The organism is Desertibacillus haloalkaliphilus (assembly GCF_019039105.1).
GTDB lineage: Bacteria > Bacillota > Bacilli > Bacillales > KJ1-10-99 > Desertibacillus > Desertibacillus haloalkaliphilus.
In genome coordinates this window covers 173,015-265,967 of the sequence record NZ_JAHPIV010000004.1, presented here as the reverse complement: position 1 = coordinate 265,967, position 92,953 = coordinate 173,015, and the positions used below count along the sequence as shown (strand labels likewise).

The following is a 92,953-nucleotide window of genomic DNA, read 5'->3' as shown; positions in this document are numbered from 1 at the left end:
AGACTACTACAATAACAAACGAATCAAGGAAAAGCTGCATTGGATGAGTCCGATTCAGTTTAGAGAAGCACGACAAGAGATTCTCTCCACCGTGCCTGCTTAATTGTTTTACAAGAACATCTAGCTGTCAAGAGCCACTCCGTTCCTTCTCTTGACAGCTAGATGTTCTTGTAAAAGGTGGTTGTTAAGCACGGTGGTGAAGATTCTTGAGAAAACAAAAAATCGGAGTAGGATTTCTACTCCGAAAAAAGTTTAACTTTTTGGGGTCACCTTATTGGCTAAGGTTTTTTGTTGAATAACGGTCATTATAATTATCAGAATATTTAAAAATGTATTGCAATTACCGGTTGTTTTTTGTATCATTAAAACAAACAATTGTTTGAAATTGCGTTTCGAAGGGGGAGTTAAGATGTCTAAACCATTGCATGGAATAAGGGTGCTCGATTTATCACGCTTGTTACCGGGGCCCTATTGCACAATGTTTTTTGCAGATTTTGGAGCGGAAGTTATTAAAGTGGAAGAGCCTAATGTAGGCGATTACTCTCGGTGGGAAGAGCCAAAAGTCGAAACCGATAGTGCAATTTTTTCGTCGTTAAACCGCAATAAAAAGAGTGTTTGTATCAACTTAAAGTCACAAGAAGGAAAAGAGATGTTTCTTGAGTTAGTGAAGACTTCAGATGTACTAGTCGAATCGTTTAGACCAGGTGTCATGGATCGTCTAGGCTTAGGTTATGATACGCTATCAGAACTCAATCCTAAACTCATTTATTGTGCGATAACGGGTTACGGACAAACTGGACCGTATGCTCAACTTCCAGGACATGATATTAATTATTTAAGCTATGCTGGACTTTTAGGGTTACAAGGGGAATCTGGTCAAAAGCCCGCTCTTTCAGCGACGCAAATCGCGGACATTGGTGGTGGGTCATTGATGGCGGCTATCGGTATACTCGTTGCTATAGTAAATAGAGAAAAAAATAATGGAAAGGGACAGTTTGTTGATATTTCAATGATGGATGGGGTATTATCCTGGTTACAAACGGTTTTGCCTAACTATTTGGCTGATCACAAACGACCTGAACGTGGAAAATTAACATTGTCAGGGGGGAAAGCTTGTTACCAAGTGTATGAAACGGCAGATCAACGCTATATTGCAGTTGGCGCCTTAGAACATAAATTTTGGAAGGGTTTTTGTGAAGGGTTAGATAGACCCGATTTAATCGATGATCTTGAGGCACCTAAAGATAGGCAGGAGCAAATGAAGGTAGAAATTAGTGGATTGATGAAAAAGAGGTCGTTAGATGAATGGATGACTATATTCGAAGATCTAGATACATGTGTGACACCGGTCTTACATGTTGATGAAATCGAAGGGAATCCTCAAGTGAAAGAAAGAGAAATGATCAAGTCGTTTCGTGTATCAAGCGGAAATGAACTTAAACAACTTGGCATCCCTATTAAACTGTCAGATACACCAGGAGATGTGTATGCTGATGCGCCAAAATTAGGAGAGCACAATCGAGAAATATTAGAGGATCTAGGTTTTTCGGTTGAACAAATTAATAACATAGGAAACCTGTAATTGGAAAAGAAGGTGTACTGCGCCTCTATGTTTCTGAATATTTTGAATAATATCGTAGGGGTGATAGGTTGTGTTGGGAGTTAGAATTACAATCTATACATCATAAATCGAGCGATCTAAGTATATCAAGGTGGTGGAACTTATGGAACAATACAAGGAAACGATCGACGTTCGCCAAGGGGAAGGTTTTGATAAAAGTGCTTTAAAAGACTATTTAAAAGAGAATCTCAATGGGGTGCCAAGTGATACGTTAGAAGTTAGGCAATTCCCGACAGGGGTATCGAATTTAACCTACTTAATTCAATGTGGTGAATGGGAGGCTGTCATGCGTCGTCCCCCAGCAGGGCCATTACCACCAAAAGCACATGATATGAAAAGGGAATCTGAGTTTTTAAAACGATTATACCCAGCCTATCAATTGGTTCCAAAGCCTTATATTTATTGTGATGATGAGTCAGTTATTGGTGTCCCCTTTTATATCATGGAACGTAAAAAGGGGGTAGTCGTAGCTGATACATTTCCACCAGGCTATACGGTTACAGATGAATTATGTAAACGCATCTCAAATGTAGCTGTTGATGCGTTAGCCTCACTTCATCAAGTTGATTACAAAAAAGTAGACTTAAGTAGCTTTGGTCACCCAGAGGGATTTTTAAAACGTCAGGTTCATAGTTGGATTAAAAGGTATGAGCGCACGAAAACTGACGATGTTCCTTATGTTGATCAGTTAGCAAGTTGGTTTGTTAACAACATACCCGAGTCACCAGATGCAACAGTTATACACAATGATTATAAGTTAAATAATATGTTGTTATCGAAGGATCTATCTAACATTGAGGCTGTTTTAGATTGGGAGATTGCAACGATTGCAGATCCATTATTTGATTTGGCTGGTGCACTTGGATATTGGTTAGAAGAAGGAGACCCTGATGTTCTTAAAGAGAGTTTGCCGACAGTTACGGTCATGCCTGGCTTTATTAAAAGAAGAGATTTCTTACACAGATACTCGTTAAAAACGGGGAGAGATATTCCACCGCTCCAATTTTACTTAGCTTTCACGTATTTTAAACTAGCCGTGGTACTTCAACAAATTTATTATCGGTGGAAAAAAGGTCAAACAAATGATGAACGCTTTTCTACATTTCATATTAGAGTCAAACACTTAATGGCACATGCCTTTGAAGTTAGTCAAAAAGATACAATATAAGATTAGTTCGTACTAAAAAAGAAGAGGATGAAGCAGGGGGGGTGGAGGTAAAAGGCGATTATATGATCAATTCGTACAGCATTACGTTTTATGATAGCGCTTACTTAAATGGTGTCAATGAAGATAATCAGATAAGGGGGTTTATAGAATGAGAAGCAAAAAATTACATGTATATTGGTTAATGTCTTTATGTGCCTTACTCCTGATCATGGCAGGGTGTAGCGATAATACCTCTGGATCTACCGAGGGTAATGGCTCGAGTGAAGGTGAGGAAACATACACAATTAAATTACCTACGGTTGTAAACGAGGATAATTTTGTTGCAACGACGTTTATGGAGTTTAAGGATTTAGTAGAAGAAAAAAGTAATGGTCAAATTGAAGTTGATATTTATTTAGGAGGAACCCTTTCTTCCTCAGATGAAGAAAACCTCCAACAATTAATGGACGGCACAGCACAGTTAATCGGGATGGGGCCGTTTGTAGCTTCTCAAATAGGTGGTGTAGACGGATTCAATTTATTTGATGTCCCCTTTTTATTTGAAAGTAGAGAACAGTTATATGAATTAGCAGAAGGGCCGATTGGAGAACAGTTTTCAGAAGAATTTCTAGAAGCAACTGGCACACGAATCTTGGGCTATTACGATATCGGATTTTTATCTATTTTAAATAGTAGTCATTCGATTACTGAACCGGAAGATATGAATGGGCTTAGTATTCGTACACCACAAGCTTCTTTATTAATGGATACGATTGAAGTGATGGGGGGGAATCCAACGCCGATTACATTTGCAGAAGTATATACGTCATTGCAGCAAGGGACTATTGATGGCTTAACGACAACAATCCCACTAATGTATGATTCGCAATTTTATGAAGTAAGTAAATATCTATCGATCACTGAACATGTGCTCTTCCCATATCTATTGATTATTAACAATGAATTCTTTGAAAGCTTACCAGCAGATTTACAAGAAGTTGTCCTCGAAGCTGCCGATGAAACGGTTCAATTTGCACGAGAATTAGCGATTGAGCAGGAAGAATCTGCTCTTGAAAACATGAAGGAAGAAGGGGTAGAAGTAAATGAACTAACGCCAGAGCAAATTGAAACCTTTAGAGAGGCAGTCCAACCAGCAATTGATAATAATATTGATGTTGTAGGTGAGGATGTCTTTAATCAAGCGCTAGAAGAGCTAAATCAGTAGATGGTTACTGAAGTGGTTAGAGCTTTGTTCTCTAATCACTTCACCCAACATCACTCTCATAGAAAAGGGGTGAACAAGCGATGGAGGACGACAAAAAGAAGATACCAATTGAAGGCTATGCTTGTTTTCTCTTGTTATTAACAATTACTTTAGTTATGGGCTTGGAAGTGATCGCCCGTTATCTATTTAATAACTCATTCCGTTGGGCCGGTGAGTTAGCAAGATATTTATTTATTTGGTTTATTTTTCTAGGTGCTAGTTATGCGATTGTAGAAAAAACTCATATAAAGATCGAATCTTTGAAGATGATGTTTCCGAAAAAGGTAAGGCCCTATTTAGAATTGACGGGGAATGTAATATGGTTCCTGTTCTCACTCTTTGTTGCTTATATTGGATTCAATTATAGTTTCTCGATGATGAGTGGCAGTGGGAATTCGTCATCGGCGATGAACCTGCCATTATGGATTATTTATATTGCAATACCGATCGGGTACGCACTTATGGCTGTTCGTTTGTTGCAACAGGGGTATAAAGAATTCAAACGAAAAAACTCGGAACATATAGTTGAGGGGTGAGGTGATTGTTGTCAACACTAGTATTCTTATTTGTGATCTTCTTTCTGTTGATTGCAACGAATATGCCAGTGGCCATCGCCTTAGGTATATCAAGTTTTATCGTTTTGATTGTCAATGATTTAACAACATTTAATCTGTTTATAACAGCTTCTTTTGGAGCTAGTGATTCGTTCCCATTGATTGCGATTCCATTATTTATTCTCGCCGGAGAGATTATGAGTAAAGGAGGAATTGCCAAACGATTAGTCATATTTGCTGAGAAATTAGTAGGCTCATTTACCGGCGGACTAGGTATTATTACTGTGATCGCTAGCTTTATATTCGCTGCGATTTCAGGGTCTGGGCCGGCTACTGTTGCCGCTATCGGTGGTATCATGCTCCCTTATATGATTAACAAAGGATATTCGAAAGCGTATGCCTCATCACTCGTAGCTAGTGCTGGGTCAATGGGGCCAATTATACCACCTAGTATTTTATTTATTTTATATGGTGTGATTACAGGTGTTTCCATAGGTGGGCTATTTATTGCAGGGATTCTACCAGGTTTACTGATCGGTATGGCGCTAATTATCGTCAATTATCTGATATGTAGAAAAAAAGGGTATGTTGGTGGTGAAAAAAGTAGTCTTAATGAATTGGTCAAGGCTCTTTACGATGCTAAATTTGCATTACTTGCTCCAATCATCGTACTAGGTGGAATTTATGGAGGCATATTTACTCCAACTGAAGCTGCAGTCATTGCTGTGTTCTATAGTTTACTAGTGAGTTTATTCATCCATAAAGAAATTGCTTTCAAAGACGTACCCCCTATTTTTATGAAAACATCTGCAGTGTGTGGTGGCGTACTCATTTTAATTGGAGCAGCAGCATTTTTCGGGCGCATCTTATCATTAGAACAAGTGCCACAATATTTAGCAGGGCTCATAAGTGGACTATCGACAAATCCGATTATTATTTTACTTATTATCAACTTGTTCTTGTTACTTGTTGGAATGGTGATGGAGACCATTGCTGCGCTCATGATTTTTGTTCCATTATTGCTCCCAATTGTCACGAGCTTGGGTGTTGATCCGATCCACTTTGGGGTGATTGTTTGTATTAACCTTACATTAGGTCTATTGACACCACCAATGGGTGTAAATGTGTTTATCGCTTCCAGGATGGCTGGTATTCCGTTTGAAAAAACGTTTAAGTATTTAATTCCAATTTTTATCGCACTCTTGATCGTGTTGTTGATCATTACGTTATTTCCACAGCTTTCATTGTTTTTACCTAACCTTCTTGATTAGTCGTCCCTATATTTGCTTAAAATCCGTAAGGGTTGAAGGATTGCCCTTTAATAAAGTGGATTGCTTTAGTAAGTTTGTTAAAGGAGTTAAGTGACCTCTATAGAATCCCGAATAATCAGAATTTAATTTAGTGACTATTGCTAGTAAGGTTGATTGATCTTATGACGTTAATTAACAATCATTTATTTGTGAGGTGCATGTAAGTGAATTATAAGACATTAGCAAGAGATTTTTCGTGGGAAAAAGTTATTGAAACATTTGACTGGAACCAAAAAGAAAAATTTAACATGGGACACGAGTGTTGTGATCGGTGGGCAAATGATCCGAATCGTATTGCTATTTTTTGGGAGGATGCAGAAGGGAATAAACAAACATGGACGTACAAATTGTTAAAAGAACAAACAAATCGAATGGCGAATGCTTTAAAACGTTTAGGCATTCAAAAAGGAGATCGTGTCGCGGGCCTACTTGGCAAAGAGATGGAGCTTATTGTAACCGTCATTGCTACATGGAAAATCGGTGCAGTTTATGTACCATTATTTACGGCGTTTGGTCCCGAAGCCATTACTTATCGCCTGAAGGACTCTGGATGTAAACTATTGGTGACAAACAAGGAGCAAGCAGACAAAATTAAAGGACAGGAAGTTGAAGCGCAGCTGCTTTTATCTGACGGTCTAACTAGTGAAGGTCAAACGTTTTGGGAATTTGTTCAGTCATTTTCGCCAGAACATGATACAGAACCGACAGATGTGATGGATCCTAGCGTCATTCAGTATACATCTGGGTCTACGGGTATGCCAAAAGGAGCGGTATGGGCACATAAAATCCTGATTAGTTCATATCCATATTTGCGGTATGCGATAGGGATAGAGCCAGAAGAAGACCGGTTATATGGCGGTGCCGATCTTGGCTGGGCATTTGGATTAATCAATTGTACACTAGCGCCATTAAGTTTTGGGATTTCTATCCTTGCGTACAAAGGTGGGTTTGATGTTAAAAAAGTCTATCAATTGTTACAAGATTATAAGATTACAAACTTTGCCTACGCACCTACTGCTTATCGAATGATGCTTTCACAAGGTGAAGAACTTATAAAACAGTATACATTTGATGTTAAACGCTTTAGTAGTGCAGGGGAACCATTAAATGCTGAAGTGGTTCGATTTTTTAAAGAGAATTTTGGAAGAGAGATTTATGACCATTATGGTGCCACTGAAACAGGTATGATTGTGAATAACTTTAATATCACAGACATGGAGGTTAAACCGGGATCGATGGGCTTACCTACACCAGGCTTCACAATTGCACTCGTTGATGAAAACGGTCATGAAGTTGAGGATGGAGAAGTAGGACAAATTGTTGTTGATACAACTGCTTTTCCACACTTTTTCCTAGGGTACTGGCAGGATCCGAAGAAAACAGAGGCCAAAAAATTAGGAAAGTGGTTTATGACTGGTGACCTTGCTAACAAAGATAAAGATGGCTATTTTTGGTTTCAAGGACGTACAGATGACATCATTTCTAGCGCAGGCTATCGAATTGGTCCGTTCGAGGTAGAAAGTAGTTTATTAGAACACGTGGCTGTGAAAGAAGCAGCGGTTATTGGAAAACCAGATCCTGCTAAAGGGGAAATTGTTAAGGCTTATGTCATTCTGAACTCAGAATATCAAGCTTCAGACGAACTAGCACAGGAGTTGAGTAAGTATGTAAAATCGAAATTATCTAAACACCAGTATCCTAGAGAAATTGAGTTTACGGACTATCTACCAAAAACACCGAGTGGTAAAATTCAAAGATATCTACTAAAAAAGAAGGATATGCAACCGAGTGAGTGATCATGTAAACAGGATGGAGCCCCCAAAACAAAAGGGGGCACTCCATTGAATACTTTTTGACACACATTGATTCAAAATTTTTAGAAAATTCATAATAAACAGTTGATTTCACCTGAACCCATTGATATAATAAATTCAAACAAACGTTAGATTTTTTGTAGCGAAATCGCTTTCAACTAAGAATGACGATATAAATTTTAGATTAGAGGGGTGTATGATCAAATGAAAACAGGACTTTTCTATGTAAATGAGTGTCATGATGGGAACTATGAACGAGCGTATGGTGAGATGCTTGAACAAATCCAGTATGGGGAAGAGCTAGGATTTGAAAGTGTGTGGCTAGCAGAGCATCACTTTAGTTCATATGGAAGTTTAGCTTCTCCCCAAGTAGCAGCGGCAGCGATTTCACAAATTACAAAGAAGATGGATATTGGGATTGGTGTGAGTATTTTAAACTTCGATAACCCGGTGCGAATAGCAGAAGACTATGCGATGGTTGATATTCTCAGTGAAGGGCGCTTAAAGTTTGGAGCAGGTCGCGGATATCAACCGTTAGAGGCGAAAGGGCTAGGGGTTCCGATGGAAAAAACACGGGAACGTTTTTGGGAGTATGTCGAAATCATCCAAGGCCTATGGAATAATGAAACGTTTAGCTATGATGGGGAATTTTATCAATTAGATAATGTCTCGTTAGTTCCAAAACCTGTTCAAGAAAGAATTCCATTTTATTATGCAGCGATTAGTCCAGCCTCGTTTGATTTAATGGTTGAAAAAGAGGCCAGAGAATTCATGGTCACCCCGACATTAATGGTCTTGGACGATGTTCTTGAGTATACAAAGCGTACAAGAGACCGCTTAATGCTAAAGGGAATTACCCCAGATATTCATATGAATCTACAAATGCATATTGCCGATGATACAGACCAAGCGGTTAGAAATGTAGAGGAAAATATGAAAGTCTATTTTAACCGCGTCCTTGATTTAATTCCAGGGGCAAAAGGCATGCAAGCACCAAAAACGTATGAGCGCTTTGCAGAAGTAGCAAAAGAGTTTGATGGCCCATTAGATGTTCGTGGACTTAATGATTCTGGTGTCGCGTTATTAACAGATGCGCAAGATGCGATCGAACGATTAGAAGGTGTCGAGCAAGCGGGAATTAATAGTTTATCATGCTGGTTCCGTATGGGCGGAATGGAGCACCGCAAGGTTATGAAGGCGATGAAGCGCTATGCGGATGAAGTTTTACCATACTTTAAGGCTATTAATACAAAATTAAACAATCAGTGAGGCCTGTTTTCTTTTCATAGAGAAACGAATCTATAGATCGTTTACTAGTCGATATGGACCTATAAATTTAAAAATAAAAGGAGCGAACACATATGTACGATTTCAGTCCAACAGTAGAACAAGAAGAATTGTTAGCAAAAGCAAAAAAGATCATGGAAGAGGATGTTTACCCTGCTGAAAAGTATATCGTCCCAGGCGTGGGATTGCCGAATGAAATATTAAAGCCCTTACAACAAAAAGTTAAAGACCAAAATCTATGGGCAGCTCACCTGCCTGAACATATTGGCGGATTAGGTTTAGGTAACGTTTTCTTAGGGCTATTAAATGAACAATTAGGAAGTAGTCCGATCGGTCCACGAGTTTTTGGAACAGCTGCTCCTGATACAGGGAATACGGAAATTCTCTTGAATGCCGGGACTCAAGAGCAGATTGATAAATATTTAAAGCCTGTAATTGACGATGAGATTCGATCATGTTTTGCGATGACTGAACGTGATGTCTCAGGTGCAGATCCAACCGGCCTACAAACAACGGCTGTTAAAGAAGGGAACGAATGGGTCATTAATGGCCGCAAATGGTTTATCAGTAACGCTGGGCTATCTTCTTTTGCGATCGTGATGGCGGTAACGAACCCAGATGCGGCTCCACATGAACGTGCATCAATGTTTCTCGTTGATATCGGAACGCCAGGCTTTAATCTTATTCGTGATATTGAAGTGATGGGTGACTTTAGTGAAGGTGGACATTGGGAAATTGAGTTTGATAATTGCCGCATTCCAGAAGAAAGCATACTAGGTAAAGTAGGAGAAGGCTTCAAATTAGCGCAAATGCGATTAGGGCCAGGACGAATTACACATGCGATGCGCTGGTTAGGTGTTATGAATCGTAGTTTTGATTTAATGCTTGATTATGCTCTAAAGAGAAAAACGAGAGGGAAGCCTTTAGCTGAATTTCAATCGATCCAAAACTTTATTGCTGATTCTGCCGCTGAGATGTCAGCTTCAAGGTTAATGACCCTTCATGCTGCTTGGAAAATGGATCAAGGTCTAGATGCTAGAAAAGAGATCGCTCTCATTAAATTTTATGGTGCCAAAATCTTAAATGATATCATCAGTCGGGCGATCCAAGTTCATGGATCACTAGGGTATTCAAAAGATACGCCATTAGAGGCATTCTATCGAGAAGGTAGGGCCGCACATATTTACGATGGTCCAGATGAAGTTCATCGTATGGTCGTAGCAAAGCGAATTTTAAAAGAGTATAAAAACAAAAACAAAGATATATTGGTATGATTAATAAATAGGTGAAACGTTGTCAAAGACCTAGGAGGGAAACCTATGGAACAATTATATGATTTTTCAGGTAAGGTGGTTGTCGTAACAGGAGGCAGTCGAGGAATAGGTGCAGAAATGGTTCGCGATTTTGCCTCTCGAGGAGCAGATATCGTTATATCAAGTCGCAACAAGGCCAGCTGTGAAAAGGTTGCCCATGAGGTTAGAGACCTTGGTAGAAAAGCGCTATCTGTTGCATGTGATGTCGGCAAATTAGCTGATATTCAAAATCTATTTAAAAAAACGATGGATGAATTTGGTCGAGTAGATCTTTTAGTGAATAATGCAGGAGCAAATGTAACCAAACCAGCATTAGACGTTAATGAAGAAGAATGGGATTTAATTAATAATGTTAATATCAAAGGGTTATTTTTTAGCTGTCAGGAAGCAGCAAAGATCATGGTTAAGCAAAACCAAGGGAAAATTATTAACATTTCATCTGTAGGTGGTGTGAAGCCATATAAACGTATCGCACCGTATACGGCGACGAAAGCAGCAGTTATTCATATGACACGTTCATTAGCTGCGGAATGGGCACGATATAATATTCATGTGAACTCAATTGCACCAGGGTTAATTGCAACCGAGATTAATAAAAAAGAACGTGAAAATAAAGAATGGCTTGAAAAAGCGACAAAAGCCATCCCTTTTAGAAGATTAGGCGAACCAAAAGATATTTCTCAAACGGCATTATATTTAGCGTCAGGGGCGGCCGATTATATTACAGGTCAAACCTTTTATATTGATGGAGGCACACTTTCAGAATAATTGATGATAGGCAATCATAAATGGTCTCATTCATAGACGCAATGTTGACAGTATGATTGCCTTTATTTATCAAGTGTTTAGATCGTGTGGACAGACAGCAGTACATCAGTTGCTACTTAGTTAAGTAAAAGGTCTCCTAAGAAATTTCAATATCGTGTATGAAATCTGTTGATAAGAGGAGTGATTAGAATGTTTGACTCCATCGAAGAGGCAATAGCTGATTTGCAACAAGGGAAAATTATTATTGTCTGTGATGATGAAGACCGTGAGAATGAAGGGGACTTTGTATTATTAGCTGAGCATGCAACTCCGGAAAAGATTAATTTTCTCATTAAATATGGCCGTGGTTTGGTCTGTGCACCAATTACTGAGGAGTTAGCATCTAAATTAGAGCTATTACCAATGGTTGACCATAATACAGACCCCCATGGTACAGCTTTTACTGTTAGTGTTGATTATAAAACGACATCGACTGGAATATCAGCATACGATCGCTCGGATACCATTCTCGCTCTGCTTAATGAAGAGTCTAAGGCTGCTGATTTTAAAAAGCCAGGGCATATATTCCCATTAGTGGCTAAGGAAGGTGGGGTCCTTAGACGAGCTGGACATACGGAAGCAACTGTTGACCTTGCACGCTTAGCTGGGTATCAACCAGCTGGTGTGATTTGTGAAATTATTAAAGAAGATGGAACAATGGCTCGTGTACAGGATTTGTGTAAAATGGCAAATGAACATGAGTTGAAAATGATTACAATTAAGGACTTGATTCATTATCGTAACCACAAAGAAAAATTAGTCACTCAAGAAGTGACGATCAATCTCCCGATGAAGTACGGGAACTTTCGAACCATTGTCTATTCCAATGATGTTGATGGCAAAGAGCACATTGCCTTTGTAAAGGGGGATATTGATTCGACTGAACCAGTTCTAGTCCGCGTCCATTCAGAGTGTCTAACTGGTGACGTATTTGGATCCCTTCGTTGTGACTGTGGTTTACAACTAGATGCTGCATTAAAACAAATAGAAGAAGAAGGTAGTGGGGTTTTACTGTATATGAGGCAAGAAGGCCGAGGGATCGGACTGTTAAATAAAATGAAAACATATAAGCTACAAGAAGAAGGTTATGATACGGTTGAAGCAAATGAGATCCTTGGGTTTGCTCCAGACCTACGTGATTATGGGATAGGTGCCCAAATTCTTCGTGATTTAGGTGTTGGGAAAATGAGGTTGCTAACAAATAACCCTCGAAAACTCAAAGGCTTAATGGGGTATGGGCTAGAGGTAACGAGTCGAATCCCTCTACAGATGCCACACAATAAAGAAAATGAAAACTATTTAAGAACGAAATCTGATAAATTAGGTCACTTGCTTATTATGTAACGATTGGAACGTGAAGGTGCTTTGAGTACACCCTACACCTCTGAATGATAATATTTTTAAAAGAATATTTTGAAAATTATAAAAATTAACTTGCTTTATCGTAGATTGGGATTTATAATTAATAATGTTAGCGGTTACAAAACTTAAAGGGGGAAGAATAATATGGCATTACAACCTCAAGTTAAAAAATTAGTGGATCAAATTAATGCGGCTACAGCTGATGGACCAGGGATTCCAGATATGTCTGTTGAAGAAAATCGTGAAGGTCTAATTGGTTTCTATGCTGATATAATCGGTGAACGTCAAGAAGTAGCCAAAGTAGAGAATGTTAAGATCCCAGTGGATGGCGATGAAATTGGGCTTCGTTTATATACACCAGAAGGTAATGGACCATTTCCAGTTCTCGTTTATTACCACGGTGGTGGATGGGTTTTAGGTGATCTAGAAGTTGTTGACCCATTAATGCGTTCGCTCGCAAATTCTACCGAATGTTTGGTTGTTTCTGTAGACTATCGTCTTGCTCCTGAAAACAAGTTTCCAATTCCTGTAGAAGATTGCTATGCTGCCACGAAATGGGTTGCAGAAAACATCTCTAACTTCAATGGTGATCCTGAAAAAATTGCGGTTAGTGGCGATAGTGCAGGTGGTAACCTTGCTGCTGTTGTCCCATTGATGGCAAAAGACCGTGGTGGGCCAAAGATTTCGTATCAAATTTTGCTATATCCAGGTACAGACTTTGCTTTTGATACAAAATCTTTTGAAGAAAATGGAGAAGGGTATTACTTAGAAACCTCTGCGATGCATTGGTTTGCTGATCAATATTTTTCAACAGAAGATGAGAAAGTACATCCGTATGCAGCTCCAATCCGTGCAAAAGATCTAAGTGGATTACCGCCGGCTTTAGTGTTTACAGCAGAATACGATGTATTGCGTGATGAGGGAGAAAATTATGCAAAACGGTTACAAGAAGCCGGAGTTCCAGTTGAAGTTAAACGGTATGATGGACAAATTCATGGTTTTTTCTGGATGCCTGTTTTAATGGATGACGCGCATGATGCATTACAGAGAATTAGTGACACGTTAAAGAAAGCATTCTCTTAATTAGAACATGATATAAATTTTTTCACGATAAACGCTATGCGAAAACCCGAGTGTGATAACGCTAGGATTTTCGCTTTCCCCTTCCCGGATGTCATTTAAAAAGTTAATGTTAGTTAGAACGAATATTCCCCATTGATCAGATCAAATATTCCGTCCTACTTTTAAATAAATGGAGAAAGTATGGTTCTATATGAATGGGGATGATTGGCAATAAAATAAAACAAACGTTAGGTTAAATGGATTGTTTGTAAACGCTTACAGGTTAGGTGTAAATTAAATATATTAAGAGGGGTGTATGATCAAATGAAAACAGGACTATTCTACGTAAATGAGTGTCATGATGGAAACTATGAGAGAGCATATGGTGAGATGCTTGAACAAATCCAGTATGGGGAAGAGCTAGGATTTGAAAGTGTGTGGCTAGCAGAGCATCACTTTAGTTCATATGGAAGTTTAGCTTCTCCCCAAGTAGCAGCGGCAGCGATTTCACAAATTACCAAGAAGATGGATATTGGGATTGGTGTGAGTATTTTAAACTTCGATAACCCGGTGCGAATAGCAGAAGACTATGCGATGGTTGATATTCTCAGTGAAGGGCGCTTAAAGTTTGGAGCAGGCCGTGGTTATCAGCCGTTAGAGGCAAAAGGGCTAGGGGTTCCGATGGAAAAAACACGGGAACGTTTTTGGGAGTATGTCGAAATCATCCAAGGCCTATGGAATAATGAAACGTTTAGCTATGATGGGGAATTCTATCAATTAGATAATGTCTCGTTAGTTCCAAAACCTGTTCAAGAAAGAATTCCATTCTATTATGCAGCGATTAGTCCAGCCTCGTTTGATTTAATGGTAGAAAAAGAGGCAAGAGAATTCATGGTCACCCCGACATTAATGGTCTTGGACGATGTTCTCGACTATACAAAGCGCACGAGAGATCGTTTAATTCAAAAAGGCATTACACCGGATATTCATATGAATCTACAAATGAATATTGCTGATGATACAGACCAAGCAGTTAAAAATGTAGAGGAAAATATGAAAGTATATTTTAACCGTGTCCTTGATTTAATTCCAGGGGCAAAAGGCATGCAAGCACCAAAAACGTATGAGCGCTTTGCAGAAGTAGCAAAAGAGTTTGATGGCCCATTAGATGTTCGTGGACTGAATGATACGGGCGTAGCATTATTAACCGATGCACAGGATGCCATTAACCGATTAGAGATTGTCGAGCAAGCGGGAGTTAATAGTTTATCATGCTGGTTCCGTATGGGCGGAATGGAGCATCGCAAGGTTATGAAGGCAATGAAGCGCTATGCCGATGAGGTTTTACCATATTTTAAAGCGATTAATGAAAAAATTGGTAAGTAATAGGTTTATGTTAGATTATCAAATATGAACAAATAGATGAAAGAAACCTACAGTGAAGAGAGGGAAATAAGATGTCAAATGGGCGTTCGCTTGAAGAGAGAATTTTAGAATTAGAAGCACGCGAGCAAATTAAAGAGGTCATTGCCAATTATAATCACGGAGTTGATAAGAAAGACGAAAGTCTATTTTTGGACCAGTGGGAAGATGATGCTGTCTGGGATATTGGAGATCCTTGGGGTTATTGTGCTAATAAACAAGAGATTTTAGAGAAAACACAAGCGATCTGGGAGGGTCTTCCTGAAACACATCACTATGCGATGAACGAAGTGATTAATGTTGATATTAAAAATGGCACAGCCACAGCCGTCGCTGATGTTGATGCGACAGCAACGAACGCGGTTGGTGTTCCACTTGTCATTGCTGCTACGTACTGGGATAAATTAAGCAACCGTACTGGTAAATGGAGACTTACGGAAAGAAAAGTAAAGATTCATTATATGACTCCAGCGTTAGAACCATGGTCAGACAAACCTGAATCACGAATTAATCCTAAGTTAGATTAATAGAAATAAGAAGATTAGGATTGTGCCCCGCTTTTGTCTCTATGTAACGGGTAGGGGAGTCGGGGTGCTTTCCTATCAATATTCAAACGAAACTATAGAAAAAGTGGAGGATATGCATATATTAGAGATTGCATCGGCCATTGCAGTCCTTACATAACCACGAAGTAGGAGCTAATGTTACCTTTTAATAAAAAAATGTATCAGTTAATTAATAATTTGGGGGGATCAGATGATGAAGGTTGTTGGAATTTCAGGTACGATTGTAGGGAGTAAAACACGTGTGCTTGTTGAAAATGTTTTAGAGGATATTAAGAAGGTAGATTCAGAGGTGGAAGTTGAACTCCTTGATTTAAAGGAATATCAAGTACAATTTTGTGATGGCCGTGATCCGGACACTTATGAAGGAGATACAAAAAAAGTCCTGGATATTATGAATTCAGCCGATTGTTTTCTTATCGGAACACCAATTTTTCAATCCTCACTCACAGGGGCCTTAAAGAACTTATTTGATCTCGCGCCTGTTTCAATGTTTAGAAAAAAGGTCATTGGATTTGTTGCTACAGGTGGGACGTATCAGCATTATCTAGTGATAGAAAATCAATTGAAGCCGATAGCGGGTTATTTTAGAGCATTTGTGCCACCGAGCTATGTGTATGCACATAGTAATCATTTCAATAAACAAAATGAAATTATTGATCAAGATGTACTCGAGCGTAGCAAACGATTAGCGGAAGAACTTGTGTTAATGGAACAGTCATTAGGTTAATTACGGTGTTAATGACGGACTAAAGAGAGCTTTTAAAGATAAGAGGTCATGCAATGTTTTGGTCGAAAGGTTGTTCTTTTCTTAAGCCCCTTCACCAATTTGTGTGAGAATCTCCTCAAAATGAAATGAGGGGATTTTTTCATAACAAAAAGGGATAAAAAGCCATTGTTGTGAGTGGATAACGATTTTATTTTCTGTTCACTTTGAAAAAAGAAGGAGATTTCCTTCAATTTACTTCATTATGAAAGAGGGTTTTTTATGATTTATCAATATCTTCCTGTGGATCGGATCACATATGGAGTTAATATCGTCAACGAGCAATTGCTTCAAGAAGTGCAGCGATTACATGGTGAAAGGATCTTACTTGTTACAACAAATAGTATCTTAAGTACTAAAGCATATCAGAACATGAAAGAGTCCCTTCAATCTAGTGGGATCGCGTTATTTGAGACGTGTTCTAAACAACATGTTCCCGGAAATATCTTGATGAGAGATATTCATGCTATTCGAGAATTTAGTCCCAACTTAATTATTAGTTGTGGTGGAGGAAGTCCGATAGATGCAGCGAAAATACTTTCATTTGTCTTGGCTGATGATGTGAAAACAGAAGAGAGCCTTTACTTGTATTCAGATAATGTAGGTGCAAAATCGATAGCGATGAAGAATTATATACCCCATATATCAATCCCGACAACATTGTCTGCATCTGAGTTTACAAGTATTGCTGGCGTGACGAATGGTGAGGATCATTTAAAATATAAATTCTCTCATTTAAATATGACCCCAAAAGTTGTCTTTCTAGATCCTGCGTTTACGGTTGAAACTCCAGAATGGTTGTGGATATCTACAGGTATTCGTGCTGTAGATCATGCGGTAGAGACCCTCTATTCACCGACGCCTAATCCGATTAACACAGGTCTAGCGTTACAAGCATTAAAAAAGCTGTATTATTATTTGCCGCAAAGTAAAGCAGAGCCTGAGAATTTAAGGGCCCGACTAGAATGTCAAATTGGAGCATGGCTTTCTCTATTTTCAGTCGTGAATATCAAGTTAGGGCTGTCACATAGTATCGGTCATCAATTAGGAGCACGGTTTAATATCCCACATGGGATGACGTCAGCGATTATGTTACCACATGTGATGAAGTTTCTTTTGTCACGGACATACAACGAGCAGGCGCAAATCCCTGAGGTATTAGGAAAAGTAGATATAAAGATGAGTGTTAAGGATAAAGCAACCATAGCACCAGGACTTATCAAAGATCTGATTGAAAAGCTAGAGATCCCACATCGCTTACGAGATTTTAACGTGTCCAGAGAGCAGCTTCTGCCACTAGTCACGAACGTTTTAAAAGATATCCAAGGGGAAGAGAATTCATTTGTGTTACAAACTGAGGACTTGCGAGAGGAGATTACTAGTTTGTTAGAAGCGGCTTATTAACCATCTATTCAAACAATTATTTGTTTTATATTATTGGATAATCAGCTTTACAAGGGGGAGAGCTTCTTTGAACATTGGTAGAATATCTGAAAAGTATGCAAAGCTAGATCCACAGCGAATGGCAATTATTGATATTCCAAATGAACGCCGTATCAGTTTTGGCACTCTTGATGATCGTATACGTAGGTTGGCAAATGGTTTGATAGAAGACCTTGGTCTTGAAAAAGGGGATCGCGTGGCTGTTTTATCAAAGAACTCTATTGAATATCTTGAAATTTATTTTGCTTGTGCACGCTCGGGATTAATTATTCAACCACTAAATTGGCGGTGTGGAATCCTAGAGCTTGTCCGAATTATAAATGATGGAAAGCCTTCAGTGTTTATTACTTCTGAAGAATTTTATAAGGATAGTTTGGAGCTGCAACAAAAGACTGAGGTGGATCATTGGCTTGAATACGGCGTAGATAGTGACGGGTCATATGAAGTCTTGATCGCAAAAGCTTCAACATATGAACCTCTTCAATCGAATAGTGTTGGAGATAATGACCCTATGGTTATTCTTTATACTGGGGGGACTTCGGGAGAGTCGAAAGGGGCATTACACACTCATAAGTCTATTTTTATGGGGATGTTGAATCAAACAGTTGCAGAACGAATTGTACCTTCTGATGTTTATATGTTAACCGGACAGATGTTTCATATCCCGATAGGGTTGACAATAAATTATATCGCTCACGGTTGTCCCGTTGTCCTCGTAAACTTTGATGCAAAACAGGCACTTGAAGTCATTCAACAGGAACGTGTAACCGCCTTTCTTGGTATTACAACGATGATTAATCGAATGTTAGCTGTTGAGAACTTTGATAGCTACGATTTAAGTAGTTTGCGAAATATTCAATATGGAGGAGGACCGATGTCGATGGCTGTCGTTAAGAAAGCTCTAGAGTCCTTTCCAAGTACACTCATCCAAGGATACGGTCAGACTGAAGGAATGGGTATGACCTTTCTCACGCAAGAAGACCACTTAAATGCGGTTAATGGCATTCATCCTGAGCGTTTAGCTTCCTGTGGGCGTGAGGGACATATTACCTCAATTCAAGTCGTTGATAAACAAGGCATCCCTGTTCCACGTGATGGCGAGACTCCTGGAGAAATTATTGTTAAATCTGAAGCGAATATGATTGGTTATTGGAACCGTCCTGATCTTACAGCCGAAACGATTCGAGACGGATGGATGTGGACAGGAGATATCGCAACTTGGGATCAGGATGGGTATATTTTCATTGTTGACCGTGCAAAAGATATGATCATATCCGGAGGCGAAAATATTTATAGTATTCAGGTTGAGAATGCGATATATCACCATGATTCAGTACTTGAGGTTGCAGTTTTTGGTGTGCCAGATGATGAATGGGGTGAAGTCGTAAAAGCTGTTGTAGTGCTTAAGCCTGGTCGGACAGCTACAGAGCAGGAAATTATTAATACAGCTAAAGAACACCTAGCATCCTATCAAAAGCCCAAGTCAGTTGATTTTGTAGAAAGGGTCCCAAAAGCTCCAACTGGTAAAATTCTTAAGCGTAAGCTAAGGGAGCGATACGTTAAGTTAAGGGGGAATAATGTATGAGTAAACTATTAACTGAAGAAATACTAAGTTATATTGGGCATTCAGCCCCACCAAAAAAAGAAATAGTTACTCGTCGAGATATACAAAAGTACTCCATTGCTACAGGACAACGCCAGAAGAAATATATTCGAGGTGATGAAGCACCTCCAATGTTTCACGTTTCTTTGTTTTGGGATGTCGTTGAGTTAGAACAATTAATGCCAGATGGCGTATCGAAGGATATACTATTACCTGAATTTCCTTTAAAAAAAGCAATGGCTGGTGGATTAAAGATTGACTACCACAAGCCTATTTATCCTGGTGATTGGTTAACAGCGACCCGTACACTAACAGATATATATGAAAAAGTTGGTTCTAGTGGCCCTCTTATTTTTTATGAAGTAGTAATGGAAGTCGTAAATGAACAAGGAGAGAAGGTCATTACTGAAAAAACAACGAGGATCCTTCGCTGATGGAATAGAGTCAAAACATGAACGAGGATATTAAATAAAAATTGTGGATGATCAAAGGTACAGTCACTATTTAATTATAAAATTTAAGAGTATTTAGTATGTAGGAGTGTGTTGTTTATGGTCATAAAGAAAAAGCAAGATCGATCATCTCGAATACATGGTATTACTCCTGGAGACTTATTGCCAGAGCGTCAATACCAACCTGACAATGTACAATTATTTTTGTATAACTCGGCGTTGTGGAACGCACACCGAATTCACTTTGACTATCCTTATACGACCGAAGTAGAAGGTTATCCAGGTCTGGTCATTGCTGGTCCATTATTGGGAGATTGGCTCAACCAGTGTGTGACTGAGTGGTTGGAAGAGGATGGAGATTTAATGACGATTGAGTATTCTAACCGAAAGGCTGCTTTCATCGGTGAAACACTTCGGTCTGGTGGAAAAGTACTTTCTTGTGATTACGCAAAAAGGGAAGTAGAAATCGAAATCTATATAAAAAATGAAGCTGATGAGATTATTGCACCTGGCACGGCCGTTGTTCGTTTTAGTTAATAAATAGAGAAAAAATAAACCATTTTAAGGCGGTAAAATGTTATAAAAGAGTAATTCTAGCAAAGGGTATCAAGAGAACAGGACTTAGCAACATGAAGTAATTAAAGAGAGATAGATAAGATATAAGACTTTAACTATTTCGTAAAATATTAATCTAAAATAGTTCTACTGCACATGGGTAGAATACCTGATCTGATCCAAAATTGATACTATACATTCTTTTTAGTTGATTCGTTCCGACTGAAGTAGATGAATAGGGCACTAGTTGGCAATTTAACTTTATAATGAAAAAAACTAAAGCTCTTTTATATCCTCGACAAACAATCTTGTCTAGTGAAAAGATATAATGTTAAAATGAAGTGAGGCTCATATTTAGAATTGAATTAATAGTGATGAGCAAAATGAATGCGGTTACAGTATTTTAGTTAATCACATCATATGATGCCTATTGATTTTTTCTTATCATTTTAGGGGGAGCTTTCATTGAAAAAACAGACATCTAACCGAAAGAAGGCAACAAAAAAATCGAGTGTGAAATATACCAAGATTGTGAATGCTGCGGCAGAAGTTTTTCGAGAGAAAGGATATAAAGAAGCTACTTTAGAAGATATCGCTAACAAAGTAGGTATGTTAAAAGGAAGCCTTTACTATTATATTGACAAAAAAGATGACTTACTATATGCAGTAGTTGAGCGACCATTAAGTGAAATGACGGAAAATTTAAAGCAGATTGTTCATTCATCAAATAGCCCATCAACCAAATTAGAGCAGGCGTTAAAAAATCATATAAATGGTTTTGAGCGCTATCAAAGTGAATTATTTGTTTGGGTATCTATTGAGTGGTTTAAGTCTGAATTTGGTGGGGAAATCGCAACATTAGGTGATGAATATGATCGTTTATTCCGTACGATTATTAATGAAGGGATCGAAAAAGGAGAATTTCGTAGTGATCTTGACCCTAAACTTATGACGTTTGCTGTTTTTGGTGTCTATAATTATATGCAGCGTTGGTATGCACCGAATAATGAATATTCATTAGAGGATATCGCATGTCAATTTAATGGTTTTGTTCTTCAAGGTGTATGGGATAAGGCTCTATTGTGTTCACCTGAAAACGACGAGAAGTAAATCACTTGATAGACGTAGAATGTTGGTAGTCAATGATGTCAACATTTATTGGTTGTCATCATTGTTATAAAGGTAAGGTTTTACAGTGCGATGTACAATGGCCCTTACTCATTGTAAGTCTTTTAATATAATTAAGAGTTTAAGGGTATTGTACATAGTTAACTATGGTCGGTTAGAGACGCCCTTGAGGTTTAGAGGGTAGAGGATCAATTTTAGAGTAATGTTTGTAGTGAGACTAAAAAAACAAATATTTGGTAGAGGCGAATTTTTGAAGAATTCAATTGTATATCTTTTAATTAAAAGTTTAATTCGCTGATGAGAGAAGTCAGGGAATTTTAGAGCAATCACGTAATTTGTTCAAGTTTGGTTTAAAGAATGAAAATTATACTTTGCGAAGGAGGTGTGACATTAAAATTCTGAATTTTCAATAAATTAGGGCAGGTGCGAAGCTGTACAATCGGTTGAGAGAATGGTTAACACACTATATTAAATAAAGGAGGTTCGGAATTTGGAAAGGAATGTATTATGTAAAAAAAGCGAAATTCCATTGGGTGAATCGAAAGTATTTCAAGTGAGACGATTATCTGTTGTTGTCGTTCGAAAAGAAAATGAACAATTTTACGCAGTGCGGAACTTCTGTCCTCACCAAGGTGCTGAATTAGGAAAAGGTGTTTTAAGAGGCGCAGCTCGTGCAAACGATGTAAAGGACGTTTGTTATGAAAAGCCTGGTAGTTTTCTTTATTGTCCATGGCATCATTGGAGTTTTGATGTGGAAAATGGTTGCTCGATGCACGACCCTGAGAATACAAAGATCAAAACGTATGATGTGAAAGTTGAGAACGATGAGGTCGTCTTGTATGCGTAAAAATCAACCAATCAGTAGTTTGGTATAAAAAGAGTGTTCATTAGTTTAAGTGAATTTAACATTCAGTTGATTGGTTTGGAAGCATATACAATTGTATTTTAGTTTCTCTAAATTGAAAGGAGACGAATAATGAGTACCTTAGTAAATAAAAAAGATCAAAAAGTTGTAAATCGATCAAAAAAAATTCCTGTTATAGACTGTGATGTTCATCCGAACCCAAAAAGTTATGAGGATCTTAACCCATATCTAAGTGAATATTGGAGAGATTTTTTAGCTGATTGTAAATGGAAGGGTGTATTTCCAAACATTCCAGCCATGGCCATTGTAGCGAATGCGGGCCACCGTATGGACAGCATCCCTCCAGAAGGCGGACTAGGGTGTTCTTCACTCGATTTTTATCGAGAGCAAGTAGCAGATCGGTACAATTATGCAAATTCGATTCTTTTTCCTGACTCTACATTTATGCTGTCTGCATCTCCTCAGCATGAAATGGCTACAGCGATAGCATCCGCTTATAATGATTGGCAAATTGATCACTGGTTATCAAAAGACTCTAGCTTGCGTGGGTCTGTTGTTATTGCCTCTCAAGATCCAGAAATGGCAGCACGTGAGATTGATCGTGTCGGTAGTCACCCGCAGATGGCTCAAGTTGGGCTATCCATTCATTCTCCTTATGGGGGTTGGGGTGATAATCGTTATTACCCGATATGGAAAGCTGCTGTACGTCATGGGCTTGTTTGTACATTTCATGTGTCTGTCCCAGGTGGGGTGTTTAGACCAGGGCCGAACTATGGAAACTACTATCCAGAATTTCAAACAAACAATGGGTTAACATATCAAGCTCAAATTTCAAGTATTATTTTTGGTGGGGTTTTCGAAAAATTCACTAAACTACGAATGTTATTTGTTGAAGGTGGATTTGCATGGTTACCAAGTGTTATGTACACGATGGATACGCATTGGCGGAATTTAAAAAGGGAGGTTCCTTGGGTGAAACGTCCACCAAGTCAGGTTGTAAGAGAACATATGTGGTTTGGTACGCAGCCAATGATTGAGCCAGAAAGTCATGAAGACGAGAAACACGTATTAGATATTATGAAAATGGTTGGTTTAAATAATTTTGTTTTTACGAGTGATTACCCACATTGGGAATTTGATGCACCTCATGCAGCTTTTGCTAGGTTCCCTAAAGAATTTAAACATCAAATTTTTTACAAAAATGCAGTTGATTTATTCGGCTTGCCAAATCCAATGGATACAAACGGAACCAATTAGTGAAAACAATGCTTCTAAATATAGAAGCAGAAGCCCAGCAGAGCATTTTTATTTCTTTGTTCTGCTGGAAGCTCAATATTGATTTTCAAGCAACAGGCTACCTCATTTAGGCGATTAATTTAGGAGGGAAGACTTTTTGAATAAAAATCATTTTACAAGCTTCTTATTGTTATGCCTTGTTTTAGTTGCATGTGGTAGTCCTGCTGGGTCTCCTCAAGATGGAGACGAAAAGCGCCCAGCATCTAACGAATCTTCTGAGCAAGAAAGCTATGTGCTAACCCTTTCTCATGGATATCCTACATCATCATTTATGCATACGTTTATGGAGTGGTTTGATGAAGAAGTTCAGGAACGAAGTGATGGTCGGTTATCTCTTGAAATCTATTCCAATGGACAATTAATGCCTCCTGACCAGGAAGTTCCCGCGATTTTACAGGGTCAAATTGATATGACCCATACGACCTCTCCAGTATTGGCCAGTTTTGACTCATTATGGAATGTTTATGAATTACCGTTTATCTTTGATTATGACCCACAAGATCCAGCTGTTTTTTTAGAAAATCGAATGGAATTTAATAACAGTGATGAAGGTGGCGGAAAAATTAGGGAGGTAATGGAAGAAAGAGGATTAAAAGTATTGTCCCTGAGCTTTATTGATATGTTTGGATCTGTTTATACAACTGATAGTAACAATTTAGTTACAGGTCCTAACAGTGCTGCAGGTTTAAGGCTACGTTCTCCTGGTGGATTAATCGGTCCAGAAACCGTTAGTGCGATGGGGGCTAGTAGTGTTACAATCGCAGGTGCTGAAGTGATAACTGCATTACAACAAGGGATTGTTGATGGATTATTAACAACACCAATTTATGCTCATGATGCGAAGTTACCTGTCAAGTCATTTTCACTAGTGCCACTATTTAATAGTGTAACACCTCTTGTTATCTCACAGGAAAAATTTGAATCATTACCAGAGGACCTTCAAGAGGTTCTTGTAAAAACAGGTCAAGAACTAGAGGGTTATGCGATGGAGATGGTATTAGAGCGTACAAAAACTGCGTATAGAACATTGGAAAACGATGGTGTTGAAATCTACTATCCAACGAAAGAGGAGATAGAGGAATGGAAAGATGCAACAATGTCTGCAAAATCAGTTTTTGAAAATGAAGTTGAGAGAGGTACTGAGCTTCTAAAAACGCTTCAGGAATAGTAAATAAAAAATGGGAGGGAATACTTTGAATAAATTAAATAACATAATCTTCTTTTTGCTTTGTATCGTTTTAGTAGCTTGTAGCAACTCTGCTGGGTCTACCCAAAGCGGAGAAGAACAGAACACTCAGCCAAATACTTCTTCTGAACAAGAAAATTATGTGTTAACACTATCACATGGTTATCCAGCTTCATCATTTATGCATACGTTTATGGAGTGGTTTGATGAAGAAGTTCAGGAACGAAGTGATGGTCGGTTATCTCTTGAAATTTACCCTAATAGCCAGTTAATGCCTTCTGATCAAGAAATTCCTTCCATTTTACAAGGTCAAATTGATATGACTCACATTGCTTCTCCGGTACTTGCCAGTTTTGATCCAATATGGAACTTTTATGAATTGCCGTTTATCTTTGAATATGACCCCCAAGACCCAGCTGTATTCTTGGAGAACCGCATGGAGTTTAATCACAATGAAGCTGGCGGTAGGAAAATAATTGAAATGATGGAGGAAAGAGGATTAAAGATACTATCTCTTGGTTTTGTTGACATGTTTGGATCTGTTTATACAACTGATGCCAATAATTTAGTTACTGGACCGGAAAGTGCTGAAGGGTTAAGACTTCGGTCACCTGGTGGGTTAATCGGTCCAGAAACTGTGAGTGCGATGGGGGCTAGTAGTGTAACAATTGCAGCATCTGAGGTGACAACTGCACTGCAACAAGGGATCGTTGATGGATTGTTAACGACGCCTATTTTCGCTGATGATGCCAAGTTACCAGTTAAGTCATTTTCATTAGTTCCTTTATTTAATACAGTAACACCTGTTATCATCTCTCAGGAAAAGTTTGATTCATTACCAGAGGACCTTCAAACGATCCTTTTACAAACTGGCCAAGAGTTAGAGGAATATGCGATGGAGACGGTATTAGAACGCACAAAAACAGCGTACACAACCTTGGAAAATGAAGGGGTTGACATTTACTACCCAACAGAAGAGGAGATAAAAGAGTGGCAAAAAGCAACAGAACCAGTGAGGGCAGTCTTTGAAGAAGAAGTTGAAGCAGGTTCTGAGCTTTTAGAGGTACTTGATGAATAGATGGATTGATTACGCCTGTAAATATCTGAAAATTATTGAATTTCAGAATATTAACTGGTATAATTAAAATTCAAACAAACGTTAGATTAGATTAGTTGAGAGCTTCCAACTTTATCGATCATTCAAATAATTACTAGAATGTAAATAGATATAAGGGTTCTATTATAAAAGCAAAGGAGGTGAGGGTAGTAAAACGATCTTTTCTCCTTAGGAAATAGAAATGATTACATGGATGGAGGGGAAAGAAACATGGAATCGATAAGTGGAAAAGTAGCAATTGTCGGGGCAGCAGATTCAGATGTCGGGGTAGTGCCTCATATGAGTGCAACACAGCTCTGTGTAGATGCAGCCCTTCGTTGTTTAAACGATGCAGGTGTCACAAAAGATGAGGTTGATGGCATCATTACTTGTAATTCGTTTGTTGAACCGATTTTGTATCATGCTGAAACAATAGCTGAATACCTGAAAATTTCCCCGAAATATTGCATGAGTGTCGCTAATGGTGGAGGAACAACATTTTCTATTCTCCATCATGCAGCGTCGGCTATAGTGACGGGTATGTGTGAGACGGTATTAATCACGATGGCTGACAGTATAAAGAGTGGTTTAACTCGAGATCAAGCCATGACATTTCAAGCTTCTGCTGGTCATCCTGAATTTGAAATCCCTTATGGACCAACCGTACCTGCTTTTTACGGACTGATTGCACAGGCACATATAAAAAAATACGGAACCACCCCGGAACAACTTGCAAAAGTAGCCGTATCTGCTCGTGAACATGCATGTCTTAATCCGACGGCGCAAATGCGTGAACGTATAAATATAGATGATGTTCTTAATTCTCGGATGATTGCTGACCCATTACATTTGTTAGATTGTTCGTTAGTTTCTGACGGTGGATCAGCTATTTTACTAACATCTGCAAAGAGAGCAAAGGATTTCCCCCATCAGCCTGTCTACTTATTAGGCGCTGGAGAAGGCCATCACCATGAACACATTTCGCAAGCACCGAGCTTAACAACTTCTGCAGCCGTAGATTCTGGACGACGTGCATTTGAAATGGCTGGTTTACAACCTAAAGATATGGATATTGCTCAAATCTATGATGCGTTTACTTCCATGGTCATCTTGCAATTGGAGGATCTAGGCTTTTGTGAGAAGGGAGATGGTGGTGCATTTGTAGAAAGCGGGGCCATTGATCTCGGTGGTGAAATCCCGGTGAATACACATGGTGGATTGTTATCCCATTGTCATCCAGGTCACCCTGGGTCAATGTTTGCTCTTACGGAAACGGTGCAGCAATTGCGACACCAAGCCGTAGAGCGCCAAGTAAATGACGCTGAGCTGGCATTAGTCCATGGTCAAGGTGGGATTATGTCAACTCATGCAACACTTATTTTTGGTAGAGAGCGAACGTAAGAGTGTTAAAGGTAGGTTTGTCTCTAACAACTAGAAATCGTTTATAGTTGTTAAATCTAATGAGTAGGAGTTGATAATATGAGCAATGATAGAACTCTTCCGAAACCAACGCTTGAAACTAAACGATACTGGGAAGGTTGTAAGAATCATGAGCTGTTGATTCAGCAGTGTTCGGATTGTGGTGCATATCAATTTTACCCGAGAATGTTATGTACGGACTGTATGAGTAGAAATGTAGAGTGGGTGAACGCTTCTGGTACAGGGAAAATCTCTAGTTTTACAATCGTTCGTCGAGCTCCTAATAAAGCCTATGCAGCTGATGTACCGTATGTACTGGCTTTAATTAAACTCGATGAAGGGCCAACGATGATGAGTAATGTCATAGAATGCGAACCTGAAAAGGTGAAAATTGGTATGAAGGTTGAAGTGGTCTTTGATGATTGGACGGAGGAGATATCGATTCCGAAGTTTCGTTTATTATAAAAAGAGTGAGTCATTTAAGGTTATAGAAAATACCTGATATCTCAAATGAATTGCTAGTTTTACACCACATTAAATGGATCATAGGATCGCCTCATCCGTCTTTTGAAAAGGGAACGATTTTGTTCCCTTTGCTTTGAAAATAGTTAAAGGCTAGCAATGTAAAGCGTATTTTTATGCTTCCTTCTTAAAAACTGTAGACCGGAAAAACTTAAAAGGAGAAGCGAAATGACGATTTATTCAATTAAAGCAAACCTAACCAATGGTGAAGAAATTAGTTTAGGTACCTATAGAGGAAACGTGATGTTAATTGTAAATACCGCAAGTAAATGTGGCTTAACCCCTCAATATGAAGGTATTGAACATTTATATAAAAAATACAAAGAAGATGGTTTTACGGTGCTAGGATTTCCATGTAACCAATTTGGAGGACAGGAGCCAGGAACAAATGAAGAAATTAGCAGCTATTGTTCAATAAATTATAATGTTACTTTCCCTCTCTTTCAAAAAATTGATGTCAATGGGGAAAAGGTACATCCTTTATATCAATATCTACGGAAACAAGCACCTGATGGGACAGAGCTAGATAAGAATAGTAAGTTATATCATCACTTAGTCAAAAACTATCCACACTATTTAGAAGGCTCTGCAATAAGATGGAATTTTACAAAGTTTCTTGTTGACCAAACGGGTCATGTAGTGAAACGTTACGAACCAACGGTTATTCCAGAAGAGTTAGAGCATGATATTGAAAGGTTATTGTAAGATTTTTGTGTTGAACATTTTCCAATGATAAAAAGATTCTTTACCCTTTAGGAGGGAGCAAAGTGTATAGAGGAGAAAAAACATTTGGAAAAATTGTGGAGTATCGTGCTAAACAAAAGCCGGCTGAAAGATTTATCCGTTTTGAAAATGAGGACCTAACCTATCAAGAATATCATAGTAACGGTAATAAGTTTGCTAATGTCATAGCTAGGATTGGACTTTCAAAAGGTGACAGTTGTGCAGTTATGCTTGCCAACAGTTCTGAATTTCTTACGAGCTGGCTTGGTCTTGCCAGGCTCGGTGTTATCGAAGTGCCAATAAATACATCCCTGCGAGGAGACGTTTTAGCTTACATCCTCAATAAAGCTAAGTGTAAGGCTCTCGTTATTTCCGATCAATGGGCCGATCGTATTAACGCTTTGGCTGATGAGCTTCAATATCTGCGTCATGTCATTGTCGTTGGAAATGATGGTTTAACAGTAGCCGATCGGTTCCGTGGATATTCCTATGAAGCACTTATGGAGGAAGCTAGTGATACACCGGTTGATGTTGAAATCCAACCGCAAGATACATCGTTGATCCTTTTTACTTCTGGAACAACTGGCCCTTCTAAAGGGGTCATTCTTAGTCACAATGCAAATTTTAGTCTAGCAAAAACAGCTTGTGACCTGATGGACTACCGACCTGAAGATCGTCTTTATACAGTCTTTCCATTGTTTCATATTAATGCGCGTTATACTACGATCCTAACAGCTTTAATGGCAGATTGTGATGTTGTGATGCACCAAAAATTTTCCGCATCTAGGTTCTGGGAAATTTGCCGATCCGAAAACATTACGTCCTTCAATTTTATGGGCTCGATGCTGACGATCCTCATGAAGCAGCCAGAGCGACCTAATGATGCAAATAACCCAGTAAGGAAGGCATATGGCGCGCCAACACCTGTCGAGATCTATGATGATTTTAGAAAGCGGTTTCAGGTGGAGATTTCTGAAGTCTATGGATCAACGGAACTGGGAACAGCGATTTATAACCGGGCTGATTCATTTCGGTTAGGATCATGTGGGAAGCCTGTACCAATCTATGAAGTTGAGATTCATGATGAAAACGATCAGCCATGTCGACCTGGGAAAGCCGGAGAAATTGTTGTACGGCCAAAAGAGCCGGGAATTATGTTTAGTGGCTATTATGGTATGCCTGATAAGACCGTTGAAGCATGGCAAAACTTATGGTTTCATACGGGTGATCGTGGACGTATGGATGAGGATGGCTATTTTTATTTTCTCGATCGACAAAAAGACGCGGTCAGACGAAAAGGAGAGAATATTTCTTCCTATGAAGTCGAGAGAGTTATTAATGAGCACCCAAAGGTAAAAGAATCAGCAGTGATTGGTGTCCCATCTGAACTATCAGAGGAAGAAGTTATGGCTATCATCACTTTGAAAGATGGGGTAAATCTCAATGAGGTTGAGTTACTAGACTTCTGTCAGACACGTATGGCTGATTTCGCTATTCCACGTTATATTCGCTACATGGAGCAATTGCCAAAGAATACTTCATTAAGGGTTGAAAAATATAAGTTAAGAAAAGAAGGTGTTACCCAAGATACATGGGATCGTGAACAGGAAGGGTATAAGGTGCGTGGTTAATGTATGTCGCTAGAGAGGGGCACAAATGACTTCTCTCCAATCCTACCTATATCTTGAAAGAAAAGACATAAATAAAGTGAATATTATTTTAACGATCAAGAGCAAGATTATAAAACAAATAGTCGTGTCATTAGGAAGGACTCACAAAATGTGTCTATAAAAGTAGGACGATAATAAAAGAACATATAAACAGATGATACGATCAAAGATTACCTAGAATTGGAGGTTGTTTTATGGAGTCATTACGCGGGAAGGTAGCCATTGTTGGCGCTGCAGACACCGATGTTGGCGTTATTCCTGATAAGAGTGCGACAACGCTTTGCGTTGAAGCTGCACTACGTTGCTTAGATGATGCGGGGGTATCAACAGATCAAGTTGATGGTCTTATTACATGTAATTCAATGACGGAGCCATACATGTACCATGCAGAAGCGATTGCAGAGTATATGCAACTCACACCTCGTTATTGTATGAGTGTGGCCACCGGTGGAAGCACTACGTTTTCAGCTCTTCACCATGCAGCAACTGCGATCTCAAATGGTGTTTGTGACAACGTATTAATCACGATGGCTGATAGCTTACGGACGGGGTTAGCACGTGATCAGGCGATGACATTACTTGCTTCGACTGGACATTCTCAGTTTGAAACACCTTATGGCCCAACCGTACCTGCGCTATATGCATTACTAGCGAAAGCGCATATGGAACAATATGGGACCACAGAAGAACAATTTGCCGCAGTAGCTGTTGCCGCTCGTAAACATGCATCATTGAATCCTAGTGCTCAAATGCGTGAGAGAATTACGATTGAAGATGTCTTACAATCAAAACGAATCGCTGATCCATTGCATATGTTGGATTGCTCCTTAATGTCGGATGGCGGATCTGCTGTTTTGCTGACATCGGCCGATAAAGTATCTGAATTCTCTAATACTCCTATTTACGTGTTAGGTGTTGGGGAAGGTCATCATCACGAACATGTTAGTCAGGCACACAGTCTCACCACTTCTGCAGCAGTAGAATCTGGAAGACGTGCCTACGAAATGTCAGGACTAGGTCCGGAGGATATTGACCTTGCACAACTATATGATTGTTTTACACCGACGGTTATTATCGAGTTGGAAGACCTTGGTTTTTGCAAAAAGGGTGAAGGTGGCGAATTTGCTGAAAGTGGTGCGATTGAGATTGGTGGGTCTCTGCCTATAAATACACATGGTGGATTATTGTCTCATTGTCATCCAGGACATCCAGGTTCAATGTTTGCCTTAACAGAATCGGTGAAGCAGCTTCGTCATCAGGCTGGTAAGCGCCAAGTACCTAAAGCTGAGACGGCACTCGTCCATGGTCAAGGTGGAATTATGTCTAGTCATACGACACTTATCCTAGGAAGAGAGCGTTACTGATTGACGATATAGATTTTATATTTTACTTATTCAACCAAATATTTGTTTTAAAAAGGAGGATGGACGATTTTGTACAGTGGCGTACAAACATTTGGGAACGTAGTGGAATATAGAGCAAACCTAAAACCAAATACAAGGTTTATTCGATTTGAAGATTATGATTTAACATATGGTCAATTTTACAGTCAAGGAAATAAGATCGCAAATGTGATCTCATCACTCGGATTAAAAAAAGGCGATAGTTGCGCGGTGATGCTTCCTAATAGCCCTGAGTTTCTAGCGACTTGGCTAGGTTTAGCTAGAGTTGGTGTTATAGAAGTACCCATTAACGTTGCCTTTCGCGGTGACCTCTTAGTACACATTCTTAATCAAGCGAAATGTCAGGCGATTGTTATTGACGCCCAATGGGTTGATCGAGTGAAGGAAGTTATCGGTGAGTTATCTTCTCTTCGACATATTATAGTAGTCGGTCATCATGAGGAACGCTCTTCTAATCAAGTGAAATGGTATTCGTTTGAGGAGTTACTTTCAGTTGCTTCTGATCAAGAAATAAATGTTGAAATAAAGCCGAGTGATCCGTCACTAATTCTCTTTACATCCGGAACGACTGGACCTTCAAAGGGAGCGATTCTCAGTCATCGAGCGAATTTTAATCTAGCTTTTACATGTTGTGATCTGATGAAGTATAGTCCTAATGATCGTTTATTCACAGTTTTTCCGCTGTTTCATGTCAATGCTCGATATGCAACGATCCTCCCGGCATTACTTGCAGATAGTGATGTAGTTATGCACGAGCGATTTTCAGCTTCGAAATTTTGGGATATATGCCGTAGAGAACAAATCACGACATTTAATTATATGGGTTCTCTTCTAACCATTTTAATGAAGCAACCGGAAAGACCAGATGACGCCAATAACCCTGTACGCATGGTGCAAGGGGCACCAGCTCCACTTGAAATTTATGATGAATTTCAAGAGAGGTTTAAAGTCAAAATCACTGAAGCCTATGGTTCGACAGAAATTGGCTTAGCGATGATCAATCGAGCTGAGACATTTAAGAAGGGCTCATGTGGTAAAGCCGTTTCAACGTATGATGTTCAAATTCATGATGACGATGGTTATCCTTGCCCTCCCGGTGAAGCTGGTGAGATCGTTGTCAGACCGAAAGAACCTAACATTTTATTTGATGGCTATTACGGTATGCCAGAGGCAACAGTGAAAGCTTGGAAAGATTTATGGTTTCATACTGGTGACCGTGGAAAGATGGATGAGGAAGGTTATTTTTATTTCATCGATCGAAAGAAAGATGTTGTTCGTCGAAGGGGAGAAAATATCTCATCTTATGAAGTTGAACGTGTCATTAATGAGCATCCAAAAGTGTTTGAAACAGCCATTATTGGAGTCCCTTCAGAGTTGTCAGAAGAGGAAGTACTTGCCGTTGTTGTATCACGAAAAGGAGAACAGCTAAGTCCTAAAGAGCTCCTTGATTTTTGTCAAAGTCGGATGGCTTACTTCGCTGTTCCACGTTATGTACGATTTGTTAATGAGTTACCGAAAAATACATCGCAACGAATTGAAAAGTATAAACTTCGTGAAGATGGTATTACGAATGATACGTGGGATCGTGAACGAATAGGATATAAGGTTCAACGTTAATAAATGCCGATAGTTAAAGGTTTGAGAGTTCAAGAGTGTTAAACAAAAAGGAGGGAAAAGAGATGAGATTGAAAAAAGTAGATTTTGGCCTTTTTCTAGCCTTGATAGCGCTTATATTTTTAATCGCGTGTAGTGATTCAAGTGGTTCGGTTGCTGAAACGAATGATGGTGCGAGTTCTTCTGAGGATTCTGAAGAATATGTCCTTAGATTAGCTCACGGATTTTCTTCGACCCATTATATGCATACATTTATGGAGTGGTTTGATGAGCAAGTGCAAGAGAGAAGCGAAGGTAGGCTTTCCATTGATATTTATCCAAATGGACAGTTAATGCCAGCAACCGAAGAAGTACCTGCTTTAGTGCAAGGACAAATTGATATGGTGCACTCTACCTCTCCTATTCTTACTAGTTTTGATCCAATATGGAACTTTTTTGAACTTCCATTTTTATTTGACTACGAAGTCGACGACCCATCTGTCTTTTTAGAGAACAGAACAGCTTTCAATCAACATGAAGATGGTGGCCGAAAAATTGCAGATAGGATGGAAGATAAAGGGGTAAAAGTATTAGGATTTGCTTATATTGATACCTTTGGTTCGTTATTTACGAATAATCATTCGATAAATGATATTGATAGTGTTGAAGGTTTAAGAGTAAGGACACCTGGAGGGATCATTACCCCAGAAACGGTTGAAGCTCTTGGTGCTAGTAGCATTACAGTGGCTGGTGCTGAAGCAATCACTGCCTTACAACAAGGCGTTGTCGACGGGGCTTTATCAACACCAATGTACGTATATGATGTGAAGTTCCCAGTAGATACGTATATTGTTGCTCCATTATTTAATTCTGTAACACCCGTGTTAATCTCGCAAGATACGTTTGAATCTTTGCCAAGTGACTTACAAGATATATTAGTTCAGGTTGGCGAAGATTATGAGCAATATGTATTAGAGACTATTAATGAGGAGTTAGCTGAGACATTACCAAAGTTAGAAAATGAAATGGGAGTTGAATTCTATTATCCAACAGAAGAAGAGATTAACAAGATGAAAGAAGTATCAAGATCAGCATGGGAAGTGTTTGAAAATGAAGTTGAAGGTGGAGGGGATTTGATCGATGTTCTTTCTACGATTAATGAATAACAGCAGTCTTATCAACGTGTGTTTAATTCACTAGACCACTAGTTTCATTAAACTAGTGGCTCATAAAGGAGGTATGTGGATGGAGAATATAGAGAAGATTGAGAGGTCGACGAAATACCTTGACAAAAGTCTATTAGTCATTTCATTGGTATGTTTAATCATTAGTGTTGTTGGTGCAGTTCTTAGTGTCTTTTTTCGTTATATGTTAGGACTTTCCTTTCAGGTGATCGAAGAAATATGCCGTTATGCGATTATTTACGGTGTGTTCGCCTATATTGGTCCGCTCATTAAGCAAAATCAACATTTAAAAATGAGTATATTAAAAGACCTGCTAAAAGGCAAATTAAAATATATAAACAATCTACTCATTAGTATCCTCCTATTTGCTTCTTTTGTCTTTCTCTTTTGGGCCAGTACGATTTGGATTATCTCGTTACTTGAAATGGGAGTTAGAACAGCATCAGGAACTATGCTAATGTTTATTCCTACACTGTCCATACCGATTGGGATGTTCCTCGGATCTATTTACTCACTACTTCAAATCATTTTAGATGCTTGTCGCCTCCGTCATCATTTGAAAGAAGAGGCTGAAGTGGATACGGACGTTCGGGCATAGAGGCATAATTTCGTTTAGCTGAAATAAGAGGGGGGAGAATGGATGTTACTGGTCGGTTTTTTAATTTTGTTGTTGTTATTAATCATAGGAGCTCCAATCTGGTTAGCTCTAGCTGCAAGTGGTGGGTATTGGGTATTTGTTCATATGGGCTTGCCCTTAGAAAGTATTGCCTCGCAGTTTTTTACTTCTACTGATCAGTGGATTTTACTGGCCGTACCTTACTTTTTATTAGCCGGCAATTTGATGACATTTATGGGACCGGCTAGTAAACTGTTTACGTTTATCAAAGATCTTGTCGGTCACCTTCCAGGGGGGATGCCGGCAGCAGTGGTAGCTACCGCAGCCATTTTTGGAGCACTATCTGGTTCATCAGTAGCGACTGTTGTTGCCGTAGGCTCGATGGCTATTCCACAAATGATAGCGATGGGTCATTCAAAAGAGAATAGTTATGGTGTCATTGCAGCGTCAGGGACTTTAGGTCAAATGATTCCACCAAGTATTTTCATGATTTTGTTTGCTGCTTCAACACAACTAGATCCCGGAAAACTTTTTATTGCTGGTATTGTTCCTGGCATTTTTGTGGCTGTTGTGTTGATTATTGTAGCTATTATAGTGAGCTTTAAAAATACAACCGAAAAACCGAAGCGAAGTAGTTTGTCGGAAACGAGTCGATCATTTATTGGTGCAGTTCCATCGTTGTTAATGCCATTTTTAATACTGGGAGGAATTTACGGCGGAATTTTTACCCCTACTGAAGCAGCGGCAATTGCGATTGTTTACGTGTTACTTATTAGCTTCTTATTTAATCGAAAAGATTGTACGGCTGAAAATTTTAAAAAGAGTTTAATTAGTACAATGGTTACAACCTCGATTATTTACATTTTATTAGGTGGAGCTCAACTATTTACTACAGCGATTACGTATCTACAAGTTCCGCAAACAATAACTGAAGTGGCATTAAATATTGATATGGCAGACTGGATGATAATGTTAGTTATTATTTTAATCTTTTTGCTCTTTGGAATGTTTTTGGATGCGATACCCATTTTGTATATTACATTGCCAGTTTTATATCCGACGGTCCTGACATTGGGGTATGATCCGATCCACTTTGCAATGGTTGCTGTTGCTACTTTAATGATCGGACAAATCACACCGCCGATTGGTTCGAGTCTTTATGCAATTAGTGGGCATTTTAAAGAGAATATGGGAGTCGTCGTTCGAGGCTCATTTCCATATTTAATCGGTATGTTGATTGCTACACTTGTGTTGTTATATGTCCCTTGGCTTAGTACATTCTTATTTAACTAATCTAACTATTGTTTACATGTTTTGCCACTGTGAGAATGACTAGGTGCTCCTCTAGCAATGTATTGAAACTAGATTGAATAAATCATTGTGACATCACATACACATGAAGGGGTCTGTTGAAGGGGGAGCCCTGAACTATATTAGGAAGATAGACCTAAGGTAGTTTAGAGGTCATAATCTCTTTTACCTAATTCTAATTTAATTTCGGGATGATAGCTACGACAATAGGGTTTGCAAAAAGGATATAAAGATATGAATAAGAAGTAGGTGAATATAATTGGAGAATATTATATTTGGAAAAGACCACGAAATTTTTCGTACATCGTTAAGAAAGTTCTTGGAGAAAGAAGCGGTCCCTTTTTTTAAAACATGGGAAGAAGAGAAGTGTATTCCGCGAACCTTTTGGAAGAAGTTGGGTGAACAAGGCTATTTGTGCCCATGGACAGATGAAAAATATGGGGGCTTCAATGCAGACTTTTTGTATTCAGTAATTATTAATGAAGAGATGGAAAAAGTGGGAACAGGTATGTCAGGTATTGGACTTCATAATGATATTGTTATTCCTTATATTGATTCGTTCGGAAGTGAGGTACAAAAACAGCGTTGGATCACTCCGAGTACGAGTGGAAAAGCAATCACAGCGATAGCGATGACAGAACCTGGAGCTGGCTCTGATTTATCAAACATTCGTACCGTGGCTGATAAAGATGGAGACCACTTTATAATTAATGGGGAAAAGTCATTTATAACAAATGGACATTCCGCTGATATCGTCGTTGTTGCTTGTAAAACAGATCCAGATGCAGAACCCGCATATAAAGGCATTAGTCTTTTTGTCATAGAAGCTGGAACACAAGGGTTTTCGAAGGGAAAGAAGTTAAATAAAGTTGGTCAGCATGCAAATGATACTTGTGAATTGATCTTTGAAGATGTACGAGTGGATAGAGGTCATTTGCTAGGGAAAGAAGGTCACGGATTTTATTATTTAATGGAAAAGTTACAGCAAGAGCGGTTAATTGTTGCGATTAATGCCATTGTTGCTGCTGAGAGAATGCTAGAGCTAACAAAGGAGTATACGGGGCAACGAAAAGCATTTGGCCACTCCATTAGTAAATTTCAGAACACTCAATTTAAATTAGCAGAAATGGCGACTGAAATATCTATTGGCAGAACTTATGTCGACACCTTAATTAAGAAACATGTGAAGAATGAGGATGTCGTTACAGAAGTATCGATGGCAAAATGGTGGGTGACAGATTTAGCTAAAAAAGTAGCTACAGAGTGTATGCAATTACATGGTGGTTATGGATACATGGAAGAGTATGAGATCGCAAGACGATACCGAGATATTGCTGTGACGTCCATTTATGCAGGAACAAATGAAATCATGAAAACTATCATTGCTAAGAATATGAATTTGTAGGAAGTGTAAGAGACAAGTGAACAAGTGTTTTTCTCCAACCCTCTGATACTAGATTGATGAGTGTGGCAAGTTCAGCTTTGTTGTTTTCAATGGTCAGCATTTGACTTCAGTTGTTTTTCAGGTGATAATAGGGTGTGAATATTATTCATAATATTAAGAAAATTATGAATGTCGTAGATTGTGAAGTTAGTAAAAGTGGTGATTTGCAGCTAATCAGCATGAAGGTTGTAATGATAACTAGAAAGAAAGCACAGAGAGGTTCTAGTATAATGGTTAGCGATTATAAGTGTAGGGGTTGATGGGTATGTCAGAAGCAGTGCTGCTACATGTAAACGAAGGCGTAGCCAAGATTACATTGAATCGACCGGAAAAGTTAAATGTACTATCAAATGAAATCATTGCTGGATTGCGAGATGCACTTCAAGAGGTGAAAAGTAACTCAGCTATTCGTGCAGTGATTATAACAGGAAATGGTAAAGGATTCTGTGCAGGAGGTGATATTACTAGCTTTCCTAAAGGCTATGACAATGCATCGGTTGGAAGAGATTATATGAAGTTTGGGTTGCCACTCATTACAGACCTCGCACAGTTGGAAAAGCCAGTCATTGCAGCTGTTAATGGCTATGCGGTTGGTGCCGGTTTTAGTCTGGCGCTCGCATGTGATTTCGTGATTGCAACTGAACAATCATCTTTTGCGATGGTCTTTAATAAAATAGGATTAATACCAGATTTAGGTGGACTCTATCATTTACCGAGAATGGTTGGAATGGCACGAGCGAAAGAGTTGGTGTTTTCTGGACGTACGATTAGCGCTAAAGAGGCAAAAAAATATGGTATTGTGTTAGATATCGTTCAAAATCAAGAACTTATCACTAAAGCTGAAGAACTAGCAACATCATTAGGAACAAAAGCTACCCAGGCCATTGGGCTTGCAAAGTTTATGTTAAACCGTAGTTTTGAATCCTCACTTGAACAAATGTTGCGAGAGGAGGCACTTGTGCAATCGGTTGCCTTTTCGACGGAAGATCATGACGAAGGGGTGAGGGCATTTTTTGAAAAGAGGGATCCGAACTTTCTAGGAAAATAGCAGAAAAGAAAATTTGTTTTAATAAAATGGGGTGTCACTATGGGGAAAGTCCATGTCTTAATGAAAAAAGAAGAAATTGATCAAGAAAAACTTGATGGAAAAGTTGTTGTCGTTTTTGATGTATTACTAGCGACCTCAGTGATTGTTTCTTTGCTCGAGTATGGGGCGAAGAAAGTGATCCCTGTTATGGATGGGGAGGAGGCATTAGTAGAAGCTAGTAAACATAAAAAAGAAGATATCGTATTAATTGGTGAAGATAAAGGTATGGTGCTTCATGGGTTTAATAAGCCAAGTCCTACCTTGTTGAAAGAGCAAGTAAGAGGGAAAACAGTGATTCTTGCAACAACAAATGGGACAGTTGCTATTTGTAAATCTGCTCATGCCCAACAAGTTTATGTAGCTTCACTATTAAATGGGGCTTATGCTGCAAAAAAACTGAGTGAAACGATGTCTGATGAAACGATTATTCTCGTTTGTTCAGGATCATCGAAACAATTCAACAGTGAAGACTTCTATGGCGTTGGTTACTTTCTAGAAGAATTCTTAGCACATACTCATGTTGAATGGTCCCTTTCAGACGCAGCAAAAGTTGCGCTTGGATATTATAGCTTTGAAAAACATAACCATAGACATATTCTCCAAGAGACATCTATAGGTAAAATGCTCATGGATTATGGTTATGAAAAAGATGTACACCTGTCCTCTCAAAGAGGGATATTTGAGGTCCTTCCTTATCTAAATGAAAAAAGAGAGGTCCTCCCTATCAACCAACGAGGGAGAGAGTCAATTAAGCGGTAAGTAATGTTACGATGCAGATAGGTTTGGTTTTGTCAACCGTGTTTGGGCGGTCTACATCGTTACTAGTGAAATTTCAAGATACCAAATGGTTAATTGAATAAATGGATCTCGCATCATGACTCGCTCGGTAGAACGTTGACTTTCATTTCATTTGTCTAGGAGGGCTGGAATGTTAAAACAAGAGAGGGAAGTCTCTAAGCAAGCTGAAAATGAAATTAATTGGATGCGTTTCGAACAATACCTGCGTTCAAACATACAAGGACTTGAAGATCAACAAATGGTAGTTAAGCAATTTACAGAAGGTTATTCTAACTTAACTTTTTTATTGAAAATTGGAGACTGGGAAGCTGTGTTGAGGCGCCCACCGTTTGGTGAAATCCCAGCAAAAGCTCATGATGTCCACAGAGAGTTTCGTTTATTAGAAAAAATCAATCCCGTATTTTCAATTGCTCCAAAACCATACTTATACGCTGATGATCAATCGATTATGGATAAACATTTTTATGTGATGGAGAAAAAGACAGGAGTGGTTTTAGATGATACGATTCCAGATGACTATGATCGAGCTCCTAATACTAGAATTCGTATCTCAGAATCGGTGGTAGACACTTTAGTAGACCTTCATAATATTGATTATAAGAACATCGGCTTAGAGAATATGGGGAAACCAGACGGTTATTTGGAAAGGCAAGTTCATAATTGGATCAAACGTTATCGACAATTTGTGGTTGGTGAAATTGAAGTTTATCCAAAACTAGAGAAATGGTTACTCTCAAATATTCCTATTCCTTCTAGTCCAACGATTGTTCATAACGATTTTAAGATAAATAATATGATGTTTTCATATGATGAGCCAGGTGAAATCATTGGTTTGTTTGATTGGGAGTTATGTACAATTGGCGATCCACTTACTGATCTTGGCGCTGCCATTAGTTATTGGAAAGATGAAAATGATCCTTTTACCGCGATCAATTCAGTAACAACTCTTGGTGGTTTTATTAGTCGTAAACAATTTATTGAACGTTATGCTAGAAAAAGTGGGAGAGATCTCTCAAATTTTAACTTCTACTTGGTACTCGCTTATTTCAAAACAGCTGTTATTTTACAGCAAATTTATTATCGATGGAAGAAAGGGCATGTACAAGATTCAAGATTTGAGACGTTAGACTTGGCGATTCAAAACCTGATGAATGCTGCTTATGAATCAATAGATTCTCAGTTAGTATAGTTAAAAACAATATAAAATTTTAGACAGTGGTTAACATCTATCAAGGGTGTTTGCAACTAAAATTAATTGAATATTTTAAATTTTGTGTTTAGTATAATGTTAACAATGAGAATGGTGAAGCTCAAGCAACCAAATACGGGTTAGGAGGAAGGTTATGCGTGAAGTGGTTATTGTTGATGCTGTAAGAACTCCTGTAGGAAGAAGGAAAGGGGTAATGAGTACGGTACGACCAGATGATATGGCAGCAAATGTGTTAAGAGAATTGGTAAAACGTACAGGAATCTCGTCAGAGTTAATAGAGGATGTCATCCTTGGTTGTGTGTCACAAACTGAGGAGCAAGGACTTAATATTGCGCGTACGGCGGCATTGATGGCAGATTTTCCAATTCGTGTACCGGGTACAACGATTGATCGCCAATGTGGGTCTGGTCAACAAGCCGTTCACTTTGCTGCTCAAGCCATTTTGAGTGGTGACATGGATGTTGTGATTGCCGGTGGGGTTGAAAGCATGTCACGTGTTCCTATGTTTTCAACTAGAAAACAATCAGATTGGAGCGAAGAGTTAACAAGTCGCTATGAGATTATCCATCAAGGGTTATCAGCCGAGCGGATCGCAGAAAAATGGGAGTTTTCACGGGGACAATTGGATGAATTCTCGCTTAAGAGTCACGAAAAGGCGATTCAAGCGCAAAATGAAGGGCGCTTTGATCATGAAATTATGCCGTATGAAGTCACCTTAGAGGATGGTAGTAAAGCGGTCATTACTCAAGATGAAGGACCACGAAGAGGGACAACAATTGAAAAGCTAAGCACGCTTCAACCGGTTTTTAAAAATGATGGCGTGATCCATGCAGGGAATGCAAGTCAAATGAGTGATGGTGCTGGGGCTCTTCTTCTGATGTCAAGAGAAAAAGCACAACAATTAGGATTGAAGCCACGATTTAAAGTCATAGCACGTTCGGTTGTTGGTTCAGATCCGACGTTAATGCTTACAGGTCCAATTGATGCTACAAAACATGTATTAGAGAGAGCAGGGCTAACGTTGGCTGATATGGATGTATATGAAGTGAATGAAGCATTTGCATCCGTACCGATGTGCTGGTTAGAAGAGCTACAAGCAGATCCGCAGAAACTTAACCCAAATGGAGGAGCGATTGCACTTGGTCACCCTTTAGGTGCTAGTGGAGCCCGTGTGATGATGACGCTAATGAGCGAGCTCGAGCGAACTGGAGGGCGTTTCGGAATTCAAGCGATTTGTGAAGGCAATGGTATGGCTAATGCAACGATTATTGAACGAATTGATTCCTAATTTTAAATAATAAGTAGAAAGGATGAGGATTGATGAAAGTAAACGAAAGTATTGCTGTAGTGACAGGAGGAGCTTCTGGATTAGGTGAAGCAACGGTAACGAATATTGTAGAAAGTGGTGGGAAAGCTGCAATCTTTGATTTATCTGAAGAATTGGGGGCAGCCGTTGTAGAACGGTTAGGTTCTGAGAATGTTCTTTTTGTAAAGACTGATGTGACAAGTGAAGAAGAGGTTACTGCTGCATTGAACGAAACGATTGAAAAATTTGGTTCATTTAACACGGTGGTAAATTGTGCTGGGATTGGACCAGCGGAAAAAGTGGTAGGACGAGAAGGCGTCCATGATTTAAGTAATTTTAATAAAATCATTCAAGTCAATTTGGTAGGCACGTTTAATGTGATTCGTCTAGCAGCCCAACGGATGATTTCTAATACTCCTAATCATGAAGACGAAAGAGGGGTTATTATTAATACGGCATCGGTGGCGGCGTTTGATGGACAAATCGGACAATCTGCATATAGTGCATCAAAAGGTGGGGTCGTCGGTATGACATTACCAATTGCACGAGAGTTTGCACGGCACGGTATCCGTGTAATGACGATTGCACCAGGTTTAATTGAGACTCCGTTATTTAACTCATTACCGGATAAAGCTCGTGACGCATTAGGAAAAATGGTACCATTCCCACCTCGCTTAGGTTTTCCATCGGAGTATGCAATGCTAGCAAAGAGTATTATCGAAAACCCATTGTTAAATGGCGAAACGATTCGACTTGATGGAGCCATTCGTATGCAGCCGAAGTAAGTCTATTCTTTTAGTTGATGACTAAATCTATATAATGATAGGGAGGAAAGCAAATGGAAAAATTAGTCCATGTAGAAATTGAACGCGGAATAGCGACGGTAACAATCGATAATCCACCGATGAATGTGCTAAGTGTTCAAGTTACAAAAGAATTAGGGGAAGCATTTACAGGGATTGCTGAAGATCCCAACGTGATCGCAGTTATTTTAACGGGAGCAGGAAACCGAGCATTTATGGCAGGTGCTGATATTAAAGAATTCCCACAATGGGTCGACATGAGTGATGACGAGTTTAAGACATTAAATATGGAATCACATCGCGTGTTAAATCTAATCGATGAGATACCGAAGCCTACGATTGCAATGTTAAATGGGATGGCATTAGGTGGTGGTTGTGAGCTTGCTTTAACCTGTGATATCCGTATCGCAGAAGAACATGTACAAATAGGGTTACCAGAAGTTAAGCTCGGTTTATTCCCTGGTGGCGGAGGAACCCAACGGTTACCAAGACTCATTGGCGAAGCAAAAGCAAAAGAGTTAATGTTTAGCGGTGATCCCATTTCAGCAGAAGAAGCACGCCAAATTGGTTTAGTCAACCAAGTAGCTCCAACTGGTGAAGGGATGGGAGCAGCTCGTTCATTAGCCGAGAAGATGGCAGGCTATTCTTTGCAAGCATTAAGTAGGATTAAGCAAGCAGTAAATGAAGGTATGGAAAAATCGTTTGAGCAAGCGATTGATCATGAGTCGGATTTATTTGTGGACGTTTTTAATACTGAAGATGTCAGGGAAGGAGTCAGCGCTTTTATTGAGAAACGAACTCCTAACTTCAAACATCAATAAATCATTCAAGCTTTAATAGCCGCTACTACACCTGCGTTGATTGGTGCCTACCATTCAGCGCAGGTGCTTATATTTAGTCGCGCTATCCATTTTATCGCATTTGCGAGTAAACGTGTGGCAGGTCATTTTGTGATAAGGGGTATTAATTGAGCGTATAAGGTATCACCTCTAAAAATTTCACGTACCGTAATAGTTATATATTTATCATAATAAGAAAATAAAATAATTAGAACACCATAAATACCCAAATTATACAACCTATGATACTGTAGAAAAAACAATTATTTATGAGGCAGGGATTATATGACGACTAGAGGAAAACGATTGCTAAGGTTTGTTGTAATGGTATTCCTTTGTTTTAGTATTTGGTTTGTCATTCATACAGCCGCGGTCATTATTGATGGTCTAAATGATGAATTAGAAAAAACAGAGGTTGGAGTTGTGTTAGGAAATAAAGTAGAACGAGATGGTCACCCTTCAGAGCGACTGCAAGCAAGATTGGATAAGGCCATTGAGCTTTATGAAGACGGTTATTTGGATTTTATCATCGTTAGTGGAGGTCTCGGTGTTGAGGGTTATGATGAAGCAGAGGTTATGGAAGAGTACTTAGTAGGACATGGTGTTTCGGGTGATTCGATTTTTACAGATAGCAATGGGTATAACACAACGATGACAGCAGAAAATGCTCGGAGGATCATGGGGAATTTAGATGTACGGTCAGTTACGGTTATCACACAATACTTTCATATATCTAGGACTAAGCTAGCATTTGAAAAGCAAGGATTTAAAGAAGTAAGAGGAGCACATGCTGAAATATTTGAAGTTAGGGATTTCTATTCGATAGTTAGAGAATTTCCAGCCTTTTATAAGTATTTACTTATGTAACGTGGGAAGGTGACAAGACGAAATCAAAAAACACAATGAATTAATTGAATATGTGTTATAGAGTTAGTGGAACGGATTATGGAATGTAATTAACACATGCTTGATTACATAATAAAAGAGCTGCCCAGTTAGGCAACTCCTAATCGATATTTTAATACGGATGGAACATCATTTCCATCATCATTTCGCTAATTAGTTGTTCCAGCTCTCGTTGAGTCATTGTGTTTTCTTCTGTTGGTTCTAATGCAAAATCGATCGCTTCATTAATTTTTGAATAGCTATTAATGACAGAAATGTCGATGTTGACTTTTTCATGACCTTCTTCAGCTTCAAGCCCGAATGAAACTTTTTCATTTTGCAATTGACCATTTTCAATTTTAGACTGGATCGTAAATGTTGTAAAAGTAATTTGTTCTATGACATGTTCCAACTCTTGTTTATCTGCTGGATCAAGGATTTCGCCACTATGTTCAATAGTAGATTCGATTAAAGTGACCAGTAACTGCTTGATTTGATCGCCCTCGATATTGAGTTCAAACACATTATCATTTTCTTGGAAGTTTTCTTCTGGTAATTGATCAAACAACGAGTTCATTTCTTTACGATATTGTTGTTCAAGCATTTTTTGATCTTCATTATCTAAATCTGAATATACGTCTAGTTCAATAAATTCTTTTTCAAATGAGAAGTCCGCAGGTAATGGCATGACAGGGAATAACTCCATCACATCATTAAGTACGTCCGTTTTAATATATAGTTGTTCGTTGTTATCATCGATATGGATTGGAATATCTAGGTTAAATGATAGTGGACCTTGATTTGTTTGAAGAGAAAGAATAACTTCAGAGATTCCTTGCTCCATATCAACGCGAGATTCAGCTGTTATTTCCGCGTTGTTAAGAAGCTCTAAGACCATTTGCACATCTTGGTCGTCCGGCATAGGGTCTGCTTGAATATTAAGGCTAAAAGATGATGTTACTTCGTAAGAATTAGCATCCAGTAGGTCTTGATAAGTATCAATGTATGTTTCTTTTGCTGAGTTATTATTACATGCAGATAGTCCAAGAACAAATACTACAAGTATTAAAAGATAATAAACTTTTTTCAACGTACTTCCCCCTAATAATATGATTAGATTCAAAAATAAATGTAACAGATTGACTTGAAAATAGTAATCCTTAAAATCTTCCATGTGCGCTTAGGTGATGTCATACGTTTATAGAATTTAAGCAAGTTGAGTAGTCGATTCGATGATTGATATACTGTATGAAGCTTAAAAGTTGTATTATTCTGGAAATATCCACTAAATTAAATTTGATGAGCACTTTAAAAAATTGTATGGTTTGAGGTGAATTTCAATGGACATAAAAGCTAAAATTGATGTACTTAAGACGTATTTGTCTGAATCTAGACATACCGTTGTTTTTACTGGCGCAGGAATGGGAACTGAGAGCGGGTTACCAGATTTTCGTTCGGCATCAAATGGGATGTGGAAGGATGTCAATCCGCTACAATTAGCTAGTATCGAAGCGATGGAAACTAACAGATCAGGTTTTATTCACTTTTATTCAAAGAGAATTCATGACTTACAAGACGTGGAACCGAACACAGGTCATCAAATATTATCGATGTGGGAGCAGAGACGACTTATTCAGTCAATCATCACCCAGAATGTTGATGGCCTTCACCAAGCTGCTGGTAATAGAAAAATCTATGAGCTACACGGCTCTTTAAGGCATTGTCACTGTCATAAGTGTGATACGACATATGATAATGACTGCTTTGTAACCGGAGAACGTAATTGTGCTTGTGGGGGATTTATAAGACCTTCTGTTGTATTGTTTGGAGAAGGGTTACCGGAACATGCTATCAATGGCGCCACTTATGAATCTGAAAAATCGGACTTGTTTATCGTTTTAGGTTCCTCATTAGCAGTATCCCCAGCAAACTAGTTCCCAGAACATGCTAGAGAGAATGGAGCTAGGTTAGTCATTGTAAATATGGAACCAACTGAACTTGATCAACATGCTGACTTGGTTATTCAAAATTGTCGTATAGGAGACGTATTAACAGAAACAAATCAATTGCTATAAACCACCGCTTCAATTGGAACGGTGGTTTATCTGCCATTAATTCAATCTCAGTTGGCACGTATAGTCACTTGCCATTTGTTCTTCGTATATGCCTAAATTATTTATTTCTGGATCATACGGCAGTCGAAAATAATCAGAATAAAAACTTTGTTTATATGTTCCAGGTTCAGTTTCTTGTAAGATGATCGTTTCATATGTCATTACTTTATTGTCATAGTTTAATACTTCGAAAGTAACCGTTGCCTTAAAGTCTAATTCCTCAGTTATTGTATAAACAATTTCACCATTTTTTTGTCCACTAATAATATCGAATGTTTTCATCACATTTGGTTTGGCGATGTAATCATTTATTCGGATACCATCTTTTTCAATTACATTGTTTTCATCAGGTTCAGTTAGCTCAACACGGCTACGTTCGCCATCCCACCGTACATTGTACCCAATCGCTTCACTTATAGCACGAAGAGGTACATAAGTGCTATTATTGTACATAATGGCTGGATTGTCAGATACATCGATGTTTTTACCCGAGCTAATAATTTGTATGTGAGGAGCTAACAGTGCACTAATTTGCGCCCCAGCTCCAAGAGCAATTGTTGGAACAAGTAAAAATACCATGGCAAATACTATGGTCATTCGTTTTGTACGCAATCTCTACACCTCCTTTTACCATTTACACACTTATAATCTACTAAAATTATCCAAAAGGCAACTTAGTTTTTACCTAATTTATCGATCTTTGTATATCTGGAAAGTGGTGAGATTTTCCTATTGATGAGTATTAACGGGGAGTTGTTTTTTCATAGGAATGAGGCTGGCACAAAAGGTAAAAAAACAACCTTTTGTGCCAGCCTCTACGTGCACTACTTTAGTCATTCTTTTCAACCTATTTTCTGGTTACAACAAGTAATGGAGAGATTTTGAATATCGTGGCTATTCTAAGGTAATATGTTGATTTTAACCTATTTCCATAAATGAGTGTTTTCCTCATCTAATACAGGTAGGTATAACCCGCCAGCTTCACCACTTTCATATTGGAAAAGAGCAACGTACGTATTAGTTGAGGAAATATACCCTGTATCAATATTGGTTAACGATAATGTATCAAAATCTACAAATGGATCCACGTAGGGATCAAATGGCGTTATCCAGCGAACATCATAACCTTCAATAAGACCAATATCTCTCATTGGTAACGAGTGTTGTATTCGTCTGTTATTGGCTTCATAAAACATGGCATGGACATAGGTTGTGATCTCATCAGGGGCTGCGGTGGTCAATTTTTCAAATGCACTAAATTTTATCCAACCTTTCACTCGATTCAATAGATCATTCATTTATACACCACCTATATTAATAATGTAGTAGAGATGACTTGTCAGACCGTGTTGTTTTCTTTCTTTGTAACATACTATTCAACCAATTAATGTTTTAGTCGTAAACCTTTTCGTAGTGCCAATCTGCAGTAGGAACATTTAACGGTGAGTTATTCATAATTTGTAACTAAAATTTCTTTGTGATAAAAACTAACAATAATTATCTAAATATTTATAATTTATTTTATAATCAGATTAACAATAAAAGGAGTGATGAGGATGACTTATAAAACAAACATTGAATTATCTTTATATACAGAAGAAGAGCTATATTGGGCTATCCATCAGAAAAATGAGCAAAACAAGAGCCAGTCCCATGATGAATTAGTTGAACGGTGATACAGCGGTCATACTTTAGGACAATGAAAAAATCTAATATTCTATTAGTAATGTTTGAAGGAGATGATTAAATGAAGACACACGCTAACTTTGAAGAGGAGATTATGAAACAATTTATTGAATGGATTCGGTTGAATAAACATGTGAAACTATATAAAGCAAATCCAACCTTGGCATACAGTGTACGAGAGTTTGTAAAGAAATATAATATTCCGCCACTAAATCTAATGAAAATACTTGAGCATAAAATGGTTGTAAAATTTTTAAAAGCACAATTACCAATTGAAGTTATCGATAATCCTCAGGTTACAGATTTCCATTGGATTGATAATCCTGCTGGCTACTAAAATTAGTAGTCTTTTTTTTTGTGTGGAAATTCTTCTTCATTCCTTTACACATCGATGTATGGAGTTATTCACCTCGATTTAAGATGTTGTCTATAATCAAACCATCCGGGTTTATTATGCGAAAGATGAATATTCGAATAAAGGAATGGTATATCGTGTACGTAGGCATGCTATAACAAAGAAAGGGTTATCTTGTGATAATAGTTAAACCGTTATTTTACGCATGGGGGTGGAGAGGTTGACTGAATTAACATCACTAGAAATGGTTGAAACGTTTATACAGGATCACTCGCTTAGTTTCTTATACGTATCAAGGACAAATTGTGGGGTTTGCCATGCATTGTTACCACAAGTAAAGGAAGTGCTTATGCAATATCCGCGAATACAATTTGGGTTTATTAATGCAGATCATCTTGAAGAGATAGCGGGCTATTTATCAGTATTCACTGTACCTGCTTTGATCTTCTATATAGAAGGTAAAGAATATTTTAGAGAGGCGCGTTTTGTCCAAATAGAATCTTTAAATGAAAAAATACAAAAAATGTATCGCCTGACTAATTCCTAGCGCTAATTTATTCGATAAAAAGGATGTTAGAATTCAATATACTCTAAAATGTTTTACACAACATGAAGCAGAAATCGCTTGCATATTGAAAACATATCATTTATGATAAATACGTAAACGATTACGCAACTTAAAAATTAAAGAAAAAAACAATATTTTTTTCGTGGTTACGTAAACGATTACGTTAAAGGGCGGGGATTATCATGGCTACAATAACGATAAAAGAAATAGCGAATTTGGCAGGGGTTTCTACAGCTACGGTTTCTAGAGTCCTAAATGAAAGTGGGGGCTACTCTGAAGAAACAAAACAGCGTGTTTTAGAGATTCTCCGGCAAAATAATTATCAGACAAATGTTGTAGCAAAAAGTTTAAGAACTAAACAATCTAAAACCGTCGGAGTCATTGTCCCTGATATTACAAATGAATATTATGCACGTATTGCACTAGCGATAGAGAATTTTTTTGTGCCTAATGGATATTCTATTTTTATTTACAACACAAGTGAGGATTCCGCTAAGGAGAGGCTATTAATTCGTGATGTTGTTGCTAGAGGTGTTGATGGATTGATTTCCATTTCTGGAACGATGAATGTCCTAAATGAAGCAAAGAAGCATGGATTGCCGATCGTCTGTATTAATCGTCGTGAAACCTTAAGTGAGGAAGTTCGTGTGATAGAATCAGACAACTTCCGAGGTGGGTTTATGGCAACTGAAGAATTGCTCAGACAAGGGTGCAGAAACATCGTGCTAATCAGGAACAGGCGTGATAATTTTCCGATGAATGAACGGCATAGGGGCTATTGTGAAGCATTAAAAACCTACGGCTTTGAGATTGATAAAAACTTGGTGCGCCCTATCATCTTTGATGTTCATTATGCAACTGAATGTATTGAGCAACTGATTCGTGCTGATGTTACATTTGATGGGATCTTTGCATGTGCAGATTTGATGGCGATCGGTGCATTAAAAGCTTTACGTGACCATCAAAAACGTGTTCCGCAAGATGTTAAAGTTGTAGGGTTTGACAACATTAACTTTAGTGAGCACAGTTATCCACCATTAACAACGATTGAACAAGATAAGGAAACGCTAGGAACAAAGGCTTCTCAAACCTTATTAAGCTTAATGGAAGACAAAGAACTGTCAGGAGAGACAACAACGGTGTTGCCGGTTACATTAATAAAGCGAGAAACAACGTTATAATCTATGCTTATTTCGACTTGAGAAAGGTGAGGTAACGATTGGTGTTAAGTGATGTGGATCTAAAGAAAAAAGCGGTTGGAGAAAAGGCTGTTGAGTATATTAAAGATGGTATGACGATTGGTCTGGGCTCGGGTTCTACCGTTTACTGGATGATGAAGAAATTAGGTGAACGTATTGAGCAAGGTTTGAATGTAAGAGGTGTTCCTTCTTCTCTTCGAACAGAAGGCTGGGCAAAAGAGTTCGGTATTCCACTCGTTTACTTTTCTGAAGTGAGTGAGTTGGATGTCGCGATCGATGGTGCCGATGAAGTTGACCCTGATTTTAACCTCTCAAAAGGTGGAGGTGGCTCGCTCCTAAGAGAAAAGTTAGTGAACGATGCAGCAAAAGAATTGATCATCGTTGTTGATAATAGCAAGTTAGTGGAAAAACTTGGAGCTTTCCCTTTACCTGTTGAGGTTGTTCAGTTCGGGTGGGAAAATACAGTACGAAAAATAGCTAATCTCGGTTGTGAGCCTGTATTAAGGAAGAAGGGTGGCAACACCTTCGTTTCAAATAATGGAAATTATATTCTAGATTGTGACTTTAAAACAATTTCAGATCCAACCGCTCTTCATTACGAGCTCAAACAATTACTCGGTGTCGTTGAAACTGGGTTGTTCATCGGTATGACAGACAAAGTCATAGTTGCTGAAAATGAGGGTACTCATGTTTTAGAAAAAAAGTAATCGATGCTGAATTCAAGTTTTACAACCTAATTGTAACAAGAAAGGGGTGTAGATGATGACAAAAAATGATGTATTTACATTTGGTGAAACGATGGTCCTTTTTCAACCGGAACAAATGCTTCCATTAGAATATGTAAATGAATTTCCGAAACGAGTTGGAGGGGCTGAATCAAATGTAGCGATTGGGTTAGCGAGACTTGGCCATTCTGTGCGTTGGTTTAGTAAACTGGGTGACGACCCATTCGGAAGGTACATTCATAAGGTCATACGTGGGGAAGGTGTTGACACCTCAACATGTCTGTTCACAACCCAAGCATCTACAGGTTTAATTTTTAAAGAACAGCTGTCACCTGAAGATATGAATGTCTATTATTATCGAAAAGGGTCTGCTGCAAGTATCATTAACCCCAATGACTTAGATGAAGATTCGGTTGCTAATGCAAAAATATTACACCTAACAGGTATTACCGCAGCATTAAGTGATTCATGCTATGAAACGATAATGAAAGCGGTTAATGTCGCAAAAGAAAATGGTGTCATGATTGTATTTGACCCTAATGTGCGATTTAAGCTTTGGACAGAAGAGAAAGCAAAAAAAATATTAGGAGAAATTGCTTCTCATGCTGATGTCATTTTACCAGGATTAGATGAAGGACAATTTATGACAGGGAAAAATGAGGTAGAGGATGTGGCTGCTACCCTAGATGTTACTGGAGACAAAACGATCATTATCAAGCTTGGTAGTCAAGGGGCGTATGTGCATACGAGTGATGAAAAAGCGTATGTTGAAGGATTCCCGGTCGAACAAGTCGTTGACCCAGTTGGAGCTGGAGACGGCTTTGCTGCTGGTGTAATCAGTGGCATCTTACGTCAAGAGTCATTACAACAAGTCGTGAAACGAGCAAATGCGATTGGGGCAATGGTTGTTAGGATGAAAGGTGATTTTGAAGGGTTACCCACTTACCAATCCGTTGAACAATTTATGACCCCATCATCAACTGAACGAGATGTAAAAAGGTAAGGGACTAATACATTTAATTACAGAGGAGTGCTAAAAAATGAGTAAATTTAAAGTTGTTGTTACAGATTATGAGTACGATTCGTTCGTACCTGAAGAAGAAGTATTGAATAAGCTAGGTATTGAATTGACGTTAGAGCAATGTAAAACAGAAGAAGATGTTATTGCTGCTTGTAAAGATGCAGATGCATTGATCAATCAATATGCTCCAATTTCACGAAACGTAATTGAGAAGCTTGAAAACTGTAAAGTCATTTCTCGTTATGGTGTTGGTTTTAACACGATCGATATTGATGCTGCTACGGAAAAAGGAATCGTTGTAGGTAATGTTACCGATTATTGCTTAGATGAAGTGTCTGATCATGCTATGGCACTCCTTCTATCAAGTGTACGTAAAGTAACATTGTTAAATAACACAGTTAAAGGCGGAGATTGGGATTTCAAAGTGGCAGTGCCTATCAACCGGTTAAGAGGGCGTACACTAGGTCTTTTAGGATTTGGCAACATTCCAAAAACATTGGCGAGAAAGGCACAAGCATTTGGGGTTAACGTCATTGCCTACGATCCGTTCGTACCTGAATCTGTTGCGAAAGAATTCAGCACCGAGCTTGTAAGTTTGGACGAGCTTTGTGAACGATCAGACTATATTTCTGTTCATCTTCCATTAAATGAGCACACAGAAAAAATTATTAGTCATGAACAGTTTGATACAATGAAAAAAGAAGCATTTATTATCAATACGGCACGAGGACCAGTTATTGACGAAGAGGCAATGATCAAGGCTCTACAAGAAGGAAAAATCGCAGGAGCAGGATTAGATGTATTAGAGGTCGAGCCAATTGACCCAAATAACCCACTACTAAAAATGGATAATGTCATTATTAATCCGCATGCGGCCTTCTATTCAGTTGAAGCTCAAGATGAGTTAAAGCGAAAAACAGCAGAAAATGTCGCTGATGTGTTATCTGGATATTTCCCTACGTACCTAGTTAACAAGGACGTAAAAGAGAAGTTGAATTTAAAAGACAAACAATAATACTCAAACATAAATGAAGTGAATAGGCACACTCCTGTTATCAAAGGAGTTGTGCCTATTTTTCATGCTTTTAAGTAACCATGTTACCATTCTTATTCAGTTCAGTCTCGATAAATGCTTTGGATTTAAATGGTTTTACTGTATCTTGCAATCCTATCCAATAAATAGGCGAATTTACCATGCTAGAAGAAATGTTAATAAGGAAGGTGTATAATCAGTTTATTAGCGGATTAAAAAACGTTTGTTTTATCATATAAAAGGAATGTGTAATAATAGAAAATATAATAGAAAAAAGGATTTGGTCTTAAATGATACATCGATGCGCGTGGGTGACAAATAAAGAGCCACTATATAGAGAATATCATGATAAGGAGTGGGGAGTTCCTGTATTTGATGATCGACTTCTATTTGAAATGATCTGTTTAGAAGGGGCACAAGCTGGACTAAGTTGGTGGACAGTTTTACAAAAAAGAGACCATTATCGCAAAGTGTTTGATCAGTTTGACGCCGAGAAGATTGTTCAATATACAGATGAGAAAATTCAATCACTACAAGAAGATGTAGGGATTATACGCCATAAGATGAAGATACAAAGTGTTATAACGAATGCAAAGGCATTTTTGCAAATAAAAGAAGAGCACGGATCATTTTCAAACTATATATGGAGATTTGTTGAAGGAGAAACGATTATAAATGAGTGGAAAACCGCTGAAGAAGTGCCAGTTCATACCGAAATAAGTGACAGAATGAGTAAACAATTAAAAAAAGACGGGTTCAAATTTGTAGGCAGCACAATCTGTTATTCTTTTATGCAAGCCGTAGGAATGGTAAATGACCATACCCTAGACTGCTTTTGTCATCCACACCATAAAAGTAGGTCGAATACATGGATGCAGCAATAACCAGTATGTTAGATAAAATAATGGGGAGGTGTACAGGTGCAACCTTTTACTGAAAAAGTGATCGAGGTCCTCCGAAACATTCCAGTAGGAAAGGTTATGACTTATGGCCAAGTTGCGAGCCTGGCTGGAAATCACCGAGCTGCGCGACAAGTCGTGCGTATTCTCCATTCCATGAGTCAAAAGTATTCTCTGCCATGGCATCGTGTCATTAACGCAAAAGGACAGATTTCTCTATCAAACGAAGAGTCTTATCACGAACAAATAATAAAACTGGAAGTAGAAGGCGTTGAAGTAGGAGAAAATGGTTTGGTTGATTTAGCGAAATATCAAGTGGGGATATCAAAAGCTGATCAACATCAGTAGATCGATTCATTGAATGATAAACATAGTTTAACATTATAAAAGAATGAGCATGTAGGTACTTTAAATGGAGAGCAGGACGTAGTTGAAATCAGCGACCTGCTTTTTCACTTCAATTATTTTACATATAATTGTTATATTCATAGAATTTATTGATACATTTATGTATAGTATATATACTATTGTTTAACATGAGGTCGTTACAATGGAAATATATGTATTATCGGGGTGGTAACCTTCAGTGTCATGCAAATGTACTGTTGGTGTTCTTTTTTTTCGTTCATTCTTCCATTTGGTGCTTAAGGAGGGGACCCTGGCGGTGGTGGTGGACCCCTCCATGCGCGTTTTTTACGGATGAATGGTAACTGTCGTTCCGATTGGAATAATACTAGCTAACTCCTCAACATCATGGTTAAACATTCGAATACAACCTCTTGAAACGGCTTGACCAATGGAGCTTGGATCATTGGTGCCGTGAATGCCATAGTACTGTTTCGACAAACTCATCCACATTGTACCGAATGGCCCCCCAGGATTTGGTGCTTTATTAATGATGATGAAATTTCCTACGGGTGTCGCATGAAGGATTCTTCCTACTGCAATTGGATATTCTTTTTGAAAAATACCATCTTTTAGTAGGGTTAGTGTACGATTCGATACTGAGACATTGATATGATAAGGAATTGTATTAAGCGGGGGAAATCCGGGTATAACGATCGATTGTCCTGGATAAATGAGGTTAGGATTAATGGAGGGGTTGGCACGAATAATTTCAGAAAGTGGTGTCCGGTAATCAATTGAAATTTGTGTGAGTGTTTCACCTAGCTTAACCGTATGAATCAGCGTAAAAACCTCCGTTGTTATAATGGTTATAATTCATTGTATGTAGATCTTGGCATTTGGTTTCTCAAATGTAAATGATTAGGTAGTTAGATATCGAATTATTTAAAAGAAATGTAGTTTTAAACAGTAATGTAACTACTATCGTTTAAATCATAACAGAGGAGATGTTATATGTAGTGGCAACGATGACACGTCAACTAAACATAGAAACTAATCTAACCAATGTAGAAAAAAAGAAAATTATTCTATTAATCTGTTCAGTGTTATTATTTTCTGTAATGAATGGGACCATGTTCATGATCGCAGTGCCCGATATCGCCCATTCGTTTTCACTTTTACCTTCTCAAGTAAGCTGGGTCGTGACCGGCTATATTATTTTGTATGCGATCGGTGCATTAATGTACGGAAAGTTAGCAGATATATATCCTTTAAAAATGTTATTAACGGTCGGGCTCTGTTTATTTAGTTTAGGTTCAATATTAGGCTTTTTCGCACCGAACTTTTTGCTGGTCATTTTTGCCCGGATGATTCAGGCTACTGGTGCAGCTTCAATTGTAGCTTTAGTTTTTATCGTACCATCAAGGTATTTTCCTGAAGAACGAGGAAGAGTATTAGGTATCGTTTCAAGTACAATGGCTTTCGCTTCTGGGGTTGGTCCTGTCATTGGCGGTTTTGTTACTGGTGCACTAAACTGGCAATATTTATTTTTAATTTCTGCGTTAGTGTTATTTGCGATTCCACTTTTGTGGATCTGGATGCCAGAAGAGGAGAAGAGAGATGGGAAAGTTGATATCCTTGGTGCCGTGTTGATTGCCATAGGTGCAGCATCGATTATGCTTTTTATTACGCTATTTAATTGGTGGTATCTTCTCATAACGATTGTGTTCTTTGCTTTGTTTGCCTGGAGGGTAAGGAAGAGTGATCACCCATTTATTCACCCAGACTTGTTTCAAAATAATATTTTCCGAACGACGATAATTACAGGCTTTTTCGGTATTATGTCGATGTTTGGGATGATGTTTATGTTACCGCTACTGTTAAGTGACGTTAATGGATTAAATGCTTTGTATATAGGTTTTACTCTATTCCCCGCGGCAATGATTGCGGTTTTTGCTGGTAAATGGGCCGGTATGCTAGTTGAAAATCGTGGGGCAAAACAAGTCGTATATATGGCATTTGGATTAATGATTCTAGGTTTCATCCTACTATCAACCTTTATAGGAAGTACATTTTGGGTTCTTGGTATTGTCGTTATCATTTGTTACATCGCTTTTCCGTTCATTCAAACATCGACCGCAAGTCTGATCTCAACAGCTTTGTCTAGAAATGAAATTGGTGTTGGTATGGGAATCTATAATTTATTTAATTTAATGGCAGGTGCCTTCGGGAGTACAATTATCGGGAAGTTTTTGGACTATAATAGTAGTATCCTGCTTAATCCTTTTTCCTTAGCCGAAGCAAATGGAATTATGTATAGTAACGTATTTATCGGGATAACCGTTTTGACGATATTAAATGGTTGTTTCTTTTACTTTTCCCTTAGAACTATATAAACCGTACGTTAGTGAGGGGGTTGATTGAATTAACTTTATCAGCCTTAAAAATGGGGGTTATGCTAAAAGGATGAACATTGTTCAAAAAAATGTATGGTTGCTCTAATTCTCTTGTCTATTCATTTCTCGCTATCTATTAGTATGATGTAGTAATACTCCAGAAGAAAGGGGAGAACACCATGCTAGTAGATAGGATTATTGATACTGGTTTGAGACAAATAGGTAAACCTTATCGCTTTAATGCAGCCCCATTTCAAACAAACTTCTTTGATTGCAGTTCTTTTATCCAGTATATTTTTGGCGTTCATGGTATTCGTCTCCCCCGTAATTCTCGGCAACAATTTCAGGTTGGTCGACCAGTCCCTTTTCAAAAGATTCGAAAGGGTGATTTGTTGTTTTTTACAACAAAAAATAGAAGATATCGGTTCGGTACAGAAAGAATAGGGCATGTTGCTCTTTATATAGGGAATGGGAAAATATTACACACGTTTCTTAAAGGGAAAAAAGTGCAAATTTCTTCACTGAATCGTTATTGGAAAGGTGTCTTTCTTGGTGCGAAGAGATTGATTTTTTGAGTAACCGAATTACTTTAGTGAAGGGGTAAACAAAATCTAAATTCGGAAATTCGTATTATCATGAATTAAGGTAGCTCAATTTAAATGTTTTTACCGGATGTTACGGTTGTTGATGCTTTTTAATTTCACCGCTAGTTGTTCGTTCAATTTCGTAACAACTTATGAATGTGATATAAAATATGATACGATCTTTTACATAAAATAAACAAAGAGGTCGTACTGATTTTGACAGGAGGTAGATCTGATGAAGAGCTTATGCTTGTTTCTTGGGTCAAGCAGTGGGGACCCTATTTATTCAGAGAAAGTCGCTGAGCTAGGTAAGAAGTTAGCTCAAGATCAACTAGAAGTGATCTACGGAGGAGGAAATGTTGGATTAATGGGGGAATTGGCTCGCTCAGTTACTGAGAATGGCGGGAAGGTGACAGGTGTGATCCCAAAAAAATTTTACGACAACGTACCTCATATAGAGTTAAATGATCTCCACATTGTCGAAACGATGCATGAAAGAAAAAATAAGATGTACGAGCTTGCAGATGGATTTATTGCGTTACCAGGAGGCATTGGTACGCTTGAAGAGCTTGCTGAGGTGTTAACTTGGCAACAGGTGGGATTTCACCAAAAACCAGTTGGGTTGTATAATATAAATGGTTTCTATGAACCGTTTCGAGATTTACTGTCCCATATGGTTTCGTCTGGATTTTTGTCAGAAGAATTTTTCAGCACCCTTATTATTGAAGATGACGTTGATATTCTTCTTGAGAAGCTAGAGGATTTTGATTATAAACAAACGAAATGGAAAGAGTAACGCTAAGTACCCTCATAAATAGAGGTTTATGATTGACGGCCGTTTTGTGGATGTTACAACAAATCATTCAGAAAAGGTCGTCATTTTTGTATGCGCATAAGGATTGTATTTGCAAAGATTATAATTGAGCTGAAAATTGGTCGGTATCCTAGGGGATTGCTGTACTATTTATTTTTTAGATAGGAATAAGATCTTTAAATGTAATGACATAAAATAATTGTTCTTTCATTTATATGGACCATTGAGATGAAAGGTTAGAGGATGAAGGTGAATATGTTGACTTTAACTAGCGGAGAATACATGAAGTATGTTTATATATTTGCATGTCATGAGGATGAGGTTTCTTTATGTCGCTTGGAAATGCGCTCACTTTTTGGAATGGACACAGAATCTATGGTGTTGGAGTCAAATGTACGAATTGAACCAAGGCGAAGCCCGTTTATAAAAGAACGAATTGAAGTAATCTATAGAGGGACTACAAGAGAAGGACTTGCTGAACAAATTAAGCAGATGGAGCAAATCGAAACAACATTCAAAGTCATGTTTATCTCTCATGGTGGGAAGAGTGATAAAGTTGATTTTCAAGAGCGGCGTAAGATTGAACGGGACTTTGGCTTACTCCTGAAAGGAGAAGCCGACTTAAAGGATCCAGAGTTGATTTTTGCTGTGATGAAAATCGATGGATGTTGGTTGTTCGGGACTTATCTGAAGGGTGAGTCCGTTTGGCTACAGCACCAAAAAAAGCCACAGAATTATTCGACAGCTTTGAGTACACGCGTAGCTAGGGCTGTTGTGAATATAGGGGTACCGCACCCAAAAGGAATGAAAGCGATTGACCCTTGCTGTGGGATCGGAACCGTGCTTATTGAAGCTTTATCAATGGGAATTGATATTGTAGGCAGTGATATTAATCCTTTGGCAGCGATTGGTGCCAGGACAAATGTGGCACACTTTGGTTTTACCTGTGAAGTGCTATTAAGGGATATTCGTAAGGTTAGCGGTCGGTATGATGTAGCGTTTATCGATATGCCTTACAACCTTTGTTCAGTGCTAGATCCTAACGAGCAGTTAAGCATGCTTCAACATGCTCGGACGTTTACTGATAAATTGGTGGTTATAACGATTGAAACGATCGATTCAATTATTATCGAAGCGGGATTTGACATCATTGATCGATGTGTAGCGAAAAAAGCAGGATTTACTAGACAGGTTATTGTTTGTAATTAATGATCATCTTATGAACTGTACACTGGTCTCGTAGGTCTAGAGCGATGTAGTTTGATCGAGGTAAAAACAATCAACCTCATAAATAAAAGTAATAAGGTAGAAGAGGAAGAGACAATGAATACAAAGGTCAGGGAGTTAACGAGTAAAGATTATCCTTATTTTGCAGCGATGGATACTGCTGTTGAGGGTGATTATATCGGTCATATTTTTGACCATCTTACAACCGGAAACCATCGATTATTTGGACTATTCGAGAATAATGAAATGATCAGTATGGGCGGTTATTCGATATTTGCCGGACGTTATGCGATGTTAGGACGTCTAAGAAGCGATCGTCGTTATTGGGGAAAGAATTATGCAACTGACGTATTAACATATGTTTTAAATGAAGCGAGGAAAATCAAGGGTGTTTGCTGGATCGGAGCTAACACACAGGAGCATAATCTCCCTGCTCAACGTGTTGTTGAAAAGCTCGGACTTTCACCTTATATAACGTTACACGGTGCCGTTACAAAGGATATATCTAAGCTTGAATCAGGAGCTAATCTTTGGACGCCGGTTCATTCAACTAAGCGAAAAAAATACTGGCTTAATGAAGTTTTTATTCAATCGTCAAAAGTCTTCCCATACGAATGTTATTACCCTTTCCCCGCCTCTGAAGCGTTATTTCCAGAGAACGAAATAGAACACTGGTCCTTTTACGAAAATGAATCAAAAACAAGAGTCCTCATAACAAAATATGATCAAAAGAAGGATCATTATTTACATGTTGTCTATCCATGGTGTGACTTCTCAGTTCAAAAAGGATTGTGGGATACAATTACTTTTGCCTATCGACAGTTAACGAAGAGAACAGAAGGTGATACATACATATGGATTGATTTTACGAAGAAACAAATTCAGGCCCTACTGGCTATCCATCCATTTGAAATACCACCAGCATGGATTTTATATGGGGGAGAAGTAAAGAACTAAGAAATAATCATACAAAATAGAGTTCCGTTATTCAGAGGTAGGTATGACTTGATATTGAGATGGGGCGAGAACTAAAGATATAATGGTTGTCAGTTAATATATTTGAAAGCTAGATTGTCGTGTCCTTCATTCAATCTAGCTTTTTTTCTTGTATTCATATTTTCTTCAAATTCTCCTCTTATGATTGAGTATAGAGAGATAATTATATGGTTTAAGGGGTGATGTAAGTTCACTATGAAACTATTAGAATAACAAAATGTAAATATATTGTGTCAACTAGTGCTATGAGATCTATTTGTAAAGTAAAAATGGTATAATTCTAAATTGAAAGGAACAGTGGGGGGTGAAAATCAAATGAAATATATCATCTTTTCTCTTAGCTTTTTGCTTGCCGTTGTGTTAGTCGCTTGTAGTGGTGAAATTACAGACGAAGGAAGCTCTTTATCTGAGACAGAGGATATAAAACAATTGGTGAACGATTATAGTGTAGGTAACATAACTGGTCACACCGCATCGATCACATCACAGCAACTGGTTGTGAATGACAGTGACCGAAACGAAACAACTTATGACTTACCTGAAGACGAATTTTTTGTTTCAATTGCACCTTACGTCAATGAAACTCATCCTTGAATGAATCATAGCTTGACAGGTTGTCAAGGTGAACTAGTAAATGAAGAGTTTGATGTTTATATTGAAGATGAAGAAGGAAATGTTGTCGTGGACGATACGTTAAAATCCCTGCCTAATGGGTTTATTGATTTATGGATCCCACGAGATAAAACGTATTATACAAAGATCGAGCATGATGGAAAAACGGTAGAAGCGGAGTTTTCTACGTTTGAAGAAGACGGAACGTGCATTACAACAATGCAGTTGACATAAAGAGGTCAGGATAAAATTAATATTGGCAATGGCTTCACTCGTCACATGCCGTTGTGAGAAACCCACTCACACCGGACTTTTAAAAGATGGTGGCGTATCGCTCATTGCTTCGAGGCTGTGACAAAGGTAAAAACCAACCCTTTGTCACAGCCTCTTTTTGTGCCAGAAATAAAGCTTACGTACAAAACTTAGAAATCATTTCTCTTCTAACACTACCTTTCATTAAAAAATTCCTATTCTAAAGATTATGAGTTTGAAATCTCTTCCTCCGTTAGCTCTACATATTATTTATGTATAAATTATCCACCCTGAATAAAAATAACTCTATAAATTGAATTAGAGAGGAAGGATAACATGGATAATGTATGGCTTGCCAGAATGTTATTTGGCAGCTCATTAGCATTTCATATTATTTTTGCGACCCTAGGGGTTGGTCTTACTTTTATGATCTTGATTGCAGAAATTATGAGAGCTATTAAGAAAGATCAAGATTACGGCATTTTAGCTAAACGCTGGACGAAAGCAGTAGCGATACTACTTGGAGTAGCAATTCCCTCTGGCACGATCGTCGGTGTCATGCTTTCATTATTGTGGCCTGGTTTTATCGAAATAGTTGGTCAAGTGATCGCCTTACCGTTTACGTTAGAAATTTTCGCTTTTTTTCTTGAAGCATTGTTCTTATCAATTTATGTTTATGCGGCTGATCGTTTGTCCTCAACGATGCGTATCATTAGCGTATTTTTTGTAGCACTAGGAGCTGTGGCCTCGGCTGTATTAATTACAAATGCACAAGCGTGGATGAACACACCTACTGGGTTTGATGTAAGTGGCGGAGAAATTGTGAATGTTCGCCCGTGGGAAGCTGTGATGAATCCAGCATTTGGTTATACGGCTGTGCATGTGGCAAGTAGTGCTTACATGGCAACAGCATTCGTCGTTGCCTCTGTTGCTGCCTACAAGTTACTAAAAGCTAACTTAAGTAACAGAAATACAGAATATTATCGGAAGGGACTAATGATTGCACTTATATTTGGGGCAGTTACCTCGTTATGGACGGCAGTAAATGGACATTCAGCTGCTGTTGGATTATATGATAATGTTCCTGTTAAGTTAGCGGCAGCAGAAGGGTTATTTGAAACTCAGGATAATGCCCCTCTTGCGATTTTTGGAACACCAGATCCAGAAGCTAATCGTGTAGTTGGCGGTATTGAAATCCCGGGCATGTTAAGCTGGCTGGCAACAGGTTCCACAGAAGGCGTTGTAAAAGGACTTAATGATTATCCAAGAGATGAATGGCCACCTCTTTTTGTCCATACGTTATTCAATATTATGGTTGGGATTGGAACGTTATTAATTGCGGTTTCCTTTGGAGCAATTGCTTATCGGATCTTTTTCAAAAAGGGATATCCTCAATGGTTACTAGTATTACTAGTTGGAAGTGGTCCTCTTGCTATGTTGGGGATTGAGACAGGTTGGATATTTGCTTGTGTAGGAAGACAGCCATGGACAATTATAGGTTTTCAACGAACAGCGGATGCCGCAACACAATCAGGAAATCTTGGCTTCTTTTTCACGCTATTTGTATCATTGTATATTTTCCTATTAGTACTTACAGCATTGGTTATGCGTACATATTTTAAGCGAAACCCGTTGTCAAAAGAATTTGAAATGAAGTCATCGGTCTAGGTGAGGGGGATTGAAATGAGTGAAGCTCAAATTGCGATTACAATTATCTGGTTGTTTCTGTTTCTGTATGCGTTAGCAGGAGCAATTGATTTTGGAGCAGGTTTTTGGTCTATGTATTATTACGGTCGAAAAGATACAACAGCTGCGAATTTTGCAAATCTATATTTATCTCCTTCGTGGGAAGTGACAAATGTATTTTTAGTGTTACTTGTTGTTGCACTTGTCGGTTTTTTTCCAGGGGCTGCGTTTGCATTAGGATCGGTAATGATTGTTCCGGTTAGTTTTGTATTGATTTTACTGATTATTCGCAGTGCATTCATGGTTTATTCCTATTCTGTACAGAAGTATACGAAGCTCTTTACTTATATCTCAGGAATCACTGGGTTGTTAATCCCAGCGCTGATGGTCAGTGTATTACCTATTATTATAGGTGGTTTTATTGAAGTGGTGGGGGACCGTCACTATATCCTATATGACCAGTTACTTACTAGTCCTACATTATATGCACATATCGGTTTTGGGATTTCTGCTGAATTGTTTTTATCATCCCTGTTTCTAAGTGATTATGCCAGTGAAGCCAAATCAACAGACACCTATAACGTGTACCGAAGAAATGCCATTATATTTGGGCCGATCATGTTATGCTTTGCTGTTGCCGCGACGTTAACGTTAATTCCTGAAGCGATGTGGATGGTTGAAAACATGGCAAGAGAATGGGAGTTATTCGCGTTGAGTCTCATTGCGTATTCAATCGGTTATAGTTCGCTATGGTGGCCTTCGAAAAAACGTACGATCGGTCAGCCTCGTGTCGCAGTTTTATTAATGATTGTTCAGATTGGTCTTGCGAGTTTAGCATATGGTATGTCGCATATGCCGTACATCATTTACCCTGATTTAACGATTGATGACGCGCTAACTAATTTAACGATGTACCGCTCTTTACTATTTGGTTATGGCATAGGAATGGCCATTTTAATACCGCTATTCTTATGGTTTTGGCGATTGTTTCTTAAAGATAAACGGTACCTCACACATCAAAAATAAATGAACGGTTACAAACTAGATTCATCCTATTCATTAGGAGGCTGAACCTTGAAACAACTTCGTAAAATAGCATACCAACAGAAAAAACATATCTATTCCCTTTCCTTTGTAGCCTTATTTATAGGTATTGTCGCAGTGCTACAAGCTTATATAATTGCATCAGTTGTGGATCAAGTATTTTTAAAGGGGCTGACCTTTCGAGAAGTTATCCCTTTCTTAGCGATCCTCCTTGTTGTATTTCTAGCACGAACTTTTTTGTCTTATGTGAGTGATCGGCTTGGCATGAATATGGGGGAGAAAGCGAAAGCGGAATTTCGACGTATGCTTCTTCATCATTATATTAAAAATCCATTACAAGCCTTGATGAAAGGTCAATCAGGGAATCGAGTAAGCATGGTCATAGATGCAGTGGATGAGATTGAACCGTACTATAGTAAATATTATCCACAAATGATCCAATCGAGTATCGTACCAATCATAATCATAAGTGCTGTATTTTGGCAGAGTTGGATTTCCGGTGTGATTTTACTCCTGATCGCACCTTTGATTTCTCTTGCGATGGTAATTATTGGCCGAATAACCAAAAAGAAAGCTGAGAATCAGATGGAGAAGCTTGCTGCCTTTTCTGGAGTCTTCCTTGATCGTTTACAGGGCCTTGTGACACTAAAGCTTTTTGGAAAAGCAAGTGAGCAACATGATGTAATAAGGCAGAGTAGTCTCGATTACCGTGAAGCAACTATGGATGTTTTAAAAATTGCGTTTCTTTCTTCTTTAATCGTTGAGTTATTTTCGATGTTTGGAATTGCACTAGTCGCTTTTGAGGTAGGGGCACGGCTTGTCATTTATAATGAACTTTCTTTTTTCGCTGCATTTTTTGTACTCATCCTTGCACCGGAATTTTTCGCATCATTAAAAGAGTATGGGAGTGCCTTTCATGCAGGGAAAGGGAGTGTTGGTGCTGCTAAAAAGATCATCGATGAAATAGAAGCAAGGAATCAATCAATTGAGTGGGGAAACAAAAGGTTTCAAAAGGATGGACCACCTAAGATTGAACTAAAGAATGTTTCTTTTACATATGAAGGAGGAAGTTTTTCAATCGAGGGGGTTAGTGCTGTCATTGATCCATACAGTGAGACTGCGATTGTTGGGGGGAGTGGATCAGGGAAAACAACCTTACTTCACGTTATAGCGGGTCTGTATCCGACAACTGGAGGACAAGTTCTTATGAATTATTGTCCTTTGTTTCAATATAAAGAACATGAGTGGTATCAGCAATTGACTTATATTTCTCAACATCCGTATTTATTTTCTGGCACGATAAAAGAAAACCTTATCATGGGCAGTCATAGACAAAGTGTTTCTAGAGCTGAATTAGATGAGGTCGCCGAAAAAACTGGATTAACACTTTTGATAAACGAATTGGAAAAGGGGTATGACACCCAAATTGGTGAAGGAGGAAGAGGATTATCGGGAGGGGAGAAACAACGCATTGCTTTAGCTAGAGCTTTCTTAAAAAGGCCATCTGTTATTTTGTTTGATGAGCCAACGGTAGGTCTTGATCTTCAAACTGAACAAATCTTACAGCAATCGATAAAAGAGCTTGCTCAACATTCTACAATGATTACTGTAGCTCATCGGCTCCATACGATAAAAAATGCGGATCAAGTATTGTTAATGGAAAATGGTTCGATTCGTGCACAAGGGGCCCATGAAGAATTAATGTCATCAGCAAGTGATTATCGCAAAATCGTTGAAGCTCAACAAAAGGGGGCGGTAGGGTGACAGATTTAAAAGTCATCGTTAAGCAAGTCATGACCGATAAGCGGGGGATTTCATTATCGATCCTGTTTGGTTTTCTATCAGGGATTGCCGCGGTCGGATTATTTGCCACTAGTGGGTATTTAATCTCGAAAGCTGCTCTGCTTCCTCCCTTATATGTTTTGACTTTCAGTATCGCCTTTTTGAAATTATTCAGTATTATCCGGGCAGTGAGTCGTTATGCAGAACGGTATTTTTCACATCGAGCAACGTTTACAATTTTAAGTCAGCTTAGAGCGCTTTTCTTTCAACGGTTAGAACCATTCGTTCCCTCTATTTTTGAAAAATATCGCAGTGGAGATCTGCTTTCTAGAATTGTGGGAGATGTAGAAAGCCTTCAACATTTTTTCTTACGTGTCTATTATCCGCCAATTGTGATGTTGCTTGTTTTTTTATCGACTGTTCTTTTTACACTTTTTTTCTCGATTGAAGTTGCATTTCTATTTATTGTTGGTCTTGTTATCACAGGTTTCCTTGTACCATTATGGTTTGCTCGAAAACAAAAGAGAGTTGAGAACGAAGTTAGTGAATTCAGAAGTCTGTTATCATCAGAGGTAACGGAATTAATGCTTGGTTTTTTAGATTTAAAGCTTTATCAAGAGCTTGGCTTACGAGAAAAGGAGCTTTCGGATCTCTCTAATCAATATATTACCAAACAAAACCAAAGTAAGAAGCAAATGGTGTATAGTCACGTGATAAACCATTGGGTTGCTCTTTTAGTTTCGTGGTCCATTCTTAGTTTAGGTGCCTTCTTAGTAGCGCGTGATCATCTCGACGGTGTTTTTCTTGCAATGCTAGTCATGATTTCGTTGACGGTCTTTGAAACGTCGACACCGATGGCGGCCTTTCCTCTACATTTTGAAGACAGTAGAAGGGCTTCTCATCGGCTCTTATCTGTTGTTGATAAGCATAGGAGAAAGGCAATAGATGAACCAGGATATGGAAGTGAAAATGTTGAGCCTTTGAGTTCAGGAGCTATCCTTTTAAAAAATGTTTCCTATCGTTTTCCCGATGAGGAGCGTCTGGCCTTACATGATGTAACCATTAGCTTACCTTCGGGGTCAAAAACGGCCATTGTTGGACCAAGTGGTTCAGGAAAATCAACTTTACTCAATTTGTTGTTAAAGATCTATCATCAATATGACGGTGAGATTATCATAGGTGGGAAAAACCTTACGAATGTAAAGGAAAAAGAAGTTTGGAAAAATATGAACCCGGTCTTACAAACAAATCATTTTTTTTATGGTACGATTCGAGACAATCTACTCTCGGATAGAACTGTAACAGATGAAGATATGTTACATGCTCTTTCCGTTGTAAAGCTTGATCATTTTTCACTTGAAGATTTTGTTTTAGAAAAAGGAACTAATCTTTCTGGTGGTGAAAAGCAAAGACTAGCAATCGCTAGAGTTTTAGTGAAAGCGGAGACGCTCAGTGATCGTTCTGGGATACCGATTTGGATTTTGGACGAACCAATGTCTTCAATTGATGCTTTAACCGAACGTCGTATTTATAAACATCTCTTTCAGCAGTACGAGGGGCATACAATGATCCTTGTAAGTCATCGTTTAACGGGCTTAGAAGAGATGGATCAAATAATAGTGATGGATAAGGGGGAAGTTATCGAATCAGGTACTTTTCAAGAATTGATGAACATGAAGGGATATACGTATAGGTTGAAACAGATTGAACAAAGTATCTTTTTATAAGTCTGATAGTTAATATAATAAATTTTGTGACCTAGTGAAATAAGCCTCCTGTAAGTAAAACTATGGGAGGTTTTTATTTCTTGAAAAATGAAAATTAAACATCATTAAAGTCATTTTTTGCTCGCTAGTTTGAACTTATTGCCAACCCATTTATCATTAAATGTAAATAATAATTATTACGGTTTTCGAAAAAGTGGGAAGGGATCTGAATTCTAAAATATAATAGGCTGTTTTAGTGAAAGTGTGGTAGCATAAAACAAGTATGTAAAAAAGTGGTTGTGGAGCGTTGTGACAAGAATATAGGAAAAGGAGCGAAAGAAATGGCGTCATGGAACTTAGCAAATACACAACACCATCTTTTGATTTGTAATGGCAGCAGTTGCAAAAAAGAAGGAGCTGAAGAATTAACTCAATCGATTAGAGATGAAATTATGGCTAAAGACCTAGATTCTTACATTCATACATCGAGGACACTTTGCAATGGGCGTTGTCAAGATAAATGTGTACTTATTTCATATCCCGATGGTCATTGGTATAAAGAGATGACTAGTGATGATGCTCCTCGTTTTATTGATTCATTAATGAACGGAAACACAATTGCAGATAGAATAAGTCATACATATAACGGAAAAGGATTTGTGCGATCTGAAGGCACTCCAGCAGGTAAAGAGAAAAATGCAGAGCTAGTGAAAAAAGTTTCAAAGAACTTATAAAATTAGAGGTAGATATTGAAGCTCCATTGTTGCTAGAAAAAATGATTACAATATATGCACGTCATTTAAGGGTAGCCCCATAACTAGAGCTACCTTATCTTTGTTTGTTAGATTCTAGCAGACCCTAGCAATTGGTAAATATTTTGTTTAAAAAATGTACGATAAAATCAAAAGATTTCAAATGAACCAGTTATTTTTATGGTAAAGTAATAGAAGTATGCGTTTAAGTGATCGTATCGATGTAATTATCTATCAAAGAAGGTTTTTATAATGGGAAAACGAATAGGGATTTATTTAGCTGGCTTAGCTATTGCTGCGTTGGGCATAGCCTTAGTGATTCTATCTTTATTAGGGGCAGGTCCTTGGGATACTGTTGCTATAGGCTTAAACGGTTATCTTGTACTAACCATTGGAACGTGGTCGATCATTATACAACTTCTTTTTACGTTACTCACTTGGTTAATTGAAAAGACTAGGATTAGAATTGAATCGATTATACCAATTGTGATCCGTAGTTGGTTTCTAGATATTTGGATTTATTTAGTTTTTAGAAACGCAGACTTTTCATCTTCTTGGGAGGCTCAATGGCTATGCTTATTAGGTGGTATCATCATAATAGGTATTGGGATTAGTATTTATTTGGAGGCACAGTTCCCTCGTTTACCGATTGATGGCTTAATGATTGCGATCTGTCATCGGTTTAATTGCAACTTCAATATTTCTAGGTTGAGTATTGAGGCGACAGGTGCAATACTCGGGCTATTATTAGGAGGTCCCGTTGGAATTGGAACATTAGTTACAGCGTTACTTTTAGGTAAAGTAATTCAAGTTTTCCATCCAATGATAAAGAAGTTGCTGCACATTCAAGTGAAAACTGTTGAAACTCGTACATGATATGAGAAAATAGCAGAAGATCTTTTCATTGAACAAAAGTTTGTAATAACTAAGGCAAGAACACAAAATATTAAGTTATTGTTTGCTAGTCATTAGGCTGATCAAGGCCACCGTGGTAAGCACAGTGGTCTTTTTTTCGATTTCTTCTTGGAAGTAACTTTATGAATTTACATTGATTGGGAACGATTTCCTTTATATTTCCACTCATATCTTTAATCTTCACATTTTTGTCATTAGCGTTAATGATTAACCTCTCTTATTTTTATCGTTTTTAAGTTATAATTGATGACAATGCAATAAAATGCATATGATATACAAAATAATCTATGATTTTTCATTTATTAATAGAATAGATACAAATTGCTTTATTAACAACTAAGGGAGTTGACATGACTTTGAACATTTTAATTACTGGAGCTTCGGGTTTTTTAGGATCGAAATTAGCAACAAAATTACTTGAGCAGAATCATAATGTCTATTTATTAGTACGTAACGCTAAAAAAATAGAACATTTAATGAATAGAGATCATAATAATATGGAAGGGCAAGTCGTTGTTCTTGAGGGAGAATTGACTGAGGAGAGATTAGGTCTTAATAAGTCTGTGTTAAATCAACTAAAAGGTAAAATCGATGCTATCTATCATACAGCTGCATTACTATCGTTTGATGACTTAAAAAAAGATGATGTCTTTCGAGTGAATGTCGAGGGGACAAGGCATGTTCTTGATGTAGCAAAAATGATTGGCGTGCAAAAGTTTATCCATGTTAGTACAGCCTATACGTTAGGTGACCTAGTTATCGGTGAAGAAACTCTTTATCCAGAAACGAATAGGTTTAATAACTATTATGAGGAAAGCAAATCTAAGGCAGAACATTTGGTCATGTCATACCAGGAGTATTTTGATGTTAGTGTGATGAGACCTGCGATTATTATTGGGGATTCAGAAACTGGAGAAGCTAGTACAACATTTGGGTTATATGGAATCATAAGAGCGATTGAACTATTAAAGAAAAGGGCTATGAAAAAAGGAAATACGGAAGCCGTCTTTCGTCTAATAGGCAATAAAGAAACCGTTTCAAATCTAGTTCCTGTCGATTATGTTGTGAAGGTACTCATTTTAGGTCTTAGGTATGGCAAAACTAATACGGTCTATAATATTACGAACCCTAATCCGCCTTCAAATCAATTAATTATAGAAACGATTTTAAAAAGCTTAGGGACGAATATGGTGAAAATTGTTCCACATCAGGATGCACATTTGTTGACTGAAGATGAAATTAACTTTAATAAACCACTTCAAGTTTTTAACAAATATCTCAATTGCTCAAAGTCATTTAAGGATGAAAATACGAGAACTTTATTAAATCAGGAGCAAGATAGTGCACTAAATATGAATGCAGACATGCTATCAAGAATTATTGGTGGTTTTATTGAACGAAAAAAAGTAATGGTCCAAAAGTAGCCAAACTTTCTAGAAGAGTAGTGGGGTGGGGAAATTTGTCTTCAAATGAGATGTTGTTAAATCATGACGTTTATAAAAACCAGACGTACCCAGATGCACCATGGGTCGTGCTTTTACACGGTATAGGTGGTAATTCAAACATTTGGAAAAAGCAGTTATGTGACTTTAAAGAAAAGTTTAACGTTATTACCATTGATTTACCAGGTCATTATCCTAACCCAGTTTTCAACGAATGGGATCAGGGCTATTCTTGGACAAGGTGCTGCGAAATGATTATTCGGGTACTTGATAATTATCATTTGAAAAAGGTCAATTTCGCAGGTATCTCATTAGGATCGATTATTATCCACCAATTAATTAAACAATACCCTGACCGAGTCAATTCAGCTGTCTTAGGTGCGACGATTACAGAATTTAATACTCTCTCAAAGGTTCTGTTGTCGATTGGAAGTGCTTTAAAGCGGTTTGTCCCTTATATTTGGCTATATATTATATTTTCCCATGTTATCATGCCGAAACGGAGGCACTCATTTTCAAGGTCTATCTTTATACGAGAAGCTAGAAAAATGAAGGAAGATCAATTCCTAAAATGGTTTGAGCTTATCAGGTCTGTGAAGCAAACATCAGTTGATATCAATACGTCAGAAGTTCCCAGACTGTATATTTCTGGTAGTGAGGATTATTTATTTGTTAAACTTTTGAATCAACATATGGAAAGCGATCCATATGGATCGCTTCTTGAGATTAAAAAGTGTGGTCATCTTTGCAATATTGAAAAAAGTTCTAAGTTTAATGAATCTGCGATAGCTTTTATATCTGAACAATCAGATGTTGCTTCGAGGTATGAGAAGAAGATTGTATAAGCGGATCATCTTTCACATAAAGGCCCCTTACGATTAGGTTCGTAAGAGGTTTTTATGTGAATGGTTTTGTTTATAGAAAACGATGAATACATAGTTATTTTTGTTTCTTACCATTTTTGAAGGAGAAATTGTGTTTATAAGGTATAGAAACGTTGTTATCAATGTGGGAGAGCATAATCAACAATACGTTTAGGTTGAAAAATTTTGGTTTTTATGAATTTGTGAGAAAAAACACAACATATTTTTCTTTTTGTATGCTATTCTTAATGTATAATACCAATAGGTAAAGTCATACAGGGTATAATAAGCTGAGGAAAATGGTGTAGGATTCGTCCCCATGTTTCTTTGAGGCGATATGATGAGGTTCTGTAACTGATATTCACCTTTAGTCGCACGCCAACTATTCCCTAAGAGAACTTAACCTGTATGAATATTCCTAATTTTCTATATAAAGTAAAGAAACATTATAATGAGTTTTAATTTTCATTAGTGAATAACTACTAAGTAAAGTAGTTTACTGTTTTTATAAAACTTTGTGAGGTGAATGTTATGCAAAATAATGTAGCAGAAAATCCTGAGAAAGCTAAAGAAATGATTACGCCAACATATTCAAGAAAAAATCCATTTCAAGCAAAAGTATTGGAGCTTAAAAATTTAAATGGACCTGGTTCTAGCAAAGAAACGATGCACCTTGAGCTATCGTTAGAAGGATCAGGCTTTTCATATGTTCCTGGTGATTGCCTTGGAATCATACCTGAGAATGATCCAGAACTAGTACATGCCCTTATTGATGAAATGAAATGGGATCCAACTGCGTCGGTTACAATAAATAAGCAAGGTGACACACTGCCACTGAAGGAAGCGTTAACAACGTATTTTGAAATTACGTTATTAACGAAGAAAATTTTAAAACAAGCAGCGGAATTAACAACTAATGAAGAGTTGCAATCACTCGTGGCCGTGGAAAATGCCGATCAATTGAAAGAGTATATCGATGGACGTGATGTACTTGATTTGTTACGTGATTTTGGGCCATGGAATGTGTCAGTCCAAGAGGTTGTTTCATTATTAAGAAAAATGCCACCACGCTTATATTCCATCGCTAGCAGCTTAGCTGCTAACCCAGGTGAAGTTCACTTAACGATCGGGGCGGTTCGTTATACGGCTCACGGGCGTGAGCGAAAGGGCGTTTGTTCTGTGTTATGCGCTGAGCGCCTTGATGTTGGTGATACACTTCCAGTATTTGTTCAACCTAATAAGCATTTCTTCTTACCAGAATCGCAAGAAACGGATATTATTATGGTTGGACCAGGTACGGGGATTGCGCCATTCCGTTCGTTTGTTCAAGAACGCACAGTAAACGACGCGAAAGGGAAATCTTGGTTATTCTTTGGGGACCAATATTCAGCGACTGATTTCCTTTACCAAGATGAATTAGAGAAATACCAAGAGGACGGTGTGTTAACTAAATTGGACGCTGCGTTCTCTCGTGATACTGAGCAAAAAGTATATGTACAGCATAAAATGCTTGAAAACAGTAAAGAGTTGTTTGAGTGGTTAGAAAACGGAGCATACTTCTATGTTTGTGGCGATAAGCAATATATGGCCAAGGACGTTCATAATACGCTGATTGACATTATTGAAAAAGAAGGCTCCATGAGTAGAGAGGCTGCTGAAGAATATCTAAATGATATGCAAAAACAAAAACGTTACCAGCGTGATGTTTATTAATTAATGAAAAGTAGATTCCGTAGAATAAAGTGACTTTATTTCGCAAAGCGTTATAGAGTCACTTTTTTTGTTCTTCTAATTAGATGAGGGCATGAATAAATAACCAATGCTTGGTAAGAATATTACTTGTAGTTACAATTGTATATACAAGTGAGGATGGTCTATTTTGAATTATTTACTTAAACAACAAATGTTATTGATGGTTAGGGCTTTATATTTCTGTATGGAAGATCACTGGTCAGATATAGGAAAGAAGTTTAACGTGTCCCCTGCCCAACAACACGTATTATTTTTGCTGCAGGCAAATAAACAAGCACTGACTCCTACAGAAATTGGTGAATTAGGCTGTTGGCATAGTTCGACCGTAACTAGGCTTCTTAAACCTTTAAAAGAAAAAGGGCTGATTAGCGTTGAAATAAATAAAAGCCGACCAAGGTACAAACAGGTTTCAATTACAAGCAATGGACTGGTGCTGTTTGACAAGTTATTGAACATTGTTAAGGAAGAAGAGAATTTTCCCTTTGACATGAGTCACTTATCAGAGGAAGAGGTTTTAAACTTTTTAGAGTATGGCCAGAGAATATTAGATGTACATAAAGGAAAAGACTTCAGAAAAGTTCTCAGTGCAAACGTAGACAATTATGGGTATGCCTAGGTCTCATAAGGAGGTTGAAAATGTTTAGAGACAAAAGTGTTTTGATTTTCGTATGGTGTATGACGATTGTGTTACTGTTTAAATTTGTACCTAAGGAAAAAGTGAGACATGGAATACTAGCCTTTTTATTTAAGCAGCTCATTACTTGGGTATTCGGTTTGATGGTCGTCGAAAAAGGCCTAATAAAATATCCAGTGAGGTTGTTTTTTCATAAAGCAAATAAATCGAGTTTTTCATTTGAGTATTTTATCTACCCTACCATATGTGCCATCTTTAATGTGAATTATCCAGAGTATGGGAGCCGGTTAAAAAAATCACTTTATTATTTGCTTCTCACAGGCTTATTAACATTAGGTGAAGTAGTAGCGGAACGGTACACGAATCTTATTCATTATGTCAAATGGAGGTGGTATTGGAGTTTTATTACCATGGGTGTGGCGTTTTATTTTTCACGTATATTTTACCGATGGTTCTTTAAAGAGGAATTTCAATTAGAGAGAGCTAACATTGAACAGATACATGTTGGAACACCATTGCAAGAGCAGGACTCAATATATTGATTGATGAACGGACAAGCATTTAAAACGACCTCTTGAATATGTAAAGCTGAACACTTATTGAAGTAAGTTGTGATTTTATTCTTGAGACAGTGTAGCAGGACAAAGCTTTGGGTGTGTCGTATGAGGATAAAATCACCTCATAAAACACACCCGATTTTTTAATAGAGATGGCAATTGTGGAAGAGCGAATTGAATATGTTAAAAGCATTTTTTATTGTGAATGTGAAGAGTTTAAAGCTAACCTTTAAAATGTCTTTTTATCTTATTCTAATGGTTGCGGTATGTCATTATTCATGGTTGATAGTTCTCGCGCCTAGTATGTTATCATTTAAATATAGAATGAATAGAAGGAGATTTTAATAGCTATGCAAGTTCCTATCCTTTACGAGGACAATCATTTACTTTTTGTAGAGAAACCAGTTAATATTCCAGTACAAGAGGATCGATCGAAAAGTCAAGATTTACTTACTTTCCTAAAAGAGGATTTGAGAATTCGTTACCAGAAGCCTGGGAATGTTTACCTTGGGCTTGTCCAACGTCTGGATCGACCTGTCGGAGGGGTTATGGTGTTTGCAAAAACCTCTAAAGCTGCAGCGCGGTTATCAGATGCGATTCGGAGAAAAAACATACAAAAAAGGTATTTAGCTGTAGTACGGGGCCGTCCTGCAAAAGATCGTGATAGATTAGAAGATTTTCTAGTAAAAAATCACCAGGAAAATAAAGTGTACACGACATCATCTCATCATAAAAAAGCTAAGAAAGCGGTCATGGACTATGAATTGATCGGATCTAAGAAAGGATTGAGTCTTCTTTCGATTCGGCTTCACACCGGTCGACCACACCAAATACGTGTTCAACTAGCTTCTCAAGATTGTCCACTTTACGGAGATCAAAAGTATGGGGTAGAAGTGAACCAACCTGGTCAGCAAATTGCTTTATGGTCACAGAAACTAGCTCTTGATCATCCGACCAAAAAAGAAAAAACCGAAATAAATTCTCAGCCACCAAATGAGTATCCGTGGAATCTTTGGTAAGTAAGATGCTATACGTGGGTAGATAAAAAGGGACAAGTACAATCATTTATGTTGACCCTTCTGTTGAAATTGATTAGGAATAAAAGAGCGGTTGTACAACGATAGCGATCGCTTCTTAGGTTAGATTCTTTATTCTTTTTCTGTTTTCATGCTATAAGATGTAATCATTATTATCAAAATATAAATGTAATTATTGACGTTAGAAATGTAAAAATCATTATGTAAGAGACGATTCAAAATACAATCGAAGGAAGGGAAGATAAGTTGACACCACAAAGCGTAATCTTTTTTGATATTGACGGAACTTTGCTTGATCATGATAAAAAATTGCCACATTCAACAAAAGAAGCTATTTTCAAACTAAAAGAAAACGGACATATTGTAGGTATTGCCACTGGACGTGCTCCTTTCATGTATGAGGACCTAAGAAAAGAATTAGATATTCATACCTTTATTAGTTATAACGGACAATACGTCGTTTTAGATGGTGAAGTGATTTACACAAATTCGTTAAACCACTCGTCGATTGAAAAGTTAACTGAAGCTGCCATGCATAATAATCATCCAATTGTCTACATGGACCATGAAGATATGAAAGCTAATGTCCCTGAGCATTCTTATATAGATGAGAGCATCGCTACGTTAAACATCAATCGCTTTCCTACACATGACCCCAGTTATTACAAGGGCCGTGAACTATATCAATCTCTACTTTTTTGTCTAGAAGGGGAGGAAGGACAATATGAACAGGCTTTTGATGATTTTGATTTTATAAGGTGGCATCCTGTTTCAGTCGATGTTCTTCCTAAGGGCGGTTCTAAAGCAAAAGGAATCGAAAAAATTGTTGAAAAACTAGGTATCCCAGAAGATCATCAATATGCATTTGGAGATGGACTTAATGATATAGAGATGCTTTCCACAGTAAAAAATAGTGTGGCGATGGGGAATGGGAAAGACAGAGTCAAAGAAGTCGCAAAGTATGTTACAAGATCAGTGGAAGATGATGGCATTGTACATGGACTTCAAATGGTTGGCCTTTTATAAATAAATGAAGGGCTGTCCCAAAAGGTGATGGTAATTGACCTCTGGGGCAGCCCTATGCATTGGCAACATGTCTGACGTATAAAACACTTAATGTTGCTCTAATGTTTACTTTTTTTCTTTCTGCTGAACTTGTGCTTTTTCTGTTAATGTAAATAATGCAGTTGTGCCGATAAGAGTTGTGACGAAAATAATGGTCCCCATTGGGACAGCAGAAGCTTCATTTATTCCCGCAAGAGGGGATACAATGGAACCGATTAGCAGAGGGAGCATTCCGAGCAAGGCGCTCGCACTTCCGGCCCGGTGACTTTGCTTGGCTATCGCAAGGGTAAAAGAGCTCGTTAACACGATCCCCATACCAGTCATATAGATATATATCGGAATGACGATAAGAGCAAGTGGACCTTCGATAAGAGCCATCACAAATAAAAATGAAGCCGCACAAGTGGAGAGGATTACGCCGGTTTGTAAGATCCTCTTCTCCTCTACAATTCCAGCTAAACGCCCTACTAAAAAGCTTCCCGTAATAATAGCAATTCCATTAATACCAAACAGGATACTAAACAATTGTGGGGATACGCCGTAAATGTCTTGGTATACAAATGGCGTCCCTGACACATAAGCAAAGCTACCTCCATGGACGAAACCTAGTGTGAGCGCATACCCGATAAACGAACGATCTTTGAATAAATCGCCCATTGTACGAAATGAATGACCGATGGAGCTAGGCATCCGCTTTTCGACAGGTAGGGTTTCCTCTAATCGATAGTAAATCGTAATAACAATGATGATCCCGATAAGTGCTAAAAATAAAAAAATCGTACTCCAATTGGCAAAAGGGAACCATAAAATTCCACCCCCTGCGATTGGCGCCGCTAATGGAGCAACCGCATTAATCACCATCAAGAGTGAAAAAAACTTCGTTAATTCTTTACCACTAAATATATCCCGTACGACTGCACGTGAGATAACAATTCCTGCTGAAGCAGTTAGACCTTGTAAAAAGCGTCCAGCTATTAAAAATTCAATGGTTGGAGCTAGAGCACATAATAAAGAAGACAATGCAAATAATGTAATTGAAATAAGGAGAGGCTTTCTACGTCCATGTGCATCACTAATGGGGCCAACAATGAGTTGACCAGCAGCAAGCCCGATGAGGCATGCCGTAAGACTCATTTGAACGAGAGAAGCACTAGCCGTTAAATCTTCTCCAATTTCAGGGAAGGCAGGTAAGTACATATCAATATTTAGAGGACCTAAAACTGCCAGCATGCTCAGTATAATGGCTAAGCCAATACGTTGTTTCCATGTTGTATTCTTTTCCATTTTTTATACACCTTTCTATCTCTTGATGCAAGTTTAAGTTATTCTATTCTGTTATTTTATCGAATGATAGAAAGATGGCAAGCAATTTGTTTTGTCAGGCCTTCCCCTTCTTTCCAATTTCAAGATTTTATCTCTGTTTTATAGCATGTTTTCTCTTGTACTTGTCTATTAAACTTTATCTTGTTTTCTCCCTAAGAAGAATAGTTTTATATTAACACCTGATTTTCGATTAGTAAAAGAAACCGTTCTAATGTAGAGCAAAATACTAATGATTTTTAATTAATTAGAGTCATATAGGGAACAATGATTTTGAACGTTTAAAAGTAAAAGGTGATTATAGATGAGAAAAGCAATGTTTATCAGCCTGCTAGCTGTATTTTTGAATGTATGTGTAATGGTTATAGCAGCAGAAGAAACTGTAAATGAAGACATCAGTAAAATAATGAACGGGTTGATACCTGCAAATGCGTTTCTAGTAAGCCCTGACCAACCTGCCTCAACGGGACCGATTCAACTAATTGATTTTGACGATGACGAGGAGAAAGAAGTGATCATAAACTATAAACTTGAAGCAGAGCAACAACCTTCTCCATCGCAGTATGGAGCGATTATAGTAAAGCAAGTAAAAGGAGAATGGAAGAAGGTTTGGGAAACGTCATCACAAGGCGTTGGATTAGATTATTCTGGAGTTGCAGATATAACAGGTGATGGTACGAAGGAGTACCTATTTGGGGTAACCATTGGTGCTTCAGCAGGAAATATACTCGAAGTTTTTAAATGGGAAAGCGCCTCGCTAAATAAGTTAACAAAAGTGTCCTATCATATGATGGAGCTATTAAGGAACCAAGAAGATGTTGGGCTAGCGGTGTGGAGAAGATATATCGCGGATACTTATTTTGTAGATGTTCTCACCTGGGATGGGCAACAGCTCGTTCATGATGATGAGCTTTATGACCAATACTATCCAGAGATAGAAAAGTACCACAACGACCAGATAACGTAGATGGATGCCTGGTTTTACTGGTATACACTAGCAGATGCACAAATCAAAGCAAGCTTGTTTGATCAAGCTAAGGCATCAATACAAAAAGGGATGTCATTAGCAGAACAATTATCGTTACCTGATGTGGTCGAAAATTTTAAGGAATTACATGTGAAACTGGAAAACAAGAAGAAGGGCGTTGGTTGAAAATTCACCTCGCTCTTTTTATTGTAGCAAATGTCTTCTTATGTGTCCTATTAGTGTAATGATTGTTTGTTTGATAAAAGTATTAGTAATGGGGAATAAAGGTAGTAAATGAGTGGTAGTGACATATAATAATTTCACTACAAATGATCAGTATTGGTTGTTTTTGTAGAAAGAGGTGACAAATTATGTGGGATAAAATTAACAAGTATTATAACCCGTTAATTGATATTTTAGCGTTTTTGGTTTTAATACTTACGGTTATATACAGTGTATTCCATTATCGTGAGTTACCGAATGAGGTGCCGCACCATTTTAACTTAGCAGGCGAACCAGACGCGTGGGGGAAAAGGGAATCATCATTGGTTTATTGATCCTTTATGCTTTTATTTTGGCGCTAACCTTCACCCTTAACTATTTTTTGATCATTCGTCCAACCGGAAAGGAATTCCTTGGCTTTGTAAATATCCCGTTTGTCAAAAAAGAAGAGTTGACTGATGAACAAATATATATGGTTCGAAAACATACAGCGAGAATGTTAGCAACAATTACGTTGTTCGTGAGTATTCTATTCGCTTCTATTCATTATGGAATGATCCGTACGGCTTTAGTTCAGCAAAATACTCTAGGGGCAATGGTTCCGTGTATGACTGCCGTTCTGATTGTTCTTCCAATCTTTTATATGTGGAAGATATACCATAATGTGGTAAAATGAACAGGTGTGAGAGGAGAAAACGATGAAAAGAAAACAACGTAAGAGGGAAGGAAAATGGAACTGGATCATAGATGTATTTTTGTTTATCACCGAACTTTTATTAACGCCCATTCGATTACTTGTTCGGGGGATACTTGGATTGTTAAAGAACTGAACAAACTCTGACTGTGTAAAAATAATTTCAAAGTAAGTACTGTAAGGGGGGAGAAATAATTGATTAAGCTAGAAAATGTAACGATTAGACGCAATGAAAAAAGAATATTAAATAATGTTAGTTGGTCGATGAAGAAGGGGGAGCACTGGAGTATATTAGGATTAAATGGCTCTGGAAAAACAACACTTTTAAAAATCATTAATGGGTATATATGGCCAACGAGTGGACATGTAGAAGTTTTGGGAAATGTTTTTGGACAAGCAAATATACTAGAATTGCGGAAAGAGATTGGATGGGTGAGTTCGTCATTACAACAAAGATTACGTAATCATGATACCGCTTTAGCTATTATTTTGAGTGGGAAGTTTGCTTCTGTAGGGTTATACGATCATATCGACGAAAGCGATATTGACTACGCGAAACATTTAATGAAATTATTAGATTGTGAACATATACAGGATCATCCATACGAGATTCTTTCGCAAGGAGAACGTCAAGGAGCACTAATCGCTCTTTAGTGCTCCTAATTATATGTATTAATTTTCACTACTGCACAAACTAAAGGTCTAGTTGATTTAATAATTCCTTTAACTGTATGAGTTCTTCTTCTGAAAGAGTAAGGCCCTTCCCCATTTTTTCATGTTCTGGGGACCAATCGCGTAAGTCGTATTTTGGCTCGCGCCCATTCCAACTGACTAAGTTTAATTCTTTTTTCCATCCCTTCGCACCTTCGGAAACTGTTCCAATTGTCTCTTTAATTTCAAATTTAATATTCGCCATCATACAAACACTCCTTTTTCATGGTTACAATTGTAACAATTTAATGGATGATATCAAAATAAGAAGAATTTAATGATATGAGCATTGTGGTTCGATATAGGCCATACTTGAAAAACGTGGACTTTGATGGATTTGAAAAGTAACATCTGTCGAGTCTCACTTCATAATGTTGTGACGTCCCGTTTCCTATGATTACGTCAACAACCCCCGGTTCATTAATACCTTCGGGGGTTGTATTCTAATTATAAGTCACTGTCATATCAGTGTTTTAAACTGGTTCAGGCTTACGCTCACGACTCGTGTCTGTTTGTATTTCAGGTTGATGTCTATCATCTATTCGTTTCTCAATACGTTCTAGGTCCTCTTCGTTTGCGAGAATTTCTCTTTTATTGTCTTGAATCAAATGCTCTAAATTTAAAAAACGTTTCTTCATATGCTCTATCCCCTTTGAAAAAAATGTCGAATATTTGTATGTCTTTAATATATCGTAATTTTCTGACATGTGATATGATATTTATCACATTTGAATGTGACTAAGTTATGAACAAATAGCTTGTTATAGTCTTTAGGTATATAAGCATTAAAATATGGTAAAAGGCATTGGGTGTTGACGGAGAGGACTAAAATATTTATATGTTAATAGGGCGCCGTTATAGTAATGGGTATGTCTGATATAAATGAAGGAGTGTTTTTTAACCCTTAATAAGTGGTCATCTAGGTCTGTTCTTCTATATAAAGTGTTTAATAAGACATATGTAGGGATTGTAAAGATCATATTATAATAAAGGAGAATGGTGAAATTGTTACTGATTGGAGCATTACTGACCCCATTATTCTTGTATTTTTTGATTGCGAATATAAAGTATTCTAGAAGTGAAGAAGCGAAAAGTGAACGTGGACAAATAATTTTGCTCAAATCATATAAACATGCCATTGGTATTATGCCTGTCGGATGGTTCTGCTTAGAAATGTTTCATCGTTATATTCATACCATCACATTTGATACATACCGAGATTCGATTTGGGTATTGGTGTTGTTGACGTATATCGTTCACGGATTTTCACTCTATATTAATAGAAATCAACCCGAAAAGGAAAGTGATAAATTGATAAATTGATGAATCGCAAGGGCTAGGGTGATGCCCTTGATTTGGTTATGGACAAATAGTTCTGTTAATCGCAGCTAGTTACGGAATTTATTTAATCGTCAGAGCTTTAAAAAAGGTAAAGGCGTGAAGCGCAAGGTAATATATACTGAGTTAATTGAGTAAAATGAGCATCCTTATATAAGGTTGCTTATTTTTGTTGATGTCATTTGAATAGGCTCTTTTCGCTACTCTTTAAAAATTTGATCACTTATTTTTTGAAATGTGCACAAAAAGCTGGTTATTTATCATGAAATGGTTGACTCAACAGCGATTACCACTTCCCTATGTTACGTATGTATAAATTTTATAAGTGTAAATCGTCAAACGATAGTGGCTTGTAATGATGTGATGAGGTACATAGCAAGCCGATTTGCCTCTTAAGATAGGTGGCTTGCTATGTACCTTTATAGGTTATGGAAGGTTGGATATATATTTATTTGGAGGTTTATTTTTTGAAGACATATTCTATTTTGTTTCTTATTATCGTATTGATGCATTTTAACACACTAGTTCATGTGACTATGGTGGGATGGAGTTGTATTATTTATTTCCACTATTCTCTTCCTTGTCGCGTTTGTATATTTTGGGATCGAATATCGTGCAAATAGAAGTTCCAGAAACAAGTAATTTAAGGTTTCAAAAGCAGATATGTTTGATTTCGACTCAGTTTTTTCACGGAATCGTTGCTGAATCATATGAAGAGCTGACTGTAGAAGAATCTTCTTACAGCTATAATGGCAACGGGAATGGTAGTAACAATACAAGGAGTTATTTTCTAACAATCATTTGATGATTTATGTTAGATTGTGCTTTTCCATTATCTCCTTTTAGGAATTCAAGCAAAACTCTTGATATCACTTTAACAACAAAGACAAGAAAAAACGAATAGAGCCATTTCCATTGACCTGTAAATTCAAGTGAATTGGTTTTCCTTTCTAGAAGAATTTCATACATTGCTTGAGGTACAGAGAAGAGGATTAATTTCCCTATGATGCCTTTTAGTTGAGAATTATATGTTGATTGACAATACCAAATTGATAAATAAGGACAGATAAAAAAGTCGTATAAAATATTTATTTTTGTAATGTTCGGTAAAGCTCTTTTTGGATATTTTATTTGTTTAGTTTCGACTAAAGTCTTATCAAAAATATAATTAACTAGGCAATTAATCAAAAATAACGGCAACCAAGTCTTTACTGAGGGCTTTTTAAATAAAGTCGGAATCGAACATATACCAAAAATAATACCAAAATATTTAAGTAACCGCTCGACCATGTAGAATCCTCCTTTCACTTTTATGTATTATCAACTGAAATCAAAGGATTATTCACAAAACACATGTGTTGAAGCTGGTGTAGTGAAGGAACATGAAATGAAGCGGTTAAGATGATATTCGGTAGTCCGAACGTTTCCTTACATGGTATAATCATTTTAACATTCGAAAGACGAGATTTTAGAAAGACTGAAGGCAAGCTGGAGGGATATGCCAGAAACGCATCATTACACAATGAATACTGTTATTTCCATAGATAGTAAGAGTGGTGAAGCAACAGAGGTCTCAGATCTTGATTCAACGGGAACGAATAGGGATGGTGTCCCTTTAGTTATCGCGGGTACTTATTACGATAAATTTAGTAATAAGACAGGGGAATGGCGGTTTACAAAAAAAGGGAGTTTAAACTTCATTATTTAACACTTGTCTTAGAGCCTTGGTCAGATCAAGCTGGTTCACGCTTTTTAGGCTTTAAAGTAATAGATGGGTTGAAAGTGACCAAAGGATGAGAAATTTATTTTTATTTCTCATCCTTATGGTTACTCGTTATATTCGTTTTCGTAAATTTAAAGTTTATTAAAAAGAAAGGGGGAATAGGTCTTGAGAAGTATCGGTGTGATTTGCTATAGAAGAGACAGAAGCCTTCTTTGCAGCTATAAAAGACTAAGCCCTAACAGAACTTTCAAATTTGCCTTTGTGTGATCCGTCACAAAATGGTTTATTGTTTGATAGTCCACACCTACATAATGAAAATGTTTGTTTAGTTTCAATTGTGTTCCCCTTACCATCTACTAATTCAACATCTCCTGTTACACGTAAAGAACCATCATCATTAACCTTAATAGTAGCCATTAGGATCCCTACCTTTTCTCAATTTTTTTGTTTGAAAATCAAAACGACTTATTAAACAACTTTATTTATACTAGACGTAATTCATACCAAAAATAAGGGAAGATTATTAATGTATAATGAATTTTGATATATCTGTTACAATCATTATATTCATTTAGCGTTAATTTTATTTTTAGAAACACATAAGGAGTGATCCATGACTATGGGGACAGATAAATCTCAAATATTTCAAAGGTCTGTAAAAGACCAGTGGTATGTAAAGTATGAACAGGCTTCTTTTCCATTTATTCAAAAAGGATGGGTCCTCCCAGTAGATCGGTGGAGTGATTTTGACCCGTTTATCCTAATGGCTGAAGATTGGTTTAAAAGAGGTGCATTTTCTGATCACCCACATCGAGGGTTTCAAACGATTACATATGTTATTGATGGGCGACTAGAGCACATTGACAATGGTGGAGGTAGAGATATTCTAGAACCTGGTGATGTTCAATATATGAATGCAGGGTGGGCAGCGAGGCATGCTGAGGAAGCTGTCGCCGATGACATTGCTCATACTCTTCAACTATGGCTTAATTTACCGAAACATCTAAAGAATACTGAAACGTCCTATCAAAATATATATGCTGAAGATACGCCGGTTCTCAACGTTGAAGGTGGTTCAGTTAGAGTGTTTTCAGGTGAATTTGCTGGCGTTATAGGCCCTTTACAATCTTTGGTTCCAATTACATTGGCAGAAGTTAGTCTTGGTCAAGGAGCGAGTTACATTCATTTACTACCGGAAACACATAATGCATTTTTGTATGTCTTATCAGGGGATATAAATGTCGGGAAGGATAAAACCAACTTGAAAAAGCATGGCGTCGCAACTCTTACGTATGAAGGTAACGGTGACTCTTCAAAGGTAAGCGAATTTAAAATTAAGTCAAATCATAGACGTTCAAGACTCCTCATTTATTCTGGCACACCAATTAAAGAACAAATTGTGCCGTATGGTCCGTTTGTTATGAACACGATGGATGAAATTAAGCAAGCGTACAGCGACTACCATGATGGGAAATTTGGACCACCTGCTGTTTGAAATCGAATATGGGTTAGTTTTGCTTTTTAACCAAGTGGCATTTGATTTTGAAAAAAGCCGGTGAGTATTACCCATTAATTTAAGCTTCGATGTATGGACACAAGACTTTAAGGAAACTATCAATGTTGTAATAAAATAAAAGAGGTGAATTTGATGATCGTAAGTATGTACCCTTACATCATTTTAGATGGTCAAGGCCAAGAGGCGGTTAAATTTTATGAACATGCGTTGGACGCAGAAGTTATCGGTCTGCAAACGTTCGGTGATATGCCTGGTGACCCAGAGTTTCCGACACCGCCAGAAGCGAAAGACCGTGTATTAAATGCCCACTTGAAGGCTGGCAATGCAGAATTAATGATTTCTGACACGTTCCCAGGCCAAACTTACCAGGTAGGTACACACGTGTCAGTGGCTGTTTCGATAAATAATGCTGAAAAAGCAAAAGAAATGTTTGAAAAATTACAGGAAGGAGGCCAAGTGACAATGCCCCTTCAAGAAACATTTTGGAGTCCAGCTTATGGGCAAGTGACAGATAGATACGGAGTTACTTGGCAAGTTTCAACTCAAAAAAGTTGAGCAAAGGAGTTGTTTACTCATTGAACCCATGGAATCAGCGATTTCAAAATCAGAACTATGTCTATGGAACCGAGCCGAATGAATTTTTAGTTAGTGCTCAACAAAAGCTCAAATTATCTGGTGATGTGTTAGCAATAGCTGAGGGAGAAGGGCGTAATGCGGTATATTTGGCTCAACAAGGACTTCATGTAACGGCTTGGGACTATGCTGAGTCAGGTATAGCCAAAACAAATAGGCTCGCTGAAGATAGGAATGTCTCCGTTGAAACGGAACTAGTAGACCTAAATGAAGCTAAATGGCGAAGCGATCGCTGGGATGAGGTTATTTGTATATTCGGTCATTTTCCTGAGGAGTTACGTCAGAAAACTCTTCAAGGAGTAAAGCAAGCGGTAAAACCAGGGGGCTATTATATTAGTGAAGTCTATTCGCACTATCAACTTCCATATAAAAGTGGAGGCCCTCGAGATACAGACCTTTTGTATCGACCAGAAGAGTTTCTTCAGGCTTTCTCAGATTGGCGTATTGTTCATTTTTTTATGGGGGAAGTTGTTCGTCATGAAGGGGAATTGCATAAGGGTTTGTCGCATGTGATTCAATTTATTGGCCAAAAGCCTGAATGAGTCGATTTGTAAAAATGACGAAGTGGCTGTCTCAAAGCAAAGGAATAATGCATCAGCGTAAGTAGGGAAGTTTATGATCATCACGTGGGTTGTAACATAAAGGTAGTATGTCATAGGGACAGCCACTAAGATATTTGCTCGCGATAAGCGAACATCTAGCGTTAATTGTTAGTTGCTAGTGGACATTGGGCGTTGATTTGACTGATTAGTTGTGATGGTTTTCTTCAGCAGCCATTGCAATAGCTTTTGTTTCATGCACAGTGCCGTACGGATGTTGAGGCGGTGCATAAATAGAGTAAAGTTTAATTGGCTGGTCACCTGTATTTGTTAAATTATGCCATTTTCCTGCAGGGATTATTATGGCATAGTCAGCAAAGACTTCCTCCTGAAAATCTAATCGATCTTGTTGATCTCCCATTTGAACAATCCCCTGACCTTCCTCTATACGGATGAATTGATCAAGGTGAGGGTGAATTTCTAACCCAATATCTTCGCCAACACCAATACTCATCAATGTTACTTGTAAATGGGTACCGGTCCATAAGGCTGTACGGAATGTAGTGTTTTGCTTCGTTGCCTCCTCGATATCAACGACAAACGGTTCAGACCCATAATCCGTTACACGGTTTAAAATGTCCTCATTTAAGGAACGAAGTCGTGAAGCGTTCTCTTGCTGACAATGAATTGCCGACAAAAAAAGAGGTTGAAGTTGTGGGTGTTGGGTCATTAGACAACTTCTATAGTCTTCTTCATAACCCTCTACCTCAAGGTTATAAGCTTTCTGTAAACCCTCTCTATAACTTTGAAAAGGGACCTTATCTATTTGGTAGACAGGTTGTTTTCCAGTTAGTGTAAAATAAAGGTTTGTAACTTCATTCAGGTGATTTCTTTTACCTTCTAGGGCATGAAGAATGTCATGTTTATGCTGAGGATCTGGAGCGATAGACGATAAGCGTTGATAAAGGTCGACAGCCGTAGATTCTCTTTTTATTCCTTCTATGACATTTTCAAGTTCAGCTTGATTTTGTTCGTTGTGGTTCGTTGCCATGTTGGCTGCACGATATTGAGGAGGGAAAGCGTTCACGTAATAAGGGTATGGATACGTATTAGACAGATAATACATCATATTCATTCCTTTCAAAGCATGATCAACATTATCATATGCTTATGTCTAGAGAATGTACGTCACTACCTGCATTTCATGTTATGAAAGATTAGATATTATAACCATTGGAATAACCGATTGAAATAGATCTCATGTAAAGAATGAATGTAGGAGAAATAAGTGTGGTAATAAAAACAGGTGCAGTCCTTATGAAAGGAAGAGAAAATGGAAGAAATTGAACGCTCAATTGAGCGTTTTTTTTAATGATCTTGGATACTTTAAAAAAGAGTTAAACATTAGTTTAAGGTGGTGAAAGGATGTTACGGAGGCACTTACTCTTTAATATAGCTGTGATTCTATTCCCTTGGTTATCGTTGTTGTTTATGGAAAAGCGAAGTGTAAAACAGTATTCATTCGCAGGTCTTTTCATTATCATTTTTGAGATTGTAAATCATTTGTATGGGCGCGAGCGAAAGTGGTGGACGTTTTACGATAAGAGAGAATCATTTTTCAAGGATGAGCTTCCTTTTAGCATTGGACCGTATATGCCTCTTTCCATGTGGTTACTCAAGTTATCATACGGGAACTTCAAAAAATTTGTATTCCTTAACACAATTGCCGATGGATTCTTTGCCTTCTATTTCATTGATGTTCTTAAGAGATTTAAAATCATACGTCTAAATCGTTTAAGTCATTTTCAATTTTTTCTGTACTTGCATTATAAAGTTTATCTTCTATACGGTGTACAGTACTTGTTTGAAAGGTTTAAAAGAGCAAGTGTTTGATGATTAAAGATGAAAATTGACGAAGAAATCCCTTAGTAGCTAGGGGCTTCTTCGTCATTGAGAGGTGATTGTGAGAAATCGGCTCGATAATTACTTTCTATTGATGTATTATAGCTTCTCTCCATTTGTAGCAATGACGTCTTTGTACCAAAAGAAAGACTTTTTCTTTTTCCGTTCTAATGTGCCGCTTCCATCGTCATGTTTATCAACATAAATGAAACCATAGCGTTTAGAAAATTCGCCTGTCGACATACTTACCATATCAATGCACCCCCAGCTTGTATAGCCGATTAAATCAACACCATCTTCAATTGCTTCGCCCATGGCTTTAATGTGTTCAAAAAGATAGTTAATCCGATAGTCATCATGGATCGTACCATCTTCCTCCACTGTATCATAGGCCCCTAATCCATTTTCCACAACAAAAAGTGGCTTTTGGTAACGTTCATACAATTTGTTTAAACTAATTCGTAAACCTATAGGATCAATTTCCCACCCCCAGTCACTTGCTTCTAAAAACGGATTTTTTATACCACCGATAATATTTCCTTCTGTTGTTTCCTCATCTGTTTTCTCCTTTCTCTCAGTTCGGGACATGTAATAACTAAAGCCAATATAATCAACCGTGCCTTCCTTTAGTAATTGTAGGTCGCCATCTTGAATGTCTAGGTCAATATTATGTTCTTTGAAGTATCCTTTTATAAAAGCTGGATATTCACCTCGTGCTTGCACATCGGTACAATAGTAGTTAAAAAGTTGTTCTTCCTGAAGGGCATACATGACATTATCTGGATTGGAATCGAAGGGATATACTGGTGCAAAGAGGATCATGCAGCCAATCTTGGAGTTAGGTATAATGTCGTGACAAGCTTTAACTGCAATCGCACTAGCCACAAATTGGTGGTGGAATGCTTGGAAAGTGGGTTGGTATTTATCCTCCTCGGTTTGAATCGCAAAACCAAGACCTTGAATCGGCATGACTAAGCTGCTGTTGATCTCATTAAAAGTCATCCAGTCTTTTACTTTATTCTTGTAACGATTGAAAACTGTTTTTGCATAATTTTCAAAAAATGAATGACTTGACGATTTCTCCAGCTCCCATAGTCTTTTACCAGATGAAAAGGCATTTCATAGTGAGAAAGCGTTACGACAGGTTCAATACCATGTTTATGAAGCTCATCAAAAACACGATCGTAAAAGGCCAAACCGTCTTCATTTGGCTGTTCTTCATCGCCGCGGGGAAAGATCCGAGTCCAAGCAATTGACATGCGGAACACCTTGAACCCCATTTCCGCAAATAACGCAATATCCTCTTGATAGCGGTGATAGAAATCAATGGCTTCATGATTAGGATAGTAATGAACGTGATCGATTTCAAAATTAAATCCAGGCTCCATTAATACGTGGTACCTTTCCTTACCACCTGGAAGTACATCGGCAATATTAAGTCCTTTATTCCCTTCATTATAATAACCTCCAAACATTATTCACTCTTAATCAGTATTTCTTATTTATGTGGTTTTATAAAACCATCATTTTAACTTTGTTTGGGTCTGTGATGATGTGCCAAGAGATCAAATTTAGGAAGAACAGAATACCAAGGTTCTATTGTTGATTGAATGATCGCCAATCATTGGGGTAATCCTAAGGGTGATTATACAAGGGAAAAAGAAAGGAGAAGAGATGGACAAACGACAAGTAGATGAAAAAAAGAATGAACATCAAAATCAGGATCTTTATGGTATCGATCGTGAAATGAGCCTTCAATCTGTCAATTTTGCAACCACTAAAAATTCTTATTTGAATGAATATATGAATGAAAGTCCAGATAACGAAAGTGACACGAATAATGATGAAAGGTAAAAATAAATAGTTATAGGTTTAAAACTGATTAAAGCAACCTTGATAGCGGTTACTTTAATCAGTTTCTGTTGTATTATTTTGATTTTTGAATGAATGGATCGGTACATCGTTCGTTAATGGTGATTTTTCAATCATTTTCTTTTGTTTTTCATCTGTTCGAGTGTCCCAAAGGCTATATTTTATTTTGTTCTGTGAATGTTTATCAGTTGCCAATCGATCACCTCCGTTACTACTACTATTTCATTTTAAACTAAAACTATGCAACAATAACGTCATCTAGGAACTCTACTTAAATAAGTCGATTAAAAATTCAGTTGCTAAATAACGAAACATCTTAAAGGAATCGAATTTTAAATGCTAAACGTTTACACCCGCATTTTCCTGAAGCTAACCCTTTAAAGTCCCTGATGAAATATATATACGTTAAAATGTCTACATAAACAATTTATTAAATCCTTGCATACGTGCCTAACGCAACTGCTACAATTTTACCATCTTCATCTTTTATTTTAGCTTCCATCGTAATTAGTTTTCTTCCACGTTTAATAACATTTGATTCGGCAATAAGCTTTCTACCCTTTGCTGGAGATAAATAATTGATTTTAAGTTCAGAAGTTACGCACTGTTGTATTCCATTTTCTGGTGGTGAAGCTGCGTGTCCCATTGCAACATCTGCAAGTGTAAATGTTACTCCACCATGAAGAACGCCCTCTAAACTATTATATAAGTCTTCTTTCACCTCCAAAAAAGCGGTACAACCACTATTATCCAAATGATCTACCTTAATACCTAAGTACTCATTAAAACGGTTTACACCATGTTCCATATCAAGTCTCCTATGTCATTTATTTTTTATTAACAATATTAAGTATTATTTAAATATATCAAAATTAAGTTGAAGTTTGAAGCAATGATTTTCTTGCGCTAAAAGTAGCATGCCCGACTATCATACACGATATATAAGCCTTTTTGTCGTGAAGCAGTATTCATATCGTTCAAAACTGGCTGAAAAACGGTTTAAAGGAGTCTCCAAAAGAGATGCTGAGCTCATCATTAAGCTTTCTCAAGGGAGTTTCTAACTATTACAGATGATGCGAAATTAAGTAGATCTTGGGGTGGATTCATTTGCTGACCATAAGATAAGGTTTAATTGAAGTTACGTTTGATCCCAAAAACTGTACTATCACTCCAATATCTTTTAAAATATAATAAGTCATAGTTTGTTGACTCTTCCTAAGGATTCTGTTAAACAAACAACCGTCAAAAACAATTCTAAAGTGTTGGCACAAGCAACTTTCGAAGGCATACTGATAGTCCTTTTCTTTGTGTTTCTTCATATCCCTGTAGTACAGAAAGAATGTGGACGGTTTTCTTTATAATGAAAAGTTCATTTTTAGTCGTAGGATCACTATTACTAGCTAGAAGAGCAAAATGTAGAAAACAATACCTGGGCATTTATTGTTAGCAATGGTTTCTTACAAACATTTGCTACAATTACTTATATACTTGGTGTTAACATTGGATAGATGTTAATCGTAGCACTTGCGGGATCACTCCCCACTTTTTACAGTACTTTTTGCTCGGTTGTTGATTAATGAACGTTTAAGCAAATTACAGATTAGTGGTTTTTGGCTTGCTTTGTTAGGAGTGAGTATATTGGTTCTAAGTACTTAAGCCAACTTGTCATATATTAGGAATAGTTGTAATACGAGGGAGGAGTTAAAAGATGGAACAGTTAAGTTTGTTTGGAGACCATGTCCGCAATGACGAAAACGTATCACAGGAAGACACTGCGATAAGCCAATTACCTAAGATGGTACGGAGTTTCGGTCCTGTTTATCATGATCGAATCATTGATGGTATCAATAAGGGATTAAACGCAAAGGAAATTTGTGAAAATCTTATCAATAAGCATGGGGCACCCAGTGAAACTTTTTCCCAGGGAACGCCACGTATTTACCCATTGCTGATGATCTATTTAGAATTTTTATCTGAGGAAATTGAGATGACGCATGTTGATCAGGTGGGGGACGGAACGTTTATACCACTTACTGAAGAAAGTACAAAACCTAGTATTATCTTTAACGCTAAATTTTCAGTGAAAGGTCATTGATACTAATATCGCATTTAATTTTTAGGGAGGGCTTTCACGTGAAAAACTTAAACTTAACCAATCTGAACGGTTTAAAGGTAGAAAAATCGATCAAGTCCCACATCGAAAAGCTAGAGGATCAGCAGGAATTGGCTATCGAGTACCATGAATTTGATAAGGATGTCGGAACGGTGCAGGTCACCGACAAACAAACGGATAAAAAAATTGCCTTTATCGTAATCATTGAGCATGAAAGTAATACGATCCATTTCATCACCGTCACAAAAGATGTTGCTCGCCAACTGCAAACAGGCAATGATATTATGCGTATCATCGAAAACGAACAACGGCATGCGATTGTTATCGATGAAGGGGATCCGATTAATGAAAGCATGATCCGTAGTCTGGCAGTTTCCCTTTATGAGAAATTATAAAGGTTAGGGGTGTATGACAATGGTAAAGAAAACATTAAAAGATAAATCTCGATTAGCTGCAAAGCTAAACAAGAAAAGATGAGCTAACGAAATCGAAAAGAAACATATTGAGTTTATCATTGACGACTTAAAATGGGCACATCCAATCCTTGATGAGGTTGAAAAGAATTTTGAACGAATGATGGATGGTGAGGATGCCTCAGAAGAAGGGTACAGAG

95 protein-coding genes and 3 pseudogenes are annotated in these 92,953 nt (G+C 37.8%); 85 read left to right on the top strand and 13 right to left on the bottom strand.

The features are described 5' to 3' along the window. The 41 genes from KH400_RS27135 to KH400_RS06395 all read left to right on the top strand — a co-directional run. The coding region (locus KH400_RS27135; protein ID WP_217223171.1) for an IS3 family transposase at nt 1-103 on the top strand (103 nt) is incomplete at its 5' end. A gap of 306 nt (nt 104-409) precedes the next feature. After that, nucleotides 410-1,582 (top strand): CaiB/BaiF CoA transferase family protein, encoded by a 1,173-nt coding sequence (locus KH400_RS06590; RefSeq protein WP_217223111.1) that lies wholly within the window; start codon nt 410-412, stop codon nt 1,580-1,582. 142 nt (nt 1,583-1,724) lie between these two features. Continuing rightward, complete coding sequence (locus tag KH400_RS06585) at nt 1,725-2,789, top strand: phosphotransferase family protein (RefSeq protein WP_217223109.1); 1,065 nt, start codon at nt 1,725-1,727, stop codon at nt 2,787-2,789. 148 nt (nt 2,790-2,937) lie between these two features. Continuing rightward, nucleotides 2,938-3,993 (top strand): TRAP transporter substrate-binding protein, encoded by a 1,056-nt coding sequence (locus KH400_RS06580; RefSeq protein WP_217223107.1) that lies wholly within the window; start codon nt 2,938-2,940, stop codon nt 3,991-3,993. 80 nt (nt 3,994-4,073) lie between these two features. After that, nucleotides 4,074-4,568 (top strand): TRAP transporter small permease, encoded by a 495-nt coding sequence (locus KH400_RS06575; protein WP_217223106.1) that lies wholly within the window; start codon nt 4,074-4,076, stop codon nt 4,566-4,568. 8 nt (nt 4,569-4,576) lie between these two features. After that, a complete protein-coding gene (locus KH400_RS06570; RefSeq protein ID WP_246589406.1) occupies nt 4,577-5,857 on the top strand; it encodes a TRAP transporter large permease in 1,281 nt (426 codons plus the stop codon). Between the two features lie 203 nt (nt 5,858-6,060). Then, nucleotides 6,061-7,692 (top strand): acetate--CoA ligase, encoded by a 1,632-nt coding sequence (locus KH400_RS06565; RefSeq protein WP_312889063.1) that lies wholly within the window; start codon nt 6,061-6,063, stop codon nt 7,690-7,692. A gap of 222 nt (nt 7,693-7,914) precedes the next feature. Next, nucleotides 7,915-8,979, top strand: a complete 1,065-nt coding sequence (locus KH400_RS06560) for an LLM class flavin-dependent oxidoreductase (RefSeq protein WP_217223102.1) — start codon at nt 7,915-7,917, stop codon at nt 8,977-8,979. A 92-nt stretch (nt 8,980-9,071) separates the two neighbouring features. Further along, a complete protein-coding gene (locus tag KH400_RS06555; protein WP_217223100.1) occupies nt 9,072-10,271 on the top strand; it encodes an acyl-CoA dehydrogenase family protein in 1,200 nt (399 codons plus the stop codon). Nucleotides 10,272-10,316: 45 nt separating this feature from the next. After that, nucleotides 10,317-11,078, top strand: coding sequence for an SDR family NAD(P)-dependent oxidoreductase (locus tag KH400_RS06550; RefSeq protein ID WP_217223098.1), 762 nt, complete (start codon nt 10,317-10,319; stop codon nt 11,076-11,078). Nucleotides 11,079-11,267: 189 nt separating this feature from the next. Continuing rightward, the gene (locus KH400_RS06545) at nt 11,268-12,461 is read left to right on the top strand and encodes a bifunctional 3,4-dihydroxy-2-butanone-4-phosphate synthase/GTP cyclohydrolase II (RefSeq protein WP_217223096.1); all 1,194 of its coding nucleotides are present in this window, start codon (nt 11,268-11,270) and stop codon (nt 12,459-12,461) included. Nucleotides 12,462-12,623: 162 nt separating this feature from the next. After that, nucleotides 12,624-13,562, top strand: a complete 939-nt coding sequence (gene lipP1 / locus KH400_RS06540; protein ID WP_217223094.1) for a LipP1 family hormone-sensitive lipase — start codon at nt 12,624-12,626, stop codon at nt 13,560-13,562. Nucleotides 13,563-13,865: 303 nt separating this feature from the next. After that, nucleotides 13,866-14,927, top strand: a complete 1,062-nt coding sequence (locus tag KH400_RS06535; protein WP_217223092.1) for an LLM class flavin-dependent oxidoreductase — start codon at nt 13,866-13,868, stop codon at nt 14,925-14,927. A 71-nt stretch (nt 14,928-14,998) separates the two neighbouring features. Then, the gene (locus KH400_RS06530; RefSeq protein WP_217223090.1) at nt 14,999-15,490 is read left to right on the top strand and encodes a nuclear transport factor 2 family protein; all 492 of its coding nucleotides are present in this window, start codon (nt 14,999-15,001) and stop codon (nt 15,488-15,490) included. A gap of 232 nt (nt 15,491-15,722) precedes the next feature. Next, the gene (locus KH400_RS06525; RefSeq protein ID WP_217223167.1) at nt 15,723-16,256 is read left to right on the top strand and encodes an NADPH-dependent FMN reductase; all 534 of its coding nucleotides are present in this window, start codon (nt 15,723-15,725) and stop codon (nt 16,254-16,256) included. Nucleotides 16,257-16,514: 258 nt separating this feature from the next. After that, nucleotides 16,515-17,696, top strand: a complete 1,182-nt coding sequence (locus tag KH400_RS06520) for an iron-containing alcohol dehydrogenase (protein WP_217223087.1) — start codon at nt 16,515-16,517, stop codon at nt 17,694-17,696. Between the two features lie 67 nt (nt 17,697-17,763). Next, the gene (locus KH400_RS06515) at nt 17,764-19,320 is read left to right on the top strand and encodes a class I adenylate-forming enzyme family protein (RefSeq protein ID WP_217223086.1); all 1,557 of its coding nucleotides are present in this window, start codon (nt 17,764-17,766) and stop codon (nt 19,318-19,320) included. Next, nucleotides 19,317-19,772, top strand: coding sequence for an FAS1-like dehydratase domain-containing protein (locus KH400_RS06510; RefSeq protein ID WP_217223084.1), 456 nt, complete (start codon nt 19,317-19,319; stop codon nt 19,770-19,772). The genes KH400_RS06515 and KH400_RS06510 overlap by 4 nt, the downstream gene beginning before the upstream one ends. A 117-nt stretch (nt 19,773-19,889) precedes the next feature. Continuing rightward, a complete protein-coding gene (locus KH400_RS06505; RefSeq protein ID WP_217223082.1) occupies nt 19,890-20,327 on the top strand; it encodes a hotdog family protein in 438 nt (145 codons plus the stop codon). Nucleotides 20,328-20,810: 483 nt separating this feature from the next. After that, a complete protein-coding gene (locus KH400_RS06500) occupies nt 20,811-21,455 on the top strand; it encodes a TetR/AcrR family transcriptional regulator (protein ID WP_217223080.1) in 645 nt (214 codons plus the stop codon). Between the two features lie 508 nt (nt 21,456-21,963). Next, entirely contained in the window at nt 21,964-22,320 is a 357-nt protein-coding gene (locus KH400_RS06495; RefSeq protein ID WP_217223078.1) for a Rieske (2Fe-2S) protein, read from the top strand. A 129-nt stretch (nt 22,321-22,449) separates the two neighbouring features. Next, entirely contained in the window at nt 22,450-23,595 is a 1,146-nt protein-coding gene (locus KH400_RS06490; RefSeq protein WP_217223076.1) for an amidohydrolase family protein, read from the top strand. Nucleotides 23,596-23,731: 136 nt separating this feature from the next. Continuing rightward, a complete protein-coding gene (locus KH400_RS06485) occupies nt 23,732-24,802 on the top strand; it encodes a TRAP transporter substrate-binding protein (protein ID WP_217223074.1) in 1,071 nt (356 codons plus the stop codon). A 25-nt stretch (nt 24,803-24,827) separates the two neighbouring features. Next, entirely contained in the window at nt 24,828-25,898 is a 1,071-nt protein-coding gene (locus KH400_RS06480) for a TRAP transporter substrate-binding protein (RefSeq protein WP_217223072.1), read from the top strand. A gap of 249 nt (nt 25,899-26,147) precedes the next feature. After that, nucleotides 26,148-27,317, top strand: coding sequence for a thiolase C-terminal domain-containing protein (locus tag KH400_RS06475; protein WP_217223070.1), 1,170 nt, complete (start codon nt 26,148-26,150; stop codon nt 27,315-27,317). Nucleotides 27,318-27,395: 78 nt separating this feature from the next. Continuing rightward, complete coding sequence (locus KH400_RS06470; RefSeq protein ID WP_217223068.1) at nt 27,396-27,800, top strand: Zn-ribbon domain-containing OB-fold protein; 405 nt, start codon at nt 27,396-27,398, stop codon at nt 27,798-27,800. A gap of 225 nt (nt 27,801-28,025) precedes the next feature. After that, nucleotides 28,026-28,562 (top strand): glutathione peroxidase, encoded by a 537-nt coding sequence (locus KH400_RS06465; RefSeq protein WP_217223066.1) that lies wholly within the window; start codon nt 28,026-28,028, stop codon nt 28,560-28,562. A 62-nt stretch (nt 28,563-28,624) separates the two neighbouring features. After that, complete coding sequence (locus tag KH400_RS06460) at nt 28,625-30,211, top strand: AMP-binding protein (RefSeq protein WP_217223064.1); 1,587 nt, start codon at nt 28,625-28,627, stop codon at nt 30,209-30,211. A 233-nt stretch (nt 30,212-30,444) separates the two neighbouring features. Further along, nucleotides 30,445-31,614 (top strand): thiolase C-terminal domain-containing protein, encoded by a 1,170-nt coding sequence (locus KH400_RS06455; RefSeq protein ID WP_217223062.1) that lies wholly within the window; start codon nt 30,445-30,447, stop codon nt 31,612-31,614. A 69-nt stretch (nt 31,615-31,683) separates the two neighbouring features. Further along, nucleotides 31,684-33,270: an ATP-dependent acyl-CoA ligase gene (locus KH400_RS06450; RefSeq protein WP_217223060.1), complete on the top strand. Its 1,587-nt coding sequence runs from the start codon at nt 31,684-31,686 to the stop codon at nt 33,268-33,270. Between the two features lie 62 nt (nt 33,271-33,332). Further along, entirely contained in the window at nt 33,333-34,412 is a 1,080-nt protein-coding gene (locus KH400_RS06445; RefSeq protein WP_217223058.1) for a TRAP transporter substrate-binding protein, read from the top strand. 79 nt (nt 34,413-34,491) lie between these two features. Next, nucleotides 34,492-35,028 (top strand): TRAP transporter small permease, encoded by a 537-nt coding sequence (locus tag KH400_RS06440; RefSeq protein WP_217223056.1) that lies wholly within the window; start codon nt 34,492-34,494, stop codon nt 35,026-35,028. Between the two features lie 42 nt (nt 35,029-35,070). Continuing rightward, nucleotides 35,071-36,339: a TRAP transporter large permease gene (locus KH400_RS06435; protein WP_217223054.1), complete on the top strand. Its 1,269-nt coding sequence runs from the start codon at nt 35,071-35,073 to the stop codon at nt 36,337-36,339. A gap of 277 nt (nt 36,340-36,616) precedes the next feature. Further along, nucleotides 36,617-37,762 (top strand): acyl-CoA dehydrogenase family protein, encoded by a 1,146-nt coding sequence (locus KH400_RS06430; RefSeq protein WP_217223051.1) that lies wholly within the window; start codon nt 36,617-36,619, stop codon nt 37,760-37,762. A gap of 304 nt (nt 37,763-38,066) precedes the next feature. Further along, nucleotides 38,067-38,849: an enoyl-CoA hydratase/isomerase family protein gene (locus tag KH400_RS06425; protein WP_217223049.1), complete on the top strand. Its 783-nt coding sequence runs from the start codon at nt 38,067-38,069 to the stop codon at nt 38,847-38,849. A gap of 39 nt (nt 38,850-38,888) precedes the next feature. Next, on the top strand, nt 38,889-39,647 hold the full coding sequence (locus KH400_RS06420) for a 2-phosphosulfolactate phosphatase (RefSeq protein WP_217223047.1): 759 nt from the start codon (nt 38,889-38,891) through the stop codon (nt 39,645-39,647). A 169-nt stretch (nt 39,648-39,816) separates the two neighbouring features. After that, nucleotides 39,817-40,875 carry a phosphotransferase family protein gene (locus KH400_RS06415; RefSeq protein WP_217223045.1) on the top strand — a complete coding sequence of 353 codons (1,059 nt, stop codon included), beginning with the start codon at nt 39,817-39,819 and terminating at the stop codon, nt 40,873-40,875. 154 nt (nt 40,876-41,029) lie between these two features. Further along, on the top strand, nt 41,030-42,184 hold the full coding sequence (locus KH400_RS06410; RefSeq protein ID WP_217223043.1) for a thiolase family protein: 1,155 nt from the start codon (nt 41,030-41,032) through the stop codon (nt 42,182-42,184). 32 nt (nt 42,185-42,216) lie between these two features. Beyond that, the gene (locus tag KH400_RS06405) at nt 42,217-42,987 is read left to right on the top strand and encodes a 3-hydroxyacyl-CoA dehydrogenase (protein ID WP_217223041.1); all 771 of its coding nucleotides are present in this window, start codon (nt 42,217-42,219) and stop codon (nt 42,985-42,987) included. A gap of 53 nt (nt 42,988-43,040) precedes the next feature. After that, nucleotides 43,041-43,826 (top strand): enoyl-CoA hydratase, encoded by a 786-nt coding sequence (locus KH400_RS06400; protein WP_217223040.1) that lies wholly within the window; start codon nt 43,041-43,043, stop codon nt 43,824-43,826. Between the two features lie 303 nt (nt 43,827-44,129). Then, on the top strand, nt 44,130-44,711 hold the full coding sequence (locus KH400_RS06395) for a YdcF family protein (protein WP_217223038.1): 582 nt from the start codon (nt 44,130-44,132) through the stop codon (nt 44,709-44,711). A gap of 151 nt (nt 44,712-44,862) precedes the next feature. Here the strand turns inward: KH400_RS06395 and KH400_RS06390 are convergent, their stop codons facing one another. After that, nucleotides 44,863-45,819 (bottom strand): hypothetical protein, encoded by a 957-nt coding sequence (locus KH400_RS06390; RefSeq protein ID WP_217223036.1) that lies wholly within the window; start codon nt 45,817-45,819, stop codon nt 44,863-44,865. Between the two features lie 250 nt (nt 45,820-46,069). Between KH400_RS06390 and KH400_RS06385 the strand changes: the two are divergent. Beyond that, nucleotides 46,070-46,804, top strand: a pseudogene (locus KH400_RS06385) (NAD-dependent deacylase). Nucleotides 46,805-46,840: 36 nt separating this feature from the next. Here KH400_RS06385 and KH400_RS06380 read toward each other — a convergent pair. Next, nucleotides 46,841-47,455: a stalk domain-containing protein gene (locus KH400_RS06380; RefSeq protein ID WP_217223034.1), complete on the bottom strand. Its 615-nt coding sequence runs from the start codon at nt 47,453-47,455 to the stop codon at nt 46,841-46,843. Nucleotides 47,456-47,766: 311 nt separating this feature from the next. Next, complete coding sequence (locus KH400_RS06375) at nt 47,767-48,141, bottom strand: hypothetical protein (protein WP_217223032.1); 375 nt, start codon at nt 48,139-48,141, stop codon at nt 47,767-47,769. Nucleotides 48,142-48,590: 449 nt separating this feature from the next. On the opposite strand from KH400_RS06375, the gene KH400_RS06370 reads away from it, so the two are divergent. From KH400_RS06370 to KH400_RS06335, 8 genes are all read left to right on the top strand, one after another. Continuing rightward, complete coding sequence (locus tag KH400_RS06370; RefSeq protein ID WP_217223030.1) at nt 48,591-48,866, top strand: hypothetical protein; 276 nt, start codon at nt 48,591-48,593, stop codon at nt 48,864-48,866. Nucleotides 48,867-49,095: 229 nt separating this feature from the next. Beyond that, nucleotides 49,096-49,431 carry a thioredoxin family protein gene (locus tag KH400_RS06365; protein ID WP_217223028.1) on the top strand — a complete coding sequence of 112 codons (336 nt, stop codon included), beginning with the start codon at nt 49,096-49,098 and terminating at the stop codon, nt 49,429-49,431. A 203-nt stretch (nt 49,432-49,634) separates the two neighbouring features. Continuing rightward, nucleotides 49,635-50,633 carry a LacI family DNA-binding transcriptional regulator gene (locus KH400_RS06360; protein WP_217223026.1) on the top strand — a complete coding sequence of 333 codons (999 nt, stop codon included), beginning with the start codon at nt 49,635-49,637 and terminating at the stop codon, nt 50,631-50,633. Between the two features lie 41 nt (nt 50,634-50,674). Further along, on the top strand, nt 50,675-51,358 hold the full coding sequence (gene rpiA, locus KH400_RS06355; RefSeq protein WP_312889066.1) for a ribose-5-phosphate isomerase RpiA: 684 nt from the start codon (nt 50,675-50,677) through the stop codon (nt 51,356-51,358). 55 nt (nt 51,359-51,413) lie between these two features. After that, on the top strand, nt 51,414-52,379 hold the full coding sequence (locus tag KH400_RS06350) for a sugar kinase (protein WP_217223163.1): 966 nt from the start codon (nt 51,414-51,416) through the stop codon (nt 52,377-52,379). 37 nt (nt 52,380-52,416) lie between these two features. After that, nucleotides 52,417-53,412 carry a C-terminal binding protein gene (locus KH400_RS06345; protein WP_217223024.1) on the top strand — a complete coding sequence of 332 codons (996 nt, stop codon included), beginning with the start codon at nt 52,417-52,419 and terminating at the stop codon, nt 53,410-53,412. A 308-nt stretch (nt 53,413-53,720) separates the two neighbouring features. Next, nucleotides 53,721-54,314 carry a DNA-3-methyladenine glycosylase I gene (locus KH400_RS06340; protein WP_246589404.1) on the top strand — a complete coding sequence of 198 codons (594 nt, stop codon included), beginning with the start codon at nt 53,721-53,723 and terminating at the stop codon, nt 54,312-54,314. A 36-nt stretch (nt 54,315-54,350) separates the two neighbouring features. Then, nucleotides 54,351-54,677 carry an MGMT family protein gene (locus KH400_RS06335; protein WP_217223022.1) on the top strand — a complete coding sequence of 109 codons (327 nt, stop codon included), beginning with the start codon at nt 54,351-54,353 and terminating at the stop codon, nt 54,675-54,677. A 345-nt stretch (nt 54,678-55,022) separates the two neighbouring features. Here KH400_RS06335 and KH400_RS06330 read toward each other — a convergent pair whose 3' ends face one another. Further along, a complete protein-coding gene (locus KH400_RS06330; RefSeq protein ID WP_217223159.1) occupies nt 55,023-55,517 on the bottom strand; it encodes a L,D-transpeptidase family protein in 495 nt (164 codons plus the stop codon). A 185-nt stretch (nt 55,518-55,702) separates the two neighbouring features. Here KH400_RS06330 and KH400_RS06325 point away from each other — a divergent pair, with 185 nt between their 5' ends. From KH400_RS06325 to KH400_RS06235, 19 genes and pseudogenes are all read left to right on the top strand, one after another. After that, nucleotides 55,703-57,070, top strand: a complete 1,368-nt coding sequence (locus KH400_RS06325; protein ID WP_246589416.1) for an MFS transporter — start codon at nt 55,703-55,705, stop codon at nt 57,068-57,070. A 179-nt stretch (nt 57,071-57,249) separates the two neighbouring features. Continuing rightward, nucleotides 57,250-57,645: a C40 family peptidase gene (locus KH400_RS06320; RefSeq protein ID WP_217223018.1), complete on the top strand. Its 396-nt coding sequence runs from the start codon at nt 57,250-57,252 to the stop codon at nt 57,643-57,645. A 244-nt stretch (nt 57,646-57,889) separates the two neighbouring features. Then, entirely contained in the window at nt 57,890-58,450 is a 561-nt protein-coding gene (locus KH400_RS06315; RefSeq protein ID WP_217223016.1) for an LOG family protein, read from the top strand. 273 nt (nt 58,451-58,723) lie between these two features. Next, a complete protein-coding gene (locus KH400_RS06310; RefSeq protein ID WP_246589403.1) occupies nt 58,724-59,677 on the top strand; it encodes a TRM11 family SAM-dependent methyltransferase in 954 nt (317 codons plus the stop codon). A gap of 114 nt (nt 59,678-59,791) precedes the next feature. Further along, nucleotides 59,792-60,652 (top strand): GNAT family N-acetyltransferase, encoded by an 861-nt coding sequence (locus KH400_RS06305; RefSeq protein WP_217223014.1) that lies wholly within the window; start codon nt 59,792-59,794, stop codon nt 60,650-60,652. A 354-nt stretch (nt 60,653-61,006) separates the two neighbouring features. After that, nucleotides 61,007-61,537, top strand: a complete 531-nt coding sequence (locus KH400_RS06300) for a CueP family metal-binding protein (RefSeq protein ID WP_217223012.1) — start codon at nt 61,007-61,009, stop codon at nt 61,535-61,537. Between the two features lie 354 nt (nt 61,538-61,891). Then, nucleotides 61,892-63,223 (top strand): cytochrome ubiquinol oxidase subunit I, encoded by a 1,332-nt coding sequence (locus tag KH400_RS06295; protein ID WP_217223010.1) that lies wholly within the window; start codon nt 61,892-61,894, stop codon nt 63,221-63,223. 15 nt (nt 63,224-63,238) lie between these two features. Then, nucleotides 63,239-64,267, top strand: coding sequence for a cytochrome d ubiquinol oxidase subunit II (locus KH400_RS06290; RefSeq protein ID WP_217223008.1), 1,029 nt, complete (start codon nt 63,239-63,241; stop codon nt 64,265-64,267). A gap of 48 nt (nt 64,268-64,315) precedes the next feature. Further along, nucleotides 64,316-66,049: a thiol reductant ABC exporter subunit CydD gene (gene cydD, locus KH400_RS06285; protein WP_217223007.1), complete on the top strand. Its 1,734-nt coding sequence runs from the start codon at nt 64,316-64,318 to the stop codon at nt 66,047-66,049. Next, nucleotides 66,046-67,794 (top strand): thiol reductant ABC exporter subunit CydC, encoded by a 1,749-nt coding sequence (gene cydC, locus KH400_RS06280; protein WP_217223004.1) that lies wholly within the window; start codon nt 66,046-66,048, stop codon nt 67,792-67,794. Before cydD ends, cydC begins: the two co-directional genes overlap by 4 nt. A 320-nt stretch (nt 67,795-68,114) precedes the next feature. Further along, nucleotides 68,115-68,507, top strand: coding sequence for a (2Fe-2S) ferredoxin domain-containing protein (locus tag KH400_RS06275; RefSeq protein WP_217223002.1), 393 nt, complete (start codon nt 68,115-68,117; stop codon nt 68,505-68,507). A 270-nt stretch (nt 68,508-68,777) separates the two neighbouring features. Next, entirely contained in the window at nt 68,778-69,401 is a 624-nt protein-coding gene (locus tag KH400_RS06270; RefSeq protein WP_217223000.1) for a YczE/YyaS/YitT family protein, read from the top strand. A gap of 389 nt (nt 69,402-69,790) precedes the next feature. Continuing rightward, nucleotides 69,791-70,864 carry an SDR family oxidoreductase gene (locus KH400_RS06265; protein ID WP_246589402.1) on the top strand — a complete coding sequence of 358 codons (1,074 nt, stop codon included), beginning with the start codon at nt 69,791-69,793 and terminating at the stop codon, nt 70,862-70,864. 35 nt (nt 70,865-70,899) lie between these two features. Next, on the top strand, nt 70,900-71,727 hold the full coding sequence (locus KH400_RS06260) for an alpha/beta fold hydrolase (protein WP_217222996.1): 828 nt from the start codon (nt 70,900-70,902) through the stop codon (nt 71,725-71,727). 540 nt (nt 71,728-72,267) lie between these two features. After that, nucleotides 72,268-73,458: pseudogene (locus KH400_RS06255) on the top strand (sulfite reductase subunit alpha); the annotation flags it as partial. 166 nt (nt 73,459-73,624) lie between these two features. Then, complete coding sequence (locus KH400_RS06250; protein WP_217222991.1) at nt 73,625-74,113, top strand: MarR family winged helix-turn-helix transcriptional regulator; 489 nt, start codon at nt 73,625-73,627, stop codon at nt 74,111-74,113. A gap of 20 nt (nt 74,114-74,133) precedes the next feature. Beyond that, nucleotides 74,134-74,673: a CBO0543 family protein gene (locus tag KH400_RS06245; protein WP_217222989.1), complete on the top strand. Its 540-nt coding sequence runs from the start codon at nt 74,134-74,136 to the stop codon at nt 74,671-74,673. A gap of 365 nt (nt 74,674-75,038) precedes the next feature. After that, nucleotides 75,039-75,707 (top strand): RluA family pseudouridine synthase, encoded by a 669-nt coding sequence (locus KH400_RS06240; RefSeq protein WP_217222987.1) that lies wholly within the window; start codon nt 75,039-75,041, stop codon nt 75,705-75,707. 264 nt (nt 75,708-75,971) lie between these two features. Beyond that, nucleotides 75,972-76,751: a Cof-type HAD-IIB family hydrolase gene (locus KH400_RS06235; protein WP_217222985.1), complete on the top strand. Its 780-nt coding sequence runs from the start codon at nt 75,972-75,974 to the stop codon at nt 76,749-76,751. Between the two features lie 105 nt (nt 76,752-76,856). On the opposite strand, the gene KH400_RS06230 is transcribed toward KH400_RS06235, so the two are convergent. After that, on the bottom strand, nt 76,857-78,074 hold the full coding sequence (locus tag KH400_RS06230) for a Bcr/CflA family efflux MFS transporter (protein WP_217222983.1): 1,218 nt from the start codon (nt 78,072-78,074) through the stop codon (nt 76,857-76,859). A gap of 340 nt (nt 78,075-78,414) precedes the next feature. Between KH400_RS06230 and KH400_RS06225 the strand changes: the two genes are divergently transcribed. The 6 genes from KH400_RS06225 (at nt 78,415) to KH400_RS06205 (ending at nt 80,647) form a co-directional block, all read left to right on the top strand. Then, a complete protein-coding gene (locus KH400_RS06225; RefSeq protein ID WP_217223172.1) occupies nt 78,415-79,077 on the top strand; it encodes a hypothetical protein in 663 nt (220 codons plus the stop codon). Further along, nucleotides 79,078-79,263, top strand: a complete 186-nt coding sequence (locus tag KH400_RS06220; protein WP_217222981.1) for a hypothetical protein — start codon at nt 79,078-79,080, stop codon at nt 79,261-79,263. Between the two features lie 185 nt (nt 79,264-79,448). Then, a complete protein-coding gene (locus KH400_RS06215; protein WP_217222978.1) occupies nt 79,449-79,634 on the top strand; it encodes a DUF1648 domain-containing protein in 186 nt (61 codons plus the stop codon). Next, the gene (locus KH400_RS06210) at nt 79,601-79,975 is read left to right on the top strand and encodes a hypothetical protein (protein WP_217222976.1); all 375 of its coding nucleotides are present in this window, start codon (nt 79,601-79,603) and stop codon (nt 79,973-79,975) included. The genes KH400_RS06215 and KH400_RS06210 overlap by 34 nt, the downstream gene beginning before the upstream one ends. Nucleotides 79,976-79,997: 22 nt before the next feature. Next, entirely contained in the window at nt 79,998-80,129 is a 132-nt protein-coding gene (locus KH400_RS25270) for a hypothetical protein (RefSeq protein ID WP_281418653.1), read from the top strand. Nucleotides 80,130-80,188: 59 nt separating this feature from the next. After that, a complete protein-coding gene (locus KH400_RS06205; protein ID WP_217222974.1) occupies nt 80,189-80,647 on the top strand; it encodes an ABC transporter ATP-binding protein in 459 nt (152 codons plus the stop codon). Between the two features lie 40 nt (nt 80,648-80,687). Here the strand turns inward: KH400_RS06205 and KH400_RS06200 are convergent, their stop codons facing one another. Next, complete coding sequence (locus tag KH400_RS06200) at nt 80,688-80,909, bottom strand: YdbC family protein (protein WP_217223153.1); 222 nt, start codon at nt 80,907-80,909, stop codon at nt 80,688-80,690. A gap of 268 nt (nt 80,910-81,177) precedes the next feature. Beyond that, nucleotides 81,178-81,342, bottom strand: a complete 165-nt coding sequence (locus tag KH400_RS06195; RefSeq protein WP_217222972.1) for an FbpB family small basic protein — start codon at nt 81,340-81,342, stop codon at nt 81,178-81,180. A 358-nt stretch (nt 81,343-81,700) separates the two neighbouring features. Here KH400_RS06195 and KH400_RS06190 point away from each other — a divergent pair, with 358 nt between their 5' ends. Then, complete coding sequence (locus KH400_RS06190; RefSeq protein ID WP_217222970.1) at nt 81,701-82,027, top strand: hypothetical protein; 327 nt, start codon at nt 81,701-81,703, stop codon at nt 82,025-82,027. Nucleotides 82,028-82,825: 798 nt separating this feature from the next. Here the strand turns inward: KH400_RS06190 and KH400_RS06185 are convergent. Then, nucleotides 82,826-83,332 carry a CBO0543 family protein gene (locus KH400_RS06185; RefSeq protein WP_217222968.1) on the bottom strand — a complete coding sequence of 169 codons (507 nt, stop codon included), beginning with the start codon at nt 83,330-83,332 and terminating at the stop codon, nt 82,826-82,828. Between the two features lie 208 nt (nt 83,333-83,540). Here KH400_RS06185 and KH400_RS26980 point away from each other — a divergent pair, with 208 nt between their 5' ends. Together KH400_RS26980 and KH400_RS25265 are read left to right on the top strand one after the other, a co-directional pair. Further along, a complete protein-coding gene (locus KH400_RS26980) occupies nt 83,541-83,750 on the top strand; it encodes a nuclear transport factor 2 family protein (RefSeq protein WP_217223151.1) in 210 nt (69 codons plus the stop codon). Continuing rightward, a complete protein-coding gene (locus KH400_RS25265; protein ID WP_281418652.1) occupies nt 83,708-83,839 on the top strand; it encodes a hypothetical protein in 132 nt (43 codons plus the stop codon). Before KH400_RS26980 ends, KH400_RS25265 begins: the two co-directional genes overlap by 43 nt. A 154-nt stretch (nt 83,840-83,993) precedes the next feature. Here KH400_RS25265 and KH400_RS06175 read toward each other — a convergent pair whose 3' ends face one another. Further along, entirely contained in the window at nt 83,994-84,182 is a 189-nt protein-coding gene (locus tag KH400_RS06175; RefSeq protein ID WP_217222967.1) for a CDGSH iron-sulfur domain-containing protein, read from the bottom strand. A gap of 202 nt (nt 84,183-84,384) precedes the next feature. Here KH400_RS06175 and KH400_RS06170 point away from each other — a divergent pair, with 202 nt between their 5' ends. From KH400_RS06170 to KH400_RS06160, 3 genes are all read left to right on the top strand, one after another. Next, the gene (locus KH400_RS06170) at nt 84,385-85,260 is read left to right on the top strand and encodes a pirin family protein (RefSeq protein ID WP_217222965.1); all 876 of its coding nucleotides are present in this window, start codon (nt 84,385-84,387) and stop codon (nt 85,258-85,260) included. Nucleotides 85,261-85,413: 153 nt separating this feature from the next. Further along, complete coding sequence (locus KH400_RS06165) at nt 85,414-85,836, top strand: VOC family protein (RefSeq protein ID WP_217222963.1); 423 nt, start codon at nt 85,414-85,416, stop codon at nt 85,834-85,836. 20 nt (nt 85,837-85,856) lie between these two features. Continuing rightward, nucleotides 85,857-86,456 (top strand): SAM-dependent methyltransferase, encoded by a 600-nt coding sequence (locus tag KH400_RS06160; RefSeq protein ID WP_217222961.1) that lies wholly within the window; start codon nt 85,857-85,859, stop codon nt 86,454-86,456. A 205-nt stretch (nt 86,457-86,661) separates the two neighbouring features. Here the strand turns inward: KH400_RS06160 and KH400_RS06155 are convergent, their stop codons facing one another. Further along, nucleotides 86,662-87,582 carry a cupin domain-containing protein gene (locus KH400_RS06155; protein WP_312889059.1) on the bottom strand — a complete coding sequence of 307 codons (921 nt, stop codon included), beginning with the start codon at nt 87,580-87,582 and terminating at the stop codon, nt 86,662-86,664. Nucleotides 87,583-88,454: 872 nt separating this feature from the next. Continuing rightward, nucleotides 88,455-89,830 (bottom strand): annotated as a pseudogene (locus tag KH400_RS06150) (glycoside hydrolase family 1 protein). A gap of 199 nt (nt 89,831-90,029) precedes the next feature. Between KH400_RS06150 and KH400_RS06145 the strand changes: the two are divergent. Then, nucleotides 90,030-90,209 carry a hypothetical protein gene (locus KH400_RS06145; RefSeq protein ID WP_217222958.1) on the top strand — a complete coding sequence of 60 codons (180 nt, stop codon included), beginning with the start codon at nt 90,030-90,032 and terminating at the stop codon, nt 90,207-90,209. A gap of 54 nt (nt 90,210-90,263) precedes the next feature. On the opposite strand, the gene KH400_RS06140 is transcribed toward KH400_RS06145, so the two are convergent. Beyond that, nucleotides 90,264-90,422, bottom strand: coding sequence for a hypothetical protein (locus KH400_RS06140; RefSeq protein ID WP_217222956.1), 159 nt, complete (start codon nt 90,420-90,422; stop codon nt 90,264-90,266). A gap of 235 nt (nt 90,423-90,657) precedes the next feature. Continuing rightward, nucleotides 90,658-91,035, bottom strand: coding sequence for a PaaI family thioesterase (locus KH400_RS06135; protein ID WP_217222954.1), 378 nt, complete (start codon nt 91,033-91,035; stop codon nt 90,658-90,660). Between the two features lie 716 nt (nt 91,036-91,751). Here KH400_RS06135 and KH400_RS26960 point away from each other — a divergent pair. From KH400_RS26960 to KH400_RS06120, 3 genes are read left to right on the top strand one after another with little or no spacing between them, the layout of a single operon-like run. Further along, nucleotides 91,752-91,883, top strand: coding sequence for an EamA family transporter (locus tag KH400_RS26960; RefSeq protein WP_217222952.1), 132 nt, complete (start codon nt 91,752-91,754; stop codon nt 91,881-91,883). Between the two features lie 52 nt (nt 91,884-91,935). Continuing rightward, the gene (locus tag KH400_RS06125) at nt 91,936-92,322 is read left to right on the top strand and encodes a DUF3895 domain-containing protein (protein WP_217222950.1); all 387 of its coding nucleotides are present in this window, start codon (nt 91,936-91,938) and stop codon (nt 92,320-92,322) included. 38 nt (nt 92,323-92,360) lie between these two features. After that, complete coding sequence (locus tag KH400_RS06120; RefSeq protein ID WP_217222948.1) at nt 92,361-92,735, top strand: hypothetical protein; 375 nt, start codon at nt 92,361-92,363, stop codon at nt 92,733-92,735. Nucleotides 92,736-92,953 lie beyond the last annotated feature (218 nt).

Excerpts from the sequence above, each read along its gene's own strand:
- KH400_RS06590 (WP_217223111.1), top strand. The coding sequence starts at position 410 with ATGTCTAAACCATTGCATGGAATAAGGGTGCTCGATTTATCACGCTTG.
- KH400_RS06585 (WP_217223109.1), top strand. The coding sequence starts at position 1,725 with ATGGAACAATACAAGGAAACGATCGACGTTCGCCAAGGGGAAGGTTTT.
- KH400_RS06580 (WP_217223107.1), top strand. The coding sequence starts at position 2,938 with ATGAGAAGCAAAAAATTACATGTATATTGGTTAATGTCTTTATGTGCC.
- KH400_RS06575 (WP_217223106.1), top strand. The coding sequence starts at position 4,074 with ATGGAGGACGACAAAAAGAAGATACCAATTGAAGGCTATGCTTGTTTT.
- KH400_RS06560 (WP_217223102.1), top strand. The coding sequence starts at position 7,915 with ATGAAAACAGGACTTTTCTATGTAAATGAGTGTCATGATGGGAACTAT.
- KH400_RS06555 (WP_217223100.1), top strand. The coding sequence starts at position 9,072 with ATGTACGATTTCAGTCCAACAGTAGAACAAGAAGAATTGTTAGCAAAA.
- KH400_RS06550 (WP_217223098.1), top strand. The coding sequence starts at position 10,317 with ATGGAACAATTATATGATTTTTCAGGTAAGGTGGTTGTCGTAACAGGA.
- KH400_RS06545 (WP_217223096.1), top strand. The coding sequence starts at position 11,268 with ATGTTTGACTCCATCGAAGAGGCAATAGCTGATTTGCAACAAGGGAAA.
- lipP1 (WP_217223094.1), top strand. The coding sequence starts at position 12,624 with ATGGCATTACAACCTCAAGTTAAAAAATTAGTGGATCAAATTAATGCG.
- KH400_RS06535 (WP_217223092.1), top strand. The coding sequence starts at position 13,866 with ATGAAAACAGGACTATTCTACGTAAATGAGTGTCATGATGGAAACTAT.
- KH400_RS06530 (WP_217223090.1), top strand. The coding sequence starts at position 14,999 with ATGTCAAATGGGCGTTCGCTTGAAGAGAGAATTTTAGAATTAGAAGCA.
- KH400_RS06525 (WP_217223167.1), top strand. The coding sequence starts at position 15,723 with ATGAAGGTTGTTGGAATTTCAGGTACGATTGTAGGGAGTAAAACACGT.
- KH400_RS06520 (WP_217223087.1), top strand. The coding sequence starts at position 16,515 with ATGATTTATCAATATCTTCCTGTGGATCGGATCACATATGGAGTTAAT.
- KH400_RS06510 (WP_217223084.1), top strand. The coding sequence starts at position 19,317 with ATGAGTAAACTATTAACTGAAGAAATACTAAGTTATATTGGGCATTCA.
- KH400_RS06505 (WP_217223082.1), top strand. The coding sequence starts at position 19,890 with ATGGTCATAAAGAAAAAGCAAGATCGATCATCTCGAATACATGGTATT.
- KH400_RS06490 (WP_217223076.1), top strand. The coding sequence starts at position 22,450 with ATGAGTACCTTAGTAAATAAAAAAGATCAAAAAGTTGTAAATCGATCA.
- KH400_RS06475 (WP_217223070.1), top strand. The coding sequence starts at position 26,148 with ATGGAATCGATAAGTGGAAAAGTAGCAATTGTCGGGGCAGCAGATTCA.
- KH400_RS06470 (WP_217223068.1), top strand. The coding sequence starts at position 27,396 with ATGAGCAATGATAGAACTCTTCCGAAACCAACGCTTGAAACTAAACGA.
- KH400_RS06465 (WP_217223066.1), top strand. The coding sequence starts at position 28,026 with ATGACGATTTATTCAATTAAAGCAAACCTAACCAATGGTGAAGAAATT.
- KH400_RS06455 (WP_217223062.1), top strand. The coding sequence starts at position 30,445 with ATGGAGTCATTACGCGGGAAGGTAGCCATTGTTGGCGCTGCAGACACC.
- KH400_RS06445 (WP_217223058.1), top strand. The coding sequence starts at position 33,333 with ATGAGATTGAAAAAAGTAGATTTTGGCCTTTTTCTAGCCTTGATAGCG.
- KH400_RS06440 (WP_217223056.1), top strand. The coding sequence starts at position 34,492 with ATGGAGAATATAGAGAAGATTGAGAGGTCGACGAAATACCTTGACAAA.
- KH400_RS06435 (WP_217223054.1), top strand. The coding sequence starts at position 35,071 with ATGTTACTGGTCGGTTTTTTAATTTTGTTGTTGTTATTAATCATAGGA.
- KH400_RS06425 (WP_217223049.1), top strand. The coding sequence starts at position 38,067 with ATGTCAGAAGCAGTGCTGCTACATGTAAACGAAGGCGTAGCCAAGATT.
- KH400_RS06420 (WP_217223047.1), top strand. The coding sequence starts at position 38,889 with ATGGGGAAAGTCCATGTCTTAATGAAAAAAGAAGAAATTGATCAAGAA.
- KH400_RS06415 (WP_217223045.1), top strand. The coding sequence starts at position 39,817 with ATGTTAAAACAAGAGAGGGAAGTCTCTAAGCAAGCTGAAAATGAAATT.
- KH400_RS06410 (WP_217223043.1), top strand. The coding sequence starts at position 41,030 with ATGCGTGAAGTGGTTATTGTTGATGCTGTAAGAACTCCTGTAGGAAGA.
- KH400_RS06405 (WP_217223041.1), top strand. The coding sequence starts at position 42,217 with ATGAAAGTAAACGAAAGTATTGCTGTAGTGACAGGAGGAGCTTCTGGA.
- KH400_RS06400 (WP_217223040.1), top strand. The coding sequence starts at position 43,041 with ATGGAAAAATTAGTCCATGTAGAAATTGAACGCGGAATAGCGACGGTA.
- KH400_RS06395 (WP_217223038.1), top strand. The coding sequence starts at position 44,130 with ATGACGACTAGAGGAAAACGATTGCTAAGGTTTGTTGTAATGGTATTC.
- KH400_RS06375 (WP_217223032.1), bottom strand. The coding sequence starts at position 48,141 with ATGAATGATCTATTGAATCGAGTGAAAGGTTGGATAAAATTTAGTGCA.
- KH400_RS06370 (WP_217223030.1), top strand. The coding sequence starts at position 48,591 with ATGAAGACACACGCTAACTTTGAAGAGGAGATTATGAAACAATTTATT.
- KH400_RS06360 (WP_217223026.1), top strand. The coding sequence starts at position 49,635 with ATGGCTACAATAACGATAAAAGAAATAGCGAATTTGGCAGGGGTTTCT.
- KH400_RS06350 (WP_217223163.1), top strand. The coding sequence starts at position 51,414 with ATGACAAAAAATGATGTATTTACATTTGGTGAAACGATGGTCCTTTTT.
- KH400_RS06345 (WP_217223024.1), top strand. The coding sequence starts at position 52,417 with ATGAGTAAATTTAAAGTTGTTGTTACAGATTATGAGTACGATTCGTTC.
- KH400_RS06340 (WP_246589404.1), top strand. The coding sequence starts at position 53,721 with ATGATACATCGATGCGCGTGGGTGACAAATAAAGAGCCACTATATAGA.
- KH400_RS06325 (WP_246589416.1), top strand. The coding sequence starts at position 55,703 with ATGACACGTCAACTAAACATAGAAACTAATCTAACCAATGTAGAAAAA.
- KH400_RS06320 (WP_217223018.1), top strand. The coding sequence starts at position 57,250 with ATGCTAGTAGATAGGATTATTGATACTGGTTTGAGACAAATAGGTAAA.
- KH400_RS06315 (WP_217223016.1), top strand. The coding sequence starts at position 57,890 with ATGAAGAGCTTATGCTTGTTTCTTGGGTCAAGCAGTGGGGACCCTATT.
- KH400_RS06310 (WP_246589403.1), top strand. The coding sequence starts at position 58,724 with ATGTTGACTTTAACTAGCGGAGAATACATGAAGTATGTTTATATATTT.
- KH400_RS06305 (WP_217223014.1), top strand. The coding sequence starts at position 59,792 with ATGAATACAAAGGTCAGGGAGTTAACGAGTAAAGATTATCCTTATTTT.
- KH400_RS06295 (WP_217223010.1), top strand. The coding sequence starts at position 61,892 with ATGGATAATGTATGGCTTGCCAGAATGTTATTTGGCAGCTCATTAGCA.
- KH400_RS06290 (WP_217223008.1), top strand. The coding sequence starts at position 63,239 with ATGAGTGAAGCTCAAATTGCGATTACAATTATCTGGTTGTTTCTGTTT.
- KH400_RS06275 (WP_217223002.1), top strand. The coding sequence starts at position 68,115 with ATGGCGTCATGGAACTTAGCAAATACACAACACCATCTTTTGATTTGT.
- KH400_RS06270 (WP_217223000.1), top strand. The coding sequence starts at position 68,778 with ATGGGAAAACGAATAGGGATTTATTTAGCTGGCTTAGCTATTGCTGCG.
- KH400_RS06265 (WP_246589402.1), top strand. The coding sequence starts at position 69,791 with ATGACTTTGAACATTTTAATTACTGGAGCTTCGGGTTTTTTAGGATCG.
- KH400_RS06245 (WP_217222989.1), top strand. The coding sequence starts at position 74,134 with ATGTTTAGAGACAAAAGTGTTTTGATTTTCGTATGGTGTATGACGATT.
- KH400_RS06240 (WP_217222987.1), top strand. The coding sequence starts at position 75,039 with ATGCAAGTTCCTATCCTTTACGAGGACAATCATTTACTTTTTGTAGAG.
- KH400_RS06230 (WP_217222983.1), bottom strand. The coding sequence starts at position 78,074 with ATGGAAAAGAATACAACATGGAAACAACGTATTGGCTTAGCCATTATA.
- KH400_RS06225 (WP_217223172.1), top strand. The coding sequence starts at position 78,415 with ATGAGAAAAGCAATGTTTATCAGCCTGCTAGCTGTATTTTTGAATGTA.
- KH400_RS06220 (WP_217222981.1), top strand. The coding sequence starts at position 79,078 with ATGGATGCCTGGTTTTACTGGTATACACTAGCAGATGCACAAATCAAA.
- KH400_RS06215 (WP_217222978.1), top strand. The coding sequence starts at position 79,449 with ATGTGGGATAAAATTAACAAGTATTATAACCCGTTAATTGATATTTTA.
- KH400_RS25270 (WP_281418653.1), top strand. The coding sequence starts at position 79,998 with ATGAAAAGAAAACAACGTAAGAGGGAAGGAAAATGGAACTGGATCATA.
- KH400_RS06200 (WP_217223153.1), bottom strand. The coding sequence starts at position 80,909 with ATGGCGAATATTAAATTTGAAATTAAAGAGACAATTGGAACAGTTTCC.
- KH400_RS06195 (WP_217222972.1), bottom strand. The coding sequence starts at position 81,342 with ATGAAGAAACGTTTTTTAAATTTAGAGCATTTGATTCAAGACAATAAA.
- KH400_RS06190 (WP_217222970.1), top strand. The coding sequence starts at position 81,701 with ATGGTGAAATTGTTACTGATTGGAGCATTACTGACCCCATTATTCTTG.
- KH400_RS06185 (WP_217222968.1), bottom strand. The coding sequence starts at position 83,332 with ATGGTCGAGCGGTTACTTAAATATTTTGGTATTATTTTTGGTATATGT.
- KH400_RS26980 (WP_217223151.1), top strand. The coding sequence starts at position 83,541 with ATGCCAGAAACGCATCATTACACAATGAATACTGTTATTTCCATAGAT.
- KH400_RS25265 (WP_281418652.1), top strand. The coding sequence starts at position 83,708 with ATGGCGGTTTACAAAAAAAGGGAGTTTAAACTTCATTATTTAACACTT.
- KH400_RS06175 (WP_217222967.1), bottom strand. The coding sequence starts at position 84,182 with ATGGCTACTATTAAGGTTAATGATGATGGTTCTTTACGTGTAACAGGA.
- KH400_RS06170 (WP_217222965.1), top strand. The coding sequence starts at position 84,385 with ATGGGGACAGATAAATCTCAAATATTTCAAAGGTCTGTAAAAGACCAG.
- KH400_RS06165 (WP_217222963.1), top strand. The coding sequence starts at position 85,414 with ATGATCGTAAGTATGTACCCTTACATCATTTTAGATGGTCAAGGCCAA.
- KH400_RS06155 (WP_312889059.1), bottom strand. The coding sequence starts at position 87,582 with ATGATGTATTATCTGTCTAATACGTATCCATACCCTTATTACGTGAAC.
- KH400_RS06145 (WP_217222958.1), top strand. The coding sequence starts at position 90,030 with ATGGACAAACGACAAGTAGATGAAAAAAAGAATGAACATCAAAATCAG.
- KH400_RS06135 (WP_217222954.1), bottom strand. The coding sequence starts at position 91,035 with ATGGAACATGGTGTAAACCGTTTTAATGAGTACTTAGGTATTAAGGTA.
- KH400_RS06125 (WP_217222950.1), top strand. The coding sequence starts at position 91,936 with ATGGAACAGTTAAGTTTGTTTGGAGACCATGTCCGCAATGACGAAAAC.